The following is a 115,343-nucleotide window of genomic DNA, read 5'->3' on the forward strand; positions in this document are numbered from 1 at the left end:
TTCGAGTAGATATTACACCACCAACTGTCTAGCAGAAATACGAATCATTTACCTTTGGAGATACCGATAAGCATCCCCTAACTCCTACACCTCCTCGCATCTCAGAAATTGCCCTGCAATTTTCAAAGGCAAATAGCAAGACTTCAATCTCTCCAAATCCAGTGCACTCAATGTATAGTCCGAGTTCTGAATAATATCTGAAAAAGTATTTTGTGAACGATTCTGGATATTCTAAAAATACACGGCTTTTTTTGTTAAATCATGGTATCAGCCGAACGAGCTTCCCTATATAGTGGCGCCGCCTAACTTTGATTAAAAATAGGTTAGTTGTCATTGTTTTTTGAGATGTGGGAGAGATACCAAAGTGATTAAGAAAATTTTTTCGAAAAGAGATCTCAAGCTTCCAATCATTGGCGGCTTGATAGCTGCAGCAAGCTTACTATCAACAACTGTATCGGCAGCGGCCGAAGTTGATATAAATCAATTACGTCAGCAATCCAAAATTATGTTCGGCACTCTCTCAGAAACTATGCCAGGCAGTGAGAATGACACTCCAGCGATGGTTGAGCTTGGAAGAACACTGTTCATGGACGAACGGCTTTCAGTCAATGATAGCCAGTCCTGTAACAGCTGCCATCAAGTAGGGAACTACAACGGCTCGGGCGTTGACAATGAAGCGACATCACCGGGAGCCTTACCTGGCACCAAGGGTGACCGAAACTCTCCAACGGTCTGGAATTCCGGGTTCCAGGTGGCTCAATTTTGGGATGGTCGCGCAGAGGACCTGAAGGAACAGGCCAAAGGTCCAATTCTAAACCCTGTAGAAATGGGAATGCCTTCAGAAGAGGCTGTTGTGGCAAAGATTTCAAAAATTGCCGAATATCAAGAAAGTTTCAAACACGCCTTTGGTAAAGAGAATGCTATCTCTTACGACAATATTGCTGGGGCCATAGCTGCGTTTGAGCGCACACTGATTACAAATGATCGTTTTGATGATTTTATAAATGGTGATGATCAGGCTATGACAAAAAGCGAGTTAAAGGGCCTGCAAACCTTTATCAACACTGGTTGTTCAGCATGCCACAATGGTGCAACCTTGGGTGGAAACATGTACCAGAAGATGGGGCTGGTCAACCAATATCCACACCAAGAAGATTTAGGTCGTTATAAAGTTACAGGCCTTGAAAACGATAAAATGATGTTTAAAGTTCCAATGTTACGCGACGTAAGTAGAAGTGCTCCTTACTTCCACGACGGGCGTGTAGAAACCATTGAGCAGGCAATTTACGATATGGCTTGGTACCAATTGGGACAGAAATTGAGCACACAACAGGTAAATGATATTGCAACTTTCCTAAACGCTTTAGAACATCAAGCTCATTAAACTATTTCCCACCCTTCGGGGTGGGCATCTTTCGCTCTAATCAATTTTGGCTGAGCTCACGGGTTTCCAGTCACTAGCTCATTGATAACTTGTAACCATTCAACCCTGCGGTTACTTTGTGTATAAGACACAACAGTCAGTAGACTAAACGGTTTCCTGATTACCGACCAACTTATAATTTCTAGCGCTCCATCAATACTTATATCAAGCCCGTAAAATAAAGTCCGAAGGGAAATGTGCAGTCTTCAGCCGCCGACTTGAGAGAGTTCCATTAAATTACTGTTCAATACCTGGGCATTCAGTCATCAGATTACTTTATGTGCTTTTCGCTTTATAGATAGTGAAATTTTCCATAAGGAACTAAGAGAATAGAAATTACGAATTTTTTCTCATTCGAATAAGAACCCCCAATAGTGCTTAATTTCCTATCACAGTCCCAAAGCAAGATAAGAAAACAGCCTTAAGTAACTTTTAAATAACCCAAAGAAATAAAACTAATCTGATTTGCCACACTCACTGTATTAAGAGTTTAGCGTTCAGGAAGATCAATGAAACTTCGGCTAGCGTCAGCCCTCACCATACTAGTTATCATAGCGTTTTTAGGCTTGGTGTACGTCTACAATTATCGACTGACCCAAAGTATTCAGTATGACGCCCACCCTGTTACTGAAGAGTTCATTAAGAGTAATGCTTCCCTTAAAGACAAAGATACTATCAACATCCTTATCATAGATGGCGGTGGAATACGTGGTTTAATACCACTCTATGTTATTCAACATATTGAAGAGCAGACTGGCAAACCTATTGATGAATTGTTTGATGTTTTTAGTGGAGTATCCACTGGCGCCATCATCGCTACTGGCCTCAATGTGACTCAAGAATCATTTGACGATAATCATCCAGGGATTGAAAACCTTAAATCCCAAAGTGATAAAATTATTGATATTTATAAACAAGATAGCCGATACGTATTCTCCGTACCCTGGTATCACAAATTGCTAACCTTTAATGGTTTTATCTCCCCTCGCTTTAGCGGTGAACGCTTAAGCGAAACCATGGAAAAGCATTACACTGACAAATTGAAGTTTACGAGCCTGAAGAACTACGTCATCATCCCCTCTCTCAATATTCATATGGGCCAGCTTCAACTATTCAAAAACCGTGGTGAAGCAGTCAGTAAACTGCCCACAGACACACTGTATCAACTTGTAACAGCGGCAGCTAGTGCGGAGACTCTATACCCACCTGTCGAGTTCGTAACTACTGGACGGGACATTCATCAGCGCTATTATGCCGACGCTGGTATATACGCAAATAATCCGGCTAGTATTGTTTTACGCGAAATTATTAGAGAGTTTCCTGAAAAAAACTACTATGTGCTAATTCTCGGGGCCGGAACGTCTCCACTGAGTACAATGGAAGCCAACTACAGAAACTTAAAAAACTGGGGAAGAATTAATTGGGTGAAAGACCTTATATCTAATGTACAGAGGTCCATGGATGACCAACAAGTATACACTTTGGAAATCGCACAATCCCTTAGCCCTAAAGGGCGAATAAAATATAACTACTTAAATGTAGAGCTTGTTAATCCATATGTTGACCCATTTGACTATAAAGCAAGTAAGAAGCTGAAAGTTCTAGCAGATAGGCTTCTTGAGGAAAATAAAACGGAGGTTGATCAGGTAGTAAACACCCTCACGGACAAAGGCTAACTATAACGCTGGAGAATACTTCACCTATTCAGTTGAGCTTGCCATTCAGCGTTGCCTTGGATGAGAAGCCATCAATGGATTGGCATGCATGAAAGCCCGAAGATTTGAGTTGAATCACACAGAATACAGATAGTGTGTTCAACTTAGGCAAGGTAAGATCATGCCCATACCTTCTTGGATTGACCATGGATATAGGTCGTTAGCAATGAACACACGCCTTCTTAATCTCGATGTACTACGGGGGCTGGCTGCAACTTTGGTTGTCTGGCAACACAGTAGTGAAGTATTTATCCGCACCCCATCCATCGCCCAGCACGGCTCGGCACTGGCTGAATTTATCAGTCAACTGGATTTTGGCAGGATAGGTGTACTTTGCTTTTTCCTAATATCCGGCTTTGTCATTCCCCACAGTCTTCTTGCATCTAATCATACTCTTAAGAGCTTTGCTATCCGCCGCTTCTTCCGCTTGTATCCTGCTTACTGGTTATCTCTGACTGCAATTATCGGACTTACATGGTTGCTCGCTGACCGAACATTCTCTGCATCTACCATTCTTGCCAATACCACAATGCTGCAAGGCCTAATGGGGTTTGAAAGTGTTCAGATTCTATATTGGACTCTCACTGCAGAGCTGCTTTTTTACTGTCTCTGCGCACTGATGTTCACCCTTCGACTACTAGGGAATCCCAGATATCTACTCTTAGTGTGCTGGGGGGCGCTATCAGTATTTGTCAGCATGCAACTTTTAGGGCAATCATTCACTCCAATTTCCCAGCTTCCCCCCACCACTACCTACCTCCCCTTTGCTATCGCAGTTATGTTCTGCGGAACCCTACTCAGGTATTGCTACGAAACAAGGCGCGGTTATCGTTATATGCTTTGGGGCCTGGTTTCGACTTTCTCGATACCACTACTCGTTATGGCCATGCACCTACTAGGTAGGTCGATCAGCGAAACTCCCCTCCGCTTTGTATCATCTCATTTCATCGCTTTAGCTATCTTCCTCGTTTTTGTATTACTTCCACCAAAGCCAATACGACATTTAGCCACTCTGGGGACTATCAGTTATTCCATTTACCTGTTTCATTTAATCGTGGTCTTTCTCGTCAGCTGGGCCATAAGCCAACCTTGGGGACAAGGGCTTACAAGTATTTCTCTATCCACGTTGCTTGTGGCAGTAACACTACTTAGCTTCGCTTTGGCGGCAGCCATTTATTGGTTGGTGGAGAGGCCCTGCATGCAATTTGGGCGCTTATTGAGCGATCGAAACGGCGGGTTAAACAGGTCAGGGGAAATATTAAGGGGGAGGTAGTGTGGAAAACTATCGGAATAAGTTAGGGGCCTGGAAGCAAAAAAATAGCCGTAGACTTATTAGTCTACAGCTATTTTTAGCAGCCATTATTGAGTGTCTACTGCGCCCACAACAAGCTGATAGCAATAGTCCACATCATAATGCCCACCAGTACATCGAGTACCTGCCAGGTTCTGGGGTTCTTAAATAGCGGCTGCATCATGCTGCCACCCACAGACAGAAGGGTGAACCATAACAGGGATGCACTACATGCCCCCAGCACAAAAAACCAGGTTCCATTGCCAGCATACTGCGCCCCTACTGAGCCAATCAGTACAACCGTGTCCACATACGCGTGTGGATTAAGCAGGGTTAAGGCTACCGCAGTAATCAAGGCAGAACGGCGGGATTTCATCCACTCTTTTTGCTCTCCAAGACCTTTGTTAGTGAAGGCCGAACGGAAAGCCATGGCACCGTAGGAGAACAGGAAAGCAGCACCGAGCCAGGTCAGCCAGATCATCCAGTCGCCACCCGCTTGTGCGAGATTTGCAACCAGGAACACACCAGCTGTAATCAAGGCAATATCCATCAGTACGCATAAAGCCGCGATACTAAAGTGATATTGTCGACGGATACTCTGTGTCAGCAGAAACGCATTCTGCGCTCCGATCGCCATAATCAAACTGATGGTAGTCAAAAAACCTTTTGCGAGCGGCGCCAGCAACAACCCTGAAAACACGATGCCTCCTGTGTTTCATTCTCTAATTTGGAAGTGCCCGCAGGGCTGCGGGCCTGAATAGTGGCGCGAGATTAAGAGTCAAACTAGAATAAGTAAACTTAATTATACTGATCCATCATAAGAAATTCTTATGCTAGACCTAAAGCAACTCCAAGCCTTTGCCTTTGTCGTAGAGGAGCGCAGCTTTGACAAGGCTGCCGCCCTACTCCATGTCAGCCAGTCTGCGATTTCCCAACGAATCAAAGCCTTAGAAAGCCAGGTTGGCCAAGCCCTATTGATACGCTCCAACCCTTTGCGACCCACTGAAGCCGGCCTCAAAGTGTTGGGGTACTACCAGCAAATGCACTTGTTACAGCAAGAGCTTCTCACTGATATCGATCCAGAGGGGGGCAAGACTCGCTATAGCAACCAGAATAAGGTTCGGATCGCACTGAATGCAGATAGCTTGGATACCTGGTTCCTGGCTGCCATCACTCCATTGATTCGATCCCAGCAGTTGCTCGTGGATCTAAAGGTCGACGATCAGGACGCTACCCATGAACTGCTGAAGAATGGTGAAGTCATTGGCTGTATCAGTTCAACGACCAGTAACCTCCAAGGCTGCCAATCGGTACTGCTCGGTCATATGGCCTATTACCCGGTATGCACCAAGGCCTTTAAGAAGAGGTTTTTTTCAGACCCGATTAAGGTTGAAGAGCTCCACTACGCTCCCACAGTGGAGTTCAACTATAAGGATCAATTGCAGAGTCGTTACCTTAAACAGTTTTGGGGAGTGGAGACTGGTCAGTACCCATCTCATGAAATCCCCTCTTCAAAGAGCTTCCTCAGTTTCTTAACTCTGGGGCTGGGTTGGGGAATGGCGCCAGATATTCAGATCGCCAGCCTGTTAAAAAGTGGAAAGTTGGTGAAACTCGCTGAAGACCAGTATTTGAAGATTCCTCTTTACTGGCATGTTTGGAACTTAAAATCGAAATTGATTAAAGAGATCACTATCAACCTCACAGAGCATGCTCGAAAAGCTCTAAGTCAGTAGTGCTCAAATACTCAGTGATGGTGCAACTGCCAGTATGGACAGTAGTCCAGCTGCAGTTCGCCATTTTCCAGCTGTTCTAGGATTGAGAGTGCTTGATGATATATTGGTTGATTTTCCTTATGTCGAACATTTAGATTTTTGAAGTCCCGATAGGATTCCTGATAAATTTCTTTCGCATCGCCTCCCAATAAAAAGCTAACTATTTGGTCTCCATGCTTTAACTCATAAGCGAAGTAAGCTCCGTCTAGCTTTTCTTTCTGTACTAATTTCGACGGTTCAGAAATTATACGGCGAGTGTAATAATTTCCAGGCTTATCCACGATACACTGGGAATTTTCCTTGCCACAGTTTCCATTATAACTTTGCTTTAATCGCTCTATACTTTTACCGTAGTCGGGATCGGTCTGCCCATATACAACGCGTGAAACTCCTAAGAAAATCATCATTCCACTACACATCATGCAGGGTTCAAGAGTTGTATAAATACTGACATTGGAATTAGTTAAGTATTTGGTCTGAGGCCCTAAGCATTTTGTCTCAAGACATCTTTGCATTACACGCACTTCAGCGTGCTGGGTCTTATCCTCACAGACTGAAACCGAATTAAGCTGAACCCCCCCAATGTGCTTGGAAATATCATCAAATAAAACCGCACCAATATTATGACCTCTTTTATTTTTATCAGTAGGTCTGACCCAGTCCTGGAATACTATAGAATAAGCCAACAACATCAGTATCTTATCCTGCTCACCCTTAACACTCTCAGCTTTAGCTATTCCCACAAGAAAAAGTTGTGTTAGAGCCAAAAATAACAGGGAGCGAAACAACCCGGTATTTTTACCAAAAATGTTCAGCTTTTTGATACTTAGGAGCCCGATTACAGCCATTTCTCCATTTCACCAATAATAAACCTGACTCTGGCGGGTACAAGTTGAGTGCGCCTAAGCGCCAAATACAGTGTCTCACTAACGGGATTTTCAAGGCTATGTGCCTTAATCAATTTCGGCTTTCGAAATGCACTTACCGCATAGGCGGGTAAAACTGTGAAACCCAATCCCATACTAACGGGCTCCAGGATTAAGCTGATCTGATTGGAAAACCCTTTTTGTTGAAAATCTTCAAGACTTCTAAATTGTGGGAAGTTCGCTCCCAATAATAGACTCGCATGGTGTATACCGTCTGGATGGCCTATGTACCCCAGCGCTAAAAGCGACTCCCAATCAGGGGTTTTCACTTCAGCCGGCGTCACTAGCAATAACCTTTCACTGGCGATCGGCCGACTGTCAATCTCCTCTGCTTGTGGCGGGCTGGTCATTAATCCAATATCAGCACCGTTTTCCGCAATGGCCTTCTCTACATCCAGGTTGGGTGCGAAACGGCAGCTAATCGATAAACCCTGGTGGATTTTCTGCAGGGACAACAACTTGGGGTAGAGCTTCAGCCCCACACTCCCGGGGCACATCACTCGCACATCCCCATGGTGGGGAGGGTCTTCACCAACAATTTGCCCCAGGCTGGAAAGCTTCTGAATAATCCCCTGCCCTTCCCGGTAGAGCCGATCACCAGCATCCGTGAGAGTGAAGTGTTTACCCTGCCTGACTAACAGAGCAACACCTAAGTGCTCCTCTAACTTGCGTATATGCTGACTGACCCCAGACTGAGTCATATGCAAGCGATCCGCCGTACGAGTGAAGTGCCCCTCTTCAGCTAAAGTACAGAAGCTTCTTAACCACACTGGATTTATCATTACGAATGCTACTTAAAAATATTACGAATGATAATTATACGTAATGAATCAGAAGCTGTAACTTAACCGCATTCAACAAAGGAGACAGCTATGAGTAACGCATACCCGAGAACCTTTTCTCATATCGGTATTTCAGTGCCAAACCTTGAAGAAGCTGTGAAGTTTTACACCGAGGTACTCGGTTGGTACCTGATTATGAAGCCCACAGATATCACCGAGGACAAAAGTGCTATCGGTGAAATGTGCACCGACGTATTTGGCCCAAACTGGGGTAGTTTCCGCATTGCTCACTTATCGACAGGGGACCGGATTGGCGTAGAACTATTCCAGTTTAGCAATCAGGAAAACCCAGAAGATAACTTTGAATACTGGAAAACCGGTATCTTTCACTTCTGCGTGCAAGACCCCAACCTGGAAGAACTGGCGGATAAGATTGTAGCGGCCGGTGGTAAAAAACGTATGCCGGAGCCCCGTTATTACTACCCCGGTGAAAAGCCTTATCGCATGATTTATATGGAAGATCCGTTTGGCAACATTCTGGAAATTTACAGCCACAGCTATGAGCTGATCTACAGTGCTGGTGCCTACTGATCTTAAGCACTCCAGAATTCACTCAGCATCACTCGAACGATGCTGAGTGAAATGCCAGCACAGAGTTATTCAGAGGCTCCCTAATTTATTTTGGTATTACTCAATCGCTCTGGTCTGCTGTGATGCTGACTACATTACGCAAAACCAACCAGGAAACCACAAAGGCCAAAATTCCACACACCGCAATTACCCCAGCAAGCGACCCTGGTGTTCCATTAAAAACCAAACTGGTTATCAGGATAGCTACAGCCCCGATTGACAACTGCATAGTACCAGCCAGGGCAGAAGCCGTTCCCGCTATAGGGCCATGTCTTTCCATGGAAAGAATAAATGCCGTCGGAAGAACCAAACCGAGAAACATATTACATACGATAAGCATGCATATCAGTAGTACGAGATGATCAAAACCGGCCTCTATCACTAAATACATAGTCACCGAGCTTATTACAAATCCAGTCACACCCCACTTCACCAGCTTCACCATCCCTAAACGAGCACCAAAATTTGCCGAAAATTGACTCGACAGGAAGAAACTAAGCGCGTTCAGAGCAAAGGCGAGACTAAATTCGGTTGGGGTCAATCCGTAGTAATTCGTATATAAGAATGAAGCTGCCGCAAAAAAAGCAAGTACACTAGCGAAGCCAAACCCTCCTATACAAGTAAGCCCTATATAGATCGGGTCACGCAGTAATATCGAATAAGACTCAAGCAGCGCACCTATTTTAAATGGTATGCGCTTATTTACTGGTAAGGTTTCGTGAAGGCTCGTAATAGCAAGTATCAGACTTAAAAAAGTAGCAATGGATATCCCCCAAAATATGCTGCGCCAGCCAAACGAAATTAATAGCAGACTACCAATTAATGGCGCCAACATAGGAGAAATTGAAAGGACAAGAATTGCTGTCGTAAGAAGGCGAGTTGCTTGAGTACCCGTATAAGAATCTCGAATTATTGCTCGGGGAATCGACATTACCGAGGCGGCACCCACCCCTTGTAGGAAGCGAAAGGCAATCAACCACTCGATAGTGGTTGCCAGGGCACAACAAATAGATGCGAAAGTAAAAACCAGCAAACCAAAATAGAGCGGCGGTTTGCGGCCAAACATATCGGAAGCGGGGCCATAAAAAATCTGACACACCCCGAACGCAATAAAATAAGCCATCAACGTATAGGACGCGACCTGGGTTGAGGTGTCGAGGGCCTTTGTCATCGCAGGTAATGCAGGCAGATACATATCAATGGCCATAGGACCAACAGAGCTCAAAAGCCCCAGGATCAACGCCATTTTTATAAAGCCTGAGTTCATCCACAGTCCCTATTGAGCCAACTCCACCTTGGCACCTCTACAAGACACCTCTCACAATTGCTAAAAAGGGAGAAGGAAAGAATACACCGCGCTTGGGACCCTATGAGGCATGGATGCCGATTAGGAGCTTACAGGGATGTATTCACGGCGTGTCTCGAGTGCGGTGTATTCTTTCCTTCCACCTCAGCAGTAAGTTCCCTCATCCTTTTCGGACTGGCAGGTCAAACCTTAACCTTCAATCGTAGCAACTTAATTTAGGACCATAAGATCAGGGGAGTTAATGGCCCATGACGCTTCTATACCGTCTGCAGACGGTATAACTAAAGGTGTTTCAGCCCTGACCTCCAAGCGTCCAGGAGGCTCCTGTGGTGCACGGCTCTTCTTCAGCGCCTCTTGGTGGAAAAGCCCTGTCATTCTAGCAACTGTGGTAGTTCAGGAATTTTTGCCTGGCCTGCTGGCTGCGACCAGCCACAAGCCCAAGCGGAACCCGCTTTCCCCACCAACAAGACAACGTCGCCGCCTCCCTTTAAGCTCTAGACGCCCAATTACCCCGCGCGGCCGCCGTCAGCGACCCTATATCGCCAATACCCCCTGTTGGATTATCACTCTGCAACCAAACAGTGATGACGTTGATCTATTACTCAGCGCCGGGAAAATGCAGCGACTGCATATCAACACGATTGAGGGGATTGATGGGCGCTCGGGCATTCCGGAACTGGAAGAAGGTGAGTATATCGCGAGTAACGTCACCCGGTGGCGCCACTTGTGCGAACTCAAAAGCTCCGAAATTGGATGCTATCTCGCCCATTTAAGAGCAATTTGCCGGGCATACCGCTCCGGCTTGGACCGGGTCTGTATTCTGGAAGATGATGTACAGCTAGAACCCTCATTTGGCCGCGTCTTAGCGGAGTTAGAGCAACTACCAGAAAATATCGAGATGGTTCGACTGATGGGACTTAAAGTCCGCAAGCGAAAAGTCGTGCAAACCTTGAATGACGGTGTTCATCAGTTAGTGCGACCAGAGCGGGGGTGGTGTGGCGCACAGGGATATTTGATTAACCGGCGCGGTATGGAGAAAGTCTTAAAATATGCCAGCCGTATTTTCGAACCCATCGACAAGGTATTCGATCACTTCTGGCAATTTGATCTAAAACTGTATGGCGTTGAGCCCCACCTTCTGTGGGAAAACGAACACATCTCCAATATTGTTAAATCCAATATCCACCGCACGAAAGTCGCCCGGTGGCTCTATTGGCTGCACCCTTTCGGAAAACTCTGGCGCAGTGTGGGCAGGCACTTTTATTTAAGGCTCCACTCAAAAGAGTTCTATCCAGCAGAAAAACCCACACAACGCACAGGGCGTACAGCGCGGATTAAACCTTAGAACCCTGCGATCAATTCTCCCAATAACGCTGCATTTTTAAAAACATAAAAGAAGCGGTCCAGGTAATCATCACCAGTCCCGTAAGGGCTTCAAGACCAGCGGTAAAACGCAGATGCCCCAGGGGCTCAATATCACCGAAACCCAGTGAGGTATAAGTGGTGAATGAGAAATAGGCGCAGTCCAACAGGCTGCCATTAAAGTTGCCCACCAAAGTACCAAAATAAGGCGAATTCACCATAAAGTAGTAGCAGTAGGCAAACAGCCATATTTCAGCCACGTGGGCGATCAAAGCGCCAAACACCCCCAGGACAATCGCCAGGTTATGCTTGATCGGAATCCAGCGGCCAATCCGGGCAAGGGCACTCAATACTTCGTGATGAATCAGGACGACGGTGGCGACAACTATTGAATTCACCACAAAAGCAAATGCCAGATCAGCGTCGATCATGAAAGAACTCGCGCACTAAATTGCTTGCCTCTTCCGCCATGACTCCCGACTCCACCGTAATCTTGTGATTGAAAAAGTTGGCTTGTGCCAATTCCAGCTGGCTCTCAACAACACCGGCCCGGAGTTCGGTAGCGCCGTATACCAGCCGCCCTACCCGCGCATGTACCATTGCGCCAAAGCACATAGTACAGGGCTCAATCGTCACATATAAAGTGGTGTTTGGCAGGCGGTAGTTTTGTTGTTTATCTGCCGCTTGCCGCAAGGCTACGATTTCCGCATGGGCACTGGGGTCGCAATTCCCAATCGGGCGATTACTACCCTCCCCTATGATTTTTCCATCCTGGACCAAAACCGCACCCACCGGTACTTCACCGCGCTCAGCAGCGAGTTGTGCAAGCTCCAGGGCTCGCCGCATAAATCCAAAGTCTCTGGGAGTCGCCATAACGCTGCTCTATTACCTCTACCTATCAAGTGCCTGTTATTTATGTTTAATAAAACGACGAATAACAAAGTCCGCTTCCAGCTCCAGGCTGTCGCGCTCTTCGAGTTTCTGTCGTTCTTCACGGTTGCCCTTCCAGGCAAAAGGCGTCATAGCGAGAAAATCTGCAATGGCCTGCTTGCCCTTCAATACGAAAGGGAAACAGCAACGCATATCGACTTCCGGGGTCAACTTCTCAATCACTTTTGGTGTGGGATGTTTACGCGGCTCTTTATAGAGGTACTTCTTTAGTGACCACAAGTGATCGGGGCCAGGGGATACGTCTACCAAATGGCCACCGGTTTTGATTACCCGTTCCATTTCATGATCGGGGGCTGGGGCAAAGATCTTCAGCAGGTTATCCACCGACTCCGAGACCACCGGCAAATTTACATTGCTGGCAACCACAAACTGAGCGCCACTGTCGCGCTTGGCCGCCATACGCACGCCGGATTTTGAAATATCGATACCGGAAAGGCCGTGGCCATGCCAGCCAGCGGACTCAAGCTCTCGCAGGTAATACCCCTCACCGCAACCGATATCCAGTAAACGGCGGCCGGGCTTGTAGGGCAAGAGCGCCGAGATGCTATCAACCAGAGGCCGATAGTAGCCGGCGTGAAGAAAGCGCCGCCGCGCGTGAAGCATCTCCGAAGAGTCACCGGGATCTTTGCGGCGCTTGCGATAAACGGGCAACAAATTGACGTAGCCCTCACGCGCGCGATCAAAACTATGTCGATTGGTACAGTGCCAAGTATCTTTTCCTAAAGTTAAGGGGGCAGCACAAAGCGGGCATTGCCAAATCATTCAACTTCCTGAGTGTGTCTATTCTCTTTTACAAACGAGCGCGAAGACCGCTGCATAATCAAATCTGCCGCCTTCTCCGCAATAGCGATCACAGGCGCATTGGTATTGCCACTGATCAGGGTGGGCATTATGGAGGCGTCCACAACCCTCAGTCCATCCACACCGTGTACTTTTAGCTCGCTGTCCACTACAGCCAATTCATCACTCCCCATTCGACAGGTACCTATCGGATGGTAGATGGATTCTGCATGCTGGCGAATATAGTGGATGATTGACTCTCTATCACTCAACTTCTGCTCTGGGCGCAAGGACTTTTTCTTGTAGCGACTCAGTTCCTCCTGGGCGAGGATATCCTGTGCCATTTCAAATGCCTCCACCATTACCTGCAGATCCTCAGGCTCACTCAGGTAGTTGGGTTCAATTCTGGGCAGTTTGTGTGGATCGGTGGAGTCCAGAGTGATCTCGCCGCGACTCTTAGGCCTCAGGGCACAGGCGTGAAGGGAGTAACCGTAGCAGGTGCGCTTATTAAACCCGTGTTGGAAAGTCGGAACTGCCGTCATGTGGAACTGAATATCCGGGTTACCGCCCGCCAGACTGGAACTGGCAAAGCCCCCCGCCTCGGCCACATTGCTGGTTAAGGGCCCTTTATTTAAAAAGATCAGTTCTGGCAGGCGCATTGCGGTGAGAAGCTTCGGCCATAGTGCCTCGGAAAAGCTAACCGCTTCAGAGGCTTCCACTACTTGTATGATATCCAGGTGGTCCTGTAGGTTTTTTCCAACACCGGGAAGGTGCGCTTGCGAAGTCACTCCAGATTTACGCAATTGGTCCTGATCCCCAATACCAGACAGCATTAATAGCTGTGGCGACTGGATAGCACCCGCACTTAAAATCACTTCCTTGTTCGCCAGGATTTTAGTGCCATCAAGCAATTCGACGCCGGTCGCCTTCTCTCCCCTGAGAATAATCCTCGCCACCTGGCTGTTGGTACGAACATGTAGGTTAGAACGGCTAGAAACTGGGTGCAGATAAGCTGTAGCGGCAGAGCAGCGGCGCCCGCGCCGTTGGGTTACTTGGTAAAAACCCACGCCATTTTGCTGGCTGCCATTAAAATCATTATTCGGCCGGTGTCCCAGGGACTCAGCTGCGCGTAAAAAAGCATGCCCCGATCGGGTTTTCCACTTTAAATCCGAGACCGACAGAGGGCCGTAGCCACTGTGGTGCGCATCAGTACCCCGTTCATTGCCTTCCGACATTAAGAAGTAAGGCAACAAGCCCTTCCAACCCCAACCGGGATTACCCTCCGCTTCCCAGGCATCGTAGTCATCGCTATTACCACGGATATAAACCATGGCATTTATAGAACTACTACCCCCAAGGGTCCTGCCCCTCGGCCAAAACAGTTTCCTGTCATTCAGGTGCTTTTGTGGCGTGGTATGGTGGTGTAGGTTATAGCGAGTTCCCGGTAGCAACTCGCCAATACCCACAGGAATGGAGATCAAGGGGCTCCGGTCTTTAGGACCCGCCTCCAGAAGACAAACTCGATTCTGCTCTTCGGCACTGAGCCGATTTGCTAAAACACAACCGGCGGAGCCGGCACCTACGATCACATAATCAAAAATCATTTGAGTGGACATGGGACCTCAGCACCTTTGTAGCTGGATGGTCCACTGACGGTACACTCAAGCTGTGAATAATGACAGGCTGGAGGTCACCCAAGCATGCCCAATTCCGAATTCAGTGATGATCAGGTACTCACCTGCTGGCATAAGAATGCTCATGAGTGGACTAAAGTAGTAGACAATGCCGCCATTCCCAGCCGCCGACTGATCACTGATGCCGCCATTGTCAGCACAATCATGGCGTACCAACCTGCGAGTATTTTAGATATCGGTTGCGGTGAAGGCTGGCTCAGTAGAAAACTGGCGGAGCAAGGTATTCGAGTCTGTGGTGTCGATGGCGTTAAAGATTTAGTGGATATTGCCAGCGCTCGAGCAGGCGCCAATGAGTCCTACCGGCGATTGCAATACGAAGAAATTTGCGCCGAAAAACTGGAACAGCAGTTTGAACTTATCGTGTGCAACTTCTCCCTCATCGGAAAGGAATCTGTCGAGCAACTATTCAGCAATGCACGCGAGTTAATGCTGCCCGGTGGGTATTTTGTCATCCAAACTCTTCACCCCCATCAGGCCTGCGGTAATGAGCCCTATCGAGATGGATGGCGCCCGGGATCTTGGGAAGGTATTGAGGGAGATTTTGAAGAAGCCGCTCCCTGGTATTTCCGCACCCTGGAAAGTTGGGTCCAGCTATTTCGTGACAACAGCTTTGCCATAGAAGCGATTCACGAACCCAGAGCCGATAGCCAACCAACCCCATCCTCACTGATTATTTGTGGAAGAATTTAGCGGTAGCGCATTTTGGAACTCTTTCCTGGCACCTAAGCCCCGATCCGGTGGAAAGAGGAGCTATTCAAGACAATTTTTTCATCAGCGTTGGCACAGAAATACCAAAACAATAATAAAAAAACATTGGCGGGCTCCTGCTCACGCTCGCGACCACTTAGACAAAAATGAAAAAGTATCCATTTCATGCGGCCTCCAAGGAAAGAGATGACTTTTTCGGACTGTCCAGTAAGTGGAGTTGCATCAGCCGCCTAATTAATTCGAAAAAATGCTTTGTTAAGGGTGACCCATAATAAATTCAACGACCGCTTGCGGCCATCGAAATGAGAAGTTGACACCCAGGGGTAAACAGAATGCTACTCTGCAGTTTCCGATTCAGCGCCAATCAACTAGTGCCAAAAACCGTTGGCCTATTTCTTCTGCCCGCGTGCTGTGTCTGTTCTGCCGATGAGTTATTTATCCCGGATTCCCATGAAACCCTGAATATGGAATCCGGCAGTCTGTTTTTTTCCGACAGTGCATTTGCAATGGATAATGAAGCCCTGCTCCAGTCCGCCGAGTACTTGCGCACCAATAGTATGAGCAACGTACAGCGACGCCTGAATTACCAGTGGCTGCAGATGCACACCAATCCTGATAAGTTTAAGCCCCTGAAAGGTGGCAAGGCATTATCCAAAATCCTGCGAATGGGTCTAGAAACGTACAAGACACAGAACTCCCGCGCCGCACGTACAGGGTTGCTCCGTTACACCAACAACGAGGGCAAGATTGGCAGCTCGGTGGACTACGGCATCTCTCTGTCCGACGACAAATTCAAGTTCTCTTTTGAGCTGGAGTTTTAGGGAGCCCCTGAACTCAGGCGCGCTACCTCTCCTTCCCCGTTTACAGGTTTGTTAGAATCTCCGCCACTTAAAACCGGCGGAGATAACCGTGAGTAGCTCGAACACCCCCAAATCCTTTCCTGAACTCCCTGTTGCCGGGGTGGGTCCACGCCTGGCCGCACTGCTCTACGACCTGCTGATACTGATGGGCCTACTGGTGGTTTACGGCTTTATCGCGCTGATGGTTGTCTCTACCGTGGTGGGCCTCAACTGCCAGCCCGCGGCAAATGACTACAACCCCTGTGTCAGCGGACCATTCTTCCAGCTGGGCGCTCTAGCGGTTATCGTAGGGTATTACTTCTGGTCCTGGAGGGCTGCGGGTCAAACTGTGGGGATGCGCGCTTGGCGTCTGCTACTGGCGAGCCCAAACGGAGCCCAGCTCACTTGGCGCCAGTGCATCCTTCGCGCCATCGTAGCGCCGCTGTCTATTGCTTGTTTGGGACTCGGTTACTTCTCTGCCTGGGCCAGATCCGACAAGGCCACGTGGCATGACCTTATCTCCGAATCCGAGGTGCGCGTACTTCCCAAGAAGCCTAAAAAGTAGAAGGCCTGGGGCCCTAACGGGCCCGCTGCAATAGATACCATCCCGCGCCAAAGCACAGCAATATCGGTAGTAGCACCGCGAGGAAAGGCGGGAAGCCAAATACCAAGGAGGACGGCCCCAGCATATCCTGGACAAACTGGAACACCAGGCCAACCACCAATCCGGTAAACACACGCAGTCCGGTGCTTACTTCCCGCAGAGGGCCAAAAATAAAGGAAATCGCCACCATCACCAGACTGGCGATAGTGAGAGGCTGCAATACCTTTTTCCAGAACTGCAGCCAGTAGCGACTGGAGTCTTCACCCTTGCGATCGAGGAATTTGCCGTAAGCCCACAGATTGCGCGGTGACAGATCCGCAGGCAAAGGCACCACCAAAGCGAATAACTCTGGCGAAATCTCCGCCTTCCATTCGGTCGTAGGCAGCGCCTCACTCTCGGTATGCTCACCGGTGAAGTTAGTCGTGCGGCTATTTTCCAGCTCCCAGCGCTTGCCATCAAAATGGCCGCGCTCAGCAAACTCCACCTGTTCCAGCTCTCGATCGGCACCGAAGTGATAGCGGGTAACACCGTAAAGTTCACCATCCGGCAGTGCTGCGTTGAAGTGAACAAACTCGCCGCTGTCTTTCAGCCACAGACCGCTTTCCAGACCGCTCGCCTCCAGCTCACCCAATGCCCGGGCTTTGTCACTCTCGGCAATTACATTGGTCTTGGGAATAACAAATTCTGCCAGGCCCAAACCCAGTAAAATCAGCAGCATAATGGGCTTCATCACCGCCCAGGTAATCCGACCGATTGAGACTCCAGCAGACCGCATAACGGTCAGCTCACTGGTACCTGCCAATGAACCCAGCCCCACCAGACACCCAACCAGGGCGGAAAAGCCCAGCTGTTCATAGATACGCGCCGGCAATGTCCAACCCACATACTTCAGGGCATCGATAAAGCCGAAATCCTTCTTCAGCTCCCCCAACTGGTCCACTAATGCAAAGACCACAGTGAGGCCAAGAATAATCATCAGTGCGCCACCCACAGCAACAATAACGGTGCGGGCGATATATAAATCGAGCTTACTCACCTGGCGACTCCTTCACACCCTCGGGCAAACGCTTGGGCGGCGCCTTGCGCCAATTTCTTCCCGCTAACAACAGCAAGCCGAGCAATAAGAACGGCGGGTGAACCAGCCAAATCATTGCCGGATTGGAAATCTTGCCGTCCTCAATCGCCCCCCTGACACCCTGCAGGATTACCAGGTAGGTGATATACAGCAGAATGGCCGGGATCATCTTCGCAAAACGCCCCTGGCGAGGGTTGGTACGGGATAAGGGCACTGCGAGTACTGCAACCACCAATACCAATATCGGAAGACTGAAGCGCCAGTAGAGGTAGGCCCGCTGTTGCGGATCATCACCTTTAAGGAGATCCAGGGTTGAAGCCGATTCCATCTGGTCCTGCAAGCGGCTGCGCTCGCGAGGCACCTCTAGAATCACCGAGTAACTGTCAAATTTCATCTGGCGGTATTCCCGCTCACCGGGAACACCCTCATAGCGAAAACCGTCGCGCAGTACCAAATAGCGCAGGCCTGTCTCAGGATCTATCTCCTGTACACCTTCACGAGCACGGATGACAATCTGCTGGTCTGCCTCAGTTTCCTCTTCCGCACCACCCAACTCAGCCAAGAACACCCCCAACATGGTGGACTTGTCTTCGCTCAACGCATCGGCGTAGTAAACCGCGCGGCCGCCCTGGGAGGACACAAATCTCTTTGGTACCAGGTGATCAAATTCGTTGCGCGCCTTTTCTGCATTTAACAGGCTAGTGGAACGCTCCATACCCGCCGGAGAGAAATACAGGCTCATGGACGCCACCACCAGCGCCAGCATCAGTGCTGGAATCATGGTATAGCCCAGCAAACGCCAATCGCTAAAGCCGCAGGCGTGCAGAACCGTCATTTCACTTTCTATATAGAGGCGGCCATAAGCAAGGAGAATCCCCACAAACAGGCCCAGTGGTAATACCAGTTCCAGGAACCCCGGCAAACGGAATCCCATCAGGGAGAACAGGATATTCGCCGAAATATCACCGGCGGCAGCTTCCGCCAGGTATTTCACGAATCGGCCGCTCATCACAATTAACAGCAAAATTGCGCTAACCGCTAGCGTGGCAAACAGCAGCTCGCGGCAGAGATAGCGAAAAATAATCACAGGGCGAACAAATTCCTTGGTGACAGCGGTGTGATGGTGTCTGAATCAAAAACGAGCAAGTTTCCCTCTAGGTACAGCAATCCATAGGCAGGCGGGTTAAACTTGTGCGACGCATTATCACTAAAAATTCTTGCTATGTCTCGGCCTAGAGACATGCAATCTATTGTCAGATTTTAAGGAAAGCGAAAAATGCAGTTCTCCGCCAAGGTTGCAGATATCAGTAAACAACGCAGTGCCTGCTCTATTATTTCAGCAGATGCCAAAAATAACCTCAGCGAAAGTGGAAAAAGCCTGGATAAATTGACCGGGGGAATGATTGCAAAAATCCTCAAGCGCGGGGACTTGGGGGCCAAATCTGGCAGCACCCAGCTGATCAATCTTATCGACGTTCCCAGCGAGCGCGTTCTGGTCGTACGCACCGGTAAAGGCACCATCAGCCAGGCGGATTTCCGCAAGCTGGCAGCCAGCAGTGCCAATGGGGTAAAGAACTTTAAAGAGGCCGCAAGCTACCTCTGCGAAGTAGAGGTTGAAGGTGCCGACAATCGCTGGAAAGCACAGCAAATTGCCATGGCCGCCGGTCTGGCAAGCTACCGCTACACCCTGTCCCGCACCGATGCAAAGCCCCTGCCCCTGGCAAAATTCACCATCCACGCTCCAGAGAAAAAGCAGCTGAAAGCTATTCAAGGCGGCATGGAAGTGGGTGCCGCTCAAGCACTGGGCAGCAATGTCGCCCGTGATTTGGGGGATCTCCCAGGCAATATCTGTACCCCCAACTACCTGGTTGCCCAGGCGAAGGCGCTGGCCAAAAAACATGCAAAGCTCACCACCAGCGTGCTGGACGAAAAGAAAATGAAAGCCCTGGGCATGGGTGCTTTCCTCAGCGTATCCAAGGGCAGCGACGAGCCCCCCGCCCTGATTGCCATGAATTACAAAGGTGGCAAGGCCAGCGAAAAACCTGTGGTATTGGTTGGTAAAGGCATCACCTTCGATAGCGGCGGCATCAGCATCAAGCCGGGCCAGGCTATGGACGAAATGAAATACGACATGGGCGGTGCCGCCAGTGTCTTCGGCGTAATGAACGCCCTGGTTGAACTGCAGCCTTCTATCAACGTAGTAGGCCTGGTTGCCGCTGCTGAAAATATGCCTAGCGGCCGCGCTAGCAAGCCCGGTGATGTTGTGACTTCCATGTCCGGCAAAACCATCGAAATCCTCAACACCGATGCCGAAGGCCGCCTGGTTCTGTGCGATACGATCACCTACGCAGCCAAGTTCAAGCCCAGCGCAGTGATTGATATCGCCACCCTCACCGGTGCCTGTGTTATCGCCCTGGGCCATCACGCCACCGGTCTCTACGCCAATAACGAAGAACTGGCCAAGAGCCTTCTCCAGGCTGGCGAAACTACTGGCGACCGCGCATGGCAAATGCCGCTGTGGGACGAGTACCAGTCCTCCCTGGATTCCAATTTTGCCGATATCCAAAACATCGGTGGGCGCGAAGCCGGTTCAGTAACCGCTGCCTGCTTCCTGGCGCGTTTTGCCAAAGACTACAAGTGGGCACATATGGATATTGCCGGTAGTGCTTGGAAGTCCGGCGCACAGAAAGGTGCAACCGGCCGTCCGGTTCCCCTACTGGTTGAATATCTACTGGGCAAATAAGTAGCCAAAGCGCACAATAGCCGCCGGCACCATCGGTGCCCGGCGCGCCGGGCGGTCCATTGATTAATGGGCCGCTTTTGTTTTTGGCAGCGTATCAATATGGCCGGGATTATTTGACCAGTATCTGTAATGACTCGCATTGATTTCTATATTCTCTCTTCCGACCAACCGGAACACGCCGATGTTTTTGCCTGCCGCCTGGCTGAGAAAGCCTTCCGCGCGGGTATGCGGGTATTAATCGCGGTGGACGACTCGCAACGGGCGGAGCAGATGGATCAACTGCTGTGGACATTTCGCGAGGACAGTTTCCTGCCCCACGCCCCGCAAACTGAAAACCAACAGGCGCAAATAGAAATTAACAGTGGCGAAGACCCCGCAGATCACCACGGCTTACTGATCAACCTCTGCTCCAAAGTACCCAAGTGGTTTAGCCGCTTTGAACGCTTGGCAGAAGTTGTGATCCAACAACCGGAACCATTAAAACGGTCTCGATTGCGATTTGGTCACTTCCGCGATCGCGGATATCCGTTACAATCCCATAAGATCAATTAGAGCCTCTAACTACGTCCGAGAGTCATGTCCGGCAAAAAAAACAAACACAAGCAACGCGGACAGCAGCGCAAGCAGCCCAGTGAATTTCTGGATGAACTTAATTCACTGCACAACTTGCTTGTCACCGACGAGAACAATGAAGAAATCCCCGTGCTCAGCCAGGTGGCCAAGCAGGGTAATCCTGTAACCCCTGAGCCCCCCACTCTTCCCACGATTGCCGACATACCAAAACCCAGTGGGACACCGGCTACCAGTGAATTTGAAGATATCGATACTTCAATGGAGGAGATCGACTTACCGATTTTGTTTTCACCGGTTGAAGAAGAGATGCTGGCCCAGCAATCTCTGTCGCTGGCAGAGTCTGACCTGGCTCTATTGCGCCCGCTTCAAGAGCTGGCTGTAGAGGATGAGGAACCGCAAGCTTCCGCAGAAACCGGGCAAATCGAAGAAGAGCCCGTTGAAGATAAACCGCTTGAAACACCGTTAGAGCAGAATTCCCGGGAAACCAAAACTGAAGATTTCCCAGAGGCCGAACCGGAGAGACAGCCCGAACCGCAGCCGGAGCCCCGGGCGGAAAACCCATTTCTGCCAAATCATATTCGCTCCCGCCTCACCGGTGGACGGCCCCTGCCAGTTGAAGAAAATACCCAAGTAACCGAAGCCCCAGTGCCCCCGGAAACAGAAGCCCCAGCAACAGTGGCACCAGCCCCTGAAGTAAAGGAAGAAGCTGAACTTCCAAGCACTGAGGCCCAAGCCGCCGAAGAAGATCCGGCCGCAGACCCTGAGCCCTCCGCCAAAGAGCGCCAGCGCCAGGAATTGATCGAACAACTCGTCGCCCAGCAGCTGCCCAAACTGGAGCGCCGCCTGCGCGCCCAAATAGAGCACGTGGTCGACGAGCTCGGCGTTTGGGATTAAGAGACGGCCTAAGGGAGCCTCTGAATAACTCCCTAAGCTCAAATACCGCCTTTTGCCCACCAGACCCCGGCGGTATAATTGCCGCCTTTTCCGCGCAGCCCGAGCAAGCACCAGACTATCCTGAGCCAAAACGCTGTGCACGCAGTCAGTTAAACACAAGGTTTCCCGCCCGCATGGACAAAACATACCAGCCCAACGCCATCGAACAGCAGTGGTACAAAACCTGGGAGGAGAACGGCTACTTCAAGCCTTCCGGGGATACTGAGGCCAAGCCCTACAGCATTATGATCCCGCCGCCGAACGTCACCGGCAGCCTGCATATGGGCCACGGTTTCCAGGAGTCCATCATGGACGCCCTGATTCGCTACCACCGCATGCAGGGAGACAACACCCTGTGGCAAGTGGGCACCGACCATGCCGGTATCGCCACCCAGATGGTGGTAGAGCGCCTGCTGGGCGCCGAAGGCGTATCCCGCCACGACCTGGGCCGCGACAAGTTTATTGAGAAGGTCTGGGAGTGGAAAGAAGAGTCCGGCGGCACCATTACCCGCCAGCTGCGCCGCCTGGGCGCCAGCCCCGACTGGTCCCGCGAACGCTTCACCATGGACGACGGCTTCTACAAAGCGGTGCAGGAAGTCTTTATCAAACTGTATGAAGACGGCCTGATTTATCGCGGCAAGCGCCTGGTGAACTGGGACCCGAAATTCCACACCGCGATCTCAGACCTGGAAGTACTAAACGAAGAGAAGCAGGGCCACCTGTGGCACTTCCGCTACCCGCTCTCTGACGGCTCCGGTCACTTGGTAGTCGCTACTACCCGCCCGGAAACCATGCTCGGCGATACCGCCGTAGCCGTACACCCGGAAGACGAGCGCTACCAGCACCTAATCGGCAAGACCATCAAGTTGCCCCTGGCGGATCGCGAAATCCCGATTATTGCCGACGAATACGTCGATCGTGAATTCGGCACCGGCTGTGTAAAAATCACCCCAGCCCACGACTTCAACGACTACGAAATGGGCCAGCGCCACAACCTCGAGATGATCAACATCCTCGATGCCGACGCCCACCTGAACGACGCAGTTCCGGAAAAATACCGGGGCATGGAGCGCTTTGCCGCGCGCACCCAGATTGTCGACGACCTGGACGCCCTCGGCCTGCTGGAAAAAGTAGAGCCCCACACCCTCAAGGTACCTCACGGAGACCGCTCCGGTGCAGTGATCGAGCCCTGGCTCACCGATCAATGGTACGTAAAAACCCAACCCCTGGCCGATGAAGCCATCGCCGCTGTTGAAGATGGCCGCGTTGAGTTCGTACCGAAAAACTACGAAAACATGTACTTCTCCTGGATGCGCGATATCCAGGACTGGTGTATTTCCCGCCAGCTGTGGTGGGGTCACCGCATCCCCGCCTGGTACGACAACGATGGCAAAGTCTACGTTGGCCGCAGCGAAGAGGAAGTGCGCGAGAAGCACAACCTGGGCGCCGACATCAGCCTGCGCCAGGACGACGACGTACTCGACACCTGGTTCTCTTCCGGCCTGTGGACTTTCGGCACCCTGGGCTGGCCAGAAGATACCGAAGAACTGAAAGCCTTCCACCCCAGCTCCGTGCTGGTCACCGGCTTCGACATTATTTTCTTCTGGGTCGCGCGCATGATGATGCTGACCCTCTACTTCAAGAAGGAAGTACCGTTTAACACTGTGTACGTGCACGGCCTGGTCCGCGATAACCACGGCCAGAAGATGTCCAAAACCAAGGGCAACGTGATCGACCCCATCGACCTGATCGACGGTATCGACCTGGAGAGCCTGGTAGCGAAGCGCACCTCCGGCATGATGGTGCCCCACCTGCGCGAGAAGATCGAAAAGCAAACCCGCAAGGACTTCCCCGAAGGGCTCGAAGCCTACGGTACCGATGCCCTGCGCTACACCTACTACTCACTGGCTTCCACCGGCCGCGATATCAAGTTTGATGTGGGTCGTATCGAAGGCTTCCGTAACTTCTGTAACAAGATCTGGAACGCCTCCCGCTACGTACTGCAAAACTGCGAAGAGCACGATTGTGGGCATGATGGCAGCACGGATTTTGAACTGACCATCGCCGACCGCTGGATTATTTCCCAGCTGCAGCGCACCGAAATTACCGTACGCGAAGCGATGGATACCTACCGCTTCGACCTCGCCTCCCAGGCCCTGTACGACTTTGTCTGGAGCGAGTACTGCAGCTGGTACCTGGAACTATCCAAGCCGGTATTGTGGGACGACAACGCCTCCGACGCAGTGAAAAAAGGCACCCGCCGCACCCTGATCCGCGTACTGGAAACCATCTTGCGCCTGGCTCATCCGCTGATGCCGTTTATCACTGAAGAAATCTGGCAGCGTGTAAAAACCCTCGCCGGTTCCAACGGTGACACCATTATGCTGCAGCAATACCCTGAGGCCGATAACAGCAAGATCGACGAGGAAGCGGAAGCGGCTGTTGCCTGGTTGAAGCAGGTTATTGAAGGCGTGCGTAATATTCGCGGTGAAATGAATATTTCCCCAGCGAAGAAAATCCCACTGATCCTGCGCGGCGGTTCCAGCCGTGACAAAGAACTGCTGGAGCAAGCCCGCAGCCTGCTGATCAAACTGGCCAGCCTCGAAGAAATCACCTGGCTGGAAAGTGGAGAAGCTGCACCAGCCTCCGCCACTGCCCTCGTAGGCGATATGGAATTGCTGGTACCCATGGCTGGCCTGATCGACGTTAAAGCCGAGAGCGCCCGTCTACAAAAAGAGATTGATAAACTCTCCAAAGAACTCGCACGGGTTGAAGGCAAACTCAACAATCCTAAGTTTGTGGACAAAGCCCCCGAAGCCGTTGTTGCCAAGGAGAAGGACAAACTCGCGGAAATGAAAGGTGCTCATGAGCGCCTGCAGCAGCAACTTGAAGAAATCAGCAACCTTTAATGGTGCTGGTAATCCGCTCCGATAAAGAACGGATCTGATTTAAAAAAGGGGGCTCTGCCCCCTTTTCTTTTTTTGATGTAAATCAAGCAACCCCTTCTTCCCCTAGTGCCTTCCGATTTTCTATCAACTTCAGAATCCGAGTATCTGCCCAATGTACCTGTATCGCTTATGGGTTTGTCAGCTCTAAAAACAACTTTACCCAAGTGGTATACAACCTAAAGCGCGCTAAAACGCTTCAAGCACCGCCCAATTTTTCAACCCTCGTAAGTACCTGATAAGAAATCAACATAATTTTCGATTGGTTTGACTGTTATTTTTTACAAAGATCATGAATGATTGAAAGCTCTAGGAAGCTAGAAAAAGTCTATTCAAGGGGGATAGAGAGTAAAGTGTTCATTCTTGCATTTGGAACAAGAGTTCAGACTTGTATGTAATTTATTGATCCCTCAAGATTTTTACGCATTTCTTCGTTAGATTGATTCCAGGGTAGCAATCATGATAATAGTGGTCAGAATGATTACTATATATAAATGTTAGTTTATAAACACGTATTAGGAAGAATATGCAAATAACAGAAATATTCTTGAAGAAACTGGATTCTTATGTCAATCCTAAGGTCGAGAACCGTGTTATTTATGGAGCACTCATATCTGGAATGAGCCTAATTATGGCTCCGAAACTTATAGCGCTGCTAAGTAGTGTTTCCATCAAATCTGAAAAATACGAGATAAACCTACAAAACAATCCGCTGGATGAACTGGGCATAATCATTGGAGCTATCCTGATATTTCTAGCGGTGTCATTGCTCTATTTTTTTAAGTTTACTAAGCGGCCAGAGCTTATCATAACAAGTGACTCTCCGTCAGCGAAACTGTGGAAAAGACACGGATATTCGTTCCAAAAAGAAACATTGATAAATCCCCTCCTTTTAAAAGACTTAGTAGGATGGCTTTCAGATAGTGGAAGGCAAATAGTTTCTATCGATATTGCTGGGGCTAATTCAAGTAATAGATACTTCGGTGAAATTGCAGAACGGGTATCTGAAGAACGAAAATTCATAGAGGTTTCGAGTGAAGACAATAGAGAGCTGTTCGGGTACGAATATCTTGGAACGTCAGAGTCTGGGATTCATGTTGTTCACGCTTACGACTCGACTGGTGGTTCTGCAACTTTCCATTGGTTACTACTACTCCAGATTGAAGAAAGTGGCATCTTAGAATACGAAGATAAAACTCCTAAAAAGAAGACAACTCCAGTTTTGAAATTGGTTGGTAGAATTAGTCTTGGTGACCGCTACAACGGTAGTGTAATTATGGAACGTGGTGTTATCCGAATAAGTAAGGATGAAAGCCATCTTCCTGATCACGTGATTAAAAAAAATAGAAAAATTATAGTGAAGTAAGGAAATAAAATAACATGGTGATGATGTTCGTTTCACCCCTTTTGGGGCTCCACCAGACGGCCTGTTCTTCGCGCAGCCCGCTGTATATCACGGCGTTAACCTTATCGCCCGGCGGACTCGACGCGCCAACGCACGCCGCTGCCTCGCGTGCTCCGCAATCTCAACCACCTCCATCCCCCAGCACCCTCTCCTTTTGGACACGTCTATAGATTTCCTCACGGTGAACGGGTAGAGATTTGGGGGCACGTATGCCTATCTTTATCTGATTACCCTTAACTTCCAATACCGTAATTGAGACGTTCGATCCAATCCGTAAGTTTTCACCCGTCCGGCGCTTTAAGATCAACATATTTGTTTCCTATTAATACTCAAACCATGCGTAGACCTCCCTTAATGGAAGGGTTTGAAAGTAACTTTTAAGGAAGTATTAGGTGGAGCGCGAGAACGGTAGGCATAGAGGTAGAAAAGGCAGACGCAACGCTTCCAGAGCCAAGGGACACGCCCCAAACTACTGAATGGACTCCACTTTATTGAAGACGAGCGGGTTTCTAGCGTATGATCCATATAGCCATTTTGATACTTGGGTTATCAATTTGGTTAGCTGGCCCCAGGTGTTAGCGCACCTTGGGTCAGCGCCTTTTACTTACTCTTACGTCACGCTACCGTTCTCCTTTGAGGGAATGGTTTTTAGAAAATTCTTGATTCTCTCGAATCTCTTTGGTCATCGGCCTTTAGAAGGCTGTTCAATAACGACCCAAATACCAATAAATATCCACCGATTTTACGCAGCTTTGACACTAAAACAAACTCCAATAAAATCCAATAAGATTATTTTTGTGCCTATATTTTTTATTGCTCACGCTTTGGAAGTTTCGGCTGTGCATAAAATTGGCTGTGAAAATTAATCCCCCCAACGGCTCCCACACTGGAATTCAGAAAACAATAGATCATCAATACCGCTGAAATGTCTTCCACATATCTACAGAAAAGATCTATCGATAAACCAAAGTAGTTTGCAGACTTTTAGGATATTACTGCGGGGTTTAGGAGCCTTTGAACAACCCAGTGATGCTTCTACTTACAGAGCGGTCACAATCAGAACGCAGCTTCGCAGGAATGTCTAGCTAGACCGTACAAGCAGTCGCAACACGGGGCATGAATCGTTATGGAAGCCCCGAAGGCGGACCACAGCTGCTGCGTTGCAACACTTGCAAAGGACTACGGCCATTCGCGGTGAAATGCACCTAATATCTGTAGCCTTCAAGATCCGCAGAGATATTACGGAGTTATTCAGAGGTACACTTGATACCTTACCCCCAATTAGACCCAACCTGATAAAGTTCGTGAGTGCTAGCTTAGGGGTTTACGATCATATTGACCGTTATATTGGGGAGCAAGAAGATAGATCTAACAAAAGTCGTTAAATCAATGGGTTAAGGACTAATGTTAAAATTGAGATAGTAGTCAAAGTGATCGCTTTTCCAGTTTGTACACACGTGTCAGATTACTTTAAGTCTACAGTATTAAATAGAAATTTAGGCTGTGGAGTAGAAATTGATTCTGAGATAATAATCATGACAATAGTGGTCAGAATTATTATTACTATATAGCTGCTAAGCAAAATATGTAGAGACTATTTGGATGAATGAAAAAAGAAAACAAATCCTTAGATCAATTTATCGAGATTTGCTACTTTCCGCCGGGTTAGATCCGGATGGCCGATGGTGGGAAGAAGATGAAGTTCAGCACTTTGCAGGCCTAGAAAAACGAGAAGAAATAATCGCTTTCCAATCTATATTTAATGTAACACGAAATCATCTCGCGGAATTGAAAAGTAAGAAAGAAAAAATATCTGTCTTGAGCGATTATTCACAAGCTGCTATTGAATTCGCAAATAGCGGTGCATCATCAATATGTGACGCTTCGGGGTTTGCTGGTTTTGGAGGCAGGCCAATTTGGTTTGCAGCAATTTCACTGATTGAAGATGAATTTAATGCTTCAAATAATTTAGATGAACGTCAAAAATATATAACGGAAGTCTATAGTGCATTTATGTCATCAGAAATTGATTTCAACCCTAGAAATCAGTCGTCATATACTGGCTTGGCGTTAAAGGCTGGGCGCTATGGTTTTGCATCCTTGCTTATAGCTAATGATAAATATGCAAGCTCTTCCCCCGAACCAATCTGGCAATTTGTGATTAATTCTTCTAAGCAACCGAAACGTGTGGATATGCTTTTGAAATTAATGGATAAACTATACGAGCTTGACGAAGAGGTAGATAGGTTGGGCAGTCATTCTGGTCGTTCTGCGTTGATGCAGGCTTCGGCGTATACTGCGATAGAACAAATTAACTGGCTCCTGGAACGCGGTGCAGATATTAATAAGCGTGATATACGAAGTGGAGCTACACCTTTAATGCATGCGCTTAATCGATACTTTGGAGTCAGTGATAATAATACAAGAAAAAGACTTCGAGAAACGATCGACCTTCTAATAAGTCAAGGTGCTGATATTTCAATGTGTGCGTACACAGGTCAGGACTTTGGAGTTTTAATTAGAGATACGAAAGCGCTCAAGCCTGCAGATAAAAAGCACTTCCGAGAGATGTGGAAAACTTATAAGAAGAAAGGTGCAACTAAGAATAAACGTGTTCTTTCTGACGATGAAATATCTCCAGATCTTATAAAGAAAATAAATATGCAGGGAGAGTTTCTGTTACACCCATGGAATGTTCTTCTTGAAACATTCTTTGAAATACTGAAAGCGCATAAAATTAGTAGATTTACAGATGAGGACATCTTTCATTATTTAAACCCTAGTTACCACGGGGTAAATTTAGATGGCACTAGAAAAATTGACCTAGCTTCCATTAATCATTGGTTAACTAGATTCGTTTGTAGCTGTGCCAGATCGAATGTTGAATTGCATTGCTCCTCAGAAGGTGTATACAGTTTTTCTTCAACGGAAGGTCAAGCGCGACTTAGGCTTTTATAAGTATCAATGCCTAAATCGGGTAGCCGGTAGTTTCTAGCTATCGGCCCCCACACCACCCATCAGCACAGGTTATCTTAGCGGTATGCAGTGGAACTACTATAGGTGGGACGATGAGAGCACTTAAATATATAGGCCTTATATTGGGTACACTCTTAATCTGGTTAATATTGATTGTTGTTACACGACAGCTGGCTTATGACGTGCTCAGCTTTCTAGCTGCTAGCATCACTAATAGTTGTGCATATGGGTCGTCATACTCGTGCGGATATTTTGAATGGGATAAAGAACTTAAAATAGCATCGTACGTTACTTATACGGTTCTTTTCATATTGTTAAGCTATGTTTCGGCAATAATTTTGAGAAGTGGCAAATCAAGAGAAATAAAAATTTTAGCTGTTGCCTGCTTCATTTTGTCGTTTCCAACCTATACAAGCTGGGGGGTAGCTTCAATTTGTGGCGGTTTTGGTGGTTGTGCAACAGGTTACTATATAGATGTAGTTGTTCCGTTAATTATGACCGCTGGTATTTTTACTTTACCTAGCATTTTAATGGCCATTTTTATTGTCTGGGTGTATATGCGCATAAATAAACTATCGATTTAAATGCATAAATCAGGTAGCCGGTAGTTTCTAGCTACCGGGCCCCACACCACCCATCGTACGGGCCCACAATGGGCGGTTCCCTATCCGTAATGAATCTCCGAAGATCTAGGACAGCCAATGACTGGAGGGTGGTGCCGGCAATAGAGCTAGCTCCCTCTCTGGCGGCTCTTTCTCTTTGGTTTACAGGTAAAGGAGATTAAGTACTTGGAATTGGTCTTCAGGCTATTGGGATCGCTGTTTTTCGATTAAAGGGCGGTAATCGTGCTGTTGAGTACTTGAGGCCGGGGTAGATTAGCAGGGCGTAGATGAGAGGAGGCGCCGACAGTCGCTTATACCGTGTACCCAGCGCTTATCGAGTTGAGCACAAACTTTTTGTACAACCTCTACCGATCCCACCAAGCCTTTAAAGCGACTTTCAAAGTTCCGGCTGAAATAAAGCCAGTGCTTGGGTGAAATGCCGAGTCGCTCCAGAATAGGAGGTATGTTTTCGGCAATACAACCCCGTTTTCTTGGGTCTAAATGCCGGCCGCTCCAGTCCACTAACTCCAAATAGTGATCCAGCTGGAAAGGAAGCCCTTTCGGCATATTCAAACGCTCACCGCCGACAAACGGAAGTAGATTTTTGGGCTGCTTACCTGAGACTGCCGCACGAATACGCTGTTGAATCGAAGTGTAATCAGACTCTTCAGGTGTCTGGGCAATATTGGCACGGATGGGGTTAAGGTCTACATAGGCCATACAGGCGGCGAGTGCTCTTTCATCCAGTAAAGCCTGAGACTTGAACCGGCCCTCCCAAAAGCGGCCTGTACAGTTGTCTTCAGCATTGGCCTGGCGGGCGATGGATTCATTTAAACAGCGCATAAACCAGCTGATATCCATTAGACGCTCCCGCCATAGGGAAACGACCTCTTTTAGCCTGTCTTCCTCAGCGTGATCGAGAGTATCGCCCTGAAGATAGCGCTGGGCCAAGCTAGAGGCTTTGAAGAGTTTTTTCCAGCGAGTAATTACCTCTGTAAGAGACCACTTGTTAGCTGATTTTGTGTCGATATAGAGCACTATATGGTAGTGATTACTCATTACTGCATAGGCGGCAATATCTAGCGCAAACACCTCGGCTAACTTATGCATACGGCTTTCAATCCATTCGCGCCGATGCTCGTAATCTTTTCCGGATTCAGTATCTCTGCCACATAGAAATGCACGCCGTACACAGCGGGAGACACAGTGATAGTACGGTGTTGCATCAAGAGATATCTGGGTGCTTCGCGGTAGAGTCATCGGCTGCACGCGCATTTGCATGTATAAAAATACAGTATTTTGTGGAATTTCAATCTTTTGTCAATAGGGATGGCGGTTTATACTTTCTATTTCGTTGGTGCCCAGGATTAACACCTTAGCCATTACTGACCGAGGCGCTACTATGTCCCACCACTTTTTCCTACCCCCATCTTGGGGGCTAGCGAGTTGGGCCTACTTATGAGTCAGCAGCCACGCTGACAACTTCACAGCAGCAAGCTAAACAGACCTCCCCAGATAAGACCGTGAACTTTCACTACACAACTGCATCATTGACTCTACCCGTTAGATCACCCGGCGTTGCAGTTGCCATCCGCTAGTAGTTAGCATTTAATGGGACCCATTAAACGGTGATCTTCCTACAGGGGAATTTCACCCCATTAGTTCACGCCCACGCTGGGCGTACCAAACGCATGTTGTCGGACTGGTTTTCCGCTGCGCTCCAATTCAGCCGCAAATACGGGCGTTAGCTTCTTCTTAGGGTTAGAGTTAAATGAATGAAAAAATACAAAAGCTTGGAATAGATTGCTTAAGAATTTTATCTTCAGACAAAGAAACAGCAAGCTTTCTAGGTGGTCTACCATTAACTCGAACATCTATTGATTGGCCCAGAAAAAATGATAAACCCCTAGGTTTCATTGCTCAATTTGACTTAGAAGAAATAAACCCTGAAAAGGTCATAGATTGGCTACCAAGTCATGGACGACTTTTATTTTTTTATGATTTAGAAGAATGGCCTTGGGGTTTTGATCCAAAAGATAGAGGTGGCTGGGCTGTTATATATGAAAGTGGTGACGGTGATTTTCAATCAACAGAACTACCTGATGACTTGAATGAAGATCATGTGGCACCAGAAATAAAATATGTAATTTCTGAGAGATTCACTAGCTTTCCTGATTCTCAAAGAATTAGCTTTGAGAAATTGGGTTTGTCTGAAGATGAAGAGTACTATGAATTTCTTGATGAGCTTTATGGTGATGAGCCTAGGCATCAAGTTAGCGGCTTTCCGTCCCCAATTCAAAATGACAGCATGGAAGAAGAGTGTCAGCTTGTAAGTGGAGGAGTAAACTGCGGCGGCCCCGAAGGCTACAACTCCAAAGAAGCAAAACTATTAAGAGAGCAAGAGAATGATTGGCGGCTCCTATTTCAGTTTGATTCGGATGATGATATTGAAATCATGTGGGGTGATTTAGGTATGCTGTATTTTTGGGTCAAGGAAAGTGAAGCTAGAAATGCTAACTTTTCCAATGCATGGCTAGTTTTACAATGTGGCTAATTTTAGAAGCTAAATCGGGTAGCTGGTAGCTTTTAGCTACCGGCCCCCACACCACCCATAGTGCGGGTCCGCAATTGGCGGCTCCCTATCCGTAATGAATCCCTACCCAACGAAAGTCTCGAGCAGGTCTTCATTTGAGTTGACTATCATGGCAGTGAGCTACTTCTGAGTCAGCGGCCATGCAGGCAGCTTCACAGCAGCAAGCTAAACAGGTCACCCCAGATAAGAACGTGAACTCTCACTGCACAACTGCATCATTGACTCTAGCCGCCAGACCACCCGGCTTTAATGTCCTTGGCCACCTCGCCTCCAGACAAACCCTTATAGGATATCTCTGTTCGTCAGCCCTTAGTTTTTCTGGCAACTTCCTCCCCACAAGACCTCCCGGCGCTGCAGTTGCCATTCGCTAGTAGTTAGCATTAAATGCTAATCCTACTAGAGAGGACTTTCACCCCATTAGTCCACGCCCATGCTGGGCGTAGCAAGCAGCAGCAATCGCTCCCGTTGGTCACTTGAACAACCAAAATGCTGCGCTTATTTGTCTGTCCCTGTGTGGGGCGTTAACTTGTACGGAAGTTAAATTGACAAAAGGAGTTGGAATGCAAATTTCGCATCTAGAAACAATCAATAAATATGAGAAGTTGGGCTCTCAAGCTAGAGACATAGCATCCAGAAACTTACCAAGGCACCTCCTCGGAAAAATCACGTTAGAGGCAATAGATCACAAAGCTCTTGCTGCTTTCAAATCAATAGATTTGAATCAAGAACGCTCTGTGAGCTGGAATTGGAATTTTTCTAGCCGGTACAAAATTTTCTATCCAAAGGCGTTTGACCTTTCTGTGTGGTACGGAAGTACTTTGTGCTCATTAACTCTCGGTCGGCCGACCTACAGAGGCACAGCTATACGTTTGGATTTTATTGAGCGTTTCAACAAGCATGTTTTGTTCGCAAACGATATGTTTCCTGTTTCATTATTGGCCTATGAAGCGTATGCGCGTCTAATCGGCGCGACTCAAATTAGGGTAATGGATCCACTCAATGATAAGTTGGTGAAATATTATTCATCACACGGTGGATTTTCGTTATGTCCTGGAAAGCAAGGCGTACCTCATTATTTGGTAAAAGATCTATGAAAAGTAGTGATGAATTAAAGAAAATAGAAGAAGAATTAAAGAAATCCTCCGAAGATCTCTTTAAGCCTCGCCCTAAAGACATCGAAGATGAGTTGAGTAAAAAAGATACATTCGGTTCTCCAGATAATCTGGTAGAACGGGACGACGAGGAAGAATAAGCTAAATCGGGTAGCCGGTAGTTCCCAGCCACTGGCTCCCATACCTCCCATCGTACGGGTCAGTAATAGGCGGTTTCCTATCTGTAATGAATTTCTACCCAACGATAGTCTCGAACAGCTCTTCATTTGAGCTGAGTGTCATGGCACTGCGCTACCTCAATTTTATTCGACTGGCAACATATTGGTAGGTTAGCCCTGTCTTTTAACGCGTGGATTTTGGCTTCAGGCCTCCACCATGTCCAAGGTATTAAACTTGGCATTAGGCTACTATGCCTTCGGCTGACTTCTGTCTAATCACCTTGGCCATTACTGACCGAGGCGCTGCTGTGTCCAAACACTTTTTCCTATCCCCGCGATGGCGGCTCGCGGGTTGGGCCTACTTATGAGTCAGCGGCAACGTTGACAGTTTCACAGCAGCAAGCTAAACAGATCTCCCCAAATAAGAAGTGAGCCTTCACTACACAACTACATCATCGACTTTCCCTATTAGATCACCCGGCATCGGCGTCCTTGTCCACCTCACCTCCGGGCTAAGCCTTATAGGGTGTTTCTGTTCGCCAGCTCGTAGTCTTGCTAGCAGCTTCCTCCCCACAAAACCTCACGGTATTGCAGTTGCCATTCGCTAGTAGTTAGCATTTAATGGCGCCCATTAAACGGTGATTTTTCTACAGGGGACTTTCACCCCACTAGTCCACGCCCATGCTGGGCGTACCAAGGCGTTGTTACTCGCTGTGGCTACGCCTCCGCTGGACTGTAAAACTTGGCGTTAGCTTCTCTATGAACAAAGTATTGTTATTACCCATTCTTCTAGCGCTGGGAGTTGAAACGAGTGCTACTGAGGATATACGGTGCTCTAATGTCGAATCAGAGCAGAAAATGGAAGCTCTGGTTCAATTGAAGGCTCAGGTTCTAACTTATAAAGAAAAACACGGATTTTTTCCGGATAGTATAGAATCAGGGTCTCCCATATTTAGTAAAAATTTATCGCCAGTACTTAGAGATACAAATATTTGGATTGCAGATAAAGACGAAATTCTCCAAGCAGAAACAGAATTGGTTTCTAGTTGTTATTTGGAGAAAAAAGACTGTCAGACATATAAATCGCACTTTTGTCATCTTTCATTAGAATCGGAAAATGGATCATGCCGAGTGAAAGTACATCGACTTTTTGTTCTAAATTGTGGCAAATAAGCTAAATGGTGGTCTTCCTACAGGGGACTTTCACCCCACTATTCCACGCCCATGTTGGGCGTACCATGCGCAGGCATAATAGCGCACTTTGTGCGCTGGACTCGCAACAAGTTCCTCGCCCGTGCGGCGGGCATTAGTGCTACCAAGAGTGAAGAATGTCTAAACCGTGGAGTAAGTTACAAAAAGAGTTATATCTTCTTCGTGCAGAAGGGCTGAAATTGCAGCTACAATGTCGTTCCTATCGAATGAACTCACAAATGGGAAGTACGAATTGTCCGCGCTACTGGATAACTCTCGGAAAAGATATCATCTGGGATTATCCAAAAGATTTTGTGGGTAAGTCACATCCAGAGAGAAAACCGTCGAAGTGGTATCCGTATGGAACTGACATTCCAGACATATCAAATCTATTTCGTGAATACATAGATACCCCTAAAGACGAAATTATGAATAAGATTTTTGAAAATGACTGCTGGGGGCTTATCAATATACTTCGAGCTGCAGATAAACGCATTGGAACTAGACGCCTGCCCAAATTGAAGAAAAAAATTGGTAATAAAGCGGCTTTAAAAATTATAGAATTCCGTATGGCCTCAGCACTAACTAAACAGTCAACCGGACTCTGCTAAGCGTGGTTCGTTTTACTCACAATACCACATTTAGCCTCGCTCAATTATTGAGATGTTTTGACTAGACCAATGACAAAATTCATTAAAACCCAAGACTTGGATAAATCTGCAAAACTTACTCTTGCCAACATGCAGGAGTACTATGACATGTATGGCGTTGACTGGACTTTATCAGATGTACGCAATGCAATTGAAGATCTTGAGAACTATGATGTAGTGAATGATGATGGAGTTTTTGGGGTTGTTAGACTCTCATTTGAAAGCAATCGCTGTCAACTGCGAGATATTCAAGTTGTATCTAATCAACAAAACAAAGGGTTAGGCGCTTTAGTTATCTCTAAAGTAACCGAGCTTGCAAGGCAAAAAAAACTAGGGTTCATTGATCTACGAGTATTTAAACGTAGTCCAGCATATAGACTTTATGGTCGCCTAGGGTTTGTCATAGAAAACGAAGATGATAAATTTTACCAAATGACGCTTACAGTCATATAAATCGGGTAGCCAGTAGTTTCTAACCACCGGCCCCCACACCCGCCATCGTGCGGGTCCGCAATGGGCCGTTCCTATCCGTAATCTCTGCCTAACGATAGTGTCGAGCAACGCTTCACTTGAGTTGAGTGTCATGGCAGTGCGCTACCTCTGAGTCAGCGGCCACGCCGACAACTTCACAGCAGCAAGCTAAACAGATCTCCCCAGATAAGAACGTGAACTTTCACCACACAGCTGCACCATTGACTCTACCCACTAGATCACACAGCTTCGGTGCCCTTGGCCACCTCGCCTCCGAGCTCAGCCTTATAGGGTGTTTCTGTTTATCAGCTCGAGGTCTTACCAGCGGGTTTCCTCTCTAAAAGACCTCACGGTATTTCAGTTGCCATTCGCTGGTAGTTAGCATTAAATGGTGATCCTCCTACAGGGGACTTTCGCCCCATTAGTTCACGCCGGTGCTGGGAATACTAAGTTTAGGCAGCATCGTCCCTTTGGGGCTGAACAATCACGCTACGCTCCAGCAACCACTGATAAAATCGTTATGTGGAAGTATATATGTTGAAGAAATTATGGGTACTATTGAGTTCTATTCTGTATATATCTTGTACGAATAACATCCCATATACCCACATCACGAAGGATAACTACGGGGATGATACTCCGGGCTACAAAGAGAAAGACTTAGGGAGTGGTCGCTACGATATTGAAGTGTGGGGATACGAAAATACTAAAGAAGAGTTGTATGTCTATTATCTGCATAGGCGATCCCAAGAGCTCTGTAAATCTGGATATACATATATACCCAGCGAAGTTGTAGAGATGGTTATGGTTTCTAGTGGCAGGCAACCTAAAGTGAATTCAGGTAGATTGTGGAGTATACAGTGTGTAAACCCATAGCGGCCACATGAATCGGGTAGCCAGTAGCTTCTGGCCCCACACCACTCACCATGCGAGTCTGCAATGGGCAGATCCCAATCCGTAACGAATATCTACCCAGCGATCACATAACGATATCAACTAAGTACACTGAAGGTTAACTACAGTAGGTTAAACAGATCTCTCCAAATAGGAGCGTGAACTTTTACTACACAACTGCACCATTGACTCTACCCGTTAAATCACCCGACGTCGGTGCCCTTGGCCACCTCGCCTCCAGGCTAAGCCTTACAGGACGTTTCTGTTCTTCAGCTCGTAGTTTTGCCAGCGGCTTCCTCCCCACAAGACATCCCTGTGTTGCAGTTGCCATTCGATAGCAGTTAGCATTTGATGGAACCCATTAAATGGTGATCTTCCTGCAGGGGGCTTTCACCCCATTAGGCCACGCCAATGCTGGGCGTACAACGTAGCAGCAACACGTAGCCTTTGGCTGCTGGGCTCAGCACTATGAGTTTCACCGTTGACCCAGACACAATAACTCAGTAAGGAGGACAAAATGAAAAAAGTGATTGGACTCGCCTTTGCTTTAATGTCTGTAAATACTTATTCTTCATGTGCAGGCGATGAGTATTCTAAATACCTAAAAGCTCAAAATAAGGCTTTCATGTACGCAGCATCAGAGATGTCCAAGGTAGATTCAGAAAACTACAATAAAGTAAAGGAATTCGTATCACTGCACATTAAAAGTAATAACTTACAAGTTTACATAGCAAAGAAGTTTGAACAAATAGCGCCTGATCAGTTGAATACAGATAGTATTATCGGGAAGTACGTAATAAACAACAGTATAGTTCTTGCCGATGGCACCACAGCACCAGCTTGGGATGAAATTCTTAAGGACGACTATCACTACACCAGTGAAAGAAAAGCGCTTGAACATTTTAATGATTTTTATATGATGGGCGGCTTTTCCTCTGACGTTGAGGAAAAGGCAAAGTTTGAAACCTTTTATAAGGCTAGAAATATATTTAACAATTACTTAATGCAGGCGCCAACAATGAAGATTGTAACCGCTGCTTTTAGCACAAAAATAAAAGATGTCTGCTCATTATAAATAGGGTAGCCGGTAGTTTCTAGCTACCGGCCCACCCATCATGTGGGTCCGCAATGGGCGGTTCCCTATCCGTAACGAATCCCTACCCAACGATAGTGCTGAGCAGATCTTCATTTGAGTTGAGTGTCATGGCAGTGCGCACCTCAACCTTATCTCCAACTGGAAATATATCGATAGGCTAACCCTGTCTTTTAACTCATGGATTTAGGTTGACGCTTTCACCCTACACAAGGTATTAATATTGGCATTAGGCTACTATGCCGTCGACTAACTTCTGTTTAATCACCTTGATCATTACTGACCGAAGCGCTGCTGTGTTTCACCACTTTCTCCCACCCCCGCAATGGTGGCTAGCGGATTGAGCCTACTAATGAGTCTGCAGTCACGCTGACAGCTTCACAGCAGCAAGCTAAACAGATCTCCCCAGATAAGAACGTGAACCTTCACTACATAACTGCATCGTTGACTCTACCCGATAGATCACCCGGCTTCAGTGTCCTTGGCCAACTCGCCTCCAAGCTAAGCCTTCTAGGATATTTCGGTCCGTCAGCTCGTAGTCTTACCAGTGGTTTCCTTCCCACGATACCTTACGACGTTGCAGTTGCCATTCGCTAGTAGTTAGCATTTAATGGCGCCCATTAAACTGTGATCTTCCTGCACGGGACTTTCACCCCATTAGTCCACGCCCACGCTGGGCGTGCCTAATTTAGGCAAGCGGACAAATTACTACGCCTTCGACTCCGTAATTTGCCGTTGCTAAAGGCGTTATGTGAGGCTAAGTCCAGGCCTTATTGAGAAATGTGGCGTATTTGACATTAGCTTAAAGGATCATCCTGACACTCACTGTAGTGCCACGACAAATTTACCAGACACAATAGGTTGTTTTTATGAAGCCTTTTAGTACTCAATTTACCTTATCCAGAGATTACCTTGCCGAATGCTATGATCAATCTCTACCCTATGGAAATAATGTCAAGCCCAATTATCTTCTTCCTACATTACTATTATCTTCTGGTGCGGGATTACTGTTATTTACTGAGCAACCTAAGATCGCAAGTTGCACGTTAATTGCATTAGGTGTGCTGGAACTGATTCACATTCGATATCGACGAGCTTGGTGGTTAGCACGGCAGATGCTTGGGAAAAGTGCCGGTAGTGAAGTGAAATTAACCATAGATAAGGATGGAATCCAGACCCAGAATCCTTATACGATAACAGCTCTGTTGTGGGCAGATATCGAGCGTATTATTGAAACCGATTTAGGTCTTATTTTGGTGGCTAAATCTGGGGGGCAGCAGTACTTGTCTAAATCGTTATTACCAGCTGAGTTAATTAATGAGATAGTTACCAAGATTAAGGGTAAACATTGATTTCAATAAAAATTAGAATCTTGCCTAGCGCACCAAGGCGAATCAGCTCTTCCCGACCCTACGGGCCTCCAACAGATAGCTTTCTTCGTGTAATTTTTGGAAAAATCATGCGAAATTCAATATTATTAATTTTAGTTCTATTCTCGGCACCTGTATTATCAAAGGAAGATTGCGGACTAGAATCTATCGGCTTAGAGGAGTCTTCAAATGTTGCCGAAAAATTGTATTACACAGGTACATGCCATTATCGAAATAAAGACTATGAACTATCTGCTAGGTCTTGGGAAAAGCTATCTAATCTGAAAAATGTTGATGCAGAATTTCAGGGTTTACAAGTCGATGTGCTAAATAATCTAGGGTACTTAAAGTTCTTTGGTTTCGGAATTAAACAAAATCAAAAGCTAGCGGTTTCATACTGGGTAAAAGCTGTATCTCTTGGCCATTATGAATCTGAGTATCATCTATGCCATGCTTATGCGGATAAAGAGCAATTAACCTATAACCTTGCCAAGGCAAAGAAGCATTGTGAAAAGGCGCTGCTGATATACAAGGGGATGGAAAATCCCGACAAGGATATAATGTCAGCACTTAAAAAATATAATTCTCAAGTAAATGGGTAGAAATGCATAAATCGGGTAGCCGGTAGTTTCTAGCTACCGACCCTACACTACCCATCGTTCGGGTTCGCAATGGGCGGTTCCCTATCCGTGATGAATCTCTACCCAACGATAGTGTCGAGTAGCCCTTCACTTGAGTAGAGTATAATGGCAGTACGCTACTTTAGAGTCAGTGGCCACATTGACAGCTTCACAGCGATCTCCCCAGATAAGAACGTGAACTTTCACTACACAACTGCATCATTGACTCTACTCGCTAAATCACCCAGCTTCAGTGTCCTTGGCCACCTCGCCTCCAGGCTAAGCCTTATAGAATGTTTCTGTTCGTCAGCTCGTAGTTTGCTAGCAGCTTCCTCCCCACAAGGCCTCGCGGTGTTGCAGTTGCCATTCGCTAGTAGTTAGCATTTAATGGAATCCATTAAATAGTATGCTTCCTACAAGGGACTTTCACATCATTAGTCCACGCCCATGTTGAGCGTACCAAGTACAAGTAGGTTGCTACGGGCCTTCGGCCCTTCGCGGAACAGCCTACGCTGCGCCCCATCCACCCCTGATGTAGTCGTTATGAGTATGAGCATGGAATTCAGATACTTTAGAGATCCAGAGGGGTTTGCACTTCTAGTAGACAGTCCGCAACCATGTTCTATCTGTAGCAAAGTAGGAGTTTGGTTTGACACTGGTGGCTACACCGGCATCAATGAAATTGACTGTATTTGCGAAGATTGTCTCAAGTCTGGAAAGTTAATCGACTTAGAAATAGAAGCAAACCAATACTACGACGATGACTCGGAAGAGTCGGCCACTCTAATGTATAAGACTCCAGCGTTACCCATTTGGCAGGAAACTACCTGGCCTTTAGTAAATGGCGAGTTTCCTGTTTTCGAGAGAATTGCATCAAAGCAAGATTTCGAAAGTAAGGACGATTTTTTAAAGTCATTTTCAGGGGAAGGTCAGGAAGTGTCAGAGATCGAATGGCTGTGGGAAAGACTACCAGAAAAGAAATTAAACAGTTATAAAGATGCCGGTGATGTCTTGGTTTACCTGTTTACATTGGAAGGTAATAAATACTGGGTGTGGGATGCAAACTAAAACTCATAACAAAAACAGCCTAGGCGACGCCAAAAGACGGGCCGCTTGCTATTGACGTTAGGTATTGATAGGTATGCTCATAAAAAGAATTTATATAATGTCACTAGAGCATCCAGGGCCCGGATTTAACGGGACCTTGGGGCAAGTAGGTCAAAAAGCTAATCTTCTGGATCTAGAAATGTTTGTGAGAGGCTATGAGTCATGCTTACTAGATGCTTATGGAGAGAAAAGAGCTGAAGATGAGTGGCTAGATTTTATTGAATACTTGCGGCATGAAGGGTTATTTCCTACGGAAGGGTGGGCAGCGAAAATCAGTCAGCAAAACCAATATAGTGAAGACTGTTTTGAGTACTTTCGTGAACTTCTCCATAAGTACCTTGTACTGCGAATGCCCGATTGGTTTATTGAGTTCAACTGCTCAGCTCAGCCTAGCCCATGGCATAATGTCAATGGTCCTCGCAGTCAAGATATACGACTAAAAAAGCATATAGAGGCCGTGAAAAATGCCTAAATTGGGTAGCCGGTAATTTCTAGCTACCGGCCCCCCACACCACCCATCGTGCGGGTCCGCAATTGGCGGTTCCCTATCCGTAATGAATCTCTACCCAGTGATAGAGTCGAGCAGCTCTTCATTTGAGTAGAGTATCACTGCGGTACGCTACTTCCGAGTCAGCGGCTACGCCGACAACTTCACAGAAGCGAGCTAAACTGATCTCCGCAGATAAGAACGTGAACTTGTACTACACAACTGCATCATTGACCCTACCCGCTTGATCACCCGACTTCGGTGTCCTTGGTCACCTCGCCTCCAGGCCATTCCATAGGAAGTCTCTGTTCGTCAGCTCGTAGCTTTACTAGCTGCCTCCTCTCCACAAGACCTCCCGATGTTCCAGTTGCCATTCGCTAGTAGTTAGCATTTAATGGAACCCATTAACCGGTAATCCATCTACAGTGAACTTTCACATCATTACTCCACGCTCATGTTGGGCGTACCAAGTTTAAGCACGGGGCGCAGCTGAAGCTCCATACTAAAAGTTCTAGGGCACTTCAAAGAAATCTAAATATGTTCAAGAATATAGATGTAATACCTCAATTTCCTTCGTTAACTCCAGATGATATTTTAGACATTAGTAATCGCCTTAAAGATAGATTTGGATACAAAAAATTTCCAAGTGAATATGGCAATTTTCTACAAGAAACAAACGGCTGTTTATTTTCGCCTAATGATGAAGACTTGGAAATTGGAATCCAGCTTAAAACTGATTTGCCATTCATACAAAAGGCAAATGTGGCGGGTATTTTTGGCGTTTGGTATGACCGTTTTGATGGTAATAAACCTTCAAATTTATACTGGCCAGAACTGTTTGCCTCTAATGAAAACTCTAAACAAAATTTTGATGTTCTTCCTAACAATATGATGTCTTTTGCATACGAGGACGAATCATGTGGTAGTCTCTTTGCAATATCCACTGACCAAAGAGATTTTGGTCAGGTCTATTACTATTATGACAATTACATGTATTCGATAGTTGGACGTAAATTTATGCTAGAGAAGTTTGGCTACTGCTACTACGACCAGAAACTATTAAATACTTTAGAAAGATATGGCTTTGATCGAGCCCAAGTAAAGAAAACAAATGAATTGGCTCAATTTGAACCATTTCAAATCATAAACAATTTAGAAGGTTTGCCTGAAGATTGCGAGTTCGAACTGTCGAGAAATGAATTTATTCCAGTGGCAAGTTCCTTTAATGACTTTATGGCCAAACTAACAGAGGTTGAGTTGTGAAAGCCCTAAATCGGGTAGCCGGTATTTTCTAGCTACCGTTCCTTACACCACCCATCTTGCTGGTCCTCAATGGGTGGCTCCCTATCCGTAGTGAGGCTCTACCCTACGATAGGGTCATGGCAACGGACTATAGTTATCTGTCTATCCATTTGCGGAGCGTCTTTTACAGGAACTTGAATTAATGATCGCCGAACTTAGATTGAGTGTTCTACTTCGAGGAGAAAAATTTTCTCCAAAAGAGGCAGAGAATGTCACAGGACTTAGACTTCAAGATAAATTAGAGCTTGGAGAGATTTCCCCGAGGGGCCCCTATCGAGGTAAGCCTGTTCCCTATGGTACTGCTCAGCTCGAAGTTCCCGCTGAAATACCATATGACAACAGGTTAATGTGGATAATTCGGACCCTCGAAGTAAACCTTAAAAAGCTATATGGATGTGGTGCTGAAGAGACAAGAATTTATGCAGGTTACTTCTATAAAGATCAATGCAATTTTTGTTTTAACAGGGAAGAGTTGTCCGCAATAGCGAAACTTGATATAGACTTTGCTATATCGTGTTACGACATTTCAGAAGAGGAATAAATATACCAAACCAGATAGCCAGTAGTTTCTAGCTACCGGCCCCATACCACCGATCAGGCAAGTCCGCAATGAATAGGTCCCTATCCATAAGGAATCTCTACCCAGAAATAGTGTCGAGCAGCTCTTCATTTGAGTAGAGTGTCATGGAAACGCGCTATCTCAACATTATCCGACCGGAAATATATCGGTAGCCTAGCATTTCCTTTTAACTTGTGGATTTAGGTTCAGGGCTTCACCCTGTCCAAAGTATTAATCTTGGCATTAGGCTACTATGCCGTCGGCTGACTTCTATTTAACCACCTTCGTCATTACTGACCGAAGCGCTACTATGCCCCACCACTTTTTCCTACCCCCGTCTTGGAGGCTAGCGAGTTGGGCCTACTTGTGAGTCAGTGGCCACGCTGACAGCATCACCGCAGAAAGCTAAACAGATCTCCCAGATAAGAACATGAACTTTCACTACACAACGGCCTCATTAACTTTACCCATTATATCACCCGACTTCGGTGTCCTTGGCTATCTCACCTACAGACTAAGCCTAATAGGATATTTTTATTCGTCAGCTCATAGCTTTACTAGCCGCTTCCTCCCCACAAGACCTCAGGTGTCGCGGTTGCCATTCGTTAGTAGTTAGCGTTTAATGTAATCCATTAAATGGTGATCTACCACAGGGGACTTTCACCTAATTGGTCCACGTCCATGCTCGGCGTACTAAGGCCATCGCCCACGACCTTCAAACCGATGCGCAATTTTTCGGCCGATTATGACGGCATTAGATGTACGAGCATACTGAGAGGAATAAAATTGAAAATAATAGTAATTGGATTTTTTCTTTCTGTTATGGCTAATGTGAGCCACTCTGCTGAGTTAATGCAAATTCCAGCAAATCCAGATAAAGGGTTCAATTACCCGTACCTGATAAAACTACCAGAAGTGGTGTCAAATCAGGATAAAACCTTTTTGATTGTCGAAACCAATAACACAGGAAAGGTTTCTGATGATTATGATATCCATCTTGAAGCTGCCAAAAAAGCAATTATAGGTAATACAGTTGGACCGTGGTTGTCTAAGAAGTTGTCCTACCCCATATTGATGCCGGTATTTCCTCGGCCTGAGTCGGCATGGCAAGTTTATACCCACGCACTTGATAGAGATTCTATGCTCGCGAAGTCCGTACCTTTCGAGAGATTAGATCTGCAACTTAAAGCAATGATTGAAAATGCAAACGATATACTGCATAAACGCTCGTTAAAGCTCCAGGATGGAGTCATACTGACTGGTTTTTCGGCATCTGGAACATTTGCAAATCGCTTTTCGCTGTTACATCCCGAGATTATTGAAATAGTTGTTGCTGGAGGGCTTAACGGTACATTGATGTTGCCTACAGCCTCACTTGATAGTCATAGCCTGAAGTACCCCTTAGGCATAAATGATTTCAATCAAATAGCAGGTAGAAATTTTAATCTAGATGAATGGTTGACTATTAAACAATTTCTATTCATGGGTGAAAATGACACTAATGATGCTGTCGCATATGATGATGCATACTCAGAAGAAGAACGTTTGGTAATCTATAAAACTACGGGTAAATCGATTCACCCAGAACGCTGGAGCAATTCCCAAGAAGCCTACAAAAAGTATGGAGCAAATGTGACTTTTCGTACTTTTAAAGGCGTTGGCCATGGCACCAATGGGGCTGTACATAGCGAGTTCCTAGCATTTGTGCAAGGCAACATCTAAATCGGGTAGCCGGTAGTATCTAGCTATCGGCCGCCAACACCTATCGTACGGGTTCGCCATGGATGGTTACCTACCGGTAATAAACCTCTACCCAACGATAGTATCAAGTAGCTCTTCATTTGAGCTGAGTGTCGTGGCAGTGCGCTACCTCAACTTTGGCCGACTGGAAACATATCGATGGGCTAGCCCTGTCTTTTAGCTCGTGGATTTAGGTTCAGACCTTCACCGTGTCCAAGGTATTAATTTTGGCATTTGGCTACTATGCCGTCTGATGACTCCTGTTTAATCACCTTGACCATTACTGACTAAGGCGTTGCTGTGTTCCACCACTTTTTTCTATCCTCACGATAGTGGCTAGCGGAGTGGGCCTATTTATGAGTCAACGGCCACGCTGACAGCTTCACAGCAGCAAACTAAACAGATCCCCCCAGATAAGAACGTGAACTTTCACTACACTACTGCATCATTGACTCTACCCATTAGATCACCCGACTTCGGTGTTCTTGGCTACCTCACCTACAGACTAAGCCTAATAGGATATTTCTATTCGTCAGCTCGTATTTTCCTAGCGGCTTCGTCTCCACAAGACCTCGCGGTATTATAGTTGCCATTCGCTAGTAGTTAGCATTTAATGGCGCCCATTAAACGGTGATCTTCCTGCTGTGAACTTTCACCCCATTGGCCCATGCCCATGCTGGGCGCATCAAAAAAAGCAAGGCGACGCATAAATTCGCGCTTGCTTTAAGCGTTATGTGAATCTTAGATAAATATGAAAAAAGCACTTTTTTTAGTTTTGATAGTTGGTGGAATTTGGAAATTTTACAACCACTCACCTGAAGTGTCGTTTGGTCCTGGTGTAATGGCACCTGAGCTACCGCAGCAGGAGAAAATTGACTCTATTTTTGGTTTCAGTTTTGGAAAATACAATATTACAGAAATTGCAGAATTTAGAATTAAAGCAAAAGTACTATCAAAGAAAAATTATCGTACTGGTCGAGAAGCAGAGCTTTCACCTACTGATTTAGTATTAGGTTGGGGAAATATGTCTGATGAGAGTATCCTAGAAAAAATTAAGATATCACAATCACGTCGATTTTATTGGTGGCGGGTAGACTCATTTCCAATACCTAGAAGAGAAATTGAAACCTATAGTGCTAATATGCACCTCATTCCTGGTAACGATGCTATAGAAGGCCTCATTGATGAAATTCGTAAGGGAGATATTATAGAAATATCAGGGAGTTTGGTAAATGTAAAATCTACCACCGATAATTGGTATTGGGAAAGTTCACAAACTCGTGAAGATACTGGAAAAGGAGCTTGTGAATTAATTTATGTTAAGAAGATTAACATAAATACTATTTAGTTTTGCATATTTCATCACTTAAATCAGGTAGCCGTCAGTTTCTAGCTACCGGCCCCACACCACCCATCATGCGGGTCCTCAATGAGCGATTCTCTATCTGTAATCTCTACCCAACGATAGTGCCGAGCAGCGCTTCATTTGAGCTGAGTGTCATGGCAGTACGCCATCTCAACTTTATTTCCAACTGAAAACATACCGGTAGGCTAGCCCTATCTTTCAACTCAAGGATTTAGGTTCAGACCTTCACCCTGTCCAAGGCATTCAACTTGGCATAAGGCTACTATGCCGTCGGCTGACTTCTCTTTAACCACCTTCGTCAATACTGACAGAGGCGCTGCCATGCCTCACCACTTTTGTCTACCCCGGGATGGTAGGGTCTACTTATGAGTCAGCGGCCACGCTGACGGCTTCACAGCAGCAAGCTAAACAGATCCCCCCAGATAGGAGCGTGATCTTTCACTCCACAACTGAATCATTAATTCTACCTGTTAGATCACCCGGCTTCGGTATCCTTGAACACCTCGCCTCCAAGCTAAGCCTTATGTGATATTTCTATTTGCCAGCGTATAGTTTTGCTAGAACCTCCTCCCCACAAAACCTCACGGTGTTGCAGTTGCCATTCGCTAGTAGTTAGCATTTAATGGATTCCACTAAATGGTGACCCCCCTACATGGGACTTTCACCCCAATTAGTCCACGCTCATACTGGGCGTACCAAGTGGTGCACGGGACAAATTTTAGCTTTCACTTTTTGTGCAAAATTACGTACAAACCGCCATCAAAATTTGCTCGGTGAACCGGGCGCTATAATTATAAGGGAGATTCTCATTGATAAAATTTCTAAAATATTTTGCCAGCTTTGTTGTCCTTGGTGGGATCGCATTTATAGTCGCCTACAACCATAATCTATATGTTTGGGAGCAACCAAGTAGAAGCATGTGGATTAGCAATGGTAGCTTATTTGATGGTACTGGTACGTTGCCCATTGAGAACCCTGGAATCCTTGTAGAGGATGGTAAAATTTCTTGTCTGGGAGATACTTGTGAAGTACCAATAGATGCTATTCAAGTTGATGCAGCAGGTAAATCAATTGTACCTGGCCTCATAGAGCTTCACGGTCATTTTTTCAGTGGTAAAGCTGATTCTAGTGAGAGCAGCTTACCTGTAATGATTTGGAATTCGATCCGATTGCAACCAGATGTTAGGCGGAAGCTGATCGAATCAGGTATTACAAGTTATCGTTCCGTCGGCGATCCCAGCTCGGGAATTTATAAGCTAAAAAAATCACTTGACGACCAGGAGGTCGCTGGACCACATATGTTTATTACAGGGCCTATATTTACTGCTCCTGGTGGACATCCGGTTCAAAGAATACCAGATCGGATGATCGAGCAAATGGTCGTGCAATCCGATGATCCAAAATATGTAAAGGAGAAAATCGCTGCTCTCGTTGAGCAAGGCATTGACGGTATTAAAGCCGTCTATCAGGGCCATACAAATGAACAAGGCGAAATTACGTTACCACGCATCTCAAAGGAAACCTTGCAGGCTATTACAACGGAAGCTCGCAAGCATGGGCTTTGGGTTGCGGTACACACAGGCTCTCCACAAGAAACTAATGAAGCTATTAGAGCTGGCATAACTACTATTGAGCATGGTGTGCGACATGGCAATCTCATTAGCCCAGAAACAATCCAGTTAATTGTCGAGCACAATATAGTTTATGTGCCGACTTTAGGTCGAGAACCCAAGGGACACCTGAATATACCGGCCCTACACCAGGCTGGAGTTCAATTTGGTGTTGGCACTGATACACAAGGCAAAATGATTGCTGGTGACAGCTACCACAATGAATTGTCACGCATGGTTGATGCTGGACTACCTGATGCGAAAGCGCTTATAGCCGCCACTAGAAATGGTGCGGAAGCTTTAGGGTTAATTGATCAACTGGGGACTATTGAAGTTGGTAAATCTGCTGATCTACTACTTGTCGTTGGTCAGCCTTGGAGTGATATTAGTGACCTTAAAAATATCAAGATGGTCGTTCTATCAGGACGAATTGCATTGGATAAACGTGAACTGACATCGATTTAAATACCCTGATCCCCCGTTAACGATTTATAAATCGGGTAACCGGTAGTTTTTATCTACCGGTCTCCACACCACCCATCGTGCGGGCCCCAATGGGCGGCTCGCTATCGGTAATGAGTATCTACCCAGCGATCACGCAACGATATCATTTACTCTACCCGTTAGATCATATGGCTTCGGTATCCCTGTCCACCTCGCCTCCAAGCTAAGCCTTCTAGGATATTTCGGTCCGTCAGCTCGTAGTCTTACCAGCGGTTCTTCCCCACAATACCTTACGGTATTGCAGTTGCCATTCGCTAGTAGTTAGCATTTAATGGATCCCATTCAGCAGTGATATTCCTACAGGGGATTGGTCCACGCCCATACTGGGAATACCAAGGCCAAGTAGCATCCCCCCTTCGGGAGCTGGACCTCGCTACGCTCGGCCGCTGTTGGCGGCGTTAGATTTTCTGCTCATCGGAGATAGGGAATGTCAACGAGAGAAATATCCAAATATTATGACTCAACAGAACACAGTGATACTCGAGAAGATTTAATTTTTGCTCTTAGCGAAGTAAAAGGAAGAAAGGTTGCTGTTGATTGTGGCTGTGGAGCAGGATCAGATATCGCTTATTTGCGCGGTAAAGATTTCACAGTTCATGCCTTTGATATCGAAAATGAATCTATATCTAGATGTCGTAAACGATTCAAAGATGATGAGCAGGTTATTCTATCAAAGGATAGCTTTAATACTTTTAACTATCCTGAGTCCTCGCTGGTAGTTGCTGATGCCAGTCTTTTCTTTTGTCCTGAAAAAGATTTTGAGTCAGTTTGGTTGAAAATAACAGACTCTTTGACAGAGGGTGGAATCTTTTGTGGTTCATTCCTAGGGCCGAAAGACACAATGGCTGGGCCTGAGTATGATAAGGAAGCATTTTGGAGTGATACTCTAGTTATGAATGAATCGAAGATAAGAAAATACCTCAGTAACTTTGAGCTATTAAAGTGGACTGAACATGAACTTTCAGGAGAAACTACAGATGGTACACCGCATCATTGGCATATATTCTCCATCGTAGCGAAAAAAAAACCTAACTCGGGTAGCCGGTAGTTTCTAGCCCCCCATGCCACCCATCGTGCGGCTCGGCAATTGGCGGTTCCCTATCCGTAATGAATCTCCGTTTTACTAGCGGCTTCCTCTCCATAAGATCTCACAGTGCTGCAGTTGCCATTCGCTAGTAGTTAGCATTTAATGGAATCCATTGAACGGTAATCTTCCTACAGCGGGCTATAACTCCATTAGTCCATGCCCATGCTAGGTGTTGCTGGACTCAGCATTGTGTGCTTCCTCGTCGCGCCAAGTGTTAAACACACGCAAAATTAGGAGTCCTCTCCGTTTTATCGCGGCTGCTGAACCCGATAATTGATAGAGGGAAGAATAATGGATGATTTAAGAAGCAGGGCTGCGAGAAGATCCAAGACCAAAGCTAAGCCCCATAAGAATAGTGCTAGAATTGAAAAGCCATGGATTTCGGAGAAAAACTGGAAGTTGATGTATACACGCTCTGAAAAGCTTCGTAGAGCTAAGCAATTAGGGATCGAGTACCCCAAGCGAACTATGCTTCAAATCCTAAATACTGAGCTTCCTGAGAAAGATTAAGATATGCGAAATCTCTTATTCATATGTAGCCGGAATCAGTGGCGTAGTCCTACAGCTGAAGCCATTTGGAGAAAACACCCTGATTTCAAAGCTAAATCTGCGGGTACCAGCCCGCGAGCTAAAAAAACAGTCAGCTCAGCGGATGTTCGCTGGGCTGACGTGATATTCGTCATGGAACAAAAGCATAAAAATAGGCTAATAGCAGAATTCTCTAGAATCCTGGATCATAAGCCAGTTCATGTCTTAGATATCCCAGATGAATACAAGTACATGGACTCAGAGTTAGTTCAAGAATTAGAATCGGTTGTTGGGGCATACTTGGAGAGTTAGTGCCGAGGTTCAGTCCTTAACAAATTTAGGTAAGCTGAAAAATTACTACGCCTGCGGTTCCGCAGTTTCCCTCTGCTAAAAACGGTAGGTGCGTAATATCGACAACCTCGTTGAGACATAATAATGAAGAAACTCAAAAACGAAAAAGAGTTAGTGAAAAAGGCTATAGCACTCGGTACTGCATATGGCACCAAGCGAGGAGTTGTCGAGTTCGAAGCTACCGATTCAGCTCACGAGAAACTCGAATATATTTACCGTCTTTTAGTTCACGATAAAGTAATTCAACCGCTTCCAGAAGACAAGATATCACAGAAGGCAATCATGCATAGGTTGGCAATTTGGGCTTCAAAGTACTGAGCGCTCTAATAGGATTTTCAACTAAATCAAGTAGTCACTAGTGTCTAGCGAACCGCCCGATTCATACCGCCATCAGACAAGATACTTTGCCCATTGATGTATCGGGCTTCATGTGAAGCAAGAAAGACACAGGTCTGCCCGATTTCTTCGAACGTGGCAGTGCGCTGTGCGGGTATGGATCTGCGGGCAAACTCCGACAGGTTTACGTTTTCACAGAAGCCCGGCATTAAATTATTCATGCGAATATTGTATCTTGCATAACGATCACCATAGAGCTTGGCAAAACTGTGTAAAGCGCCACGCAGCATGCTCATCGGATAAGGCGCTCTCGGCTCAACCGTATTCATTGAAGAAATATTGACGAATACCCCTCCCCCCTGCTCGATATAAATCGGCGTGACGATACGGGCAAGCTTGACGACATTGAGCACGTACATATCGAGGCTCTCATGCCATAGATCATCACTTAGCTCGAGCAGGGGGCCGTTGAAATCAGGATCGAACCCTACTGTTTTAATTTCTTCCGGCACCCCGCCACCATGGCCCATATTGCTAACGACGGCGTCGATACGGCCATAGGTTTGCATCGTGTCGTCGACCATTGCCTGCAGATCTGCGGTTTCGAGAACCGAACCCTGCCGCCCTATACCACCTAATTCATTGGCCAGTTCAACACTGCGGTTGGAAGGGGACATCAACGAGACCTTGTAACCCGCCTTAGCCATTTCGCGGGCGCAGCCGGCACCAATTCCCTGACCAGTTCCGGTCATAATAGCAACTCTTGTTTCGGACATTACGCTATCCTCTAGTGCAAATAATTCATGGGTCGAGATCAATATACGATCTTTAAAAGTGGCAGCAAAAGGATATAATTACATGTACTTATGAGTTTAATTCATACCAAAACACGATCTTTACCATCTTTGACCGGCTTGCGTGGGTTTGAGGCTGCGGCAAGGCATATGAGTTTTACCGATGCTGCGAAGGAGTTGAGCGTTACGCAAACGGCGATCAGTCACCAGGTGAGAAATTTGGAGTCGAGACTGGGTGTAAAACTGTTCCATCGTGCGGGAAAGTCGATTTCATTGACCGATGCTGGGAAAAAGCTGTTATCCGAAGCCAGTGAATGTTTTGATCGACTCGAAAATACACTCCACCTCATCAAAGCCGAGAGTCAATCTCCGGTGGTAACCGTGAGCGTAACCCCCAGTTTTGCCAGCAAATGGTTAATACAGCGGTTAGGTAACTTCTGGAGAACCTACCCTGATATACAGTTGAATGTTCACCATACCCTGGCTCTCGCCAATTTCACTAACGATGGTGTCGATATTTCCATTCGAGCTGGTGACGGAAACTGGCAAGGTTCAGTGACCAGGCTTTCGTTGCCGCTCGATTTAAGCCCGATTTGCCACCCTGCACTGCTTAACGGCAAAAATCCTTTGAAAGAGCCTTCCGACCTCAAGCATCAAACCTTACTGCATGAAGATAATTTTGACGATTGGGCATCGTGGCTCAAAGCAGCCGGGGTCGACGATGTCGATCCGCGATCAGGTAGCGTCATGAATGATGGTAACTCTCTCGCAATTGCCGTCGAAAACTGCCAGGGCGTTGCATTGGGCCGAATATCTCTAATCGAGGATGACTTAAAATCTGGAAGAATCGTAAAACCATTCGACGTGAGTATTGATTCCAACTTTTCTTATTATCTTGTCTGCCCATACGAAAAACTTGATAGCCCTGGAGTACAGGCTTTTCGTAATTTTATACTCAGCGAGGTAAATCAAGCTGTTCAACGCAAGCCCGGAGAGGGATAAGGTATCGCTCAACAACAATCAATTAGCTGGACACGGCAAAGCCTCGCCGATAACCCTAAGCGTTAATAGTCTTATGAAAATAATCCATCTACAAGTAAAATATTTTCAGGAAATATTGATCCAGCGGTCTCGTAGCTAATTGATACAAGGAGTTCCGAAAATAATAATGTTTAAAATCCGCAAAAGTAAAAAGTCACGGTCACGTAACTTGATTAGGCACCAGAGTCAGCACTACATATTTTGCTAGGTGCGAACAATGCTAAATACATACATTATATACACAAGTGTAAAATGCCGAACGGAGAACACATGAATAAAGTAAGAGATACAGGTGATATTGAAGGTAGAAAATTTAGCAAATCAGAAATCAAAAAACTGGTAATAGAGCTCTAACAATACCCCACCCTAAAGATATCAACAAAGCGATCTTTCGCAATCTAAATATATTGATAATTACTTACCAAAAAAAATACTAAATTAAAAATAGAGCACCCAAGCTTTAACACTTATTATTACTTAGCTTTGATTTAATAACTACATCATCAGTATTTAGAGAGTCACATATGAGCTCATGATAACCACGGGGCAGCAATGTTTAGATGAGATATTATTGCGATTATACCGTCTACAACACTAACCTATGTCCAACTTTATTGGCAACCCAGGACAACACCGTTAAAACAGGAAAACAAATAAATCATCAGCCTTGGAAGGGTAATAAGAGAAGGGGAAGTATGAAGTGGCTTAAGATAAGCCACTTCTATTACAAAAGGCTAATATCTACTAAAGCGGTAACGGCATAGGTTTTTCATTCACCTTAAGCTCACTGTCTTTCAGGCTGACATTTGAGATGTAGCCGTCATTGGTAGACACTAACAAACCTTGCTGTTCAAGGGACGCTAATATGGTCGGCACTTGTTGAGCAGCGATTTGCTCCAGTTGCTCTTCACTCATACCTTGAGTTTGAGGGTTATTTTTCAATTGAGCTTTCATCACTTGTACGGCAATAAATTCAATCACAGCTTTATCGCCACTTAACTCTCCGTCAACTAAGGTATGTGACAGCCAAAAAGCCGGATCTAGCGGTTGCTCAGGTAACGCACTGATGCCAACTAAGCTAGTATGAAGGTTACTATTAAAGCTACCTTGTGGGAAAGTACCGCGTAAGCTGGTAATGTTCAGTTGAGGCTCGCCAGCCACTAAAGATAACAAGTTATCACTCATAAACTCCATTGTCTTAGCAGTTGCTTCTTCCGTAGGTAGTTTATTGAGTGAGGCGGCAAAGTCTTGATAAGACTTCAAAAATTCCTGACTGATATTGGTGACCTCAAGCTCAAGGGCCAGATCTTCACCGTGGAATTCAGCTATATCGACCTTTTTAGTTCCATAGGCAACTTGCATATTTCCTAGCTGATTTTCTGGGTTGAGTTCAGTACTTGCCTTTATATATAGATCAGCAATGTCAATATTTTCGTTTTGCTCTCTATCATTTAACTTTACGGCACCAAAGTTAATTGTTGTATCAGAATCATAAAAAGCACTTTCAAACATTGCTTCGAGGGAGGAAGGCATGGTCATATCCATAGTCAACCTTTCAATCTTAAAATCCCTTAGCTCGGAAGTAACGGTAAGGCTATCGGCACTCCCCTGGTAAGTTAGTTGCTCATCCTGATATTGCCCACTACCCTGAAAACCACTAAAAGTTAACTGAGTTTTTTGATCCTCAACATCAGTAGTAAATGGTGTAATGCTATCGTTATAGTAATAACTACCTAAGGCATTCATATTGCCATGGACCTGATAAAAAGGAGCCTCCTCAGCCCAAACCAAATGTTCACGCAATTGATCACCGGCGACTTCTAGCGTCCAGCCAAGCCATCCGAAACCGGCATATTCACCGAAGCGAAAGGGGCCGTGGGAAGCACTGAAATCCACTTCTACAGAAAAAGATTCAAGTTCAGAGGTAACTGGTATATCCGCGAAAGCATTGACATCCATGCTCACCAAAAAGGTGGCCTGGGTTGAAAACCAGGATGAATCCATGTTTTTTACTTCAACCGTGTATGCCGAATTTTTATTCGCAGTAGCGAGTATTTCATCAATGGATGACTCGAGCTGAGCACCTACTATTTTAGGCCCAACAATACCGGTAAGCACTGCTGCCGGAAGCAATACACTTAATACTTTTTTCATTAAGATAAATCCAAACTACAAATATGATGATGGGAAATAAGTCTATTATTATCTCATACTTACAGTTAGCTGTAAGTGAATATGTAAAATATTTATTCTTTTCGCTCTAAACTACAAAACGGGCGTCCCACAACAACAATATGTAAAGCGGACTCTATGAAACCCGCCACATTAACTATCTTGACTGACGCCCGTGATGGCAAAGGGGGAGGTTTCCCTCACCGACAATGCAAACGCCTTGCTCAACTGTAATTGGCACAAATTCTTATGCTCTTTAAAGGATCGTGTAAATGTAACCGTTGACGATTTGAGGTTCAGTTTACTGGGCCACTCGAAGGTTTAAATCCACGCGTATGCGATTGTAATTATTGTCAAGCTAACCCATCACGCATTATTAGTGATCCAAATATGTTAGTAATTTTCATTGGAGATGGAATTTCAACTAGACAAAATGGGGATCAGCTCGCTAATTTCTATCATTGTAAAAGTTGTAATCAACTGTTAGCCGTAGGCTGCGATATAAATAGTCAGCTTCGCGGAGCGGTAAATCTCAACATATTGAACGACATGAATGAAATTGGCAAACCTGTTCAAGTGAAGCCAAGACTATTAAGTGCCGAAGAAAAACTAGAACGCTGGGGCAAGTTGTGGGGCTACCTCAGTGGGCTTTAAAGGCATAATAAGATACAGCAATAGGTCCTGTTGATCACAGAGGCCGCCAAAATATCGCCTCAACCGAAGTGATCTTGAACTTTCAGGATATTAACACTAATACCACCTAACCCAACTTTGTTCGCCCGGGTAAATAACCATAGCGCGTAATAGAGGGTTTACCACCCTTGGTTTTCAATGAGTGGTGTAGGTCAAGCAATTCAATTTGCTCAACCTGAATCGCTTGCGCCTTCTTTAGCGTTATCCTTAATCAAGTCAAATGAAATCGTTTTCCACAGTGACACGACACTACCATCATTCATGGAAAAGCATTCCTCTTGATTGTTAATTGGGCCAGATCAATCAGTGCACCGCATCACAGTCTTTCTATCTCAAACACCAGAAAAGTCACATCTAATTAGCTTCTTAAATTTCTCTTTGAGATTGATAGACATTGTTGAGGTCTTCTCCTATAGAAAGGTTAAGGCGAGTCAGTTTTGCATTCAGAGTTACCACAACCGCTAAAACGACCAATAGGACAGTAGCTGGTAAAGCAGTGCTGAGCGCTTGCCCAGCCAACAGGTGCGATCCCGCAGCTCCGATCAAAGCGATGGAGAAACCTGCATATCCCCACTGTTTAAGTGTTTCAAACTTTGGTTGAAGGATTACAATCGCGCCGATCAAATAGGCGGTACCTAAGATTTTCAACAAATATAGGGGGTAGCCTAGTTCATTCGCTGCCTGAACGAGGTCCTCTTGCCCAGATAGTTTGGACATGCCTGATGCCGCCATAAGCACTGCGAACAAAGAAGAGACCACATAAAAGATGACTGCTTGTTTTCTCATGAAGGGAATCCTGTTTCATTGAATAACATGCACAGATTAGGTGTTCCCTTATTGCAGTTATATAGACAAAAAGGCAAGCTGGTATTGCATGAATGCAACGTCAGGTTTGTGATATGGATTGGAACGATTTGAAGGTCATTATCGCGCTTGCAGAGAAAGGAACCTTAAAGGCGGCTTCTAGGCAGTTGAATGTTAATTCAACCACTGTGTGGAGGCGGATCCAGCAGCTTGAAAGCGAGCTTTCAACGCAGCTATTTATTGTTAGTCGTCGCGGCTACCAACTGACTGAGGCGGGACGAACTGTTTTGGATAGTGCCAAGCGAATGGAGTCATTGGCCGATGGCATCCTCATTCAAAGCTCTCTGCAACATGACAAAGTTCAAGGTTTAATTCGTGTTACCGCACCCTCAACAATGGCAACGACCACTTTGCCCGAGTGGGTTAGTGAATTCCGGAGGTCATTCCCCGACGTTGAGTTTGAGATCCTTGAAAGTGAGCAGGCTCTGGATATCGAGCATCGCGATGCGGACATTGCCATTAGGGCAAGTCATACAGCACCGGAAAACCTTATTGCGCGTAAAATGAGAGATGTAAATTTAAGCATCTATGCCTCTGAAGACTTTTTGAAGGCTAGTGGGTATAACGCTCCTTTCAAGTTGTCCGAAATTGAACGCCTAACAGCTATTGACTACGTGCACTTAGATAACCCAGCAGTGCATTGGTATCAGAAACGAATTAAACACAATGCTAAATCCATATATTGTAATTCTATCACTACAGCATTGAACGCTGCGCTTAATGATCAAGGGATAGCATTGTTACCAACTGATGATTCATACGATCTAGTTGAACTCTATCAACTGGACGCTAAGTACAACTCATCTTTGTGGATTCTTGCTAATAAGGATCTGAGAAACACAGCACGTATCAAGGCTTTTTGGGACTTCTTAATTACTAAAATGGAAAATTATAAAGTTCAATGATTTGCATGTTCCTATGCATGGAACTATCAGGGGGAGCTAAAATTCTATGTATTACGAAATGTTACAACACCAAAGGTTCCTCTATCTCTTCTTCATTTTCTTGTCATCTTATTTTTCTGCCTAAAGTCCAAACCTGACTATGCAATTTACACTTAATAGGTTTCTGATAAGTCCCCGTTTATGCGGGCCTTGATAGGCTGGCTATCAAACAAAATGTTACAAATCAAAGGCTTAGGTTACCATTGAATATTGGCTTTAATTTCCCGCTAACAAAAAGGATTTCAGTATCAGAATCAGGCAAGAACAACCATGTAAAGCCAAACACGATCGCAAAAACAAGTATTTGTTGGACCTCCACCATTTTGCAGCCATGCTCCATATTGATTGGCGCTTGCTGTACAAACAAGAATTTGGAATTATCAAGCAATGTCAGGAATACTAGAACTAGAGTGTCTTTTGAGCGAAATGAATCCCGAACTTATTGAAGGTGAATTTGTATTTTGCACTGTTTCAGGCTCATTAGCTCAATATATTGAATGGAACCCACTTGCGAGCTTCAATGAAAAAGAAGGATTAACACTTGTCTTAACAAAAGATATCGCAAGCCGAGAGGGCTTGCAGTTTAAAAATACTTACAAGCAAATAACTTTAACCGTACATTCTAGTTTAGAGGCTGTTGGATTAACAGCCGCTGTTTCTAACAAATTAGCTTCGAAGGGTATTAGCGCAAATGTAATTGCAGCATACTTCCATGACCATATTTTTGTACAATCAGAAAAAGCAAGGAAAGCGTTGATTGCATTGAAAGAAGTCGGCAAAAACGGTTTATAAGTGCTCCAACAAGGGCATATACTGGCTGACTACTACGCTGCGTGTCAGATTTTGACCACCTCGTATATGCCTATTAAGCAAGTGTTAAGATTTTAGGGTTGAGAAAGTATGGCAAAGGAAATTGAGCGGAAGTTCTTAGTAGATGAAAAGTCTATTGCTTCTTTTACAGGAGGAAAGAGAATCAAACAAGCCTATGTGAGTACGGAGTCCAAAGCTGTAGTTAGAGTTCGTGTAATTGGAGATCGTGCATACCTAACATTGAAAGGTGAAAGTAAAGGAATTACACGGACTGAGTTTGAGTATCCAATACCCTTTGAAGACGCAAATGAAATGATTGCGGAGCTATGTGATGGTCCCCTCATAGATAAAACGAGGTTTATAGTAGAGCACGAAAAACACACTTGGGAAATAGATATCTTTCATGGAGATAATGACGGCTTGATTGTTGCTGAAGTCGAGATGCAAAGTGAATCTGAGAGTGTGGAGTTGCCGGAGTGGATTGATAAAGAGGTCACTGGAGATCCAAGATATTACAACTCCAATTTATTAGATTTTCCATTTAAAGATTGGGACAAATCATAATTAGAACGTGCACAACATTGACACATGCTTCGCTGAGCTAATCACAAAATAAATTCTGTATGTCCTCGGCTCAGCGAGGCATCATGAGTAAATCACTATGAACCCAGCCATAGAAGAATTAAAAAGATATTTAATCGAGCTAGAATCGGTGAATGACTTTGAATCGATAGAACTTAAAGCAGAGCATATTGGCATTTTAATTCAGGTAAAGTCGGCGATAGGACAGCTTGAACTATGCGAAAAGTATGGTATCAGTGCAGCTTCACTAGTAAGTAGTTTACCCAAAACTGAAAATCCAAATTTTTGCTATTTAGTGGTACATGAAAACGAATTGTCGAACCCTGATAGCTGGGAGGAAGTTATCTTCGAAGGACAGAAAATTCAGCTTAGTGGTGGTGACCTTGTAATTCGCAAGTGATCTACACACAGCAAATCATTGTCGCCAATCAACAAACTGCTTGTATATTACAATTCTTATAGAAGTTAAGCACTATAGTGCCCACGCCGAAAGCATTCCTAAAAATAAACTAAAAGGTACTCAGACGCAAGCAATGACTACTACGACAATAAGAGCAATTTGCTTATTAATTTTGGTTTTAGGAATCACACTCCTCTTTGGCATTATAAAAATCCACAACCCCGATGTAAACTTTGAAAGCTCAGATGGCCACTGGGGAGACTCTGAAGTTCAATTTAAGGGGCGGGATTATTCCGTAATAGAAGAAGGGTTCCGTAGGTACAAACTTCAATGTAACGCAAGCGATGTGTACCTTGTTAGAAATACCGAAAAGAATTGGTTAAATGTACTTGCTTGGCCAAACTACCTCTCTCATGAGAAATGGAAAGTCCCATACAGAAACGCAAGTGGAGTACGCTATGATGGCATTATTAGGTGCCAAACAAGCCAATGACATCACACTCTAATTCCACTACTACGAAACCCTAAAAATTCCGATCTGCTTTTGATCAGAGGAATAGTTTAAGAACAATAGGCCCCTCCTTCATCTTCTGAATACTGGCGCACATCTTCATTTATCGAACTGTCGCAAGACATTACATAACCCTACCGAATAAAAAGCATATACATAAGAATTAAACGTTCCTTCGCACCACTGGCGCTATCTCCCGCAACGATTTATAAATCAGACAAGCGAAAAGGATTACCGACAACTAAAAAATTTCGCAGAAAAGCAATAATCGTTTTTCAAATTATCTCTTCTTGCGTGAGAGCACCCTCAAAATCAGAATTCTTGATTTGCCCTTTTACTGCAAGACCAGTGATTGATACGGGCTTCGCCCGCAGAAACATGGGAGAGCGAAGTTGAATTACCCGGATCAGTTCACTCCTCAGATTTGGCCATTGATTGTTTATTGCCTGGCCGTATTTGCCCTAATTACCTTAATGCTCAGCCTTTCCTATTTTCTCGGTCAAAAACGCAGAGATCCGGCTACCGATGAGCCCTACGAGTCGGGTATTGTTTCCCAGGGCAATGCGCGCCTGCGCCTCTCTGTCGCCTATTACCTTGTTGCCATCCTGTTTATCGTCTTCGACCTGGAGGCGATTTACCTGTTTAGCTGGTCCATCGCATTTTATGAAACTGGCCTGCTCGGGTTTATCGAGGCCACCGTATTTATCGTGATACTGCTGGTGGGGCTTATTTATCTGTGGCGCCTGGGTGCACTTGACTGGGGCGGATACCAGAAGAGTTTGGAGAAACGCCAAAAACCCCGATAACAACAATGAGAATTCATAATGCGCTGGAAGCTGAGCAAAGCCGACGACCTGATTGCTACCGAACACGGCAATCCTTCTGAAGAAATAAGCACTCAAGATTTAGAAAAAAATATTCTCCTTACCAAACTCGAAGAGCTGGTTTCCTGGGGCCGTTCAAATTCCCTGTGGCCATTTAACTTCGGGTTGTCCTGTTGCTATGTAGAAATGGCCACCGCCTTCACCAGCCGCCACGACATCTCCCGATTTGGCGCTGAGGTCATCCGAGCAACCCCACGACAAGCGGATTTGATTGTAATTTCAGGGACGGTTTTCCTGAAAATGGCACCAGTGGTACAGCGACTCTACGAGCAAATGATCGAGCCCCGTTGGGTCATCTCCATGGGTTCCTGCGCAAATTCCGGCGGTATGTACGATATCTACAGTGTGGTTCAGGGGGTCGATAAGTTTCTCCCGGTCGATGTTTATGTGCCCGGCTGTCCACCGCGCCCAGAGGCCCTACTGCAGGGATTAACCTTGCTGCAAAAGTCGGTGGCTGCGGAGAGACGAGCCTTCAGCTGGGTTGTCGATGATCAAGGAACTCACAAGGTTCCAAAGCCCAGTCAGCGTGATCTCCATAGGGAGGAACGTATGAAAGCTGACATGCTACGTGCGCCCGACAGTGTTTAGGCTTCATGGAATAAGAAAAAAACAACGGAATAGCCAATGACTGGCGTAATTGCGAAAACTGTCCACACAGCAACTCCCTACAGGAAAGCAGCAGAGGCATTTATTCGGGACCTCGACACCGGATATAAGCTTCACTCGTTCTGGTGGCAGCCACACTGTGATGATATGCCCACACTATGGATCGAGAAACATGCCTTGATCCCTCTTTTGCTCTTTCTCAAGCGGGATATCACCCAGCCATTTGAAATGCTGTATGACCTGAGTGCTATCGACGAACGGCTGCGGGTCAACCGTGGGGAGGGAACCGAAAAACAGCCTTCCAGCGATTTCACCCTGGTATATCAACTACTTTCATTTACCCGCAATTTATTTATCCGTATCAAGGTGGCTCTTCCCGAGAGTGATCTGAGCGCACCGACTATTACTGCCGTTTGGGAGAATGCCAACTGGTATGAACGGGAAGTGTGGGATCTATTCGGTATCGACTTTCCCGGTCATCCCCATTTACAGAGAATCATGATGCCGCTGACCTGGAAGGGGCATCCACTGCGCAAGGATCACCACGCCCGAGCTACCGAAGTCGACCCATTTAGTCTGTCAGAAGAGAAGGAGCGCAAAGAACAAGACGCCCTGCTGTTCCGGCCGGAAGACTGGGGCATGGCCAGGAGTAATGAAGACTCAGAGTTTATGTTCCTCAATCTGGGCCCGAATCACCCCAGTGTGCACGGGGTATTCCGTGTAGCCCTTCAGCTGGATGGTGAACAGATTATCGATGCAGTGCCAGATATCGGTTACCACCATCGCGGTGCAGAGAAGATGGCCGAGCGCCAGGCCTGGCATACCTATGTGCCCTACACCGACCGTATCGATTACCTCGGCGGTGTCATGAACAACCTGCCCTATGTGATGGCACTGGAGCAACTCGCCGGCATTAAGGTCCCTGAACGCGCACAGATGATACGGGTGATGATGTGCGAGTTCTTCCGCATATCCAGCCACCTGGTATTTTTTGGCACCTTTGCCCAGGACGTGGGGCAGATGTCTCCCGTGTTCTATATGTTTATCGATAGGGAAAAACTGTTTGGAATAGTTGAGGCCATTACCGGCGGCAGAATGCACCCGGCATGGTTCCGTATCGGCGGAGTAGCGCAGGACTTACCCCAAGGTTGGGACAAGATGGTGCGGGAATTTCTTGACTATATGCCCGCACGCTTAGCCGATTACGACGGCATGGTAATTAAAAACAAACTCCTGCAACGCCGCACCCGTGGCATTGGTGTCTACGATACGGCGGAGGCGTTTGAGTGGGGGGTTACCGGGCCAGGGCTTCGCGCCACGGGCCTGGATTGGGATCTGCGTAAAAAGCGCCCTTACAGCGGCTATGATCAGTTCGAGTTCGAGATTCCCAGCTACGATGGTGGGGACTGTTTCGACCGCTGCCGGGTCCGGGTGGATGAGATATGGCAGAGCCTGCGGATTATCCGCCAGTGCCTGGAAAATATGCCGGCAGGCCCTTACAAGTCGGACCATCCTTTGACCACCCCTCCGCGAAAGGGGCGCACTATGGAGGATATCGAGACTTTAATTCAGCACTTTGTGAATAACAGCTGGGGACCGGTAATGCCAGCCGGCGAAGTGTGTTATCCCATTGAGGCCACCAAAGGTATCAACAGCTACCAAATCGTTAGTGATGGGGGGACCACCTCATACAGGACCCGAATTCGCACCCCTTCATTCCCACACCTGCAAATGATTCCGTTAATGTCCAACGGACTGTTGATTGCTGACCTTATTGCCATTATTGCCAGCATCGACTTCGTCATGGCGGATGTGGACAGATAACAATAAAAAACTACGGCACGCACAGGGCCGTACAGCAGCGGAGTAGAAAAGTGCACGGAAATACACCCAGCGTTTCAGTCATCGCACACACAGATGGCAGCAGCGCCTCAACGACACCTCCGCAAGTTCTATCTCGGAGGCGACTATGTCCAGCTTACTAGAACCGGAATTGATTGAAGTAATGGAGCAAGGCAATAACAATTCAGCAGACAACCTGGCGACCTTAACAGTACAAGAAAAAGAGGAAATTGATCAGGAAGCCACCCACTACCACGAAAAAACTTCAGTGGGGCTCGAGGCGTTGCGGATTGTACAGAAACATCGCGGCTGGATTTCCGATGAGAGCCTCCAGGCAATTTCCAATTATCTGGATATTCCCGTTGCAGAACTTGAGAGTGTCGCCACCTACTTCCAGTTGATTTTCCGCCAACCAGTAGGCAAGGAAGTGATCTACCTGTGCAAAAGCTCCAGCTGCTGGATTATGGGTTGCGATAATTTGCAGAAAAAAATATCTGAGCGCTTAAATATCCAGCCTGGAGAGACCTCCGAAGATGGGATTTTCACCCTGCTGGAAACGCCCTGCCTGGGAGATTGTGACAAAGCCCCAGTCCTTATGCTTGGCGAGGAAATGCACCGCCACTTGGATGAGAAAGGTATTGATGAATTAATCGATAAGAAGAAAAAATACCATGCTGACAAATCCACTGACTAAGAATATTTCCAGTGAAAATATTGCCGCCACTATTGAGCAATATGTGGAAAACGACGGCTACCAGGGCTGGCGCAAAGCCATCACCATGGTACCGGACGATATTATCAACGAAGTAAAAGATGCAGGCCTGCGTGGACGCGGTGGTGCGGGGTTTAACACTGGGCTGAAGTGGAGTTTTGTACCTAGGGGTGAAGATTCGCCCAAACAAAAGTACGTTGTCTGTAACGCCGATGAAATGGAACCCGGCGCCTTCAAAGACCGATTGCTAATGGAGCGAGACCCCCACCTCCTTCTAGAGGGAATGGCTATAGCCGCCTATGCCATTGGCGCCTCTCACGCCTATATTTTTATTCGTGGTGAATACCACCTGGCTGCAAACCGGCTCGAACAGGCAATCGATGAAGCCAAGCAACAGGGCATGATTGGCGAAAATATTTTCGACAGTGGCTTTAATCTGGAGATCTGCCTGCACCGCAGCGCCGGTAACTATATCTGTGGTGAAGAAACCGCACTGCTAAACGCCCTTGAAGGCAAGCGGGCCATTCCCCGTGCCAAGCCCCCCTTTCCACAGGTCAGCGGGCTTTGGGGAAAACCCACTGTCGTTAACAATGTAGAGACCTTGTGCAACCTCCCCCATTTAATTAGCCACGGCGTGGAGTGGTACAAAAACCTTAGCCGGGGTGACGATGCGGGAAGCAAAATATTTGGTGTTAGCGGCAAGGTTAATAATCCAGGGGCTTGGGAACTCCCAATGGGGACGCCCATTCGCGAAATTATTGAACAACATGCCGGTGGCATGAAAGATGGCCTGCAACTGAAGGGCATTCTCCCCGGCGGAGGGTCAACCGATTTCCTCGGCCCGGACCACCTCGACCTTCCCATGGATTACGACGTTATCGGCAAGGCCGGCAGCCGTATGGGGACCGGCACGATCACCGTGCTCGACGATAAAACCTGCCCCGTTGGCTTGGTACTGAACCTGACCCAGTTCTTCGCGCGGGAATCCTGTGGCTGGTGTACCCCCTGCCGGGACGGCTTGCCCTGGGCGGTCAAAATTCTGGAGAGAATAGAGTCTGGCCAGGGGACTAAAGAAGACTTGGAACTCCTCAGGGAACAGTGCGAGCGTATTGGCCCCGGCAATACTTTTTGCGCCCTGGCTCCCGGCGCTGCAGAGCCTATACAAAGCGCGTTAAAACTCTTTGAACGGGATTTTATCGACCATATTGAAGGCGGTTGTTGCCCCTACCAATAAATTAGCGCGACAACCCTGCCCCTGAAAGCATTAATAAAAAGAAAATGGATTTCAAATGCCAACCATCACAATAGACGGTAATAAATACCAGGTTGATGGAGATCAAAACCTGCTCACTGCCTGCCTGTCCCTGGGTTTGAATGTCCCCTATTTTTGCTGGCACCCCGCCATGGGATCTGTTGGCGCCTGCCGCCAGTGTGCAGTTATCGAGCATAAGGACAGCGAAGATCAACGGGGCCGTTTGATTATGAGCTGTATGACACCGATAAAAGACGGCGGTATTTACAGTGTCAGTTCAGAAGCTGCGAAAGATTTTCGCGGTTCTGTGATAGAAGACTTGATGACCAACCACCCTCACGATTGCCCTGTTTGTGAGGAGGGCGGCGAGTGCCACTTACAGGATATGACTGAAATGTCCGGTCATACCATGCGCCGCTATCAGGGTACCAAGCGCACCCACCGAAACCAGTATCTCGGCCCCTTTATCAATCACGAAATGAATCGCTGTATTACCTGCTACCGGTGTGTCAGGTTCTATCACGACTATGCCGGTGGCGAGGATTTACAAGCACTGGGTCGCAATCACCAAGTCTTTTTTGGCCGCAATACCGAGGGCATGCTGGAAAATGGTTTTAGTGGGAACCTTGTCGAAGTGTGCCCCACCGGAGTATTTACCGATAAGACTTTCAGCCAGCACTTTGTCCGAAAATGGGATTTGCAAACAGCCGCCTCAGTCTGTGAACACTGTGCCGTGGGTTGCAACACCGCGCCTGGAGCGAGGGAATCCGGCAACAACCAAGACCCGATGTTGCGCCGTGTGGTTAACTTATATCACCACGATATTAACGGCTATTTTCTCTGTGACCGGGGGCGCTTTGGATACGAATATGTCAACAGTAAGAGCCGGATAACCCAGGTACTTTCTGCGCGCAAAGATGATGTGATCAGCTCTACAGCAGAAACTGATGAACGTCTGCACAAAGAGGTTTCCCCCAAGGATGCAGTGTTCTCACTTTCAGAAAAACTCGCATCTGCGCAAAGAGGTGAGCATCATTTAATAGGCATAGGTTCACCCAGGGCATCATTGGAAAATAACTTCGCCCTATTAAAGTTTGTAGGGCGGGATAACTTCTTCTCTGGCCTCAACCAGCGGGATATGCAGCTACTACACCTTGTAGACAGAATTCAGAGCGATGCCAATATCCACAGCCCGACCATCCCTGAGATAGAAAATTCAGATGTTGTATTGATACTCGGGGAAGATATCTACAATACAGCCCCCAGGGTTGCCCTGGCAGTTCGCCAAGCAGCACGGAGCCGCCAAAAAGAACAAGCTGAATCATTAAGAATACCCTTGTGGCAGGATGCTTCTGTTCGACAATTAGAGGGTGAACCCAGCCCGATTATTTTTATCGGCACCGAACTCAATCAGATCTCAGATATTACCTGTAAAGCGATCTATACCCTGCCGGAACAGGCTGCCCAAATCGGCCAGGCAATTGCCAATAATATTCTCGAGGTTAAAAGCAACAAAACTTCACTGAGTGCAGAGAATCTGGAGGAAGCTGAAAGAATCTCAGCAATATTAACTGCGGCTAAGAACCCAGTGATCATCTCTGGAACCAGCAGCAAAAATATCCACCTTACCCACAGCGCAGCAAAAATCGCCGGTGCACTGGCAGAAAAAAATGGCAAACCCGCTTCTCTATACTTGTGTTGTGAAGAGGCTAATAGCTTGGGAGTTATTCAGCTGTTTGAGCCCGAAACCGGTTCCCTTGAGCACCTGATCACTGAACTCAAGAATGACAAAACCAATATCGATAAAACCCTAGTGATTCTGGAAAATGACCTCTCCTTAAGAATCGCGAGTGAAGAGTTAAACAGTCTGTTTGCCAGCGTCGACCATATCATTCTGCTGGACACCCTGCTCAATGAAACCGCCAAACATGCCGACTTAATCTTTCCTGTATCCGCAACGGCCGAATCCCAAGGGACATTTGTTAACAATACTGGTTTGGCACAGCGATTTTATGCGGTCTATGAAGGCACTGGGTATATCCAGGAGAGCTGGCGCTGGCTGGTAGATGCCGCTGGTTTTTGCACAGAACACTCCGAGAGTATCGACACTATTATCAATTGGAATCACTGCCCGGATATCACCGATTCCCTGGCAGAAAGTGTTGCTTCACTCAAGGTCATCAAAGATTTAGGACCGGATGAAAATTTCCGGATTGAAGGGCTGAAGGTTGCTCGACAGACCGCTCGCTACAGTGGGCGCACGGCTATTCACGCAGAGGAACATGTCTCAGAGGAGCCCCCACACCAAGACCCCGATGCTCCTATGAGCTTTAGCATGGAAGGTGTACACAATCCAAACCGATCACCCCTGCAAGCCAATATCTGGTCTCCCGGATGGAACTCTAATCAATCGATTTTCAAGTTTCAGCAGGAAGTGGGTGGCGAACGCCGTGGTGGTGCCTCGGGCAAGTACATCCAGCGACAGGAGCAAGCACTTTCGGAATGGTCATTGCCCACAGCCTCCGATGGCGATACGGATAGCGATAACCACAGTCTAACGACACTGCCGATTTACCGAATGTTTGGTTCGGAAGAGCTCAGCAACCGTGCAATGGCCATCGCTACAGTGATCGATAAGCCATTCTTTACTTTAAATCGCGGTGATGCCGAAAGTGCCAACCTCAACCAGGGAGACACAGTGGCATTAGACACCAATAGCGGTGTTTTCCGGGGCAGTGTGGTTATCTCCGATAGCCAACCTTCGGGCAGCCTGGGTGTACCCTATGGTCTTCCAGGGCTTGAAACTCTTGCCCCCGTATTACCGGGTGGCGCCAATCTGTTGCCAGTGGAAGAAAGCTCCGCAATCGGGCAAGAGGACTAATTATGAGCACAAATATCTGGATCATATTGCTCAATATTTTCGGCGTATTGATAGTTACCGTGCTGCTAGCAGCCATTTTAACTTGGGGCGAGCGCCGCCTATTGGGCTTTTGGCAAGATCGCCCGGGCCCTAACCGAGTAGGGAAATTTGGCACCCTGCAAGTTATTGCAGATATGATCAAGCTGTTCTTTAAGGAAGACTTCACTCCGAAATTTGCAGATATTCCCGTATTTGTACTGGCACCCACTGTAGTTATGGCAACCATGTTGATTGCCTTTGCTGTAGTGCCCATATCGCCCAATATTGGGGTCACCGACCTGAATATCGGTTTACTGTTTGTGCTGGCTATGAGTTCTATTGCGGTCTACAGCGTAATTCTTGGGGGATATGCATCAAATAATAAATATGCTCTGCTCGGTGGGCTAAGGGCTGCCGCTCAAACCGTGTCCTATGAAGTATTTATGGGTTTGAGCCTGATGGGCGTTGTTATGCTCTCAGGCAGTTTCAATCTGCGCGAGATTGTTAATGCCCAGGCAGATGGTTGGTTTATCATCCCTCAATTCCTGGGTTTTATTGTTTTCTTTATTGCCGGTATTGCCGAGAGCCGCAGAACTCCATTTGATCTTCCGGAAGCTGAGCACGAACTGACAGCGGGATTCCATACCGAATACTCCGGGATGAAGTTCGGCATGTTCTTTGTGGGTGAATATCTGGCTGTGATTCTAATTTCAGCGCTAATCACCACCCTGTTTCTCGGTGGATGGCACGGTCCCCTACTGCCCCCATTTATCTGGTTTTGCCTGAAGACTGCCATTTTGGTTGGTGTGTTTATTCTTTTAAGGGCGGCGATTCCACGCCCCCGTTACGACCAATTAATGAAATTCGGCTGGAAGGTCATGCTACCTCTGGCCCTGATCAATCTACTGGCTACCGCAGCGGTACTTTTGTGGACTGCCTAGAAAATTAAAATAAGCGTGCGAGGCCAAAGAAATGATTTCAAGCCAAATTCGCAGCATGTGGTTGGTATTTAAACACCTGTTCCGGAAGAACGTTACCGTACAATACCCCGACCAAAAGCCCTACTTGGCACCCAGATATCGCGGCAGGATCGTGCTCACCCGAGATCCCAGCGGTGACGAGCGCTGCGTTGCCTGTAATCTCTGCGCCGTTGCCTGCCCTCCTGATTGTATTTCACTGCAAAAAACAGAAGATCCAGACGGCCGCTGGCGCCCCGAATATTTTCGTATCAATTTTTCCCGCTGCATTATGTGTGGGCTTTGTGAAGATGCCTGCCCAACCTATGCCATTCAGCTAACACCTGACTTTGAGATGTGCGAGTACGATCGGCAAAACATGGTGTACGAAAAGGAAGATCTTCTAATCAGTGGCCCCGGTAAGTATCACGACTACAGCTTTTATCAAATTGCAGGAAAGGCCATCTCAGGTAAGGACAAGGGCGAAGCTCAAAATGAGGCCGAGCCTATTAATGTAAAAAGCCTAAATCTTTGATTTCAATAAGGCTAATAACTAAAAAGAGGTTTTCCCAGTGAATTACATTTTCTACTTAACCGCTGCGGTTGCCATTGTCTCAACCGCCATGGTTATCTTTCACAAGAACGCGGTCCACGCGCTACTTTATCTTGTCACTTCACTTTTGTCGGTTGCCGTTATTTTCTACCAGTTTGGCGCCCCCCTGGCAGCAGCTTTGGAAGTTATTATTTATGCCGGCGCAATCATGGTATTGATTATTTTTGTCATCATGATGCTCAATCAGGGAGACGCTTCAGTTGCACAGGAGCAAGCCTGGTTACAACCCCACACCTGGATTGGCCCAGCCCTTCTATCAGCCATTTTGTTAATCCAGCTACTTCTGCTGGTTAGTAGCGGGCAAATCCCTTCAGAGCAAACCTATCACTATATCGGTCCCAAACAAGTCGGTATCGCACTTTTTAGTCATTACGTTCTCGCTGTCGAACTGGCTTCAATGCTGCTTTTGGCAGGGCTTGTTGGAGCTTTTCACCTCGCCCGACATAGAAGAACAGTTAAACCGGAGTGAAGCTATGCCTATCGAATCTGCACCTGGCTTGGAGGCTGGCGTGCTGTTGGCCTCCATTCTGTTTTGCTTGGGGTTAGCCGGATTACTCATCCGAAGAAATATTATTTTTATGCTGATGTGTATTGAAATTTGCACCAATGCCGCAGCATTAATGTTTGTTGTCGCCGGCGCTCATTGGGGCAATGCTGATGGGCAGGTGATGTTTGTTTTTGTTGTCACCCTGGCCGCTGCCGAAGTAGCCATTGCACTGGCGCTGGTCTTGCAATTTTATTATCGCAAACACACGGTCGATATTGACCAGCTCAATGGATTGAGGGGTTAATATGAACGGATCACTAGCCTGGATACCATTGCTTCCCTTTCTTGGTTTCCTGACCCTCATCAGTATTCCACTGTTTACACAAAAGGAACCCTCACAAAAGTTAGTGAGCCTGATTGGTGTGGGCAGTGTGGGAATCGCAGCGATTCTGGTTTTTAACCTCGCACTCTCCACCTTTCTGGGCAACCCGGAATCGGTCGTTACACTGTCAGTTTGGCGGTGGATGCGGGTATCAGACCTCCAGCTCGGCTTCACCTTTCATGTGGACTGGCTAACCCTGGTAATGCTGATGATCATTACCGGAGTAGGCTTCCTTATCCACTTATACTCAGCCGGATATATGCGTGAAGATCCGGATTTCCGCCGCTACTTTTCCTACCTGAATCTATTTGTCTCTGCCATGCTAATTCTCGTAATGGCGGACAACCTGGTACTTCTCTATCTGGGATGGGAAGGCGTTGGTCTTTGTTCCTACTTGCTCATTGGATTTTGGTATAAGGACCCTGCAAACGGCGCGGCGGCACAGAAGGCATTTATCGTCACCCGCGTCGGCGATACCGCCATGGCGATCGGCTTGTTCCTGCTGTTCTTTGAGTTCTCAACACTAAATATACCGGAGCTCATCACAGCGGCAGGGAATCCCGGGGTCAATACTCAAATTATCACTATCGCTATGCTGCTGTTACTGGGTGGCGCTGTGGGTAAGTCAGCACAGATTCCACTCCAGACCTGGCTTCCCGATGCGATGGCAGGCCCCACTCCCGTCAGCGCCCTTATCCACGCTGCCACCATGGTGACGGCCGGGGTCTACTTGATCGCCCGTATGCACCCGCTTTATCAGCTGTCTGGAACCGCCATGACAGCTGTAGCCATTGTCGGCGCTCTGACTCTATTAATCTCCGGATTCAGTGCTATCGCACAAAGTGATATCAAACGGGTCCTGGCCTATTCAACCATCTCCCAGATTGGATATATGTTCCTGGCCCTGGGTGTGGGTGCCTGGTCAGGAGCCATCTTCCATTTGATGACCCACGCCTTCTTCAAGGCTCTGCTCTTCCTCTCCGCAGGGTCAGTAATCCTGAGCGTACATCACGAGCAGAATATCTTTGCCATGGGCGGCCTCTATCGCAAAATCCCCTTTACCTTTATCTGCTTTACCATCGGTTGCGCCTGCCTGGCAGCGCTCCCATTTACGTCCGGCTTCTACAGCAAAGATCATATTTTGCTCAGCGCTTATGAATATCATCAAGGAGTAAACCTGCTTTGGCTTGCAGGTCTATTGGGAGCACTGGTCACAGGGATTTATAGCTTCCGGGTTCTGTTTCTTGCATTTCTGGGCAGTGAGGGCAGCGCCTCCTCACACTGTAAAGACGCCAATAACACGGTGATGATGCTTCCCTTGGGCCTCCTCGCTGTACTTGCCCTATTTGGTGGAATTCTCGCTCCACCTCTCCAGGGAGTCTTTGGCACCCCAACCGACGAACACCACTCCTGGGTCATTGAAGCCATTGCCATTGCCATGCCGCTGATCGGCCTGTTTATCGCCTGGAAAATGTTCCTGTTCGAGAAGAAGGTTGGGGAGCAGCGCTCTCCACTAATGCAGTTTTGGTTTAAGGGATGGGGTTTTGACTGGGTCTATGACCGGGTCTTTGTAAGACCTTTTAAATTTATCACCGCCCTTAACCACAAAGATATTATCGACAGCATCTACAAGGGTACCGCTTCGCTGAGTGCACATCTAAATAACGCCCTCAGCTCTTCACAAAATGGCCAAATACGTTGGTACCTGGCCACCTTTGTAGCCGGATCAATTTTATTCCTAGCCCTGTTGGTGGCTCTATGACATTACTGGCAATAATTATAATTTTATTTGTTGGGGGAATATTAGCCTGGCTGGCAGAGAGATATCTCTATGAAGGGGGGCGCTTAATCAGCCTGGTTTCCCTGATAATCGCATCCCTGCTCTTGATCAGCTATTTCCCCCAGGCAGAGTCCACAGCTGTTACAGGTGACAGTCAGTGGTGGGATAGCCTTTTGATATCGTGGATACCCAGGTTTGGGATCAGCTTCCATCTGGCGATTGATGGACTCAGCTTTCTTATGCTGCTACTGACAATGGGGATGGGGATCTTTGGGTTAGTAATGACCTGGAATGATGTCACCTTCCGGCGCGGCTTCTTTTATTTTAACTACCTGTGGACACTGGCCGGTATTGTCGGTGTGTTTACAGCTATCGACCTGTTTTTATTCTTTTTCTTCTGGGAAGTCATGCTGATTCCCATGCTGCTGTTGATTGCAGTTTGGGGCTATGAGGGCAGAGTCTACGCTGCGATAAAGTTCTTTATTTTCACCCAGGCAAGCAGCTTGTTAATGCTGATTGCCATCGTTGCCTTGGCATTTATCCACTATCGGAATAGCGGACAACTGACCTTTAACTATATGGATTTGTTGGGTGCTCAACTGTCTGCAACAGCAGCTTATTGGTTAATGCTCGGTTTTTTTATTGCCTTTATCGTCAAGTTGCCAGCGCTGCCCTTCCATACCTGGTTACCTGACGCCCATACCCAGGCCCCTACTGCCGGCAGTATTCTGCTGGCAGCGATTCTATTGAAAACAGGAGCCTATGGTTTATTACGTTTTACACTGCCCTTATTCCCGGAGAGTTCACAAGCTTTTGCACCGGTTGCAATGACCATTGGAGCCATCAGTGTGGTCTACGGCGCATCGCTGGCATTCGCTCAGAAGGATATGAAAAGACTTGTGGCCTATTCCAGTGTGAGCCATATGGGATTTGTTCTATTGGGGCTCTACGCGCTGAATACTATCGCCCTGCAGGGCGCAGTGATGCAAATGATCGCCCACGGCTTGAGTACTGCTGCTCTCTTCGCATTAGTAGGCGCACTACAGCATCGTCTCCATACTCGGGATATGAGCCAGCTCGGTGGTGTCTGGCCTCTTCTGCCAAAGCTATCCGCCGTTGCACTCTTCTTTGCCATTGCCTCGCTGGGACTGCCTGGGCTCGGTAATTTTGTTGCCGAATTCCTGGTGCTTGTTGGTAGCTTTAAAGCTAATCACTGGTTAACGGTTATTGCAGCAATTGGGCTTATTGGAGCAGCACTCTATGCACTATTGATGATGCAGCGTGTCTTCTTTGGCAAGTTTAATGACAAATTGAAACCAGCTACAGAGGGGAAAACTGTCAGTGATCTAAGCCTCAGGGAGATCTCTGCGCTTCTTTCACTGGCGGTGCTTCTCGTGATCTTCGGGCTCCGCCCTCAGCCTATCTTTGATATCGCCGAGCCTACGATTGCTAAATCAATGCAAAAGTTTCAAGCCCCTGAAAATGAAGAAGTCGTCATAGAAAAGACAGGGCCGGAAACTTCAGCAAGCTTAGCCTCTCCTACTGCTAAAAGCGCTAATACAGGTACATCTCTATGAGTGCCCAAGAACTATTTTCTATCCTACCGCTTTTACTGATTAGTGCCGGTATTGTAATTTTGCTGCTCCAAGTATCCTTCTGGAGAAATCATGCGGGCGCTCTGGTTACAACTCTTATCACTTTGGTAGCCGCTATCATTGCCTGTTTCTGGGTTGGAGCCACCCTATCGGGCAATAACGGGTCCATTCAAGTGACTGCCCTACTCTCGATTGACTACAACTCATTGTTCTTCTGTCTGCTGATATTAGTTACCGCCATAGCCGTCAGCGTTATGGGATACAACTACTTAAAACTTCGGTGTGACCTGAATAGAAACCCGGATAGCTATCCAGAAGAGTTTTATATACTACTTTTACTTGCCATTTTGGGAGCAAGCACCCTGGTATTTGCCAGCCACTTTGCCACCTTTTTCCTCGGTATAGAATTAATTAGCCTCGCACTGTATCCACTGTTGGGATTTGCGGTTACTGGCAATTTATCCTCAAGCAAAGATCAAGTAAATTCCCTGGAATCTGCCTTTAAATACTTAATCCTTTCAGCACTTTCTACCGCTCTCGGGCTATTCGGTATCGCATTAATTTATGCGGCGTCTGGGGCACTGGACTTTGGCAGTATCGCTACACGGATACAGGATCTTTCACAGACTTCTGCTCTTTTTGCAACCGGCGCCACTCTGCTGGTCATTTCTGTTGCTTTCAAGTTATCACTGGTTCCATTTCATATCTGGACACCCGATGTATTCCAGGGCGCACCTACGCCTACGACGGCGTTGATCGCCACAGTGGGAAAAACAGCCGTAATTGCCTTTCTGTTGCGATTCTTTAATACCTTAAATCTCTACCAGAGCCCTATTCTTATTGACTTACTGACAATCGCCGCCATAGCCAGCATGCTGATAGGAAATTTATTGGCCCTGATGCAAAACAATATCAAAAGGCTGCTGGCCTACTCCTCAATCGGCCATATAGGCTATTTAATTGTGGCGTTTATCATCGGCAATAGCGCGTTTGGTACAGAGGCGGTTATTTATTACATGGTCGCCTATGTCATTACTACACTCGGAGCCTTTGCAATCATTGGCCTAATAGCCGATTCAGTGGAGGCCGCCCAACTAACCCATGGAACAAATGTCAGTGACGTGACCAACAGTGCAGACGATCCTTATCACAGGGACTTTTACCGGGGATTACTCTGGCGTAGTCCATGGCTGGCGAGCTGTCTTGCTCTAATGCTGTTATCTCTGGCTGGAATTCCCTTAACTATTGGGTTTATTGGGAAATTTTACGTCTTTACCGCAGGTGTTGAAGGAAAAATGTGGGCTCTTCTCGCTGGTGTGGTTATTGGTAGTGCATTGGGCCTCTTCTATTACCTTCGTCTTCTACTTACGATGGTACAAAGAGATGCCATTGACACTAGCAGTAACAGCGAAACGTTACAAATTACCACCTCAGGGCAGTTTTTAATCGCAATTCTCGCTGCTGTACTGGTTTTTTTCGGAATATTTCCACAGATCCTTATTAACTGGATAAATGCTATATAAAGTAGAGAGCGAGTGCTGATGTAAAAATATTTTAAAGCCCAGGCAATAGCCTGGTCATCAGAGGGTACTTACTATGAAGACTTTCAAACAAGCATTTGAAGTCATCAAGGATGCTGAGAGATTTCACCTGGAAATGGCAGCTGTTTACGAGACCTTACTGGATAAATCAGAGGACTACCGAACCCAATTGCTATTAAAACACATGCTTGAGCATGAGCAGAGAATGGCGAAAAACCTGCAGAACTACAATGATGTAGCGCAAAATAAGGTGATGAAGACATGGCTGCAATACACCCATGAAGAAAGTGCCAATGACTTTATTCGCCGCCTCAATCTGAGTGATCCACCCACAATTCGTGAAATTAATAATATGGGACGAGAGGTAGATCGCTATTTCTCAGAACTCTATCAGGCGGTGTATGGGGCAATTGAGTCGATGGAGGTGAAAGAGGTGTTTGAAGACCTGAAACAAATACAAGATAAGGAAAGAATTACCTTATCTATGGCCACAAACTCACTGTGGGATATGTAAAAACCCCGCTACTTACAGCGGGATCTAATCGTCACATAATTCTGCAGTCGGCTAACCCGGCATTAAGAAACACCAGGTTAGCCAGCTACAAAATTCCAGCTACAGCTGGGATTACTTAGAACTCATACTGCGCTCTTACGTAGTACAGAGCTCCATTGAATCCCATAGGTGCTGTTTCCGGATATTCCGCTCCGGCAACACCGGACCAGGGATTTTTATCCGGATAGTTGTTGAATATGTTTTCCGCACCTGCGATCAAGGTCATGGAATCATTGAAGTCATAAGCAGCCTCAATATCTACTGTAAATTCATCACCGGCGTCGATGGGCAGACTATAGTCATCCAAATGTGCTTCCCAGTAACTACCGTAGTAGTTGAGTCGCACTAGGCCTCGCCAATTATCTCCTGTGTGATTAAAAGTGGCATTACCACGAACATTTGGCAATCCGTCTTCCAGCTGCCTAAGACGCATATCACTTATAGTCTCTTCCCTGAAATCAGTTACTTCAGTATCAGTCCAATTCCAAGCGAAACTAAGGTCCGTAGCATCGCCTACTGGATAGGTTGCTACTACGTCAACACCACGAGTTTTAGTGTCAAAATCATTAGTATAAAAGCGGAAAAAGGTTAAAGAGTCAGCGCCGCTGATACCATCAGCCACTAACTGAGCGCGTTCGTCATCGGTCAGCAATTGATCCGCTGACTGGGTAATCCTGTCATCCACAGAAATCTGGAAATAGTCAATTGTAATTTCCCAATCACCTGCTGAGAATATCGCCCCCAATGTAAAGCTATCAGATTCTTCCGGCTGTAACTGCGTTCCGCCTCTTAACTGAGCAATTGGGTTTGTTGGTGGGATAGTGCCCTTGTTCTCTAACTGGCCATTAGTAAAAGCTGTTGTTACATTGCTGATATTAGATTGTGCTGGAGTTGGTGCACGGAAGCCCGTACTCCATGTAGAGCGCAAGGCAATAGCATCATTGATTGTGTAATGACCTGACAGCTTATAATTAAAAGTATCGCCAAAATCAGAAAAATCTTCCCAACGCAAAGCTGCGCCTAATCGAAGATCATCATTTACTTCAAGCTCAAAGTCAGAGTAAATCGCTATATTGTCGCGGTCGAAAGTGCCTACAGTTTCTGGGCCAAAACCAGAAAAGCCATTAGACCCAATCAAGAAGCCTTGCTCTGCCAAATCGCCAATTTGCCAGGATGCGGTATCACCCTGTTTCACTTCAAATTCTTCTTCTCGCCATTCAAAGCCCGTCGCCATAAATAGCGGCAAGCCAGCAACTTCTGTACTCTTAGTCAAATCAATATTGAAATTGGTTTCAGTTTGAGCATAACCACCAGGGCTGAACTCAGTCGGAGTATCTGGGCCCAAAGTAGCGTTTACCGTATTATAAATATTGAAATCTACTTCGTTATGGCCTCTACTTGCACTTACATCGTAGCCAATCCCATTGGCAAATTCTCCCCGCATGCCGAAGACCACAGAGTAATCCTCAAGATCTCCACCGAATCTTGGCGTAAATCCTCCAGGGAATATTTCTGTATAAGAAAAACATTCTTCGAGATCATGTGCTTCCGACACACTCACGTTCTGGCAATCATCAATACCGTTACTGGGATCTAAGTCACCAATTAGAGGATGGATGAATACTTCGTCGTCATCTATAACGCCATTGCCGTTTACGTCTGTCTTTTCCTCATACGTAAAAACCCCAGATCGGTTCTCGGGATTTCGGAAATAGAACCCTCCATCAGTAGAACGACTCGCGTAGTTACCAAAGGCATACAGCTCAGCGGTATCATTTAGCTCTATGGCGCTGTTAACAAAGAACTTAGTGTCGTCATTAACTTCTGGCTGGCCCCAGATCTGTGCAGGATTAGCTACGTAGGTGTTGCCATCGGCGATCAACTGAGCAGCATCATCTCTCTGAACACTTCGACTGGTAGAATCCTGCTCACGGTACTCAAGGCTGACATTCACAAAGCCGGCGTCTGTCAATGGCAAGCCAAAGTTAGCTGCAACGGTGCTTTGATCACCATCACCCTCAGCAGTGGTTGCGTGCTTAACTTCAACACTTCCGCCCTCAGCTGCATCCTTTAACTGAAAGTTGATAACGCCGGCAATCGCATCGGAGCCATATTGGGCTGCGGCACCGTCACGCAGGACCTCAACCTGTTTCAGAGCAATCGCCGGAATTGCAGAGATATCTGGCCCCTGGGCACCATCTGAAACACCACTTCCTAGGAAGGAAATGACGGCAGCGCGATGGCGACGCTTGCCATTCACCAGAACCAGTGTGCTATCGGGCGGCAGTCCACGCAGGTTTGCAGGGCGAACGATTGAGGCAGCATCAGAAATTGGCTTTGCATTAACGTTGTAGGATGGAACAACGTTTCTAAGCAGGTTACTGAGATCTCCATCCCCCTGGTTTACAAATTCTTCTCCGGTCACGATATCAATGGGAGCGGAGGAATCTGTAGCGGAACGCCCTTCAACACGGGTACCGATTGTTATCACTTCCTCAAGGAGTGCATCTTCAGCAAAAGTGGGGCTGCTTAGTGCAGCAATCGAAGCTGCCAGCAGAGAGGGAGCGCCACAGGCTGTAAGCCAGCGCTTCTTTTTTTCATTCATAGGAGAAATACCCTGTTTTAGTTATCTCTTATTTTCTTCCGAGCTAAATCAACCAGCTTTCACTTAAACCAACTTGTGCGTTAAAGCAAAAATAAATTGGCTAATTGAGGTGGTACTCCAGGAGATCAATAAAAATTTTTTACGCACTTGAAAGCTCGCTTATGCAGAGGGAGGTTACCATCAATACATTCACTGCAAGAAGTGTGACAACCAGAGAAAATGCCAGAAAAACTACAATTTGCAAGAGCAAAAAAGGCAATTTAAAAATTAAGATCGACTAAAAATGTAGATACTGACAAAACTGCCAAAAATAAAATAAATCTAATTAGATGATTAAATTAAATTTTATTGCAAGGGGAAGCCAAATGGAGCATTCATACACAAGCAGGGTATATCCCGAATAATAACTTCTACAGAGGACAAATGAAACTTATTTGATGATTTGAGGTAAAAAAATAACCTTAGCCTACCGTAATAAACATGATAAATATCATTTCCACAAACAAATACTGTGAAGATATTTTATCTTGTCAGCTCTAACCCACAGACAAACATCCACAGAAAACCCACTTAACAAAAGAGGTTAATACTAAAAAACTAACGAATATGGGACAAGCAAACCTAACAAGAGTAGATTTGTGTTATAAAAAACCACCCACTGATACACTTCGAAGCTAGTAGAGTGGCTTTAATAAACATCACAGTGGACTATCAGTCTAACTTTTGGTTAACAAAGATATCTCTAAGTAAACCTAGCAACACTATTCAACAATCAAGTGCGAACTTTATTGCGGCTTGAGCGTGAATCTCTGTGGAGTTCATCAGGTGAGTAGAGGTATCCTCTTGCGAAAGTAACATGCAAATCTCTGTACACCCTAGGATCACACCTTCGGCACCTCGATTGGATAGCAAATCCACAATGCGAATAAATTCCATTTTTGAACTATTAAGGACTCTCCCCTTACAAAGCTCTTCGTAAATAACCCGGTGGACTATCTCCCTATCGCTGGGCTCCGGAACCAAAACCTCAATCCCATACTTATCTTGCATATAGCCACGATAGAAATCTTGCTCCATAGTAAAAGCTGTCGCCAACAAACCGACAGTTTTTATCCCTCTATTCTTAAGTGCTTCAGCTGTTGCATCACCGATATGTAAAAAAGGTACATCAACAGCCTCGACAATATCTCCAGCTACTTTATGCATAGTATTGGTGCACAATAAAACTCCCTCAGCACCAGCTTTTTCCAGACGTACCGCCGCCTCAACTAATAGCTTACTTGCCTGAGCCCAATCACCCTCCATTTGTAACCGGGCAATTTTTTCAAAATCGACGCTATAAAGTAGAATTTCAGCCGAGTGCAGCCCTCCTAACCTTTTAGCAATTCCTTCATTAATCAGGCGATAATAAATTGCCGTACTCTCCCAACTCATTCCACCCAAAAGGCCAATCGTCTTCATCTTTGAGCTCATCTAATATCCCTTAATACAGTTGCGAATACTAACATGGAAGAGCGGTAAGACTGATTGTAAATAGAGGGCATCCAGGAATACCGGCAACTTAATTAAAAGTACCAATTTATGCACTTTATATAAAATTGGTACTCACTTATAAATCACATAAGGAAGTGATTTAATACTTTCTTATTCTTAGTGAAAGATCAATAATCAGATACTTCTGTAGGATCAACCCGCATACAGGAAGCTATTAAGTTTCTCTTACTGAAGTTGTAACCGGACACGACACTCATCAAGTTTTCCCTTCCCAATAGCCGGTGGGTAATCTCACCAAGAGGCAATCCTTGCCGGTCCAATTCCCGTGCTTCAGTTGCAAGATTTAACAAATAATCATACTTGGCTTTTAAGCGAACTTTTCCTTTTTCTACAATCCCTCTATGAGGACAAAATATAATATCAAAATCATAGGTGAGCACTTTTTTGATACTGTGCATTAAAGTTGGAATACTTTCATCTTTACGCAATAGCTTTAACTTGCTAGCTACATACAGATCAGCAGTGAATATCCACCCTCGATCCTGAACCAGATAACAGGTCATGTCTTTGGCATGCCCTGGTGCGGGGATAACAACTACCTTTTCGCCGGAGAACCTTAAATCTTCCGGTAGTGGCGCAGCTTCCGCACGCCCGGCCCTCCCCCAAATCAGCATCTGTATTGGCGGTATCCGAAAACCTCTCTTTAATATCTCTACTGTCGCCTTAGGGGCTCTTGGCTGTATACCAGTAAGTTTATAAATTGCGCCGGCGTTACCACTATGATCTTCGTGGTGATGGGTGAGGACTAATTGCCGAAAAGGTTTATTTTTTACAAACCACTTGACGTATTTCCACTGGTTACTGGGGCCGGCATCGATAATAGTGTCACCCAACCGATATACAATAAAGGTTGTATTGATACCAAAGTCGAAACGGCCGACCCTTTGCGCATCCAGATCTTGATAGTCAAAAGAATCAATAACCGACACGCCACTCTCCAGCGCAAGAGACAGACCTTTAAGGAATTATAGAAGCATATCTATAAGGGCAGTCCTCCCTGGCAATTAGGCAATTTTAACGCCAACCATCGCAGGCTCAGGGAAAGAGAGTTTGATATAAGCTTAAATACGACACAGTGACATTAATGGTGACGAGTTACTTTGTCATTTTTAAACGCAACTGCAAACCCAACTTGGATGTGGCTCCAGTAGTGACCCAGGCAACGCGCCCGTCAGTGTCGACAATCAGCAAGGTTGGCGTCACTTTAACGCCCCATTGGGCACTTAAAACACCATATGGATCATTTAGAGAAGGAAAAGCAAGTTCGTGATTCCGCATATATTCGGTAACCACCTCTTCTGTTCCAGACTGCATCGCAACACCAACAACCTGGTAATCCCGAGACAGGTCAGTCACAGCGGGGGAAACTATCCGGCAATAGGGGCACCAGGTTGCCCAAAAATAAATTAATACTGGACCTTTAGGGTACATTTGCTTTAGATCAATAAGATTTCCCTGCAGCGATTGCCCCTCTAACTGAGGGGCCTGGTTCTCAGGGATATCTCTTTGGTGGAAATAACCCACGGCAGTAACCATTAGTACCGCCAAGGTGATAAATATCAAGGCCTGAATCAGGTAGCTATAACGAGCTTTTTCCACCCCAAATAAACTCCTTTAGTACTTCACACTACACCCATAAGCCCGCGACGAGGACTTGGGCACAGCCAGTCCCTTCAGTGAAGCATCCAGTGCAGCAGAAACATAATTGTGTGAACTGCCTATAACCGCAGGATTGGCTGAGTCATTATCATCAATGGCTCCAGCATATACGACTTCCCCCTGAGGATTAATGATAAACATATGCGGGGTAGTTTTAGCTCCATAAGCACGCCCCATAACTCCAGAGGTATCCAGCAAGAAGGGTACGCTTGCGCCGAGGTTATGACTCTGTGCAACTGCCATAGCCTGCTCTGGCTCCAAATAGCCCTGCTTTCCTTTAGCGGAAGAAATAACCGTGAGCCAATTTACTTTCTGTGCTGTATACCTTTTTTGTAGGGACTGCATATTACCGCTGCCATAGTGTTTCCGGACATAGGGACAATCTTTATTGAACCATTCAATAACCAACCATTGGCCTGTGTAATCGGAGAGATTGTGAGTTTTTCCAGCAGCATCCACTACTGAGAATTTTGGCGCTTTTTGTCCAGGAACGGCTGCTGCCAACACAACACTCGGCAACATCAGGAATAAAAGCAAAACTCCTTTAAGTATCGAATTATTCATGTTGAAAAATAATTTCATAATTAACCATCCTCACTATTAACAGTTAAGTGCTTACTAAACAGTGCTGCAATTAAAGACTCTTGCAGCAGTGGTGGAAGTAACTCTGGTTTTTTCCCTCCTGCAGGATACCATGCATATACAGGTACAGAGTTCCTCCCTAAATCCTGCAAAGCTTGGGTAATTTCAGGGTTATAACGCGTCCAGTCGGCCCGAATAAGAAGCACGTTATTCTTTTTAAATAATGCTTGTACACTTGGGGTATCAAGCACCAGCTTTTTATTTACCTGGCAGGTAATACACCAGGCTGCGGTATAGTCAATAAATACAGGGCGCCCATTATCCAAGGCTTCCGTCAAAAGTGCCTTGTCATAACGATGCCAGTCATACGCCATTTCTGCAGGTTGCTCACCACCCTCCATACGGATTGCCGGTAGAGATATTAGCAAAATAGCAGCGACACAAATCAGACCCGCTGCTCCCCCCTTTTTGGAAAAATTTTTTACTAGCCAGATTGCAAGAGTAACAACGAGCAACAGGCTTAAACCGGCCAACCAACCAGAGTCCCCAGCTAGGCGCCCTAAAATCCATAGTAGCCATATCACCGTTGCGTAAAGCGGAAATGCCAGAAACTGACGCAACTTCTCCATCCATGGACCTGGAGCTGGCAGATGCCTCAGTATTACAGGACTTGCACACATCAAAATAAATGGCGCAGCGAGCCCTAAACCGAGGCATAAGAAGATGAGTAGAGCCTGAAGTGGAGGAATCACCACCGCTGCTCCCAGAGCTGCTCCCATAAATGGACCGGTACAGGGGGCCGCAACAAAGACAGCTAAAACACCGGTGGTAAAGGAGCCACGGCTACTGGAGCTAGCAAGCCCCATTAATCGATGCCCAAACTCAAAAAAGCCGCTAAAGGATAGGGCCATCAGCCAGAAGAGCATAATTAACCCAATTACCACAACCGGTGACTGAAGTTGAAAGCCCCAGCCAACGGCCAACCCTCCCCAGCGTAGCGCCAATAAAGCAAGCCCCAAAGCAAGAAAAGTCACCATAATGCCGGCGCTATATAGGAAAGATTCACGCAAACGTTCGGCTGGGCGATTACCACCGTTAATCAGTCCAAATAGCTTTATGGACAGCACCGGGAAAACACAGGGCATCAGATTCAATAGGATACCGGCAATAAATGCTGACAGAAGTAAAAGCCATATAGAGGTCGCGCTCGTCTCAATTCCCCCTTGAGATAAGAGGGGGGCAGAGACTTTCCAGGCCCGGCTCGAGTCTGTAATCACAAAATCGCTGCTTTCACTAATCTCAGAACCTGGCAGACGCTTGAACTTGTAGAGGAGAATTTCATCTTCGCGCTGAACTTCTGGCTCAGACGCAGAGTACAAGTCACCATTTACGGGGAAAATGCTAGGTATTTCATCGCTACAATTCCCACTGAGCTGCAAAGTAATATGCTCACTACCTCGCGCTGAAATGGATACTGGTTGCCACGGGCTCTCACTTTCCCCCCCTGGAAGCCTGTTGGCAAAGTAATTCCTTAACGCCAGATCTGTAGCTGGCCAAGCCGCCTGCTCTGCAACCGGCCGTACAAGGCTCATAGTGGCAAAGCCCGGTATGCAATCCACTTTACAAACCAACCACTCCAGGTCCGCATGCAGGATGACCTCTTGCGTGCGCTTATCTGGGAGGAGCTGGAACAGGTAGGCAACATTCCCGGAGTACCCCAGGTTAGTAAGATGCTCTACCCGGAGACGCGTTGGGAATGGCCATTCGATCGGCCCTAATAAAGCGCCCTGAGCCTCCATATCAAACCGTGGAGCCGCCCCTGAATCTCCAGCATTACGCCAATACACATGCCATCCAGGATCTACCTCAAAGTAGAATCCAACCGTCTCTCTCATTCCTTGGCGAAATGTATCAGGTGCCAGCCAACGCACCTTGACGTGATCACCAGAAGCCGTCTCCTGTGCTACAGGGAGACCCGCAACCAACAGTAACGTAAAACAGCAGATGTTGATCAGCGTGGTCTTTATTTTCAATGTGATTCTCCTTCTCGCCTAATCAACTGGTACTCCCCCTTTGGGTCAGATACAAGTTACAACATTGGCCTCCCCCATCACAAAACGAAGTCTCACTATACTCCGATCATACCTAACCTAAAGAAGCGCCCAGAATGCCTGCCTTGCAGATAAGTGACGGCCGTATCCTTACTTATGATGACTATGGTGATCCAAATGGCTGGCCTGTGCTTTTCAATCATGGCTTCTCAGATTCGCGACTAATTCGCAATCCTGATAGGGACCTTACCGCATCTCTTGGCGTAAGAATCATCTCTGTAGATCAACCTGGTGTGGGGGGATCATCTCCCCATAGAGGCCGGCGAATGGTTGATTGGGGGGCAGATATCGAAGAACTGGTTAATCGTCTAAATATCGAGACATTTTCGGTAGTCGGCCATTCAGGTGGTGCCCCTCATGCACTTTCTATCGCTAACAAACTTCCCCACAGAGTCTCAAAAATTGCCCTTGCAGCCCCAGTTGCGCCACTGGACTACCCAGGAATGACTGACCTGCTAAAAAACCCGGATATCAGACTTATCGCAAAGATCCATCGTTGGCAATTTCTTACTCGCTGTCTGTGCCGATTAAGTGCATACCAAGCCAATAGCAATATACAAGATTATATTCAGCTCTTTGCAAAGAAAGACGCCTCTGATGCCGCACTGTTTATTCGAGACCCGGCACTTAAGAAAATGTTTGAAGAATCATTTTCTGCTGGAGCAACGCAGCATGGGGAGGGTTTTTTTGAAATGATAATGGCGCTTTGGGATTGGGGGTTTGATCCTCGTGAAATCACCACTTCCACCAAAATATTTTATGGTGATGCCGACGATATAATTGATATTAAAATGCCAGAATATCTCTCAAGTATAATGCCAAATAGCTCAACTCAAAGCTGGCACCAGCTGGGACACTATGCATTTGTTAACAAGTACTGCTGGGTTGAATTGCTCAAGTCAGCTCGCAAGTAAGCCTTGCGAACTTTACGAGCAACGCTTTTATCTAGCCATCAACAGGCAAAGCCTCTACTGCACTTACCGGGACCAGGCTTGAAATAAAATCCTCAGTGGCCACATCCCAGGAATAGGTCCTGGCATGAGTAACACAGTCCGATCGGTCCAATAATAGTGCCTTTTCTATGGCCACTTGCAGATTGCTATCCAACGCTCCAACGGGGGCATCACCAATGATATCTTTCGGACCCGTCACAGGGTAGGCGGCAACGGGCAAACCACAGGCTAAAGACTCAAGATTAACCAGACCAAAAGTATCAGTTACCGAAGGAAATACAAAAACATCTGCAGCGCTGTAGCATTCAGTTAAGTCCTTACCCTCTTTAATTCCCAGATATACCGCCTGTGGAAACTTCCTCTTTAATTCATTGAGTTGAGGACCATCCCCCACGATAATTTTTGTTCCCGGTAACTCAAGAGATAAAAACTTATCCAGTGATTTTTCCACTGCAACACGCCCTACATTGAGCATGATAGGCCGAGTTAGGCCCTCAAAAAGTTTTGTCTCAACTGGATAGAATTTTTCTAACTCTACGCCTCTTCGCCAGCGGGTGACACGGGCAATTCCCAAGGCTCGAGCTTCCGCTGCCATACCATCTGTAGTCACCATTGTTTGTGCTGCGGAATTATGAAAGCGACGCAGGAGACCGTGTAACCACTTCAGTGGAACTTTATAGCGAATCGATACATATTCAGAGAGACGGGACAGCCAAGATGTCGTAAAACGCAAATTATTCCGTTTGCAGTAGCCACGAACAGCCCACCCCACTGGACCTTCACTCATGATGTGAATGGCGTCCGGTGAAAAATCCTCAATAATTCGGGCAGCTTTCCCACCGGGAAATACTGCAATTTTCACTTCTTTATAGCCTGGCCAGGGGAAATTAGTAAAATCAGTAGCAGAAACAATTTTTACTTGGTGCCCTCGTGTTGTGAGTTCTTTCTCAGTTTTTTCCAGCACTCTGGAAACACCATTTAGTTGCTCCGGATAAGTATCCGTAGCAATCAAAATCTTCATATTTTGCACTCTTCAGCTATAGACATAAAACCTCACCTTCCACAAGCAACCTTGATTTCATATAAAATCAGGGCCATTGAAGTATAAAAAAATCACCACTTCGACACACAAGGGGTTTTAGTTTGGTCACATCGATGTGAATATTTTTTGGCAATACCCTCAACTTCAGTGAGAAGATTATCATTCAGGGTTATAGGCTTGAGCCCCATATCGATAAGCTGATCATTATTTACCAACAAATCATCTTCTGCTGACTCTTTCCTGGGGTTGTCCAAGTAGGCAATTCCCACCCCTGTCTTGTTGGAGATTAAATTTGCTAGATCCCTGATACGATGCGTCTCTGTCATTTGATTCAGAATTTTGACTCTATCGCCTATCTCTGGAGGATTTTCAATAGCTAACTGAATACATTGACAGGTATCCTGAATATGAATAAATGCCCGCTTCTGGCCACCAGTGCCATGAACGGTAAGTGGGTAATTAATCGCCGCTTGCATCAGGAATCGATTGAGGACTGTTCCATAATCACCATCATAATCAAATCGATTAATCAGAGATTTATCCCTCTGTGTTTGTCGGGTCTGGGTACCCCAAACGATCCCTTGGTGTAAATCAGTGACACGTACCTGATCGTTCTTGTTATAGAAGGCAAATAACAATTGATCCTGAGCCTTGGTCATATGATAGATAGAACCTGGATTACTAGGGTAAAGAATCTCCTGTTCACTCAAATACCCTTCAGTCTCTACCTGGATTTTTAAATATCCTTCGGGAATAGTGAGACCAGCTGTTCCATACCCGTATACACCCATAGTACCCAAGTGAATCAAATGTATATCCAATCCGCTTTCCACTATAGCCGCCATGACATCATTGGTAGCATTCAAGTTATTATCAAGTGTATAACGTCTATGCAGGACAGATTTCATCGAATAGGGTGCGGCACGTTGTTCAGCAAAATGTACAATCGCGTCTGGTTTTTCCTCTTTTAAGAGAGTGAGCAATCTCTCAAAATCCTGTCCGAGGTTAATATAAACATGCCTGATGGACATACCGGAAACTTCACGCCACACACGAAGCCGCTCAGAAAGGTGCCTGATCGGTGTCAATGAATCAACTTCAAGCTCAATATCAATTTTTCGCCGTGATAAGTTATCAACAATAATAACTTCATAACCCATCTCTGAAAGGTGGAGAGATGTAGGCCAACCACAAAATCCATCACCTCCCAAAATCAATATTTTCCTCACCCTACCCCCTAAAAACTCTTAGGAATTTATACAATTCGAATACACTAATATTTTTGTCAGCTTCGAATTAACCTACCTCATTCAAAAGTACCAACCGCCGTTAAACGAGGCCATACAGACAAATTTATTCGTTTTTTTGTGACATTGTCGTGACAATCTATATCACCATCCATATTCCTTGTACGCCACAATGAGAAAAAATGAACCACTTGTTTAAAATATCTCTCAGCAGCTTTGTAGTTGATAGTAAGTTGGGGGCTTCCTCGCCTACAGGCGCAATGATAGAACTATCTCATTGTTTCTATATTGAAATATATGGCGACAAAGATCTTTATCGCGCCATTCAAATGAATAATGCGCCAATTTTACTTTAAGCCTAAATAGATAGAGTACTCGAACGGAAACACCATTGTTTTAGAGCGATCACTCTACCCCTCTGTTAGAAGGGGAAAATACGCCAATAATGTTTTCAATAAAGCTAGACTTTTTTGACAATTATACGGTTCACATTAGTTGCACACACCCCAAAGCACCTTTCTGTAAGTAAGACAGCGATCAAATATCCTTCATCTCTGTATCTACGCTCACAAGCGCATGCTGAAATTTGATCTGGTATAACGAACTGGCACTCACCGAAGATAAGAAGTGTTTCCATAAACCCTATCTACAAAGGTGATATTAAATTCCACAAACAGATAAATTATTAGACTCCAAACCATGTGTCACCTGAAGACAATACGAATTCACAATTGGGGAATTCACTCTCAATCGAAAATAATTATAAGTTTTTCAAAATACCCATTGCCTTCAGTAACGTTAATAACCAGCACTTTTTCCTAAATCTAATGTCACAACCACCAGGAATAGGGACTTTCCGTGAAGTAGGAAAGCCTGTCACCGAAAGGCAAATATGCAAACACCTACCCTTTCAAAGGAACTTATTTATCACAAACGGCAACTAAAAAAGCCGAAAAACAAAAACATAGCCGCGTACTAGCGCGGTAGGTTATGGGCAAAATCGACACAATCGGGATCGCATTTTAGATCTTTAGGTCAGTTAATCTGAGCTTTAAAATCTGCTATCGCAATACTGTATCTCCCGTGGTCTTGACGCCTGCCATAAGTGGCAGAACAGGCACAGTTCTACCTATAAGAAGCTTGCAAGGATGCTGTTAAACCTTCACTGGATGCACTTTGCGAGATAAAAATGTTATTACCAAAATCTCTATCAATTTTTCCTTGTAGCACAACTGATAATCAGTTTTTTGGGGAATCGTGCTTAAAAGAAAAGTGGTCGAGTGTCTCCGCATCGAGTGCATTTTCGTAGAAGAACTCACCTTACGTCCGCTCAATATCAGTACCCGGAGATATAGCTGATGATACTTAAAAAACACCTGTTGCCTGTCGCTATGGCAATATCGGCTTTAACATTTAATGCCACTCCAGCGCTTGCCGACTTTGGTTCCAAGCACGATAAAAACCGAGTTCCCAAGCACGCAAGAAAAAACCAAAGACAGCAAAGGACCACTCCTTTCGATTTTAGTGAGGTCTTCGATACCGTACAGATATTGCATGCTGGGGCAATTGAAATTCACCTGGGTGGACATTTAGAGCAATCTGATCTCGAATCCATGGATACCTTGGAAGCCTATGTTCACGCTTTTGAGGAGGGCGATGAATTATTCGAGATGAATTACAACGCTCTCGACGGGGTCGGCGTAAATGTAGGCAACGGCAAAAGATTCACCAGCTTCCCTCGACCCGACTTGAAAGGGCCAAATGCATGGGCAAATGTCTTGCCCCACCGTACGACAGGCCCCAACGGTGACTCCTGTATCAGTTGTCACAACGTACCCGTGGCCGATGGCGGTGGTGGTGTTAACGATAATGTGATTCGCATGGATCCTGAGCGCAAGCAAAGAGGATTTATCGAACGTCAGTCGCCCCACTTGTTCGGTATGGGGGCTGTACAGTTGGTAGCAGAAGAAATGACTACCCAACTGCACACTCTGCGGGATGAGGCTATCAGTGAGAGCTGCTCATCCGGCACAGATACGACTGTCGCACTAACCGCAAAAGGCGTTAGCTTTGGTGAGATCTCCGTCTCCTGTGATGAGGTCAACTACGATAACGTTGAAGGTCTCGATACTGACCTGGTAGTCAGACCCTTTGAGTGGAAAGGCCTAACCGGATTTGTACGCGCATTCGTTCGTGGCGCGGCACACCAGGAATTGGGTATGCAGGCCACTGAACTGGTCGGTGATGCGGACAGTGACTTTGATTCGATCACTAACGAACTCAGTGTTGGTGACATCACCGCGTTAACTATCTACAACGCAGCGCAACCCCGTCCGGTAACAAAAATCGAGCTTAACAGCGTAATCGACTCCCTAACGGAAGAGGAGCAGGAGACATACGGCCTACCCTTAAGCAATGAGGAAATTGCCAGTATCGAAAATGGCGAAGAGCTATTTAGCTCCATTGGCTGTGCCTCTTGCCACTCCCCCGAGATGGAAGTTGCATCGCCGGTATTCTATGAGCCCTCTCAGCACGCTAGCTACCGCGATGAAACTTATCCCGCGGGCGATATAGCCGGCCTACCCAGCCAATCCCTGCAATTTAACTTGCTCACAGAGATCATGGATAACCCGCAGGAGCTTCCTTCTGGACAAACGCTGGGGCAATTTGAGGAATCGGAAAATGGCGGGGCTATAGTCCGCCTATATGGTGACCTTAAGCGTCACGATATGGGAACAGCCATGGCCGAGGAAATTGATGAAGGCAATGTGGGAGCATCAGTATTCCTTACAGAAAACCTCTGGGGCGTTGGCTCAACACCACCTTACTTACACGATGGACGCGCTACCACTATGACTGAGGCGATTGTCTATCACGGTGGTGAAGCTGAATCCAGCAAGGAACAGTTTGATGGGCTGAGTGACACTGAAAAGGCAGACCTGGTCAACTTCCTGGATAACCTGGTGCTCTATCTCGCGGAAGAATAAACGCAAGGTTAACTCCATAAACCTGAAGCGGGGCGGCCACAGGCTCGCCCCGCCTCTCTTTATCCCCTCCCTAATCGGGAATATTTCGCTTGTGCCATTCAGCCAGGGACTCTTCAGGGTAGCTTCCAAACATTTCGTCCCCCTCCCGTATATCTGGCTGCACCCAACTCGGAGCATAATCCAGCATCATGTGGCTACGCACTGGCGGTACCGGCAACTCAGAATCAATCGCAGAAACGAAGGGGTGTACCAGTTCTGGCCAGCGCGGGTCCCAAAGCCATAACGCACTGCCACACTTTGAACAAAAATGCCGCCGTGCCGGACTCTTCCCGCTACTTTCCCGACTTCGAATTCCAATTTCAGCCTGATAGACACTCAAAAACTCCTCGCCCTCCACTTTCAGGGTTTGGAAATCTGCCCCCAGGTTAATAGCAAAGCCCCCTCCTCCAGCAGTTTTTCTGCATATTGAGCAGTAACAACGGTTGAAGGGATAAGGTTGCCCGGAGTTCAAACTGAACTTAACCGATTGGCAGTGGCAAGATCCTTTGAGTTTCACAGTACTCCCCCAGACTTTTACCTTTCGTTCCGCAGGTGGTCAGAATGACGGTTTTACAAACCGCACAGATTCCTGTGCCATTTTTGTCGATGGCTGAAATTGCTACACAAATCATAAGTGTATCCGGGCTAAACTGATTCACCATCCACAATGAGACTCAGGGCGTCACACCAATGAATGAACCTATCAGGCATGATAAGTGGCAGGCTCAAGAGTACGTAAACGCCTCTGACATGCAGTGGCGCCACGCGATGGAAGCCATACATCGCTGCGATTATCGCCAGGCAGCCACTATTCTTGATGTGGGTTGTGGCGATGGCAAGGTGACCCGCTATTTAGCTGAGCGTATGACGAATGGCAGGATTATCGGTATTGATCTAACCGAGGATATGATTTGTTATGCCAATAAAAATTACGCCAATATACCCAACCTATCCTTCGAGCAAATGAGCGCAGACGAAATCCAGTTCGACTACAAATTCGACATTATTTTTTCTTTTAGTTGTTTACACTGGGTAGCGGACCAAGCTCAAGTCTGGAATAGTTTTTACAAATATTTAAAAGATAACGGTAAAGTAGTTTGTGGTTTTCAGGTTGATCATGAAAATTTCTGGGAGACTGTATACGAGGAACAAGAAACAGCTACATGGAAACCCTATTTTGAAAGTTTTCACGATCCTTATAATCACTATACGCTAGAGGAAATGCGGAACTATGCCGAAGAAGCAGGCTTCTACTTACCAAGATTCGATGAAATCTATCATGTGGAAAATTTTCAAACCTGGGAAAAGCTCACCACCTTCTTTCTATCATGGGTTCCCCAGTTCCGCCATCTAGGCCACCCAGAAAGAGAGCAGTTTGCCGACCAGGTAATGAACAAATACTATAAGAAAATCCACCCGAAAATGCGAAAGGATGCTGGGGTTAGAATCAAACGATTTATTATTGAAGCAGAGAAATAGACTCTATTCAGGCTTTCCTCGCAGCACTAACACTCTCACCTGCTGCCACAGAGGATTCTGATATGCTTTTATAAATAATAGTTGCACCAATTATTAACATAATTAACTCAATCAAGTAGTGAGTACCACTTAAAGTTAAATACACAATAGATTCTTCAGCGAATACTGGATAGATTGATACACCTAGATAAGCCAGCACCAGACTAACACACAACCAACGCTTTAGCCGCCCCGTTATCATCCGAGTCAATATAAAGAAAGCATAGGCAAAAGCAATAGATACCAATGTAAAATACGGATAGATAATATCTACCAAACTAGGCGCAAGCCCCCAGAAAATTCATCATAATTTAGTGCAATCAGGAAAGGTTTAAAAACTCAATATATTGCTTAGTAATGGCCAGGCAAGCAATCCAAAAATAAATACCCTTAGCGATTCCCTGATCACAAAACACCATTCTTCTGCAACTCTTAATCCAGAAGCAATGATCATCTTAACAAATAACTTTGCATCGAAATTGGCTACTGCCTAGAAAGTAATGAAAACCTAGAATCTAGGCATCTCATCCAAATTAACCTGTAAGCATGAAGCAATCAAATTTCTCTTGCAGAAGTTATAACCAGTCAAAGCGCTGAACAACCCTTCTTTGCCTAATAAACGCAAAGTAGTCTCTTCTAAGGGCAGCCCTTGTTGTTTCAACTTCTGCGCCTCTCCAGATAGATTAAGCAGATACTCATATTTTTTATTCAACTGCTGCCAACCATCCTCTACCACACCTCTATGAGGGCAAAGGATAACGTCAAATGAATGATCCAGGACTCCCTTTATACTTTTCATTAATGTAGGGACATCTTCATCAATACGCAGGAACTTTAAGTAGTTGGCAATAAATAAATCAGCACTAAACAGCCAGCCACGCTCAGGTAACAAATAGCAGGTCATATCCTTTGCATGCCCAGGACTAAATACTGGTAATACTTCTTCTTCACCAATGTAGACCTCCGCTGGGAGAGGTGCCACCTCCGCTTTTCCCGCAGTTCCCCAGAAAAACTTCTGCATCGGGGGAATTCGGAAGCCTTTTTTTAATATACCAATAGTCAGATCCGGGGCCACCGCCTGCACACCGGTAAGTTTCTGGATAGCGCCGGCATTGCCACTATGGTCTTCGTGGTGATGAGTCAGCAATAACTGCTTTAGCGGTGCGCTTTGTATAAACGGCTTAACATACTTCCACTGATTGCTGGGACCCGTATCAATTACGGTTCCATTGAGGCGATAAACAACAAAGGTTGTATTAACACCCATATTGACTCGGCCGACGCGAATAGCATCTAAGCCTTGATAATTAAAGGTTTCACGTACTGGCATAGCTGTGCCCTTGGATAGCTAGGCGTTATTTTTAGGCGAATGCCGTATCTTGGGGAATTGTATTTCCCATGAAAATGAATGACATATCCTTTCCGAACCCTAGACAGTTACGGAGGAGACACATCCTGACTTGCTGTAGAATACTGAAACTCGCTGGTCGAGGGTTATTCCAGTGCCACCACTTCTATTCCGGCATCGGTATAGCGCCAACGCAAATTGAATTCACACAATTGCATGCCATAAATGCGCTGAGGATCGGTCTTTTGGTATGCCGGTCTTGGATCCTGGGATAACACCTGTTCAATTAAACGGGGGAGATCTGTACCCCAGTCATCGCGGTAGGCTTTGGCTTTATTCAGAACTGGCTCGGGGATAGTAACGGGAATTTGCACTGGAGCTGCGTCAGCAAATTCACTTTGCGCATGCGTTAACGCATCCGCATAGGGAACATAGGGTTTAATATCCAATACTGGCGTACCATCGACCAAATCTGCCCCGGCAACTATCAACTCCACTTTAGGAGAGGTGCGCACCTCCAGAAGACGAACTACTGACAGCCCGATATTATTGGGACGAAAGGGCGAGCGAGTGGCGAGTACACCCAGTTTCTTATTGCCGCCCAAACGGGGCGGGCGCACTTTAGCTGACCATTGCCCAGCGGCTTGGTGAAATTGGAACACTACCCAGATATGGCTATTTTGCTCCAGACCGGCAACTGCATCTGGCGTATCCAGGGGAGGTAACAACGCAATACTGGCGCGACTGGCATCCGCCAATAGTGGCTGGCGGGGTACTCCAAACTTTTCTCCAAAGCAGGAATGCACCCGCGCAATAGGCTCTACAACCATTTAAAATCCAAACACTTTAACAAACTACTTATCAATACCGCCGACACACAGATATTTTATTTCCAGGTAATCCTCAATACCGTATTTTGAGCCCTCGCGCCCCTGCCCGGATTCTTTTACACCGCCAAAGGGTGCCATTTCGTTGGAAATAATACCCTCATTGATACCGACCATACCGTATTCAAGTCCCTCTGCAACACGCCAAATACGACCGATATCCCTGGAGTAAAAATAAGAAGCCAGACCAAATTCCGTATCGTTGGCCATTTTAATGACTTCCTCTTCAGAGGAGAATTTATATAGCGGAGCTACCGGACCGAAGATCTCTTCTTTGAACAAGTGCATTTGATCGGTGGCCCCACCCAATACTACGGGAGAATAAAAGCATTCCCCCATAGTACTGGGACCACCAGCAACTAGGGTTTGCGCGCCTTTTTGCAGCGCATCTTCCACCAGAGATTCCGTTTTCTTCACTGCTTTGATGGTAATCATAGGGCCCATGTCGACACCGCTATCAAAACCACTGCCCATGGAAAGCTGGTTTACCGCAGCGGAAAATTTCTGTGCAAATTCATCGTAAACACCTTCCTGCACGAAAATGCGATTGGCGCATACACAGGTTTGACCGGCATTGCGATATTTACAAACAATTGCGCCCTTTACAGCTTCGCCAATGTCAGCATCATCAAAAACAATAAATGGGGCATTACCGCCCAATTCCATAGAGGTTTTTTTCATGGTTGCTGCACACTGGGCTTGCAGCAATTTTCCGACAGCAGTAGAACCGGTAAAAGTAAATTTCCGCACTAAGGGATTGGCCGTCATTTCTGCGCCAATCTCCGGTGCCTTATCCCCTGCGACAATATTAAAAACACCTGGGGGAATTCCCGCTTCCTCAGCGAGAACTGCGAGAGCCAGTGCGGATAGAGGTGTTTCGGAGGCGGGTTTGGCAATAAATGGACAGCCTGCGGCAATAGCGGGAGCCATTTTGCGTGCGATCATAGCGCTGGGGAAATTCCATGGCGTTACAGAACAGGTCACACCAATTGACTGCTTGATAACCAAGAGCCGTTTATCACTGGAAGGCGGGCTAATAACATCCCCGTAGACGCGCTTGGCTTCTTCCGAAAACCATTCGACATAATTAGCACCATACACAATTTCGGTACGGGACTCTGTCAGTGGCTTGCCTTGCTCTGCGGTCAAAATAATGGCTAGATCATCGGCGTTAGCAATTATCAGCTCATACCAGCGCCTGAGTATTTTCGCTCTTTCTTTTACCGGAGTATCGCGCCAGGTAGGCCAGGCTTTATCAGCAGCTTCTATAGCACGGCGAGTCTCATCGGCCCCCAAGTTGGCGATACTGGCAACCGCCTTGCCAGTTGCCGGGTCCAACACATCGAAGGTATCGCCAGAATCAGCGTCAATCCACTGGCCATTGATATAGGACTGGTTGCGCAGCAATGCAGGATTCTTCAGCTTCAACATCGTATTCTCCTTGTGGTTTCTTCCCTGGCCCCGTCAAAAACGGGATCACTGGTACGATAGAAATCCCACAATGCCATTCCACTGTGGGTTAAAGCTGGAGTGGTGCGAAAACCGGCAGTATCCCTTGCCGGCTTACAGGTAACCTAAGTTACCGCCTCTTATTTTTTCTTCTTTTTAACAAACTTCATCAGGCGGCGTTTCTTGGCCTTCTGGCGGTCACTCAGCTTGTTCTTTTTGTCCGCGTAGGGGTTAGCACTCGTGCGGAACTCAATTTTCACCGGAGTACCGTGCAAATCCAGAGCCTTGCGGAAAGTCTTCTCCAGGTAGCGCACATAATGTGCCGGTACCTGCTCAGTCTGGTTACCGTGGATCACAATAACCGGCGGATTTTGTCCACCGGCGTGAGCGTAGCGCAATTTGATACGATGTCCGTGCACCAAAGGTGGTTGGTGCTCACTTACCGCCCACTCCAGAATACGAGTGAGGTGATTAGTGGACAGTTTGTCTGTAGCGCTCTGGTAAGCACCCTCAATGGACTCATACAGATGCCCAACACCGGTGCCATGCAATGCAGAAATAAAGTGCACATCAGCAAAGTCCACAAAGCGCAGGCGGCGCTCCAACTCGGCTTTCACATAGTCGCGATGATCCGCTTCCAGCCCATCCCACTTGTTCAGGGCAACTACCAGCGCGCGTCCCGCCTGTACTACGCTGCCCATCAGGTGCATATCCTGGTCCACCAGGCCTTCGCGGGCATCGATCACCAGCACCACCACGTTGGCATCTTCCACCGCCTGCAAGGTTTTGACGATAGAGAACTTCTCCACCGATTCCTTGATATTTTTCCGGCGGCGAATGCCCGCAGTATCGATCAGGGTATAAGGCTTTTCGTCCCGTTCATAATTGATATAGACGCTATCGCGGGTTGTGCCGGGCTGATCGTAGACAACAACCCGGTCCTCACCCAAGAGGCGGTTAACCAGGGTGGATTTACCCACATTGGGGCGGCCCACAATGGCAATCTTGATTCCGGTCGCTTCTTCGGCTTCCTCTTCAATCTCCTGCTCGGGCAGGTCCTCGATGACCCGCTGCATCAGGGAGCGAACACCGCGCCCGTGGGTAGCAGTCGTCGGGAAAAGCTCACCAATACCTAACTCATAGAAAGGTGCCAGGGCAATATCCGGGTTTACCCCATCAACTTTGTTGGCCACCAGGAAAGTGGGCTTGGAGCGGGTGCGCAAGCGCTCGGCAATCATCTCGTCGGCTGGGGTCAGGCCGGCGCGGCTGTCCACCAAAAAGAGTACGAAGTCTGCTTCTTCAATGGCCTGCATAGATTGTTCGGCCATAGCCGCATCGATGCCTTCTTCGCCACCGGAAATACCACCGGTATCGACCAGTAACAGCTTGCGCCCGTCGATCTCCGCCTCACCGTACTTGCGATCGCGGGTAAGCCCGGCGTAGTTGGCCACCAAAGCGTCGCGAGACTTGGTCAACCGGTTAAAAAGTGTGGATTTGCCCACATTGGGGCGCCCGACCAGGGCAATTACTGGCAGCATACAAATTCTGGTTTTAGCCGTATAAAAAAATACAAAAGCCCGCGCGAGGCGGGCGATTTCAACTTGCCTGCACAGCAGGCTCCATTTGCGGGCTCTAAGCCCTAAGGCGGACAGCCTGTCCGCCTCTCGTCAGTTGGCTGCGATTATCAGGAATCAGCGAGGCGTAGAGCTGATAACTTGCCGTCATCCGACAGCACAAATATCAGATCGCCATCAACCAGAATGGGGATGCGAATCGCATCACCGTCCACCTGCTCGCGGCCAATAAATTGTCCGGAATTGGGGTCCAGCACATGCAGGTAGCCTTCCAGATCTCCCACAACGACCACGTCCTGGAAGAAAGCCGGTCCGCTCAATTCGCGGCGCAATAGTTCGTTATTACTCCACTCGATCTGGCCGCTGCCCACATTGTAGGCATAGACGCTACCGGAGGCATCACTGAGGTAGACATGGCCACCACCTACTGCCACTTCGTGGTGGGTAGAGGCATCGCGAGCCCAGAGGCCGCGGCCATTATCTTTGGACAGGGCGACAACACGGCCCTGGTAGCTGGCGGCAAACACCAAATCACCGCGCACTACTGGAGCACCGTCGATATCAACTACCCGCTCCAGCTCCGCAGAGCCCTGGGGAATAGCGACTCGCTGTTCCCAGCGCTGAATGCCATCGCGGGCGTCCAGGGCCAGCAGTTTGCCGTTATCCAGGCCGGCAATCACCATACCACCGCTAATAACAGGTGCTGCAGTACCGCGCAGGGTCAGTACTGGTAAATTGGTATTGTGGCTCCACAACTCTTCACCGCTGGTAGCGTCGAGGCCAACCAGCTTGCCATCTACGGTCTGCAGGACAACCACGCCAGCACCGATCGCTGGAGCGGCAACTACTTCGCCGGAGACCTGGTAATTCCATAGCTCAGCGCCGTTTTCGAGATCCAGAGCCACAGCGCGGCCGCGGTAGTCGGAGACTACCGCCATGCCCAGGCCAGTACCCACACCACCGCTCAGATCTACATCCAGATCTGTCTCCCAGAGCTTGCGCCCGGAGCTGCGATCAAAAGCACTGATTTCACCATCGCTGCTGGCAGCTATCAGGCGACCATCGATAAGGCTCGGCTGCAGCATCGCGTAACGCTTTTGGTCAATACCGCCAATATCGGCAGACCACACCTCTTGCAGGGCAACAGTGGAGTTAATATCCACCAGTTCGACGGGGTCGACATCTTCCTTCTCGTCATTAGAGGCACAGGCAGCCAGGGCCACCGCTAGCGCCACCGCTGCAGTGCGACCCGCAGCGCGATTCAGAAATCCCATTACTCGTCTCCCTCAGATACAGGCTCGGTTTGGTTCTGAGCGTCACTGCTCTCGGTTACCGCCAGGCTTTCAGCCTTCAGGCGCAGAAGTTGGGTGTTGCCCGCTTGCTCTGGCAGAAGCTCTGTCAGTGCTTGCTCGTACGCGGCACGCGCACCGGCGATGTCACCCTTTTGCTTCAGGATATCACCACGAGTCTCAGAATAAAGGGCCGCGAATGCCGGGGGTATAGTGCCCTCGAGCAATTTCAGGCCTTCATCGGACTCACCACGGGCCGCCAAAACAGCGGCCAGGCGGCGTTTAGCGAGCAACTCCAGGCTTGCTTCACTGGTGTTGTCGAGTACCCACTGCAGCTGCTGCTCGGCAGCTTCCAGGTCATTGCTCTCCGCTGAAATAGCCGCGAGACGCAGTGCAGCCTGGCTGGCGTAGATACGTTTGGCAAAATCGTCTTTCAGCTGCTCGGCCACATTCTTGGCAGTGGTAAGCTGCTTGTTGTCCGGTTGATTGTTGTTGGCGGAGACCGCTTCAACGAAAGTCTGGTACAGGTCAGAGGCCGCTTCAGCCTTAGTGCGCTGATCTCCCTGCCACCACTGATAACCGAAGTAACCGGCCAGGGCCAGCACAACGCCAGTCACAATTCCCTTGCCATTTTCCGCCCACCAGCGCTTCAGCGTTTCTATTTGTTCTTGTTCGGTAAGATGCTCAGCCATTGGGTAATTTGCCTTTCCTGTAGATTACTAACTTTCCCGGCGGGGGCCTCCGCCTCCCTCAGTGTTTCTTTCAGCCTTGCAGCAGTGCTGCCAGCTCTTTCGGTGCCAGCGTTTGCTGCGGTTGGTCAGCGCGAAGGTACTTCACAGTTATCTGACCACTTGCAGCCTCATCTTCGCCGATAATCAGCGCATAATCGGCGCCGCTCTTATCAGCTTTCTTCATCTGGCTTTTAAAGCTTCCTCCACCACAGTGCAACTGCAGTCGCAACCAGGGCAGCTCGTCGCGCAATTGCTCGGCGGCTGTCATGGCAGCTGATTGTACATCACCAACGGCAACCAGGTAGGCATCTACCTGCTGCGAAAGGGACTCAGGCAACACTTCTAGGGTTTCTAGCATCAATACAAGACGCTCAACACCCAGGCCAAAACCCACTCCCGGAGTGGCTTTGCCACCCATCTGTTCTACCAGGCCGTCATAGCGGCCACCGGCACATACAGTGCCCTGGGCACCGAGGCTGTCGGTCACCCACTCAAATACAGTTTTTCCGTAGTAGTCGAGACCGCGCACCAACTTGGGATTGATCTCATACTTAACGCCTGCCCCGTCCAAAAGTGCCTTTAACTGACTAAAGTGGGCGGCGGATTCCTCATCGAGGAAGTCCAGTAGACAGGGCGCATCCGCCAGCAGTTCCTGAGTTTGCGCATTTTTACTGTCGAGAATTCGCAGCGGATTGCGCTCCAGACGGCGCTGGCTGTCCTCATCCAGCTGGTCACGACGCTCACTTAAATAAGTGACCAGCGCATCCCGATAAGCAGCGCGGCTCTCGGCGTTACCCAGGGAATTGAGCTGCAGGGTCACATGTTCGCTGATACCCAGCTGACGCCACAGTCGCGCAGTCATGATCAGGATTTCTGCATCGATATCCGGCCCTTGAATGCCAAACACCTCGACACCAAACTGGTGGAACTGACGCAGGCGCCCCTTCTGTGGGCGCTCATAGCGGAACATAGGGCCGAAATACCACAGGCGCTGTGGCTGGTTCAGCAGGTTGCTCTGGATTGCTGCACGCACAGTGCCCGCTGTGCCCTCAGGGCGCAGGGTAACGCTGTCACCGCTCTTGTCATCAAAGGTGTACATTTCCTTCTCGACAATATCGGTAGCCTCGCCCACCGCACGGCAAAATAACTGGGTCGACTCCAGGTAGGGAGTGCGAATTTCGGTGTAGCCGTAGCGACTAGTAAGTTCACTCAGTGTGGCTTCCACGTACTGCCATACCGGGGACTGTTCCGGTAGCAGATCGTTCATGCCGCGAATTGCGCGAAGCTGTTTCAACGCTGTTCCTTAATTTTTCACTCAATTAATTGGGTCTTGCGCAGGGAGCTGTTGCCCTCTACGCCTTGGCGATGATATCCGCTTCGCGCTCGGCCTTGGCGGCCGCCTTCTCGCGAATCAAGCGTTCTAAATCATCCACCAGATTTTCATTCTTAAACTTGCGGTCCGGCTGCCCATCCACATAGATGGCATGGCTTGGGGTACCACCAGTCAGGCCTACATCGGCTTCTTTCGCTTCGCCGGGGCCGTTGACGATACAGCCAATTACTGCCACATCCAGCGGTGTGGTCACATCTTCCAGGCGCGTCTCCAGCTCATTCATGGTTTTCACCACATCGAAGTTCTGGCGCGAGCAGCTGGGGCAGGCAATAAAGTTAATACCTTTATTGCGAAGACGCAGGCTTTTGAGCAGATCCCAGCCCACTTTGACCTCTTCTACCGGGTCTGCAGCCAGGGAAACCCGCAGGGTGTCACCGATACCGTCGAGCAGGAGGGCACCGAGACCAATCGCCGACTTCACTGTGCCGGCACGCAAGCCGCCAGCTTCGGTAATACCCAAGTGCAGCGGTTGCTCAATCTGCTGGGCCAGCTTGCGATAGGCAGCCGTGGCCATAAAGATATCGGATGCTTTTACACTGACTTTGAAGTCCTGGAAGTCCAGGCTGTCGAGGATCGATACATGGCGCAGCGCCGACTCTACCAGAGCATCCGGCGTGGGCTCGCCATACTTTTTCTGCAGGTCTTTTTCCAGGGAGCCCGCATTGACACCAATACGAATCGGGATATTCAGATCGCGAGCTTTATCCACTACGGCCCGAATACGCTTCTCTCGGCCAATATTGCCGGGGTTAATACGCAGGCAATCCACCCCCAGGTCTGCAACCCGCAGGGCGATACGGTAATCGAAGTGAATGTCTGCGACCAACGGGACATTCACCTGTTTTTTAATTTCTCCAAACGCCTCTGCGGCATCCATGCTGGGCACAGAAACCCGTACTATATCGGCTCCAGCCTGTTCCAGGCGCTGGATCTGGCCAACAGTAGCTGCTACATCGCAGGTTTCGGTGTTGGTCATACTTTGCACCGAGATCGGGGCATCCCCTCCGACCGGTACATCACCCACCATGATCTGGCGCGACTTGCGGCGGACAATGGGAGATTCAAATTGCATAGGCTGACCTGGTGGTATTACTGATAAAAATCGAGGGGAGATTATAGAGAGATTGGGCGCAAACCTACAGGGTTCGCGCCCAAACGGGGAAGATCATCTTAATCGCCGACAATCAAGCGGCGGGTGCGGCGGTCGCCAATAGGCTGGCTGTCGATAGTTTCATCGCGGTAAACCACATGGGTTGCACGGGCATTTCCCAACATCAGCTCAAATGGAGCATCTCCATCTAAAGATTTGGCACTGCCAGCGGCTTGGACCCCGGCCAGTAAAATCACACCTTGTGCGTCTTTCACCTCAACCCAGGCATCTTCATCAAAGCGAAGCCGCAAAGCGCCTTTCAGGGCCTGGTCCAGCTGGGCTACTTGGGAGGGAACAGGCTCAACCACTTTTTCCACAGAAGCAGCGGGTTTATTCTCCACCGTTTCAGCACTGCCAACCTCAAGCTGAACATCAGCAACTCCATTTGATGCTGGTGCAAATGGCTCTGAGCTCAACTCTTCAACTGCGACTTCCTGCCGCTCTACTTCAGCAACCGGATCAGCTACAACTTCACTGGCAACGGGGACTTCGGCAACCAGGTCCGCAGTATCCTCACCCATGGGCATACCGGGAATATTGACTGGAGTACCGTACTTCCACCAGAAGACACCACCTGCGAGCAACAGGGGAATCAGGGCCAGGGCACCATGTCCGCGCTTGCGCTCAGGGCGAAATGCCTCGGCTTTAGTGGTTCGCCGGGATTCACTGCGCTGTGCTGGCTGCGGCCGATCCCTATCATAGGCTTCCAAAGCCGGCTCAGCAGGAATATTCAACTCGCGACAAATATTACGGATATAGCCTCGCGTGTAGACAGCTTCTGGCTGCTTTTCGTAATTATCGCTTTCAATCCACTCAACTGTGTTATCAATAATACACAGGCGCTGCGATAACTCCTCTCGGGACAGCCCGGCCGCTTCCCGAGCCGCCAGCAAAAGATTGCCAGCGGAACCCTTAGAAGTTTGCGTATTGGATACGACCTCACCACCTTCGCAGTGTTCGGGACTACTATCCGTCATTACCACTCAACTCCTGATATTTCAGTGTCTCCGCAGAGTACGGGTACAAATTCTTCAAAGCAAGGGCGTAACTCCGCTCCTTGTCACGATTGCCAAACACCTTCTCGATACGAATTCCAAGCCACAGTGACTGGGGTGTCTGGCGATTCTTTTCACTAAATTGATCCAGGTACGCCTTGGATTTTGCGTAATCACCGGCGTTAAATTTCAGCTCAGCCATTTCGATCAACGCCAGCGGCAAATCGGAGTTCAGCGCTAACGCCCTGGCATAGGCCCCTTCCGCCTTGTCGGTGAGACCCAGACGCGCAGCCGTACGACCGTAGTTAACCAAGGCAAAAGATCGACGATTATAGGTGAGGTCTGTAGAGGCGAGCTCGAACTGCTTGAGGGCCTCTTTATAGCGCTCTTGTTTATAGAGAAAAACGCCGTAATTAGTGTGAGCCATGGAAAACCCGTCGCTATAGCGCAAGGCTTTCTTGAAGTGAGATTCCGCAATATTCAGCTCACCATCCGCTTGATAAAGCAGTGCCAGACCGTGATGTGCCAGTGGGTTTTTTTTACCCAATTCCAAGGCGCGGTTAAAATGACGGCGGGACTGCTCCCGGTTGTTCGGGTCCCGCAAATAGCGAATCCCCAGCTGAACATGGGTCTCCAATGCCTTATCCAGATCAACTTCCTTGCGCTCGGGTCCCCCAGAGGTTACACACCCCCCCAGCAGGGTACCGAGCAGTACCAGGAGCGACAGGCTCTTAAATTTCGCGGACACTACATCACCTGTATCTTTATTTTTCACTTATCGGCCCAGCGAGATTGCGCGGGTGTCACCAATACACCAATGAGTGCTAACGCCAATCCCTGGACAAAGCAAGCCCGCAAAACACAGCAAAACCCAACATCGACCACCGGCATCCACTGGCAGTGGTAAAAGTACATATCGGTATTTTGTGTGAGAAATCTGATTCCGCCTCAGCTGGCACTTTCCAAATCCCTATACTGCCGGAAAGCCTTGCCAGTTGCAGCCCTAAAACCCAATCAATTCCATTTAGTGATGACTTTGTCGAGTATTGTCAATCCGCCAGTACCGGTGTACCGGCGGAATAAGTAAAAAGGGCTTAGAAGAGTTAGAGTTGATTACCTTCCTGGTCAACCGCATCCAGCTGCATGCCATCTGGACCAGTGTCCCGCGGCGGAATCAATGACTGGACTGCATTGGAGTCAGTATTTGCCGCATCTGGATCAGTTAGGGTTTCGAGGAACGCTACCAGTAAATCAACCTCCTCGTCGTCCAAATTCACAGCGCCGTCGCCATTTTCAGCCAACAGTGCTTCAGTCAGTGCCTGGCCATTGGGCGCAACTTTCGCGGCACACTCATCCACCTCTGCAAACTGATCCAAATCGCACATCTCACTGTTGGTGAAATACTGGGAAACAGAGTCGGCTCGACCAGTGTAGTGTTCGACATTTCTTTTCAATGTACCGAACTGACCTGCGTGTCCCCAGGGGCCAGTGAGCGCCACATTAAGCAGCGTTGGCGTGCGGAAGCTGCCGCTTCCATTACCACCCAAGTCAGCACCACTGCCACTCTCATCTTTACCAACACCAATCTGTGGATAACTGACAGCTCTCAACCCTTGATTAGAGAAAAAGGCTCCTGAGTGGCAATTTGTACACCCTGAATTTCGTGTCATAAAGGTAATTGCCCCTCGCTTTTCATCGTTATTGAGGGCCGCAAGGTCTCCATCAACATAATCAAAGAAGGGGTTATCGATAAAAATTTGCACCGCTTCGTAAGAGGCAATTGCCTCTGCAATTCTGCTGAAGTTAATTGCCGAATCGCCAAATGCTGCGGTAAACATTGCACCCCACGAGTCCTGGGTTAATTTTTCAGCGAGAATATCCTCACGATAATCAGTAAAACCATCATCGCTGGTATCGTCGTAACCGAACTGGGTGATATCCCCCATCTCAGCAGCTTCTGTGACCGGGAAGTGGGCTTGGGCCATCATCAGTGCGAGGGTACCAGTACCCACGGCCGCCTCTGTGTTGCGAGTAACATCCCGGGAGTCTGTCCTGAGCCCGCCATTACCATTGATCGCCACTCGGTTATCCCAGAACAAGCCATTATCCCAAAGGGCTACATTGCAGATAGGCTGGGCATTTCGCGGTACCAGCGGAACTTCATTCTGGCCGTCGGAGCGACCGGGACCGACTAATTCAGCATCAACGGGATCAACACCAACTGGCATGGACAGGTCATCACCACCACAACCTATTGCCGGGTGGTGGCAGGAAGAACAAGATGCATCACCATCAGCGCTCAGGTTTTTATTGTGAAACAAGCGCATACCCAGCTCTACCATGGCAGGGTCCTGTTCACTTCTGACCCGGGCAGCAAAGGCGCGCATATCTTCCAACTGCTCGGCCATGCCAACGTCATCCAGCACTGCCTGTAAGCAGCTATCGAGACTGCCATCAGCAATATTGACCGCTGAACGCGCATTTTGACATTCATCAAAATCGGAAATTCGGCTATCAGAACCGTCTGCATCAGAACCATTACTGAGGCCGTCATTAGTATTATTTACCAATGTTCTGGCAGTGACGCTGGCGGTCTCATCTTCGCTGTCGACATCGCCGGTGGTTACTGAGTAGGTATATTCAGTGTCTGATGAGAGACCTTCATCGACATAGTATCCGCTAGTCGTCTCAGCAACTCGTTCGCTGCCACGATAGATAACATAGGTCGCACCGGTGCTTTCCCAGGAAAGACCAATGCTGGTACCGGAAAATGCGTTGCCGATCAGTTCTGCAGGAATAATTCCCTGACCTGAGCCTGTATCGCCATCGCCATCGCCATCGCCATCGCCATCGCCATCGCCATCGCCATCGCCATTATCACCTGAACCAGAATCACCATCACTGCCAGTATCAGAAGTTTCAGTAGGTGTGTCATTGTCACTACTTGAGGAACCACCTCCTCCGCAACCCACCATCACAAGAAATAGAGGTAGGACCAGCAGCTTTACCAGAGCCGTTAGCGATAGTGTGATTTGATTTTTATCAACATTCATAGTTCTTGACCTGCCCGTCAATGACCTTTTCTTATTCCGAGTTCTGGACAGCAAATACAGACCTAAGTGCCAGCGCTGGCATCAAAGGGTAAGGAAACACTTACTATATCTAAGAATAAATTCTGCGTTGCAACCTAATGAAAGATCTAGGGAGCCTCGCAGTGATTGCGGACCGTCCTGAAAATCAGCGGCATTGCGAAAATACCCAGTTACTCCCAGGGCCTACTGTAATGACTTAAAACAGGAATAACTGCTAATAAGGTCGCAGTAAGCTACTACATCCGTTCTCATAGTCAGAAATTTAATAAAAATTAGTAGTTTCAGTGTTTAATTAAGAGAATATGTAAATTCAATCAATGAAATTTGGGCGTTAACATCCAAATCCCAATGAAAATATTTTTGCGCCGTTGAATCAGAGGTGGGAAAAGCAAGAAGAGTTTGTAAGAACAAACTGTATCAGGATTGTTTCAGATAGATTAAAAAAAGCTGCCGGAAATAACCGACAGCTTTTTAGCGGTGACTACCGGCAAATAGCCGGCTAATCCAACTTAGGGGAAACGCAAAGCGCTCTTGACGCAACCATTTCCCAAAGAGTTATGGAATGAAGGCTATAAACTTTCACCATCGCTATCTTTTGCATCTAACTGCTTTCCATCTGGTCCACCATCCCGAGGAGGAATCAGAAACTGAATCTCATTAGAGTTGGTATTCGCGGCCTTGGGGTCAGTAAGAGTCCCCAGAAATACCACTATAAGGTCCATCTCTTCTTCGCTCAGGCGATTTATACCCCCACCCTCATTTCCATCTAAGATCGCCTGAGAGTGTGCCAAACCATTGGGAGCCAATTTACTGGCGCAATTTTCAAGATCCTTGAATTGAGCGAGATCACACATCTCACTATTTTCAAAGTACCTGGAAATGGAGGCTCCATGATCACTGTAGTGTTCAACATTTCTCTTCAGCGTGCCAAACTGCCCGTTGTGCCCCCAGGGACCAGTGATCGCCACATTCAGTAAGGTCGGTGCCCTGAATGCTCCGAACCCTAAGGAACCCTCTCCACCCAGATCTTCCCCACTGCCACTCTCATCGGTTCCTATACCTATCTGCGGATAATTTGCAGCCATCAAGGCTTCAGACGTGAAGAAAGCTCCCTTGTGACAGAACGTGCACCCAGCATCCTTCGACATAAAAGTAATAGCACCACGCTTTTCCTCTACATCGAGCGCTTCCAGGTTACCGCCCACATAGTCAAAGAAGGGGTTATCGATAAATATTTGCACGGCCTCATAAGCTGCGATTGCTTCAGCAATGCGACTGAAATTGATTTCAGAATCCCCAAAAGCAGACGTAAACAGCGGAGCCCAAGCTTCGACATCCAAATTAGCCGCTAATATATCTTCGCGGTATGCAGTGAAATTCTCATCGACAGAATCATCGTATCCAAAGTCCGCGATGTCACCCATTTCTGGCGGGGCCGTTACCGGGAAATGCGCCTGCGCCATAAGTAGGGCTAACGAACCAGATCCCACAGCATCATTCGTATTATCGGTAACATCTCTTGAATCCGTACGGAGAACGCCATTCGGGCTCAGTGAGACCCGGTTATCCCAGAACAGTCCACGAGACCATAGTGACGCATTACAAATAGCCTGTGAATTTCGCGGCACTAAAGGCACTTCGTTAGTTCCATCAGATCGACCTGGCCCGAGCAAAGCGGTATCTACAGCATTCACTCCAACCGGCATCGAGAGGTCATCTCCCCCACAACCAATCGCAGGGTGGTGACAGGATGAACAAGAAGCATCTTGATTAGCACTGAGAGACTTGTTGTGGAACAGACGCATACCCAGCTCCACCTTGGCGGGGTCCTGCTCACTGCGGACCCGTGCGGCAAAAGCCCGAATATCTTCGACAAGAGAAACCATGCGATTGTACTCGAGCATGGCTGCCAAACAATTGTCCAAGTCCTCTTCGAGTAGATCTAGTGCCGTCGCGGTATTTTTACACTCTGCAAACGTTGAGATACGCTCATTTAAAACATCATCTTCTGTACCGTTATTCAGACCAGCATTGGTGTCATTAACTAATGTCTTGACCGTAACCTGCGAAGTTTCTGATTCGTTTGCAGCATCAACCGTACTGATAGAGTAAACATATTCGGTGTTAACTGAGAGGCCCTGTTCGACATAATAGTTATTGCTGGTTTCCGCGACCTTTTCACCGTTTCGATAGATAAAGTAAGTCTCACCATCTCTTTCCCAGTTAAGACCGATACTGGTTCCCGAGTGGGCATAGCCAATTAGCTCAGCGGGTTCACCGGCTTCTTCAGGCTCAGGATCAGGATCGGTGCCCGTTCCTGAGCCAGAACCGGAACCGGAACCGGAACCGGAACCATCATCACCCTGAACGGTATCTGCAGGCGAATTATCCTCACTACCAGATGACCCGGAGCCACAACCAACTAACAGCAAAAACAGCGTGAGGAAAAAGAGTCTAAGTAGGACTCTGGGAAAGACTTTTTGATCGAACTTCTGAGCACTCATAAGAATCCTAGTGGTCCCTTCCATATATTTTTAATAGTTCATAGGTGATAACGCGACACCAATAGATTTGGTTGACCAATTAAGGAAGAAATGTGAACAAAAGTCCGGAGTGAATCCCGAAGGGAACGACCAACTCACCAAAATTTCAGGGGATAGAGTTTTTTTTCCAGCAACAACTGACTAAAAACTTCGCAATCCAGACGATGACTTATACCTAACCCTGATCGCAGGAATTCACTCTCGGATCAACTTCGGCCTGGCTCTGGAAGCAAAGTAAGAGTGAAACTGTCGTGAATTTTAAGGCATAAGGTGGTTGCCTGAATGATGAATGCGAATAAAGGTCGCTAATGAAGAGTTGGCATCTCACCAGTAAGTCAATATTAGTGAGATGCTCAAATAAAATGCAGGAATATTATAGTGCGTTGCCGTCCTGATCCCAGGCATCCAGCTGCATTCCATCGGGTCCGCCGTCACGGGGAGGAATCAGGGATTGGGTTGCATTTGAATTTACATTCTCTGCATCCGGGTCAGTGAGCGCCTCAAGAAATGCCGCTAACAGCTTCACTTCATCGTCGTCTATCGGAAGTGCTGCATCACCATCTATCTCCAGAATTGCCTCGGTCAACTCCAGACCATTGGGCGCAACTTTCGCTGCGCAGTCTTCTAGCTCAGCAAACTGATCCAGGTCGCACATTTCACTATCTGCGAAATACCGGGATACCGAATCCGCTTGCCCGGCATAGTGCTCAATATTTCTTTCTAAGGAGCCAAACTGCCCGGCGTGCCCCCAGGGACCAGTAATGCCTGCATTGAGCAGTGTTGGAACACGAAAGCCACCGAGTACTGCCCCTCCCCAATCAGCGCCATCATCCTCTTTTCCGACACCAATTTGAGGATAGTTAACGACCCTCAAACCCTGGTTAGTAAAGAAGGCGCCCGTATGGCAAGCAGTACAACCAGAGCCTGGCGTAAAATAAGTAATTGCTCCCCGCTTCGCATCGTCATCCAGCGCTGTCAGGTCACCGTCGATATAGTCAAAGAAGGGATTATCAATAAAAATATATACCGCTTCATAGGCAGCAATCGCCTGTGCGACCCTACTGTAGTCAATACTGTTGTCTCCATAAGCGGCAGCAAATAAGGGGCCCCAGGACTCCTCATTGAGCTTTGGTATAAGATATTCCTCACGGTAGTCAGTAAGGTCATCGTCGCTACTTTCGTCGTAGCCAAATTCAGAAATATCCCCCATCTCAGCAGCATCTGTCACCGGAAAATGGGCTTGGGCCATCATAAGTGCCAAAGTATCGGTACCAACCGCCGCTTCAGTATTATTGGTTACATCCCTGGAGTCTGTTTTAAGGCCACCGTCGCTCGTGAAAAGAACGCGGTTGTCCCAGAATAATCCATTATCCCAGAGCGCCACATTACAAATAGGCTGGGCATTGCGTGCAACCAACGGCACTTCGTTTTCACCATCGGAACGCCCTGGGCCAAGCAAATCGGGATCAACGGCATTAACCCCAACAGACATGGAAAGATCATCACCAGCGCAGCCTATTGTCGGGTGGTGGCAAGAAGAGCAGGCGGTATCACCGTTAGCACTAAGACTTTTACTGTGGAATAACCGCATACCCAACTCAACCATCTCCGGGTCTTGCTCACTTCTAACTCGAGCAGCAAAAGCGCGCATATCCTCCAATTGCTCTGCCATTCCCACTTCATCCAGCACAGCCTGCAAGCAACTGTCGAGACTACTATCGTCAACATCTACGGCTGAGCGCTCATTTTGACATTCATCAAAATCAACAATGCGCTTTTCAATGGCCTCTGCTTCAGTACCATTGCTCAGGCCATCATTCGTGTTATTAACCAGTGTTTTTGCAGTAACACTATTAGTATCACTATCAATACTCCCCACACCGACCCAATAACTATATTCAGTATTAACTGAGAGGCCTTCATCCACGTAATGGTTATCTGTAGTTTCTGCGATCAATTCGCCATCGCGATAGATGCTGTAGGTCTCTTCAGAGTCCTCCCAGGAGAGCCCTATGCTGGTGCCGGAGAAGGGATTTGCAATCAGTTCAGCAACCAAGATCCCCTGCTCTGAATCGGATTCATCATCTGACCCAGTATCACCATCCGAACCACCATCCGAACCACCATCAGTATCACCGTCCGAATCGTCACCATCGTCTGAGCCAGAGCTATCCCCAGAGCCGCTATCATTTTCAGTAGTTTCTGTCGGTGAATCATCCTCACCGCTAGAGGAACCACCTCCCCCACAGCCCACCATAAATAGAAATAAAGAAATGAACAGCAGCTTATTCAGCGCTACAAGCAATTGGGTTAATTGGTTTTTTTCCGCGTTCATAATGTTCGAACAGTCCCGTCGATAACTTTTCTTTTCCTAAGCCAGGCAACTCAGAGAACTCCATGCACTTCAACTCTCAACACAGCTGTGCAAGCATTTCTACACTTTGTTTTTCCTGAACCTAAGCACGCTGTAACAGCTCCAGGCCAAATGAAAATGACTGGATAGCACGCTATAGCGTCATAATGTTTTGATGGATGTTGGAGATACGGGTGTAGCTACTGCAAAGATCCAGTGCCAGACGGTCTAGTGAAGACCTCTCTCCAATGGCCAGCTATTTCATTCAAAGTCAAAATGTTGCAAGCAAAATGCAAATTAAAAAAATATGATCGTTTTGACCTAATCTCATGCATATATCCAACGCTCCCTTCCCGGGTAAATTTTCCTCGAGCGTTAAACGTTAGATAAAGCAATTTCGTTGACACGAAAAATAGAATAGAAAGGAACTTTTAGGCTGAACAGAGTTTTTTTGAGAAGGGGAAAATCGAAGCCAATAGGCTGCCAACAATTTGGCAACCTATACAAAAAATTACCAGCGACTAGTTAACAATACGAACGGGGCGCTCTGCATTGCGGTAGCGCTCGGAGCGGCGGGTGCGGTCGTTAACACTGCCCGCCAACTGACCACAGGCCGCATCAATATCATCGCCGCGTGTAGTGCGCACAGTTACTGTATAACCTTTATCGAGCAAAATCTGCTGGAAGCGACGCAGTGCGTTATTACTCACTCGCTGGTAGTCGGACAACTCAAACGGGTTAAAGGGAATCAGGTTAATTTTCACCGGAATCTCTTTAAGCAGCTCTGCCAATTGCTCAGCGTGCTCCGGGCGGTCGTTAACCTCGCGCATCAGCGTGTATTCAATAGTCATTTTACGGTGCGTATCCGGCATGCGATCGATGTAGCGCTTGGCGGAATCCAGTAGCACCGCAATAGGGTATTTTTTATTGATCGGCACCAACTCGTTGCGCAATTCATCGTTGGGCGCATGTAGGGAAATCGCCAGGCTCACATCGGTAACATCAGCGAGGCGGTCCAGTGCGGGCACTACACCGGAGGTCGACAGTGTGACACGGCGCTTGGAAATACCGTAGGCGTTGTCTTCCATCATCAGGTTCATGGAATCGACCACATTGTCGAAATTGAGCAGCGGCTCACCCATGCCCATCATCACCACGTTGGTAACCTTACGCGGTCCTTTCGGGTCCAATTGACCGAAAGATTTACAGGCAATCCAGACCTGCCCGATAATTTCTGCCGCCGTTAAATCGCGGTTAAAGCCCTGCTTGCCAGTTGCACAAAAGCTGCAATCCAGGGAACAGCCCACCTGGGAGGAGACACACAAGGTGCCGCGATCGCCATCGGGGATATAGACAGTCTCGATAGCATTGCCACCGGAGACTTTAATTAACCATTTCCGTGTGCCATCGGCGGAATCCCACTGATTCAATACTTCTGGGGCACGGACTTCGGCCACTTCCGCCAGCTTTTGACGCAGGGCCTTGCTGACATTGGTCATCTCAGCAAAATCATCAACCCCGTTCTGGTGAATCCACTTTAAAACCTGAACAGCGCGGAAGCGCTTCTCGCCCAATGATTCAAAAAAGGCGGCCAGCTTTTCTACCGAAAGGCCGAGCAGGTTGGTTTTCTCTGTGGTCATTCATTTCACCTCGGGGGAAGAATTGCACCGATCCGGACAGACCGGTGCGATTTGTGGCGCGGATTAAGCGCGCGCGCAGATTTCGTCGTCGGCGAAGAAGTAGCTTACTTCGCGAGCAGCGGACTCTGCGGAGTCGGAACCGTGTACAGCGTTGGCGTCGATGCTGTCAGCGAAGTCAGCGCGGATGGTGCCAGCAGCAGCTTCTTTAGGGTTGGTAGCACCCATCAGGTCGCGGTTTGCCAGGATAGCGTTCTCGCCTTCCAGAACCTGTACAACAACTGGACCGGAAGTCATGAAGTCAACCAGGTCTTTGAAGAAAGGACGCTCTTTGTGCTCAGCGTAGAAACCTTCAGCTTTTTCGCGGGACAGTTGAACCATCTTCATGGCAACAATGCTCAGGCCAGCTTTCTCAAAACGGCTCTCGATTTCACCGATTACATTCTTGGCTACTGCGTCCGGCTTGATGATAGAAAGGGTACGCTCCAGGGCCATGGTTATCTCCAAATTGATTTTTTGTAACTTAACTTAGGAGCCTCCAAACAACTCTGTAAGCCCCACAGGGCGGGCCTTCACGGCTCGCAGAGGTGTTGCGGGATTGTTCAGAGGCTCCCTACATAAAGAAAGAGCAACCTACTCAGTTGCTCTTCCCTGATATTCCTTTCATACCCACCGGGGGTACTCAATTTTTGATCACCGCATTTCGCGGCCGGCGGATTATACGGGGTATTGATCGACTTTTGTACTCTCTTGCCAATACTGCCCCCGAAGGCCGGTCACTCCTGCTCTTCGATCCAGGCAGCCTGGATCGCTTCGAGGATTTTCTCTCCGCAGCGATCAGGATCGTCATCAAATCCGGGCAGCGCCATCACCCAGTTGCGCAGGTCGACAAAGTTGACCGTCAGAGGGTCCACATCCTCGTGAGCTTCGCTCAACTCTATGGCAATATCGTGAATATCAGTCCACTTCATGATTCGGCTTCCTCAGCGTGCAGGTCAGTGCTTTTCCGACACCTGGTTGATGGTGTACTTGGGAATCTCGACCACCAGGTCTTCATCCTCCACAATCGCCTGACAGGACAGGCGAGACTCCGGCTCCAGGCCCCAGGCTTTATCCAGCAGGTCCTCTTCAAGCTCGTCCGGCTCTTCCAGGGAATCGAAGCCCTCGCGCACAATGACGTGGCAAGTGGTACAAGCACAGGCTTTTTCACAGGCGTGCTCAATTTCAATATCGTTGGCCAGGGCCGCGTCGATCACGCTGACACCGCTCTCCGCTTCCACCACTTTGCCCTCAGGGCACATTTCCGGATGGGGTAAAAATACTATCTTCGGCATGGGGTACTGAACCTCTGTGGTCTCAATCCGACGGGGAGAAAGTAACGACTCCCCGGCCGCCGGCAGCGCAGAGTCTGCGCCTGATCATGGTTATTTATCAAATTCATCCAAGCTGTGGCCCTGCATAGCGCGCTTAATGGAGGCATCCATACGCTTGGCAGCAAAAGGCTCGGACAACTTATTCAAGGCTTCGATACGTCGACGAATTTCCTCTGCGTCGCCGCCGTTATGGGCCAGGCGCAAAGCCTCCATCGCGTGCTCAAGCTCATTTAACTCACCTTCGTCCAGCAGCTGGGCACCGTTCTCACGCAGGGCCACCAACATGCTTTCCAGGGTTCTCTCCGCTTCCACCTGAGCCTCGCGCAGGGCGCGCAGGGCGATATCCTCAGCGGCGTGGGTGTAGGATTCCTGCAGCATTCGCGCAATATCCTTGTCCTCCAACCCATAAGACGGTTTAACCGTAATATCGGCACTGACACCACTGCTTTTTTCCATGGCTGTCACTGATAAAAGACCGTCAGCATCCACCTGGAAAGTCACACGGATATGGGCGGCACCGGCCACCATCGGCGGTATGCCGCGCAATTCAAAGCGCGCCAGTGAGCGACAGTCACTCACCAGCTCCCGCTCGCCCTGCACGACATGGATTGCCATGGCAGTCTGGCCATCTTTAAAAGTGGTGAACTCCTGGGCTTTGGAGACGGGGATGGTCGTGTTGCGATCAATCAGTTTTTCCGCGAGGCCACCCATGGTTTCAATCCCGAGGGAAAGCGGAATAACATCCAACAGCAGCAGTTCTTCGCTGGACTTATTGCCCACCAGTACATCCGCCTGAATCGCGGCGCCGATTGCTACCACTTGGTCGGGGTCAATTTCCGCATGGGGGGGACGACCAAAATAACCCTCAACCCGCTCCCGCACGCGCAAAGTACGAGTGGAGCCACCCACCAAAACTACTTCCTGCACCTCATCGGCACTGATACCGGCATCGCGCAGGGCGCGCTTACAGGCGCGTAGGGTTTTGTCGATCAGGGGGTCCAGCAGTGAAGCCATGGTGTCGCGATCGAGCACGCCTGACCAATCGCCGTATTGCACTTCCACCTGCTCGACACTGGACAGGGATTCTTTCGCAGCACAGGCGCTGTCTAACAGGACTCGCTGGGTCGCGGCGTCGAGATCAGTACCCAATCCCAC

The 115,343-nt window shown here is 47.4% G+C and carries 103 protein-coding genes (1 of these 103 cut by a window edge); 59 read left to right on the forward strand and 44 right to left on the reverse strand.

Annotated features, from left to right (window positions below; translation table 11 throughout):
- Positions 1-364: 364 nt before the first annotated feature.
- From ACJJI6_RS11855 to ACJJI6_RS11865, 3 genes are all read left to right on the forward strand, one after another.
- Complete coding sequence (locus ACJJI6_RS11855; protein ID WP_413664662.1) at positions 365-1,384, forward strand: cytochrome-c peroxidase; 1,020 nt, start codon at positions 365-367, stop codon at positions 1,382-1,384.
- Between the two features lie 548 nt (positions 1,385-1,932).
- A complete protein-coding gene (locus ACJJI6_RS11860; protein WP_475710557.1) occupies positions 1,933-3,099 on the forward strand; it encodes a patatin-like phospholipase family protein in 1,167 nt (388 codons plus the stop codon).
- A gap of 205 nt (positions 3,100-3,304) precedes the next feature.
- A complete protein-coding gene (locus tag ACJJI6_RS11865) occupies positions 3,305-4,411 on the forward strand; it encodes an acyltransferase family protein (protein WP_475710559.1) in 1,107 nt (368 codons plus the stop codon).
- A gap of 97 nt (positions 4,412-4,508) precedes the next feature.
- Here the strand turns inward: ACJJI6_RS11865 and ACJJI6_RS11870 are convergent, their stop codons facing one another.
- Positions 4,509-5,129 carry a LysE/ArgO family amino acid transporter gene (locus ACJJI6_RS11870; protein ID WP_444894975.1) on the reverse strand — a complete coding sequence of 207 codons (621 nt, stop codon included), beginning with the start codon at positions 5,127-5,129 and terminating at the stop codon, positions 4,509-4,511.
- A 130-nt stretch (positions 5,130-5,259) separates the two neighbouring features.
- On the opposite strand from ACJJI6_RS11870, the gene ACJJI6_RS11875 reads away from it, so the two are divergent.
- A complete protein-coding gene (locus ACJJI6_RS11875; RefSeq protein ID WP_444956914.1) occupies positions 5,260-6,162 on the forward strand; it encodes a LysR family transcriptional regulator ArgP in 903 nt (300 codons plus the stop codon).
- Positions 6,163-6,173: 11 nt separating this feature from the next.
- Here ACJJI6_RS11875 and ACJJI6_RS11880 read toward each other — a convergent pair whose 3' ends face one another.
- The gene (locus tag ACJJI6_RS11880) at positions 6,174-7,049 is read right to left on the reverse strand and encodes a deaminase (RefSeq protein ID WP_475710561.1); all 876 of its coding nucleotides are present in this window, start codon (positions 7,047-7,049) and stop codon (positions 6,174-6,176) included.
- Positions 7,040-7,909 carry a LysR family transcriptional regulator gene (locus tag ACJJI6_RS11885; protein WP_444926907.1) on the reverse strand — a complete coding sequence of 290 codons (870 nt, stop codon included), beginning with the start codon at positions 7,907-7,909 and terminating at the stop codon, positions 7,040-7,042. The genes ACJJI6_RS11880 and ACJJI6_RS11885 overlap by 10 nt, the downstream gene beginning before the upstream one ends.
- Before the next feature lie 90 nt (positions 7,910-7,999).
- Between ACJJI6_RS11885 and ACJJI6_RS11890 the strand changes: the two genes are divergently transcribed.
- The gene (locus ACJJI6_RS11890; RefSeq protein ID WP_282933974.1) at positions 8,000-8,500 is read left to right on the forward strand and encodes a lactoylglutathione lyase family protein; all 501 of its coding nucleotides are present in this window, start codon (positions 8,000-8,002) and stop codon (positions 8,498-8,500) included.
- A gap of 100 nt (positions 8,501-8,600) precedes the next feature.
- Here the strand turns inward: ACJJI6_RS11890 and ACJJI6_RS11895 are convergent, their stop codons facing one another.
- Entirely contained in the window at positions 8,601-9,806 is a 1,206-nt protein-coding gene (locus ACJJI6_RS11895; protein ID WP_444926906.1) for a multidrug effflux MFS transporter, read from the reverse strand.
- 280 nt (positions 9,807-10,086) lie between these two features.
- On the opposite strand from ACJJI6_RS11895, the gene ACJJI6_RS11900 reads away from it, so the two are divergent.
- Entirely contained in the window at positions 10,087-11,190 is a 1,104-nt protein-coding gene (locus ACJJI6_RS11900) for a glycosyltransferase family 25 protein (protein WP_475710563.1), read from the forward strand.
- A 10-nt stretch (positions 11,191-11,200) separates the two neighbouring features.
- On the opposite strand, the gene ACJJI6_RS11905 is transcribed toward ACJJI6_RS11900, so the two are convergent.
- The 4 genes from ACJJI6_RS11905 to ACJJI6_RS11920 are packed head-to-tail and all read right to left on the reverse strand — an operon-like array spanning position 11,201 to position 14,554.
- Entirely contained in the window at positions 11,201-11,638 is a 438-nt protein-coding gene (locus ACJJI6_RS11905; protein ID WP_192879377.1) for an ion channel, read from the reverse strand.
- A complete protein-coding gene (gene tadA / locus ACJJI6_RS11910; RefSeq protein WP_475710565.1) occupies positions 11,625-12,080 on the reverse strand; it encodes a tRNA adenosine(34) deaminase TadA in 456 nt (151 codons plus the stop codon). The genes ACJJI6_RS11905 and tadA overlap by 14 nt, the downstream gene beginning before the upstream one ends.
- A 36-nt stretch (positions 12,081-12,116) precedes the next feature.
- Positions 12,117-12,920, reverse strand: a complete 804-nt coding sequence (locus tag ACJJI6_RS11915) for a putative RNA methyltransferase (RefSeq protein ID WP_475710567.1) — start codon at positions 12,918-12,920, stop codon at positions 12,117-12,119.
- On the reverse strand, positions 12,917-14,554 hold the full coding sequence (locus ACJJI6_RS11920; RefSeq protein ID WP_475710569.1) for a GMC family oxidoreductase: 1,638 nt from the start codon (positions 14,552-14,554) through the stop codon (positions 12,917-12,919). Before ACJJI6_RS11920 ends, ACJJI6_RS11915 begins: the two co-directional genes overlap by 4 nt.
- Before the next feature lie 84 nt (positions 14,555-14,638).
- On the opposite strand from ACJJI6_RS11920, the gene ACJJI6_RS11925 reads away from it, so the two are divergent.
- A complete protein-coding gene (locus tag ACJJI6_RS11925; RefSeq protein ID WP_475710570.1) occupies positions 14,639-15,322 on the forward strand; it encodes a class I SAM-dependent methyltransferase in 684 nt (227 codons plus the stop codon).
- 32 nt (positions 15,323-15,354) lie between these two features.
- Here the strand turns inward: ACJJI6_RS11925 and ACJJI6_RS11930 are convergent, their stop codons facing one another.
- Positions 15,355-15,507 (reverse strand): hypothetical protein, encoded by a 153-nt coding sequence (locus tag ACJJI6_RS11930; RefSeq protein ID WP_413664650.1) that lies wholly within the window; start codon positions 15,505-15,507, stop codon positions 15,355-15,357.
- Positions 15,508-15,672: 165 nt separating this feature from the next.
- On the opposite strand from ACJJI6_RS11930, the gene ACJJI6_RS11935 reads away from it, so the two are divergent.
- Positions 15,673-16,161, forward strand: a complete 489-nt coding sequence (locus ACJJI6_RS11935) for a hypothetical protein (RefSeq protein WP_475710571.1) — start codon at positions 15,673-15,675, stop codon at positions 16,159-16,161.
- 88 nt (positions 16,162-16,249) lie between these two features.
- Positions 16,250-16,744, forward strand: coding sequence for an RDD family protein (locus ACJJI6_RS11940; protein ID WP_475710573.1), 495 nt, complete (start codon positions 16,250-16,252; stop codon positions 16,742-16,744).
- 13 nt (positions 16,745-16,757) lie between these two features.
- On the opposite strand, the gene lptG is transcribed toward ACJJI6_RS11940, so the two are convergent.
- Complete coding sequence (lptG, locus tag ACJJI6_RS11945) at positions 16,758-17,819, reverse strand: LPS export ABC transporter permease LptG (protein ID WP_475710575.1); 1,062 nt, start codon at positions 17,817-17,819, stop codon at positions 16,758-16,760.
- On the reverse strand, positions 17,812-18,945 hold the full coding sequence (gene lptF, locus ACJJI6_RS11950; RefSeq protein ID WP_444926901.1) for an LPS export ABC transporter permease LptF: 1,134 nt from the start codon (positions 18,943-18,945) through the stop codon (positions 17,812-17,814). Before lptF ends, lptG begins: the two co-directional genes overlap by 8 nt.
- A gap of 189 nt (positions 18,946-19,134) precedes the next feature.
- Between lptF and ACJJI6_RS11955 the strand changes: the two genes are divergently transcribed.
- The 5 genes from ACJJI6_RS11955 (at position 19,135) to ACJJI6_RS11975 (ending at position 26,418) form a co-directional block, all read left to right on the forward strand.
- Positions 19,135-20,601 (forward strand): leucyl aminopeptidase, encoded by a 1,467-nt coding sequence (locus tag ACJJI6_RS11955; protein WP_444892960.1) that lies wholly within the window; start codon positions 19,135-19,137, stop codon positions 20,599-20,601.
- Between the two features lie 129 nt (positions 20,602-20,730).
- The gene (locus ACJJI6_RS11960; protein WP_108732077.1) at positions 20,731-21,153 is read left to right on the forward strand and encodes a DNA polymerase III subunit chi; all 423 of its coding nucleotides are present in this window, start codon (positions 20,731-20,733) and stop codon (positions 21,151-21,153) included.
- A 24-nt stretch (positions 21,154-21,177) separates the two neighbouring features.
- A complete protein-coding gene (locus ACJJI6_RS11965; RefSeq protein WP_475710577.1) occupies positions 21,178-22,068 on the forward strand; it encodes a hypothetical protein in 891 nt (296 codons plus the stop codon).
- A gap of 173 nt (positions 22,069-22,241) precedes the next feature.
- Entirely contained in the window at positions 22,242-25,016 is a 2,775-nt protein-coding gene (locus tag ACJJI6_RS11970) for a valine--tRNA ligase (protein ID WP_475710578.1), read from the forward strand.
- A gap of 562 nt (positions 25,017-25,578) precedes the next feature.
- Positions 25,579-26,418: a hypothetical protein gene (locus tag ACJJI6_RS11975; protein WP_444926897.1), complete on the forward strand. Its 840-nt coding sequence runs from the start codon at positions 25,579-25,581 to the stop codon at positions 26,416-26,418.
- Positions 26,419-26,578: 160 nt separating this feature from the next.
- On the opposite strand, the gene csrA is transcribed toward ACJJI6_RS11975, so the two are convergent.
- On the reverse strand, positions 26,579-26,767 hold the full coding sequence (csrA, locus tag ACJJI6_RS11980; protein ID WP_475710581.1) for a carbon storage regulator CsrA: 189 nt from the start codon (positions 26,765-26,767) through the stop codon (positions 26,579-26,581).
- A gap of 1,292 nt (positions 26,768-28,059) precedes the next feature.
- Here csrA and ACJJI6_RS11985 point away from each other — a divergent pair.
- Positions 28,060-29,415, forward strand: coding sequence for an ankyrin repeat domain-containing protein (locus ACJJI6_RS11985; protein ID WP_444926895.1), 1,356 nt, complete (start codon positions 28,060-28,062; stop codon positions 29,413-29,415).
- A gap of 110 nt (positions 29,416-29,525) precedes the next feature.
- Positions 29,526-30,017, forward strand: a complete 492-nt coding sequence (locus tag ACJJI6_RS11990; protein ID WP_445360274.1) for a hypothetical protein — start codon at positions 29,526-29,528, stop codon at positions 30,015-30,017.
- 291 nt (positions 30,018-30,308) lie between these two features.
- On the opposite strand, the gene ACJJI6_RS11995 is transcribed toward ACJJI6_RS11990, so the two are convergent.
- On the reverse strand, positions 30,309-31,295 hold the full coding sequence (locus tag ACJJI6_RS11995; protein WP_444894993.1) for a transposase: 987 nt from the start codon (positions 31,293-31,295) through the stop codon (positions 30,309-30,311).
- A 511-nt stretch (positions 31,296-31,806) separates the two neighbouring features.
- On the opposite strand from ACJJI6_RS11995, the gene ACJJI6_RS12000 reads away from it, so the two are divergent.
- The 19 genes from ACJJI6_RS12000 (at position 31,807) to ACJJI6_RS12095 (ending at position 51,146) form a co-directional block, all read left to right on the forward strand.
- On the forward strand, positions 31,807-32,589 hold the full coding sequence (locus ACJJI6_RS12000) for a YwqG family protein (protein ID WP_475710583.1): 783 nt from the start codon (positions 31,807-31,809) through the stop codon (positions 32,587-32,589).
- Positions 32,590-33,188: 599 nt separating this feature from the next.
- Entirely contained in the window at positions 33,189-33,722 is a 534-nt protein-coding gene (locus ACJJI6_RS12005; protein ID WP_444894995.1) for a hypothetical protein, read from the forward strand.
- Complete coding sequence (locus ACJJI6_RS12010) at positions 33,719-33,880, forward strand: hypothetical protein (RefSeq protein ID WP_444894996.1); 162 nt, start codon at positions 33,719-33,721, stop codon at positions 33,878-33,880. The genes ACJJI6_RS12005 and ACJJI6_RS12010 overlap by 4 nt, the downstream gene beginning before the upstream one ends.
- 777 nt (positions 33,881-34,657) lie before the next feature.
- Entirely contained in the window at positions 34,658-35,071 is a 414-nt protein-coding gene (locus tag ACJJI6_RS12015) for a hypothetical protein (RefSeq protein WP_444894997.1), read from the forward strand.
- 155 nt (positions 35,072-35,226) lie between these two features.
- Positions 35,227-35,700 (forward strand): SF0329 family protein, encoded by a 474-nt coding sequence (locus ACJJI6_RS12020; RefSeq protein WP_475710585.1) that lies wholly within the window; start codon positions 35,227-35,229, stop codon positions 35,698-35,700.
- A gap of 69 nt (positions 35,701-35,769) precedes the next feature.
- A complete protein-coding gene (locus tag ACJJI6_RS12025; RefSeq protein ID WP_444894999.1) occupies positions 35,770-36,192 on the forward strand; it encodes a GNAT family N-acetyltransferase in 423 nt (140 codons plus the stop codon).
- A gap of 1,429 nt (positions 36,193-37,621) precedes the next feature.
- Positions 37,622-38,179, forward strand: coding sequence for a hypothetical protein (locus ACJJI6_RS12030; RefSeq protein ID WP_444895000.1), 558 nt, complete (start codon positions 37,622-37,624; stop codon positions 38,177-38,179).
- Positions 38,180-39,066: 887 nt separating this feature from the next.
- The gene (locus tag ACJJI6_RS12035; protein WP_444895001.1) at positions 39,067-39,549 is read left to right on the forward strand and encodes a YcxB family protein; all 483 of its coding nucleotides are present in this window, start codon (positions 39,067-39,069) and stop codon (positions 39,547-39,549) included.
- Positions 39,550-39,656: 107 nt separating this feature from the next.
- A complete protein-coding gene (locus ACJJI6_RS12040) occupies positions 39,657-40,169 on the forward strand; it encodes an SEL1-like repeat protein (RefSeq protein ID WP_445363443.1) in 513 nt (170 codons plus the stop codon).
- 573 nt (positions 40,170-40,742) lie between these two features.
- Positions 40,743-41,255 (forward strand): CbrC family protein, encoded by a 513-nt coding sequence (locus ACJJI6_RS12045; protein ID WP_475710587.1) that lies wholly within the window; start codon positions 40,743-40,745, stop codon positions 41,253-41,255.
- 97 nt (positions 41,256-41,352) lie between these two features.
- Positions 41,353-41,766: a hypothetical protein gene (locus ACJJI6_RS12050; RefSeq protein ID WP_445363441.1), complete on the forward strand. Its 414-nt coding sequence runs from the start codon at positions 41,353-41,355 to the stop codon at positions 41,764-41,766.
- 552 nt (positions 41,767-42,318) lie between these two features.
- Positions 42,319-43,044 (forward strand): SMI1/KNR4 family protein, encoded by a 726-nt coding sequence (locus tag ACJJI6_RS12055; RefSeq protein ID WP_475710589.1) that lies wholly within the window; start codon positions 42,319-42,321, stop codon positions 43,042-43,044.
- Between the two features lie 181 nt (positions 43,045-43,225).
- Positions 43,226-43,624 (forward strand): hypothetical protein, encoded by a 399-nt coding sequence (locus tag ACJJI6_RS12060; protein ID WP_445363439.1) that lies wholly within the window; start codon positions 43,226-43,228, stop codon positions 43,622-43,624.
- Positions 43,625-44,428: 804 nt separating this feature from the next.
- Positions 44,429-45,364, forward strand: a complete 936-nt coding sequence (locus ACJJI6_RS12065) for a hypothetical protein (RefSeq protein WP_445363438.1) — start codon at positions 44,429-44,431, stop codon at positions 45,362-45,364.
- Positions 45,365-46,133: 769 nt separating this feature from the next.
- Positions 46,134-46,730, forward strand: a complete 597-nt coding sequence (locus tag ACJJI6_RS12070; RefSeq protein ID WP_475710591.1) for a hypothetical protein — start codon at positions 46,134-46,136, stop codon at positions 46,728-46,730.
- Positions 46,731-47,557: 827 nt separating this feature from the next.
- Positions 47,558-48,823: an amidohydrolase family protein gene (locus tag ACJJI6_RS12075; RefSeq protein WP_475710593.1), complete on the forward strand. Its 1,266-nt coding sequence runs from the start codon at positions 47,558-47,560 to the stop codon at positions 48,821-48,823.
- Positions 48,824-49,289: 466 nt separating this feature from the next.
- Positions 49,290-49,910 carry a class I SAM-dependent methyltransferase gene (locus ACJJI6_RS12080; RefSeq protein ID WP_475710595.1) on the forward strand — a complete coding sequence of 207 codons (621 nt, stop codon included), beginning with the start codon at positions 49,290-49,292 and terminating at the stop codon, positions 49,908-49,910.
- A 330-nt stretch (positions 49,911-50,240) separates the two neighbouring features.
- Positions 50,241-50,459: a hypothetical protein gene (locus ACJJI6_RS12085; protein ID WP_475710597.1), complete on the forward strand. Its 219-nt coding sequence runs from the start codon at positions 50,241-50,243 to the stop codon at positions 50,457-50,459.
- Positions 50,460-50,912: 453 nt separating this feature from the next.
- Complete coding sequence (locus tag ACJJI6_RS12095) at positions 50,913-51,146, forward strand: DUF5062 family protein (RefSeq protein ID WP_413664607.1); 234 nt, start codon at positions 50,913-50,915, stop codon at positions 51,144-51,146.
- A gap of 44 nt (positions 51,147-51,190) precedes the next feature.
- On the opposite strand, the gene ACJJI6_RS12100 is transcribed toward ACJJI6_RS12095, so the two are convergent.
- Entirely contained in the window at positions 51,191-51,940 is a 750-nt protein-coding gene (locus ACJJI6_RS12100; RefSeq protein ID WP_475710601.1) for an SDR family oxidoreductase, read from the reverse strand.
- A 90-nt stretch (positions 51,941-52,030) separates the two neighbouring features.
- On the opposite strand from ACJJI6_RS12100, the gene gcvA reads away from it, so the two are divergent.
- Positions 52,031-52,960, forward strand: a complete 930-nt coding sequence (gcvA, locus tag ACJJI6_RS12105) for a transcriptional regulator GcvA (protein ID WP_444895009.1) — start codon at positions 52,031-52,033, stop codon at positions 52,958-52,960.
- Positions 52,961-53,743: 783 nt separating this feature from the next.
- On the opposite strand, the gene ACJJI6_RS12110 is transcribed toward gcvA, so the two are convergent.
- A complete protein-coding gene (locus tag ACJJI6_RS12110; RefSeq protein WP_475710603.1) occupies positions 53,744-55,153 on the reverse strand; it encodes a YdgA family protein in 1,410 nt (469 codons plus the stop codon).
- Positions 55,154-55,561: 408 nt separating this feature from the next.
- Here ACJJI6_RS12110 and ACJJI6_RS12115 point away from each other — a divergent pair, with 408 nt between their 5' ends.
- Positions 55,562-55,825, forward strand: coding sequence for a hypothetical protein (locus ACJJI6_RS12115; RefSeq protein ID WP_475710605.1), 264 nt, complete (start codon positions 55,562-55,564; stop codon positions 55,823-55,825).
- 405 nt (positions 55,826-56,230) lie between these two features.
- Here the strand turns inward: ACJJI6_RS12115 and ACJJI6_RS12120 are convergent, their stop codons facing one another.
- Positions 56,231-56,650: a DoxX family protein gene (locus ACJJI6_RS12120; protein WP_445363432.1), complete on the reverse strand. Its 420-nt coding sequence runs from the start codon at positions 56,648-56,650 to the stop codon at positions 56,231-56,233.
- Positions 56,651-56,763: 113 nt separating this feature from the next.
- Between ACJJI6_RS12120 and ACJJI6_RS12125 the strand changes: the two genes are divergently transcribed.
- From ACJJI6_RS12125 to ACJJI6_RS12210, 18 genes are all read left to right on the forward strand, one after another.
- The gene (locus tag ACJJI6_RS12125; protein ID WP_444895013.1) at positions 56,764-57,633 is read left to right on the forward strand and encodes a LysR family transcriptional regulator; all 870 of its coding nucleotides are present in this window, start codon (positions 56,764-56,766) and stop codon (positions 57,631-57,633) included.
- Between the two features lie 426 nt (positions 57,634-58,059).
- On the forward strand, positions 58,060-58,464 hold the full coding sequence (locus ACJJI6_RS12130) for an ACT domain-containing protein (protein WP_475710607.1): 405 nt from the start codon (positions 58,060-58,062) through the stop codon (positions 58,462-58,464).
- Between the two features lie 108 nt (positions 58,465-58,572).
- Positions 58,573-59,046: a CYTH domain-containing protein gene (locus ACJJI6_RS12135; RefSeq protein ID WP_475710609.1), complete on the forward strand. Its 474-nt coding sequence runs from the start codon at positions 58,573-58,575 to the stop codon at positions 59,044-59,046.
- Between the two features lie 97 nt (positions 59,047-59,143).
- Positions 59,144-59,464 (forward strand): hypothetical protein, encoded by a 321-nt coding sequence (locus tag ACJJI6_RS12140; RefSeq protein WP_475710611.1) that lies wholly within the window; start codon positions 59,144-59,146, stop codon positions 59,462-59,464.
- A 903-nt stretch (positions 59,465-60,367) separates the two neighbouring features.
- Positions 60,368-60,781 carry an NADH-quinone oxidoreductase subunit A gene (gene ndhC, locus ACJJI6_RS12145; RefSeq protein WP_282934024.1) on the forward strand — a complete coding sequence of 138 codons (414 nt, stop codon included), beginning with the start codon at positions 60,368-60,370 and terminating at the stop codon, positions 60,779-60,781.
- 18 nt (positions 60,782-60,799) lie between these two features.
- On the forward strand, positions 60,800-61,447 hold the full coding sequence (locus ACJJI6_RS12150) for an NADH-quinone oxidoreductase subunit B (protein ID WP_282934025.1): 648 nt from the start codon (positions 60,800-60,802) through the stop codon (positions 61,445-61,447).
- Positions 61,448-61,483: 36 nt separating this feature from the next.
- Positions 61,484-63,289 carry an NADH-quinone oxidoreductase subunit C/D gene (nuoC, locus tag ACJJI6_RS12155; protein WP_413664590.1) on the forward strand — a complete coding sequence of 602 codons (1,806 nt, stop codon included), beginning with the start codon at positions 61,484-61,486 and terminating at the stop codon, positions 63,287-63,289.
- Between the two features lie 145 nt (positions 63,290-63,434).
- Positions 63,435-64,001 (forward strand): NADH-quinone oxidoreductase subunit NuoE, encoded by a 567-nt coding sequence (nuoE, locus tag ACJJI6_RS12160; protein ID WP_475710613.1) that lies wholly within the window; start codon positions 63,435-63,437, stop codon positions 63,999-64,001.
- Complete coding sequence (nuoF, locus tag ACJJI6_RS12165) at positions 63,979-65,253, forward strand: NADH-quinone oxidoreductase subunit NuoF (protein WP_475710615.1); 1,275 nt, start codon at positions 63,979-63,981, stop codon at positions 65,251-65,253. Before nuoE ends, nuoF begins: the two co-directional genes overlap by 23 nt.
- Positions 65,254-65,308: 55 nt before the next feature.
- Positions 65,309-68,152, forward strand: coding sequence for an NADH-quinone oxidoreductase subunit NuoG (nuoG, locus tag ACJJI6_RS12170; protein ID WP_475710617.1), 2,844 nt, complete (start codon positions 65,309-65,311; stop codon positions 68,150-68,152).
- Positions 68,153-68,154: 2 nt separating this feature from the next.
- Complete coding sequence (nuoH, locus tag ACJJI6_RS12175) at positions 68,155-69,111, forward strand: NADH-quinone oxidoreductase subunit NuoH (RefSeq protein ID WP_282934030.1); 957 nt, start codon at positions 68,155-68,157, stop codon at positions 69,109-69,111.
- Positions 69,112-69,142: 31 nt separating this feature from the next.
- Complete coding sequence (gene nuoI / locus ACJJI6_RS12180; RefSeq protein ID WP_475710619.1) at positions 69,143-69,661, forward strand: NADH-quinone oxidoreductase subunit NuoI; 519 nt, start codon at positions 69,143-69,145, stop codon at positions 69,659-69,661.
- Positions 69,662-69,698: 37 nt separating this feature from the next.
- Entirely contained in the window at positions 69,699-70,208 is a 510-nt protein-coding gene (nuoJ, locus tag ACJJI6_RS12185) for an NADH-quinone oxidoreductase subunit J (RefSeq protein ID WP_413664586.1), read from the forward strand.
- A gap of 4 nt (positions 70,209-70,212) precedes the next feature.
- Positions 70,213-70,530 (forward strand): NADH-quinone oxidoreductase subunit NuoK, encoded by a 318-nt coding sequence (gene nuoK / locus ACJJI6_RS12190; protein WP_444892930.1) that lies wholly within the window; start codon positions 70,213-70,215, stop codon positions 70,528-70,530.
- A gap of 1 nt (position 70,531) precedes the next feature.
- Positions 70,532-72,370, forward strand: coding sequence for an NADH-quinone oxidoreductase subunit L (gene nuoL, locus ACJJI6_RS12195; RefSeq protein ID WP_475710621.1), 1,839 nt, complete (start codon positions 70,532-70,534; stop codon positions 72,368-72,370).
- Complete coding sequence (nuoM, locus tag ACJJI6_RS12200) at positions 72,367-73,965, forward strand: NADH-quinone oxidoreductase subunit M (protein WP_475710623.1); 1,599 nt, start codon at positions 72,367-72,369, stop codon at positions 73,963-73,965. The genes nuoL and nuoM overlap by 4 nt, the downstream gene beginning before the upstream one ends.
- Positions 73,962-75,506, forward strand: a complete 1,545-nt coding sequence (locus ACJJI6_RS12205; protein ID WP_475710625.1) for an NADH-quinone oxidoreductase subunit N — start codon at positions 73,962-73,964, stop codon at positions 75,504-75,506. The genes nuoM and ACJJI6_RS12205 overlap by 4 nt, the downstream gene beginning before the upstream one ends.
- A 73-nt stretch (positions 75,507-75,579) precedes the next feature.
- Positions 75,580-76,038: a hypothetical protein gene (locus ACJJI6_RS12210; protein ID WP_282934036.1), complete on the forward strand. Its 459-nt coding sequence runs from the start codon at positions 75,580-75,582 to the stop codon at positions 76,036-76,038.
- 115 nt (positions 76,039-76,153) lie between these two features.
- Here ACJJI6_RS12210 and ACJJI6_RS12215 read toward each other — a convergent pair whose 3' ends face one another.
- From ACJJI6_RS12215 to ACJJI6_RS12240, 6 genes are all read right to left on the reverse strand, one after another.
- Positions 76,154-78,682, reverse strand: coding sequence for a TonB-dependent receptor plug domain-containing protein (locus ACJJI6_RS12215; RefSeq protein WP_475710626.1), 2,529 nt, complete (start codon positions 78,680-78,682; stop codon positions 76,154-76,156).
- 765 nt (positions 78,683-79,447) lie between these two features.
- Positions 79,448-80,155, reverse strand: coding sequence for an aspartate/glutamate racemase family protein (locus ACJJI6_RS12220; protein WP_475710627.1), 708 nt, complete (start codon positions 80,153-80,155; stop codon positions 79,448-79,450).
- A 188-nt stretch (positions 80,156-80,343) separates the two neighbouring features.
- Positions 80,344-81,165 carry an MBL fold metallo-hydrolase gene (locus ACJJI6_RS12225; protein WP_475710629.1) on the reverse strand — a complete coding sequence of 274 codons (822 nt, stop codon included), beginning with the start codon at positions 81,163-81,165 and terminating at the stop codon, positions 80,344-80,346.
- Between the two features lie 166 nt (positions 81,166-81,331).
- The gene (locus tag ACJJI6_RS12230) at positions 81,332-81,835 is read right to left on the reverse strand and encodes a protein disulfide oxidoreductase (protein WP_413664579.1); all 504 of its coding nucleotides are present in this window, start codon (positions 81,833-81,835) and stop codon (positions 81,332-81,334) included.
- Between the two features lie 15 nt (positions 81,836-81,850).
- Positions 81,851-82,477 (reverse strand): thioredoxin family protein, encoded by a 627-nt coding sequence (locus ACJJI6_RS12235; protein WP_475710631.1) that lies wholly within the window; start codon positions 82,475-82,477, stop codon positions 81,851-81,853.
- 2 nt (positions 82,478-82,479) lie between these two features.
- Positions 82,480-84,510 (reverse strand): protein-disulfide reductase DsbD family protein, encoded by a 2,031-nt coding sequence (locus ACJJI6_RS12240; protein ID WP_475710633.1) that lies wholly within the window; start codon positions 84,508-84,510, stop codon positions 82,480-82,482.
- Between the two features lie 134 nt (positions 84,511-84,644).
- Between ACJJI6_RS12240 and ACJJI6_RS12245 the strand changes: the two genes are divergently transcribed.
- Entirely contained in the window at positions 84,645-85,502 is an 858-nt protein-coding gene (locus tag ACJJI6_RS12245; protein WP_444939856.1) for an alpha/beta hydrolase, read from the forward strand.
- A gap of 31 nt (positions 85,503-85,533) precedes the next feature.
- Here ACJJI6_RS12245 and ACJJI6_RS12250 read toward each other — a convergent pair whose 3' ends face one another.
- Together ACJJI6_RS12250 and ACJJI6_RS12255 are read right to left on the reverse strand one after the other, a co-directional pair.
- Complete coding sequence (locus tag ACJJI6_RS12250) at positions 85,534-86,562, reverse strand: glycosyltransferase family 4 protein (RefSeq protein ID WP_475710635.1); 1,029 nt, start codon at positions 86,560-86,562, stop codon at positions 85,534-85,536.
- A gap of 92 nt (positions 86,563-86,654) precedes the next feature.
- The gene (locus ACJJI6_RS12255; RefSeq protein ID WP_475710637.1) at positions 86,655-87,812 is read right to left on the reverse strand and encodes an NAD-dependent epimerase/dehydratase family protein; all 1,158 of its coding nucleotides are present in this window, start codon (positions 87,810-87,812) and stop codon (positions 86,655-86,657) included.
- Between the two features lie 200 nt (positions 87,813-88,012).
- Here ACJJI6_RS12255 and ACJJI6_RS12260 point away from each other — a divergent pair, with 200 nt between their 5' ends.
- Both ACJJI6_RS12260 and ACJJI6_RS12265 read left to right on the forward strand, forming a co-directional pair.
- The gene (locus tag ACJJI6_RS12260; protein ID WP_475710639.1) at positions 88,013-88,186 is read left to right on the forward strand and encodes a hypothetical protein; all 174 of its coding nucleotides are present in this window, start codon (positions 88,013-88,015) and stop codon (positions 88,184-88,186) included.
- A 1,002-nt stretch (positions 88,187-89,188) separates the two neighbouring features.
- A complete protein-coding gene (locus tag ACJJI6_RS12265; protein WP_475710641.1) occupies positions 89,189-90,817 on the forward strand; it encodes a di-heme oxidoredictase family protein in 1,629 nt (542 codons plus the stop codon).
- Between the two features lie 70 nt (positions 90,818-90,887).
- On the opposite strand, the gene ACJJI6_RS12270 is transcribed toward ACJJI6_RS12265, so the two are convergent.
- Positions 90,888-91,373, reverse strand: a complete 486-nt coding sequence (locus ACJJI6_RS12270) for a GFA family protein (protein ID WP_445354986.1) — start codon at positions 91,371-91,373, stop codon at positions 90,888-90,890.
- Positions 91,374-91,546: 173 nt separating this feature from the next.
- Here ACJJI6_RS12270 and ACJJI6_RS12275 point away from each other — a divergent pair, with 173 nt between their 5' ends.
- On the forward strand, positions 91,547-92,335 hold the full coding sequence (locus ACJJI6_RS12275; protein ID WP_475710643.1) for a class I SAM-dependent methyltransferase: 789 nt from the start codon (positions 91,547-91,549) through the stop codon (positions 92,333-92,335).
- A 7-nt stretch (positions 92,336-92,342) separates the two neighbouring features.
- On the opposite strand, the gene ACJJI6_RS12280 is transcribed toward ACJJI6_RS12275, so the two are convergent.
- From ACJJI6_RS12280 to hscA, 19 genes are all read right to left on the reverse strand, one after another.
- Positions 92,343-92,651 (reverse strand): hypothetical protein, encoded by a 309-nt coding sequence (locus tag ACJJI6_RS12280; RefSeq protein ID WP_444939859.1) that lies wholly within the window; start codon positions 92,649-92,651, stop codon positions 92,343-92,345.
- Between the two features lie 231 nt (positions 92,652-92,882).
- A complete protein-coding gene (locus tag ACJJI6_RS12285) occupies positions 92,883-93,704 on the reverse strand; it encodes an MBL fold metallo-hydrolase (RefSeq protein ID WP_445363412.1) in 822 nt (273 codons plus the stop codon).
- 164 nt (positions 93,705-93,868) lie between these two features.
- Complete coding sequence (gene tsaA, locus ACJJI6_RS12290) at positions 93,869-94,552, reverse strand: tRNA (N6-threonylcarbamoyladenosine(37)-N6)-methyltransferase TrmO (protein WP_444914571.1); 684 nt, start codon at positions 94,550-94,552, stop codon at positions 93,869-93,871.
- A gap of 24 nt (positions 94,553-94,576) precedes the next feature.
- Positions 94,577-96,040, reverse strand: a complete 1,464-nt coding sequence (locus tag ACJJI6_RS12295; RefSeq protein ID WP_445363411.1) for an NAD-dependent succinate-semialdehyde dehydrogenase — start codon at positions 96,038-96,040, stop codon at positions 94,577-94,579.
- 158 nt (positions 96,041-96,198) lie between these two features.
- The gene (gene der / locus ACJJI6_RS12300) at positions 96,199-97,596 is read right to left on the reverse strand and encodes a ribosome biogenesis GTPase Der (protein ID WP_413664566.1); all 1,398 of its coding nucleotides are present in this window, start codon (positions 97,594-97,596) and stop codon (positions 96,199-96,201) included.
- Between the two features lie 146 nt (positions 97,597-97,742).
- The gene (gene bamB / locus ACJJI6_RS12305; protein WP_282934067.1) at positions 97,743-98,906 is read right to left on the reverse strand and encodes an outer membrane protein assembly factor BamB; all 1,164 of its coding nucleotides are present in this window, start codon (positions 98,904-98,906) and stop codon (positions 97,743-97,745) included.
- On the reverse strand, positions 98,906-99,613 hold the full coding sequence (locus ACJJI6_RS12310) for a YfgM family protein (RefSeq protein WP_444895038.1): 708 nt from the start codon (positions 99,611-99,613) through the stop codon (positions 98,906-98,908). Before ACJJI6_RS12310 ends, bamB begins: the two co-directional genes overlap by 1 nt.
- 70 nt (positions 99,614-99,683) lie before the next feature.
- Positions 99,684-100,946, reverse strand: a complete 1,263-nt coding sequence (gene hisS / locus ACJJI6_RS12315; protein WP_282934069.1) for a histidine--tRNA ligase — start codon at positions 100,944-100,946, stop codon at positions 99,684-99,686.
- 58 nt (positions 100,947-101,004) lie between these two features.
- On the reverse strand, positions 101,005-102,117 hold the full coding sequence (ispG, locus tag ACJJI6_RS12320; RefSeq protein ID WP_444926858.1) for a flavodoxin-dependent (E)-4-hydroxy-3-methylbut-2-enyl-diphosphate synthase: 1,113 nt from the start codon (positions 102,115-102,117) through the stop codon (positions 101,005-101,007).
- A 98-nt stretch (positions 102,118-102,215) separates the two neighbouring features.
- Positions 102,216-103,172, reverse strand: a complete 957-nt coding sequence (locus ACJJI6_RS12325) for a RodZ domain-containing protein (RefSeq protein WP_475710645.1) — start codon at positions 103,170-103,172, stop codon at positions 102,216-102,218.
- Positions 103,162-103,938, reverse strand: coding sequence for a type IV pilus biogenesis/stability protein PilW (pilW, locus tag ACJJI6_RS12330; protein WP_444926856.1), 777 nt, complete (start codon positions 103,936-103,938; stop codon positions 103,162-103,164). The genes ACJJI6_RS12325 and pilW overlap by 11 nt, the downstream gene beginning before the upstream one ends.
- Before the next feature lie 355 nt (positions 103,939-104,293).
- Entirely contained in the window at positions 104,294-106,243 is a 1,950-nt protein-coding gene (locus ACJJI6_RS12335) for a cytochrome-c peroxidase (RefSeq protein WP_475710647.1), read from the reverse strand.
- Between the two features lie 608 nt (positions 106,244-106,851).
- The gene (locus ACJJI6_RS12340; RefSeq protein ID WP_475710648.1) at positions 106,852-108,786 is read right to left on the reverse strand and encodes a cytochrome-c peroxidase; all 1,935 of its coding nucleotides are present in this window, start codon (positions 108,784-108,786) and stop codon (positions 106,852-106,854) included.
- Positions 108,787-109,198: 412 nt separating this feature from the next.
- Positions 109,199-111,160, reverse strand: a complete 1,962-nt coding sequence (locus ACJJI6_RS12345) for a cytochrome-c peroxidase (RefSeq protein WP_475710649.1) — start codon at positions 111,158-111,160, stop codon at positions 109,199-109,201.
- 539 nt (positions 111,161-111,699) lie between these two features.
- Positions 111,700-112,818: a dual-specificity RNA methyltransferase RlmN gene (gene rlmN, locus ACJJI6_RS12350; RefSeq protein WP_444892905.1), complete on the reverse strand. Its 1,119-nt coding sequence runs from the start codon at positions 112,816-112,818 to the stop codon at positions 111,700-111,702.
- Positions 112,819-112,881: 63 nt separating this feature from the next.
- Positions 112,882-113,310: a nucleoside-diphosphate kinase gene (gene ndk, locus ACJJI6_RS12355; RefSeq protein WP_108731991.1), complete on the reverse strand. Its 429-nt coding sequence runs from the start codon at positions 113,308-113,310 to the stop codon at positions 112,882-112,884.
- A gap of 281 nt (positions 113,311-113,591) precedes the next feature.
- Positions 113,592-113,786: a Fe-S cluster assembly protein IscX gene (gene iscX, locus ACJJI6_RS12360; protein WP_282934076.1), complete on the reverse strand. Its 195-nt coding sequence runs from the start codon at positions 113,784-113,786 to the stop codon at positions 113,592-113,594.
- Positions 113,787-113,810: 24 nt separating this feature from the next.
- The gene (gene fdx / locus ACJJI6_RS12365) at positions 113,811-114,149 is read right to left on the reverse strand and encodes an ISC system 2Fe-2S type ferredoxin (RefSeq protein ID WP_108731989.1); all 339 of its coding nucleotides are present in this window, start codon (positions 114,147-114,149) and stop codon (positions 113,811-113,813) included.
- A 90-nt stretch (positions 114,150-114,239) separates the two neighbouring features.
- Positions 114,240-115,343, reverse strand: the 3' portion of a protein-coding gene (hscA, locus tag ACJJI6_RS12370; RefSeq protein ID WP_444895048.1) for a Fe-S protein assembly chaperone HscA. It continues 768 nt past the right edge of the window; the window shows 1,104 of its 1,872 coding nt (coding positions 769-1,872); its start codon lies beyond the right edge, outside the window; the stop codon is at positions 114,240-114,242.

It is taken from the genome of Microbulbifer maximicatervae (SeqCode) (assembly GCF_056232625.1).

What these genes read in the sequence shown, in the direction of transcription:
- ACJJI6_RS11860 (WP_475710557.1), top strand. Translation starts at nt 1,933, where the DNA reads ATGAAACTTCGGCTAGCGTCAGCCCTCACCATACTAGTTATCATAGCG.
- ACJJI6_RS11865 (WP_475710559.1), top strand. Translation starts at nt 3,305, where the DNA reads ATGAACACACGCCTTCTTAATCTCGATGTACTACGGGGGCTGGCTGCA.
- ACJJI6_RS11875 (WP_444956914.1), top strand. Translation starts at nt 5,260, where the DNA reads ATGCTAGACCTAAAGCAACTCCAAGCCTTTGCCTTTGTCGTAGAGGAG.
- ACJJI6_RS11880 (WP_475710561.1), bottom strand. Translation starts at nt 7,049, where the DNA reads ATGGCTGTAATCGGGCTCCTAAGTATCAAAAAGCTGAACATTTTTGGT.
- ACJJI6_RS11885 (WP_444926907.1), bottom strand. Translation starts at nt 7,909, where the DNA reads ATGATAAATCCAGTGTGGTTAAGAAGCTTCTGTACTTTAGCTGAAGAG.
- ACJJI6_RS11890 (WP_282933974.1), top strand. Translation starts at nt 8,000, where the DNA reads ATGAGTAACGCATACCCGAGAACCTTTTCTCATATCGGTATTTCAGTG.
- ACJJI6_RS11895 (WP_444926906.1), bottom strand. Translation starts at nt 9,806, where the DNA reads ATGAACTCAGGCTTTATAAAAATGGCGTTGATCCTGGGGCTTTTGAGC.
- ACJJI6_RS11900 (WP_475710563.1), top strand. Translation starts at nt 10,087, where the DNA reads ATGGCCCATGACGCTTCTATACCGTCTGCAGACGGTATAACTAAAGGT.
- ACJJI6_RS11905 (WP_192879377.1), bottom strand. Translation starts at nt 11,638, where the DNA reads ATGATCGACGCTGATCTGGCATTTGCTTTTGTGGTGAATTCAATAGTT.
- tadA (WP_475710565.1), bottom strand. Translation starts at nt 12,080, where the DNA reads ATGGCGACTCCCAGAGACTTTGGATTTATGCGGCGAGCCCTGGAGCTT.
- ACJJI6_RS11915 (WP_475710567.1), bottom strand. Translation starts at nt 12,920, where the DNA reads ATGATTTGGCAATGCCCGCTTTGTGCTGCCCCCTTAACTTTAGGAAAA.
- ACJJI6_RS11920 (WP_475710569.1), bottom strand. Translation starts at nt 14,554, where the DNA reads ATGTCCACTCAAATGATTTTTGATTATGTGATCGTAGGTGCCGGCTCC.
- ACJJI6_RS11925 (WP_475710570.1), top strand. Translation starts at nt 14,639, where the DNA reads ATGCCCAATTCCGAATTCAGTGATGATCAGGTACTCACCTGCTGGCAT.
- ACJJI6_RS11930 (WP_413664650.1), bottom strand. Translation starts at nt 15,507, where the DNA reads ATGAAATGGATACTTTTTCATTTTTGTCTAAGTGGTCGCGAGCGTGAG.
- ACJJI6_RS11935 (WP_475710571.1), top strand. Translation starts at nt 15,673, where the DNA reads ATGCTACTCTGCAGTTTCCGATTCAGCGCCAATCAACTAGTGCCAAAA.
- ACJJI6_RS11955 (WP_444892960.1), top strand. Translation starts at nt 19,135, where the DNA reads ATGCAGTTCTCCGCCAAGGTTGCAGATATCAGTAAACAACGCAGTGCC.
- ACJJI6_RS11960 (WP_108732077.1), top strand. Translation starts at nt 20,731, where the DNA reads ATGACTCGCATTGATTTCTATATTCTCTCTTCCGACCAACCGGAACAC.
- ACJJI6_RS11965 (WP_475710577.1), top strand. Translation starts at nt 21,178, where the DNA reads ATGTCCGGCAAAAAAAACAAACACAAGCAACGCGGACAGCAGCGCAAG.
- ACJJI6_RS11970 (WP_475710578.1), top strand. Translation starts at nt 22,242, where the DNA reads ATGGACAAAACATACCAGCCCAACGCCATCGAACAGCAGTGGTACAAA.
- ACJJI6_RS11975 (WP_444926897.1), top strand. Translation starts at nt 25,579, where the DNA reads ATGCAAATAACAGAAATATTCTTGAAGAAACTGGATTCTTATGTCAAT.
- csrA (WP_475710581.1), bottom strand. Translation starts at nt 26,767, where the DNA reads ATGTTGATCTTAAAGCGCCGGACGGGTGAAAACTTACGGATTGGATCG.
- ACJJI6_RS11985 (WP_444926895.1), top strand. Translation starts at nt 28,060, where the DNA reads ATGAATGAAAAAAGAAAACAAATCCTTAGATCAATTTATCGAGATTTG.
- ACJJI6_RS11990 (WP_445360274.1), top strand. Translation starts at nt 29,526, where the DNA reads ATGAGAGCACTTAAATATATAGGCCTTATATTGGGTACACTCTTAATC.
- ACJJI6_RS11995 (WP_444894993.1), bottom strand. Translation starts at nt 31,295, where the DNA reads ATGACTCTACCGCGAAGCACCCAGATATCTCTTGATGCAACACCGTAC.
- ACJJI6_RS12000 (WP_475710583.1), top strand. Translation starts at nt 31,807, where the DNA reads ATGAATGAAAAAATACAAAAGCTTGGAATAGATTGCTTAAGAATTTTA.
- ACJJI6_RS12005 (WP_444894995.1), top strand. Translation starts at nt 33,189, where the DNA reads ATGCAAATTTCGCATCTAGAAACAATCAATAAATATGAGAAGTTGGGC.
- ACJJI6_RS12010 (WP_444894996.1), top strand. Translation starts at nt 33,719, where the DNA reads ATGAAAAGTAGTGATGAATTAAAGAAAATAGAAGAAGAATTAAAGAAA.
- ACJJI6_RS12015 (WP_444894997.1), top strand. Translation starts at nt 34,658, where the DNA reads ATGAACAAAGTATTGTTATTACCCATTCTTCTAGCGCTGGGAGTTGAA.
- ACJJI6_RS12020 (WP_475710585.1), top strand. Translation starts at nt 35,227, where the DNA reads ATGTCTAAACCGTGGAGTAAGTTACAAAAAGAGTTATATCTTCTTCGT.
- ACJJI6_RS12025 (WP_444894999.1), top strand. Translation starts at nt 35,770, where the DNA reads ATGACAAAATTCATTAAAACCCAAGACTTGGATAAATCTGCAAAACTT.
- ACJJI6_RS12030 (WP_444895000.1), top strand. Translation starts at nt 37,622, where the DNA reads ATGAAAAAAGTGATTGGACTCGCCTTTGCTTTAATGTCTGTAAATACT.
- ACJJI6_RS12035 (WP_444895001.1), top strand. Translation starts at nt 39,067, where the DNA reads ATGAAGCCTTTTAGTACTCAATTTACCTTATCCAGAGATTACCTTGCC.
- ACJJI6_RS12040 (WP_445363443.1), top strand. Translation starts at nt 39,657, where the DNA reads ATGCGAAATTCAATATTATTAATTTTAGTTCTATTCTCGGCACCTGTA.
- ACJJI6_RS12045 (WP_475710587.1), top strand. Translation starts at nt 40,743, where the DNA reads ATGGAATTCAGATACTTTAGAGATCCAGAGGGGTTTGCACTTCTAGTA.
- ACJJI6_RS12050 (WP_445363441.1), top strand. Translation starts at nt 41,353, where the DNA reads ATGTCACTAGAGCATCCAGGGCCCGGATTTAACGGGACCTTGGGGCAA.
- ACJJI6_RS12055 (WP_475710589.1), top strand. Translation starts at nt 42,319, where the DNA reads ATGTTCAAGAATATAGATGTAATACCTCAATTTCCTTCGTTAACTCCA.
- ACJJI6_RS12060 (WP_445363439.1), top strand. Translation starts at nt 43,226, where the DNA reads ATGATCGCCGAACTTAGATTGAGTGTTCTACTTCGAGGAGAAAAATTT.
- ACJJI6_RS12070 (WP_475710591.1), top strand. Translation starts at nt 46,134, where the DNA reads ATGAAAAAAGCACTTTTTTTAGTTTTGATAGTTGGTGGAATTTGGAAA.
- ACJJI6_RS12080 (WP_475710595.1), top strand. Translation starts at nt 49,290, where the DNA reads ATGTCAACGAGAGAAATATCCAAATATTATGACTCAACAGAACACAGT.
- ACJJI6_RS12085 (WP_475710597.1), top strand. Translation starts at nt 50,241, where the DNA reads ATGGATGATTTAAGAAGCAGGGCTGCGAGAAGATCCAAGACCAAAGCT.
- ACJJI6_RS12095 (WP_413664607.1), top strand. Translation starts at nt 50,913, where the DNA reads ATGAAGAAACTCAAAAACGAAAAAGAGTTAGTGAAAAAGGCTATAGCA.
- ACJJI6_RS12100 (WP_475710601.1), bottom strand. Translation starts at nt 51,940, where the DNA reads ATGTCCGAAACAAGAGTTGCTATTATGACCGGAACTGGTCAGGGAATT.
- gcvA (WP_444895009.1), top strand. Translation starts at nt 52,031, where the DNA reads ATGAGTTTAATTCATACCAAAACACGATCTTTACCATCTTTGACCGGC.
- ACJJI6_RS12110 (WP_475710603.1), bottom strand. Translation starts at nt 55,153, where the DNA reads ATGAAAAAAGTATTAAGTGTATTGCTTCCGGCAGCAGTGCTTACCGGT.
- ACJJI6_RS12115 (WP_475710605.1), top strand. Translation starts at nt 55,562, where the DNA reads ATGTTAGTAATTTTCATTGGAGATGGAATTTCAACTAGACAAAATGGG.
- ACJJI6_RS12120 (WP_445363432.1), bottom strand. Translation starts at nt 56,650, where the DNA reads ATGAGAAAACAAGCAGTCATCTTTTATGTGGTCTCTTCTTTGTTCGCA.
- ACJJI6_RS12125 (WP_444895013.1), top strand. Translation starts at nt 56,764, where the DNA reads ATGGATTGGAACGATTTGAAGGTCATTATCGCGCTTGCAGAGAAAGGA.
- ACJJI6_RS12130 (WP_475710607.1), top strand. Translation starts at nt 58,060, where the DNA reads ATGTCAGGAATACTAGAACTAGAGTGTCTTTTGAGCGAAATGAATCCC.
- ACJJI6_RS12135 (WP_475710609.1), top strand. Translation starts at nt 58,573, where the DNA reads ATGGCAAAGGAAATTGAGCGGAAGTTCTTAGTAGATGAAAAGTCTATT.
- ACJJI6_RS12140 (WP_475710611.1), top strand. Translation starts at nt 59,144, where the DNA reads ATGAACCCAGCCATAGAAGAATTAAAAAGATATTTAATCGAGCTAGAA.
- ACJJI6_RS12150 (WP_282934025.1), top strand. Translation starts at nt 60,800, where the DNA reads ATGCGCTGGAAGCTGAGCAAAGCCGACGACCTGATTGCTACCGAACAC.
- nuoC (WP_413664590.1), top strand. Translation starts at nt 61,484, where the DNA reads ATGACTGGCGTAATTGCGAAAACTGTCCACACAGCAACTCCCTACAGG.
- nuoE (WP_475710613.1), top strand. Translation starts at nt 63,435, where the DNA reads ATGTCCAGCTTACTAGAACCGGAATTGATTGAAGTAATGGAGCAAGGC.
- nuoF (WP_475710615.1), top strand. Translation starts at nt 63,979, where the DNA reads ATGCTGACAAATCCACTGACTAAGAATATTTCCAGTGAAAATATTGCC.
- nuoG (WP_475710617.1), top strand. Translation starts at nt 65,309, where the DNA reads ATGCCAACCATCACAATAGACGGTAATAAATACCAGGTTGATGGAGAT.
- nuoH (WP_282934030.1), top strand. Translation starts at nt 68,155, where the DNA reads ATGAGCACAAATATCTGGATCATATTGCTCAATATTTTCGGCGTATTG.
- nuoI (WP_475710619.1), top strand. Translation starts at nt 69,143, where the DNA reads ATGATTTCAAGCCAAATTCGCAGCATGTGGTTGGTATTTAAACACCTG.
- nuoK (WP_444892930.1), top strand. Translation starts at nt 70,213, where the DNA reads ATGCCTATCGAATCTGCACCTGGCTTGGAGGCTGGCGTGCTGTTGGCC.
- nuoL (WP_475710621.1), top strand. Translation starts at nt 70,532, where the DNA reads ATGAACGGATCACTAGCCTGGATACCATTGCTTCCCTTTCTTGGTTTC.
- nuoM (WP_475710623.1), top strand. Translation starts at nt 72,367, where the DNA reads ATGACATTACTGGCAATAATTATAATTTTATTTGTTGGGGGAATATTA.
- ACJJI6_RS12205 (WP_475710625.1), top strand. Translation starts at nt 73,962, where the DNA reads ATGAGTGCCCAAGAACTATTTTCTATCCTACCGCTTTTACTGATTAGT.
- ACJJI6_RS12210 (WP_282934036.1), top strand. Translation starts at nt 75,580, where the DNA reads ATGAAGACTTTCAAACAAGCATTTGAAGTCATCAAGGATGCTGAGAGA.
- ACJJI6_RS12215 (WP_475710626.1), bottom strand. Translation starts at nt 78,682, where the DNA reads ATGAATGAAAAAAAGAAGCGCTGGCTTACAGCCTGTGGCGCTCCCTCT.
- ACJJI6_RS12220 (WP_475710627.1), bottom strand. Translation starts at nt 80,155, where the DNA reads ATGAGCTCAAAGATGAAGACGATTGGCCTTTTGGGTGGAATGAGTTGG.
- ACJJI6_RS12235 (WP_475710631.1), bottom strand. Translation starts at nt 82,477, where the DNA reads ATGAAATTATTTTTCAACATGAATAATTCGATACTTAAAGGAGTTTTG.
- ACJJI6_RS12245 (WP_444939856.1), top strand. Translation starts at nt 84,645, where the DNA reads ATGCCTGCCTTGCAGATAAGTGACGGCCGTATCCTTACTTATGATGAC.
- ACJJI6_RS12250 (WP_475710635.1), bottom strand. Translation starts at nt 86,562, where the DNA reads ATGAAGATTTTGATTGCTACGGATACTTATCCGGAGCAACTAAATGGT.
- ACJJI6_RS12260 (WP_475710639.1), top strand. Translation starts at nt 88,013, where the DNA reads ATGAACCACTTGTTTAAAATATCTCTCAGCAGCTTTGTAGTTGATAGT.
- ACJJI6_RS12265 (WP_475710641.1), top strand. Translation starts at nt 89,189, where the DNA reads ATGATACTTAAAAAACACCTGTTGCCTGTCGCTATGGCAATATCGGCT.
- ACJJI6_RS12275 (WP_475710643.1), top strand. Translation starts at nt 91,547, where the DNA reads ATGAATGAACCTATCAGGCATGATAAGTGGCAGGCTCAAGAGTACGTA.
- ACJJI6_RS12285 (WP_445363412.1), bottom strand. Translation starts at nt 93,704, where the DNA reads ATGCCAGTACGTGAAACCTTTAATTATCAAGGCTTAGATGCTATTCGC.
- tsaA (WP_444914571.1), bottom strand. Translation starts at nt 94,552, where the DNA reads ATGGTTGTAGAGCCTATTGCGCGGGTGCATTCCTGCTTTGGAGAAAAG.
- ACJJI6_RS12295 (WP_445363411.1), bottom strand. Translation starts at nt 96,040, where the DNA reads ATGTTGAAGCTGAAGAATCCTGCATTGCTGCGCAACCAGTCCTATATC.
- der (WP_413664566.1), bottom strand. Translation starts at nt 97,596, where the DNA reads ATGCTGCCAGTAATTGCCCTGGTCGGGCGCCCCAATGTGGGCAAATCC.
- bamB (WP_282934067.1), bottom strand. Translation starts at nt 98,906, where the DNA reads ATGGGATTTCTGAATCGCGCTGCGGGTCGCACTGCAGCGGTGGCGCTA.
- ACJJI6_RS12310 (WP_444895038.1), bottom strand. Translation starts at nt 99,613, where the DNA reads ATGGCTGAGCATCTTACCGAACAAGAACAAATAGAAACGCTGAAGCGC.
- ispG (WP_444926858.1), bottom strand. Translation starts at nt 102,117, where the DNA reads ATGCAATTTGAATCTCCCATTGTCCGCCGCAAGTCGCGCCAGATCATG.
- ACJJI6_RS12325 (WP_475710645.1), bottom strand. Translation starts at nt 103,172, where the DNA reads ATGACGGATAGTAGTCCCGAACACTGCGAAGGTGGTGAGGTCGTATCC.
- ACJJI6_RS12335 (WP_475710647.1), bottom strand. Translation starts at nt 106,243, where the DNA reads ATGAATGTTGATAAAAATCAAATCACACTATCGCTAACGGCTCTGGTA.
- ACJJI6_RS12340 (WP_475710648.1), bottom strand. Translation starts at nt 108,786, where the DNA reads ATGAGTGCTCAGAAGTTCGATCAAAAAGTCTTTCCCAGAGTCCTACTT.
- ACJJI6_RS12345 (WP_475710649.1), bottom strand. Translation starts at nt 111,160, where the DNA reads ATGAACGCGGAAAAAAACCAATTAACCCAATTGCTTGTAGCGCTGAAT.
- rlmN (WP_444892905.1), bottom strand. Translation starts at nt 112,818, where the DNA reads ATGACCACAGAGAAAACCAACCTGCTCGGCCTTTCGGTAGAAAAGCTG.
- ndk (WP_108731991.1), bottom strand. Translation starts at nt 113,310, where the DNA reads ATGGCCCTGGAGCGTACCCTTTCTATCATCAAGCCGGACGCAGTAGCC.
- iscX (WP_282934076.1), bottom strand. Translation starts at nt 113,786, where the DNA reads ATGAAGTGGACTGATATTCACGATATTGCCATAGAGTTGAGCGAAGCT.
- fdx (WP_108731989.1), bottom strand. Translation starts at nt 114,149, where the DNA reads ATGCCGAAGATAGTATTTTTACCCCATCCGGAAATGTGCCCTGAGGGC.